This window comes from Chryseolinea sp. H1M3-3 (genome assembly GCF_029360725.1).
GTDB lineage: Bacteria > Bacteroidota > Bacteroidia > Cytophagales > Cyclobacteriaceae > Chryseolinea.
Genome location: NZ_JARKMY010000002.1, coordinates 57672 through 173014, shown reverse-complemented (window position 1 = coordinate 173014; position 115343 = coordinate 57672). Strand labels below are relative to the sequence as shown.

The following is a 115343-nucleotide window of genomic DNA, read 5'->3' as shown; positions in this document are numbered from 1 at the left end:
TTCGGTTGATCGTGCAGCCCATCCAAATGATTCTAAGGCATTAACGAGATCACCTTTCGCTTTGTAACAAGTCCCAGCGAGATAATTAGCTTTAGAATCATAGGTATCATGACGCAAAACTTTGTTCAGATAAGTAAGGGCCGAATCGTAAAACCCACTTCTATAATGTAATTCTGCCAGATTATTGAGAGAACCAAAATGCAATGAGTCGTTGCTAAGACATCGCCTGAATGTCAGCAAAGCTTTGTCGTATTCCCGGTATTCCTTATACTCTACACCTTCTCGATAAAGCGCATCTTGTGTAAATTTTTTAGGTGTAGAAAATGCCGTAAAGGGGCGCTTCAGCATGTTCTTCTTGTCCGAATGATATCGAAGATCCATTCCCTTTACTGTGATTTCGTATGGAATCTTTTCGTCTAGCTGTACCGATTTAATCCACACATCCATAGGCTTAAACTTGGTACTTTCGGTAAGAATGATTTTTCCGTTTGATCTGACTTCTACTATGGCGTCAGCAAACGCCAGGGAATTTATTCCAATCTGAAGCTGGGCATTTTCGTGTTTTACAGAAAGAATGCCATGTGGAGACACTTCATTCAAGCCCCCAATTTCTTTTACGGGAAACCAGATCTCCGACCAACGATCTGTTACTCCCGGTGAAAATGGAACCTGTGTAAGAACACTTTTGGTTGTGGCTGACGGCGAATACTGATCAAATAAGCGGCCTGCCTGAAACTCCATGTATTGACCGTCTCCATCTGTGAGGAGATCTTCCCATATACCACCATTCCTTGATAGTGCCCAAAGCCAAAGTTTATGTCCAGGCATTTCGTCGTACAAAGCCCAGTGACCAAATCCAAATTTAGACTTGTGATAATAGCCTCCCATGAAATCGTTGTATTCACCAACGGTGTGAACAGACTTATGAGAACCAAAAGCATTATTTTTATATTTAGCCAGATCCCGTCCTTCGGCATCCACTGGCCATAACGTTGGTGAACCATCATGCTCCAATGCAAGGTTACCGGGATAGTAGAATTCTAGATCATCGGTTACGATTGCTGCGGCAGTCATCCAATTGTAATAAGACTGATGAATGGGTGTCGGATTGTTCCACGATGCTCTTGTCTCCACATATGCCTTGTCTTTTGGTAACCTTATCTCTACACGCCAGTGGGTTCGAGACGGCAGATCAAGATTCCCTACAATACAACTAACACTACCGTCGTCATTTTTTTTGGTGGTATAATCAACAGGACTTGATGTTGAAGGATGATGACCGATGATCCCAAAATTAAATTCAATACCACCCGATGCCCATGGTCCCCGCATGGCAATGTTTCTAAATTTGATTACCTCATTGCGATAGATAAATTCTTTTCCGGTAGATTTTTCGATTGCGCCCCAGATCTTCCCTCCTATTTCCGGCAACACATAGACTTCGATGTAGTCGTTTTCCAGTTTCACGACTTTCCACTTTTGCATGCTTCCTTTGCTGCTATAACCATCAAACGTGGTATAGGGAAATATTTTTATAGCCTTTGTACTTCCATTCACAACTGGATTAGGATCATCAAAAGGATAGGTTAAAATTTCCCTGTAAGCTTCTGTAATACTGGATGGCGTTTGGCCTGAAAGGAGAATAGGTGCAGCATAAAAAAATAAAAAGACTGTAAACCGAAAACGAATCATACCCGAAAGATTTTGTAATACGCCATTTAATTAAAACAAAGTAATAAAATTAACTTAGTTTAATTGCTTACGGTATAAAATGAAATCTTGTAGATTATCGCTTTTTGATCTTACTGTTGCACTGCGTTTAGCGTGCCCTGTGCATTAAGACTCGTTAGGATGTGTGCATGTTTCGTGCTTCTGAGTTACCCAGTAGGATCTACGGCGCTTTCTTCAACAATAAGATTACAAAAAGGTGAAAACGCCCATCTGTTTAATTTTTATTCAAAGACGAGCTTTCCGAATTTTGTAAACTGATGGAAATTTGTTTCCGGTTTCTTCCAAAACCAATTTACTTTTTTGTTATGATCATGATCTACGCGATACATGTTTACTTTCCATACTGTCCCTTTCTTTGGAGGAACATTTTTTAATGGACTCATCAATGCATACGGAATAAAGAATTCGGCGTACCACGCTTTAATCTTGCTCCCGGTTTTCTTAGCTCCCCCGTCCACGCTCGTCATGTGCCTGGTTTTTCGCTCCCCCTCATACTCCCACGGACGCCAGCCCAAAAAATTGCCATCAAAATTCGGAATAAGTATGGGCAACTCGTAATTCAGTGGAGAGATTTCATATTCAAAATAAACCGTCGAGGTCGTATCCGTCCAAAGGAAAACTTCGGCCACATCTTCAAGCCAGAGCCTTTCAAAATCAGCAGTTTTTGAAGCTGTTAAAACTTCATCTTCATTATTGAACAAGAAATAAATTCCGGTTTTCGAATACAGCACCTTGACACCCGTTTTTCTTGCCTCATTCGCTTCCGACGCAGTCATTGGTATCCACGCCGTTTTTTCCCACGCGCTATTTTTACCCTCGCCGCTTAAATTGAAATCGTCTGTATATTTTGCAGTGATGGTTCCGGCACTTTGTTGTGAAAGACCAATCTTAAACGCGACCACCATCCATAGCACCAGGAAAAATCTTTGCATCATCTTTTGTTTTAACAATGCTGAATTTAAAATTTTGCTTGAATTGTTGTTGTAATTTTTAATAATATTTTCACTTAGAGCCTGGCTTGGGCAAGAATTTAAAGCAACCATCATACGAACCGAAATAACGCATATCGGCTAATGAATGACAGTATCCTTTTTAATATTGTCAAACCAGATTATTTGTAAGCAAAATGGAACCTGCGGAATACACACCATTAAGGCCCTATATCATTCTGAAATAGTATTCCAGGACTCTGGAACTAGTCACTATCGTGGCCTAATTTTCTATTGGAAAGCTAAAAATGATTTTTTTTTCAATTTCCGAACCTTTTATCGTAATATTGCATTATAGCAATACTATGGGAATCACCAAGTCCGAATTATTTAAGAAACGCCAAAACAAGATTGCAACTTTGGCAAAAGCATTTGACCATCCCGCACGTGTAGCGATACTAGAATACATTCTGGATAATAAAACTTGTATTTGTAACGATTTGGTGGATGTTCTGCCACTTTCTCAATCTACCATTACACAACATTTGAAAGAGTTAAAGCAGATAGGAATTATCAAAGGGGAAGTTGAAGGTCCGAAGGTAAATTATTGCATCGACGAAAATGTCTGGGAAGATGCAAAGGAGATATTCATTAACATGTTTTCGAAGTATGTCAGAAAGAATGACTGTTGCTAGTCGTTTTTTTTGCTTTATGATAACGTAATATTACGATAATACATTAACCTAAAAAATAAAATATGAAACCGACGGCGACAGGTGAAGCACTCAAAGAAATTGTTAAGGAGAAATACAGCAAGATCGCTGAGCAAGAAAAGGAATTGAATGAATCCAGCTGCTGTGGTGCAACCGGTGGGTGCGCAACAGTGGACTTCAAAGTAATGGCAGATGATTACACCCCATTGGAAGGATATGTTGCAGATGCCGACCTGGGACTCGGCTGTGGCCTGCCTACAGCATTTGCACAAATAAAAGCAGGAGATACAGTTGTTGACCTGGGATCGGGTGCGGGAAATGATTGTTTTGTAGCGCGTTCAATAACAGGCAGCCAAGGAAAAGTTATCGGCATTGACTTTACCGACAAAATGCTTGAGAAAGCAAGACTCAACGCTGATAAGTTAGGATATAAGAATGTTGAGTTCCGAAAAGGCGACATTGAGAATTTACCGTTGGCGTCCAACGTCGCCGATGTCGTGGTGAGTAACTGTGTACTAAACCTGGTACCCGATAAAAAGCAAGCTTTTGCCGAAACATTTCGTGTGTTAAAAAAGGGAGGTCACTTTAGTGTATCCGATATCGTTCTTGTGGGCGAATTGCCGGAGGGTTTGCAGAAGAGCGCGGAGATGTATGCAGGTTGTGTGTCTGGTGCTATTCAAAAGGACGAATACTTATCCATCATCCGAGAGGCAGGATTTGCCAACATCATTGTCCAGAAGGAAAAACGAATTACGCTCCCCGAAGAAATTCTAAAAGATTATTTATCACCACAGCAAATCCAGGATTTTACTACAGGTAAAACAGGGATTTTTAGTGTGACTGTTTACGCTGAAAAACCAGCTGGATGTTGCGCACCCGGATGTTGTGACTAGATACAAGTAGCATTCCTAAAAGATAGCTCATAACGCATGGGCTATCTAACCGCTATCCAAAACCTAATTTTAACATTATATCCTATGCCCCCTCAACTTCCAAAAGCAGAATTTTACAAACCATTAGAAAACACCATCAACACTTTAATAAACCAGTTTGATACCATTCCCGATGATCGTAAAGTAATACTTAAACAATTGACCGATTTTATAAAGGGAAAGCAGAAAAGCAATCAAAAAATCGAATTGATTTTTATTTGCACACATAATTCCAGGCGTAGTCATATTTCCCAATTATGGGCGCAGACCGCAGCCGCCTACTATGGCGTTGGTAATCTGGTAAGTTACTCTGGCGGAACCGAAGCGACGGCTTTTAACCCACGCGCCGTTAAGGCTATGAAAGATGCTGGTTTCAAAATCAATGCGACCACAACGGGAGATAATCCTGTATATGAAGTTCAATTTTCGGATGTAGCAAATGAAGTCATTGCCTACTCAAAAAAATATGATGCTGCAACTAATCCAAAAAAAGGATTCGCTGCTATCATGACCTGCTCGCATGCAGATGAAAACTGTCCGGTCGTTTTTGGAATGGAAAAGCGAATTTCATTGCCATACAATGATCCAAAAGATTTTGATGGCACACCACAGGAAGCTGCCAAATACTCCGAACGTGTAATGGAAATCGGCAAAGAAATCCTTTTTGCATTTTCACAAGTTAACGGATGAGCTATGAGCCAGGCTAAAAAATTGAGTTTTCTTGATCAGTATCTGACGTTATGGATTTTCTTGGCCATGATCGTTGGCGTTGTTCTGGGAAACGTACTTCCAGGTATTGAAGGATTCTTGAATGGATTCAACGTTGGAACGACAAACATTCCGATTGCTATGGGACTCATCGTGATGATGTTTCCACCATTAGCAAAAGTCAAATACGAGCATTTAGGAAAAGTTTTCAAAAATGTGAAAGTCATCACCCTTTCTCTTCTCTTGAATTGGATTATTGGTCCTCTGCTGATGTTTATGCTTGCAATAATTTTTTTGCACGACAAGCCTGAATACATGGTTGGGTTGATCCTTATAGGAATTGCACGCTGCATTGCAATGGTTCTCGTATGGAATGATCTTGCAAAAGGTGATAAGGAATATGCGGCGGGTTTGGTTGCGTTGAACAGTATCTTCCAAGTACTATTTTATAGTTTATTCGCATGGTTATTCATTACAGTACTCCCCCCCTATTTTGGAATTGAAGGGTCTGTGGTAAATGTTAGTATGAGTGACGTTGCAGAAAGTGTCTTTCTTTACCTCGGGATTCCCTTTATAGCAGGATTTTTAACGCGGTATTTTTTCCTGAAAGCAAAAGGTGAAGAATGGTATGTGAATAACATAATTCCGAAGATCAGTCCTATAACATTGATTGCATTACTCTATACAATTGTCATCATGTTCAGCTTCAAAGGTAAAATGATATTAGAAATCCCAATGGATGTAATAAGAATTGCTATACCTCTTGTAATCTACTTCGTGTTGATGTTCATTTTAAGCTTTGTGTTGTCGAAAAAGCTGGGAGCCAGCTATGAAGAAAACACATCGGTGTCATTCACCGCTACAGGAAATAATTTTGAACTAGCTATCGCGGTGGCTATTGGCGTCTTTGGAATTAACTCAGGTCAGGCCTTTGCGGGTGTGGTCGGACCGTTGATCGAAGTACCCGCTTTAATCTTACTTGTCAATCTTGCATTCTGGTTTAAGGATAGGCTATACTTAAAATCAAGCAAAAGTTTCATCAAATGACCAGAAAGGGATTAGGACTTGCAAGATGTAAATGTATTAGAGTAACATTTTAAGAGACGCAATTTTTAAGCTTAGAGACATTTCATCACGCCCCAATATGTTAGCCTCAAGCAATATGCTGCGAAACCGTATGGGAAAAATCTGAAACAACTCCCCAGCCATTTACATAATATAATCTCCTTTAGGATTTAGGTGTGTCAAAGAAAAAAAAGTATTGCTACTTTAGCTTGAGATTTACCCAATTACCTATTAAAAAAACTATCCTATGAACACCCGTCGTGACTTCTTACAAAAACTTTCAGCGTCAGCATTTACATTGCCTTTTGTACCCTCTCTTAGTTTGGCCAGTACAGATGAAGCAAAAGAAACACCTTATCAAGGTCCTGTCCTTCGCGTAGCCATATGCGGTTTGGGTAGTTACGGTACACGCGTGGCCGAAGCGATGCAATCCTGTAAAATGGCAAAGCTGGTCGGTGTCATTAGTGGTACACCTTCTAAAGTCAAAGACTGGCAAGCCAAGTATAACATTCCCGAAAAGAACTGTTACAACTACGAGAACTTCGATAAGATCAAAGACAACAAAGACATTGATGCCGTCTATGTTATTACGCCCAACGCACTTCATAAACCGCAGGTTATTCGTGTAGCGCAAGCAGGTAAACACGTTATCTGCGAGAAACCTATTGCATTAAATGCAGCAGAAGGGCAAGCCATGGTGGACGCGTGCAAAAAAGCAAATGTGAAATTTCTCGTCGGATATAGAATGCATTTTGAGCCGAAAACCCTGGAAATTATCAGACTGCGCAATGCGGGCGAATTCGGAAAAGTATTATTCTTTCAGGGACTAACTGGTTTTAGAATTGGCGATCCAAATCAATGGCGTTTAAACAAAGAACTTGCGGGTGGCGGATCAATGATGGACATTGGAATCTACGCCGTTAACGGGGCACGCTATATGATAGGTGAAGAGCCTAGTTGGGTTACCGCGCAGGAGGTTAAAACCAATCCTGAGAAATTTAAGGAAGGGGTTGATGAAACCATCACCTTTCAAATGGGATTCCCAGGGGGAGCAATTGCATCGTGCTTGTCCACTTACACCATGAATAATCTCGATCGATTTTTCTTGAATGGCGATAAAGGCTTTGCGGAGATGCAGCCTTCCACAGGCTACGGACCGATTAAGGGCCGCACGCACCTGGGCGAATTGACACAGCCACACAATACCCATCAGACTATACAAATGGACGAAATGGCCGCTATCATTTTGCAAGGCAAAAAGCCGGTAGTACCCGTGGACGGCGAAGAAGGGGTACGGGATTTAAAAATTATGGACGCCATCTATAAGGCTGTAAAAACTGGTAAAAAAGAGGATTTGAAAGCCTAATTCAGCCATTGATTCCCTGATTCAAGAAAATCAGGGAATTCCTTGATCCACTTTTGATCCTTATTTGTTATCTTGTTATAGATTAAAACCTGTAGGGCTTATGAAGCGCTTGTATTTCGTGATCCTTCTGACATTGGTAAGTGCAGCAGGATATTCCAATGACGACAATGATAAAAGGCTAGAAGCTTTTTTAGGTAAACTTGAAATTTATAACAAGAATAAGCAACAACGGGCATCCACAAACTGGACCATGCCTAATGCCAACCCAGAAGCCAATACTGATAATATGCCTACTGGAAATTACAATCTCAGCATGTACGATCATGCCTCAGGACTGGAATATACGCCCGCAACCGGAAAACTTTTCGATCCTGAATTAGATATTGAACTTGACGTCGTGACAGGAATTGTGTACGACTTTAAAACCAAAAAGGAATACAAATTATCGGACCTTCAGGCCGAAAAGGAAAAGTAATAACATTCGTTAGACATCCCCTAAAAAAAACACGATTCATTAGATCGTGTTTTTTTGTTTCAGGGATTTTTAAAGCGCTATGATGATATCGGCAGAATGAAGTTCAAGGATAAGTCCGTGCATATTCGCATCCCAGACTTGAGTCCCCGCCTATTTCTTAAGCCTGCTTCACCAGCTGAATCTCTGCCTGAAATCTCACTTCTTCGCCTACCAGTACCCCACCCGTTTCAAGGGCCGCATTCCAGTTAAGTTTAAAATTCGTACGGTTTATTTTTCCTGATACCGTAAAGCCAGCCTTTTCGTTTCCCCAAGGGTCTTTGCCAATACCACCAAATTCAACATCGAATTGTGCCGGCTTGGTTACGTCACGTATGGTAAGATTACCATGAAGTACATAGTTCTCATCATCCTTCTTCTCAAGTTTTGTTGAGACAAATTTCAAGTCAGGATAAGTCGCGGCATCGAAAAAATCTCCCGACTTTAAATGATTATCCCTATCCGCATTTGCAGTTGTAATAGAGTTAACGTCCGCAGTAAATTCAATTTTTGCAGTCGTAAAATCTACTCCCGTTGTTTCTACTTTTACATCAAACTTCTCAAATGATCCGGATACATTGGTGATCATCATGTGTTTTACTTTAAATCCGACTTCACTATGTGTTGGATCTAAGGTCCATTTTGTTTTAGTTATTGTTGCCGTTTCCATATTATGTGTTTTTTTTGATAACAATACAAAGGTACATGTGCCAAGTTGCGTAAACGTTGAACTAGATTAAGAACGGCGATCGGCACAGTATTAGTAATCGATATGTGCGGAAGAGGGTACTGCAAGCATATGACCAATCATAACGATATTAATCTAGTTCAAGAAATTGCCGATATGAGATATCTAACTTTGTATACACAAAAAAATAAGTCATGGACAACAAGGTTTTAGGAATACATCACATTACCGCAATAGCGGGATATGCAAAACGCAACTATGATTTTTACACCAAAGTTTTAGGACTACGGTTCATCAAGAAAACAGTCAACTTTGATGATCCAAAGACATATCACTTTTATTTTGGTGACGAAGTGGGTTCGCCTGGAACGATCCTTACATTTTTCCCGTGGGAAGGGATACCCAGAGGTAAACAAGGTTCGGGAATGGCTACGGAAATCGGATATTCAGTTCCCGACAAAAGTCTTGAATTCTGGACTCGGAGGTTCAATGAATATTATGTTAGAGTGAATGATGCGGGTACACGATTCAATGAGGAGTATATTTCGTTTGAAGATCCCGATGGACTTCCATTAACGTTGATCGTTCCCAAGACTCCCGATAACCGCCAGGGCTGGGAGACTGATGAAGTTAAAGCAAATGTTGCGACAAAAGGTTTTCACAGCATCACGTTAACATTAGCAAATGTGAAAGAAACTGCGCGCGTCTTAACGGATATTTTCGATTACAAATTTTATGGCCAGGAAGGACAACGCTACCGGTATATCACGACCGCCGTCGACAATGGCTCTATTGTTGATTTGGTTGAAGACCCAGCTCAAAAAAGAACAGGAAATGGCGGAGGCACCATTCATCACGTGGCCTTTCGCGTGAAAAATGAAGAGGTGTTGATGGCCTTCAGAAAAAAGGTTCTTGCAAGTGGATTGAACATTACTGACAAAATTGATCGTAACTACTTCTTTTCTCTTTATTTCCGCGAACCCGGTGGTGTCCTGTTCGAATTGGCCACCGATAACCCAGGGTTCTCCATTGATGAACCGGTAAGTGAATTAGGCATGAGTTTAAAACTTCCGGCTCAATACGAAAGTGCCCGCAAGCAAATAGAGGCAGTCTTGCCTTCGCTCGCTTGAGGGCGATAGCAGTAAAGTAACTTTTGATAGAATAACCCATTACACCACAGCATAATGCATCAAAAAGAAATTGTGTTTACCGGGAAAAAGCTTGACGATGCTAAAAAGGCTTTGATCATGCTGCACGGGCGCGGCGCATCTGCCGAAGATATTCTAAGACTTAAACCACATCTTCGCCTCGATGAGTTCGCCGTGCTCGCGCCTCAGGCGACCAATCATACCTGGTACCCATATTCTTTCCTGGTGCCACGAAAACAAAATGAGCCATGGTTGTCCTCCGCTATCGACCTTATAACGGAGTTGGTACACGACATTAACAATGCGGGAATTATCAAAGAAAATATTTACTTTCTCGGATTTTCGCAAGGAGCATGTCTTGCGTTAGAATACATTGCGCGGCACGCAACAAAGTGGGGAGGCGCCGTCGCCTTTACCGGTGGATTAATTGGCGATAAAGTTTTTACAGATACATATACGGGAGATTTTCAAGGTACACCAATTTTCATAGGAACAAGCAACCCTGATCCTCATGTTCCCGTGGAGCGTGTAAATGAAACAACCCTGTTATTAAAAAAGATGAATGCCTCCGTTACGGAAAAGGTGTATCAAAATATGGGGCACACCATAAACGAAGACGAAATCGAACTGGCGAATAAATTGGTTTTTTCAGGGAAGGATATTTAAAAGAAAACTATATTACTCTTTTAAAAATAAGATGACCAATTTTCAATACGCGCTGGAATTGCTCGGTACTTTTTTCTTCGCTATCTCCGGTGCATTAGCCATTCAAGATCATCACGATGACTTGTTTGGTGCAAGCTTTATGGGATTTGTCACCGCGATTGGAGGGGGAACGTTGCGTGACATCATGCTTGGGAGTTATCCACTGGTATGGATAGGAGACATTTATTTTGTGTACGCAATTTTCGCTGGCGTACTGGTGGCGTATTTTTTCTATAGATACCTGGTGGGACTGAAAAGAACCTTTCTATTCTTTGATACATTGGGAATTTCGTTCTTCACCATACTGGGCGTAGAAAAGGCCCTTCGCCTTGGTGTACATCCGGAAGTTGCAGCAATTATGGGGATGTTTTCCGCCATCATGGGTGGTGTAATCCGGGATGTTTTGACGAATGAAACGCCAGTGCTTTTTCGTAAAGAAATATATGCCACCGCGTGCCTGGCTGGTGCAATTTTATACTTGATCCTTTTCAGAATTGGTGTCGATCGTAACATCAATCTTATCGTATCCATTGTATTGATTTTTATATTCCGGCTGCTTGCTGTAAAATATAAACTGGCATTACCGAATTTTCGAAAGGGTGGTTAAGGCGTTCTATTTTTTTGCCAACCTCGCCCGAATTTTACTTAAGAATTCCGGCGTGATTCCAAGATAGGATGCAATGTTATGCTGGGGAACGCAGGATGGTATGATGGGATATTTTTTCAAAAATTGGAGGTAGCGCTCTTCCGCAGGAAGACTTAAATTGTCGATCAGTCGTTGTTGATTGGCTACCAATGCATTCTCAATCAGAATCCGAAAGAAACGTTCAAACTTCGGTACTTTTTCATAAAGCAGCTGCTGGTCGGTTCCTGATAAAATAAAAACATCGGTATCGTCAATTGCTTCAATGTTTAATGTGCTTGGTTTCTTTGAAATCAAACTATACAAATCAGACATCCACCATCCTTGCGTCGCAAAATTTAAAATATGTTCCTTTCCTTCTTTATCGACTGAAAAACTTCGTAAAGCGCCATCGATTACAAAAGCGGAATTTTTACACACTTCGCCTTGCTGCAGGAATAGCGTTTTCCTTTTTAAGGTTTGTGGTAACAATAATGAGAGAAAGAACTTTTTCTCATGGTCGTTCAACGTTATATGTTTGGCAACATTGCTCAATATCAAATCTGTATTCATGTCAACGAATTTATTCGAAAGTAATGATTTTAAACGCTCCCTTACCTACCTAGCCCTACCGAGACAAACAATTGTCAATTTCTTAACCTACTTCAACGAGAAACGGTGTGGCATTAACCAACTTTGAATGGCGCCGTCCGTATTAAAGCGCATGACCAATAGAGACGCATACTAATTTACTTTTAATATTCTCACACAATAAAAAAATAATGATGGAACTTGGACTCTACACCTTTGCGGATATGCAACCAGATAAGGTTTCCGGAAAAGCAGTGAATGCACACAAACGCATGCAACAGCTATTGGAAGAGATTCAACTGGCGGACCAACTGGGCCTCGATGTGTTTGCTGTAGGCGAACATCATCGGCCTGACTATGCAATTTCTGCGCCCGCCGTAGTACTTGGAGCTGCCGCAGCACTCACAAAAAATATCAAGCTTTCCAGTGCAGTGACTGTTTTGAGTTCGGATGATCCCGTGCGGGTATTTCAAAACTTTGCAACGGTTGATCTACTGTCCTCCGGTCGGGCTGAAATCATGGTAGGTCGGGGTTCATTTATCGAATCCTTTCCCTTGTTCGGCTATGATTTGAATCAATATGATGAGTTATTTGCCGAAAAGTTAGAGCTCCTGTTGAAGGTTAATCAAAACGAAATTACATCATGGAAAGGAAAGCATCGGTCATCCATTATGAACCTTGGCGTATATCCAAGACCAATTCAACAAGCCCTTCCTATTTGGCAGGCAGTCGGTGGCACGCCACAATCGGCAATAAGAGCTGGCTCATTAGGGCTGCCAATGGCATTGGCTATTATCGGAGGATACCCCGACAAGTTTGTTCCATTCATCAATCTATATCGCGATACTGCCAATAAAGCCGGACATGGAGACTTGCCCCTGGGTATAAACTCGCATGTTTATGTTGCTGAAACCTCACAACAAGCAGGAGACGAATTTTATCCCGCCTATTCGGTAATGATGAATCGTATCGGAAGAGAAAGAGGCTGGGGACACCTTCGAAGAATGGATTTTGATGCTATGCGATCGCCCACTGGTTCTTTGGTGGTAGGAAGCGTTGACGAAGTAGTTGACAAGATTTTATATGAACACAGTCTTTTTAACAACACGAGATTCCTTGCCCAAATGAGTGTAGGCTTGATGCCGCATGATAAAATTCTTAAGTCTATCGAATTGTTCGGAACTAAGGTAGCTCCGGCTGTACGAAAAGCAACAGCGGTGTCCAAGACAGAAAAAAAAGAAGTGAGCTCGTAACACTTTGCTTTCTTTTAGCTTAGTAGTAAGAGGTTACCTTAAATCAACTTTTAGCAGACCAAAAGCTCGGCTATTAGCTTAACGATTTCAGTACCCCAACTGCAACACATCGAACTTCAACACTTCAACACTTTCCAACATGAAAACACTTCAAAATAAAGTAGCCATTATCACAGGATCCGGGTCTGGCATTGGTCAGGCTGCGGCCATGCTTTTCGCGCAAGAAGGAGCCAGCGTAGTTGTTTCAGACATCAATGAAAAAAATGGAAACGATACAGCCGAAGCAATCAAATCGAAAAATGGGAAAGCAATATTCATCAAATCCGATAGTTCTAAATCAGAAGACAATAAGAATCTGGTCGAACAAACTCTAAAAACATTTGGATCCCTCGATATCGCGGTAAATAATGCTGGTATAGGCGGACCGTTGGGACCTACGGGCGAATATCCGATCGATGGCTGGCAAAAAGTAATCGATATTAATTTATCGGGAGTGTTTTATGGATTACGCTATCAAATCCCAGCGATGTTACCCAAGGGTGGCAGCATAATTAACGTAGCATCCATTTTAGGGATGGCAGGAACGAAATTCTCGCCCGCTTATGTTGCAGCCAAGCATGGCGTAGTAGGCTTAACAAAAACAGCTGCCCTGGAATATGCCGACAAGAAAATCAGGATTAATTCTATCGGCCCGGGTTACATCAAGACGCCATTAATCACAAATGCGCTGGACGAAGCAACCTTGAAATCCCTTGTTGGATTGCACCCAATTGGCAGATTAGGCGAATCAGAAGAAGTGGCTGAATTAATATTGTGGCTGGGCTCAGACAAATCCTCTTTTGTTACCGGTTCTTATTATCCCGTTGATGGAGGATACCTTGCACAATAAATCTTAGTCAAACTTACGTTTTCCTCCCCAAAGGTCCCTGATCACGACATCAACCATAAACTGATGGGAACGCTGAAGTATTAGTCCGTTTGTCAACGTACCAAGCTGGTCGAAAGAATAAGTGATGTTGATTGATGACCGGTTATCGAACATGGGCATTGAAGCACCCGCTGTGAACCCCCACCATGAAAATGAGTTTTCTTTAATTTGGAGATGATAATTTTGCAGGTGAACTCCAGCGCGGAGCGAGACTGCACCCAAATAGTGGGTTGCATCTGGATTTCCCCTGTATAAATATCCGGCAGAAAATTTCCATGTATCGTGCGCCTCTACATCAACCTCATGGAAGTCTAGTGAACCCCAACTTTCAAATTTCAAATCGCTAGCAATAATCGATCGTGTTGAATGCAACGCAAGACCTATTCCCACTGAAGCGGGCAGTTTATATTTCAAACTTTTGCCTGTTGACGTCGCCAAGGTATCCGCAGACCCGTCGTACAAATAATTTTTCTGGGAAGCTTTGAAATCTATCCCATTATCCCCTACAATTCCAACAACAAGGGATCTGTTTTTCTTGAAAGGAATGACGTACTGCATTCCAGCATCCAGATTTATTTTGTTCGTGTTTATTTTATTCTCAAAAACAAGTGAGCTGGCTTGACTTAAAATGTCAATCGATTCGGTTTTAGAAACAGTTCCAAAAAGGTATGAGATATTCAATCCAAATGATAGGTTTTTTAAGATGCTAAAAGCATTTCCCCAATATACCTGCGATATATTGCCATTTCCTTCATAGGTATAATCAATATTTTGAACGCTTCCCAGGGTGCGTGTCGAATTTATTTTGTACGAGACACTGCTAAACGGTGAGAGTCCAACCGTAGAAGACCATTTTGGCGAAAATTTAAACCAATAGTTCATATTCGTAAGGCTGCCATTCGTTTTTGATTCAGACAATTCATTTGTATTATAGCTGCTATGCTCAATATAAAATCCCATTTCAAAAATGCTACTTACTGGCGATACAATCGATCCGTAGGAAGCAGGATTGACATAATTTAAATTGTATCCATCGCGAACAGCAATACCGGTTCCTCCCATTCCTCTGTTAAGCGTCGACAGTCGTGAATTCATAATTCCCAATCCATAAACGGAGTAAGGAGAATTAAAAATATTCTGGCCCGATACGGCAATCCCGCAACTGAAAAAGAAAACAGTTAATAAGAACTTCATAATTATAAATGAATCGGAAAAATAGAAGCTCGGACTTTTATTAGAAAGGATCAGCGACGATAGCGTTGAATATCGCGGCACAACGGATCGTTATCAAGACAAGCCAAAAAATAAGCAATTCCATATCATCATTTCACGATGTTGCCTTTCTAGCCCGTGTTGCCTATGGATTTATGGGCATGGTCGATATTAGTTTCTAAATGATATTGTTTGCTTTTCATTTGAAGACGCATGAAAAAATTATTCGCATTGATATTCGGGGGTATCGTGATCTGTTCATGTGAATCCTCCTCAACTGAAATCGGATCCGACTTTTTTACAGATGGCGCCTTGGATTTTTCTTTTATCGACTCTTCCACCGTTAATCTTTCAACCATACAGATGGAAGAAATGGTTACCAGCGGAACAAGCCGGATGTTGCTTGGAACGAACCATGACAAAAACCTGGGTAAGTTTACCGCGTCGCCTTACTTTCAAGTTACGCCAACGGGGAGTCCTGACCTGGAAAAGGAAGATGTAATTTATAACTATCTCTCGATCGTCCTCCCACTTGATCATTATTCATATTACGATACGTTATTACCGCTGTCGCTCAATGTACACCGGGTCATCGAACCTATCAAAACCGACGAGGGCTATTTCTACAGCTCAGACAGTTTTGAAATCGAAGACACACCATTGGGTACTATTACTTTCAAACCACGCCCACACAATGATTCATTGGAGATAAAATTGTCGGATGTACTCGGCAAAGAAATATTTGAAAAAATCATCAATGGTGATGATATGGACGGCACCACTTTTCTAAAGTACCTACATGGGTTAGCGATCATTCCTGATACAGCAACATCAGCGTCCATCCTCGGTTTAGCTACCAATCCAAAACTAAAACTTCATTATTGGAACAAACGTGTTACGCCAATGGCCGAAATGCATATTGAGTTTAACGTGGAGAATGGTAATAACACTTTTTTCACTAACATCTCTTGCGACCGGACAAATACGCTCTTGGCCGAAATACCTATTACCAAAGGTAAATTAAGTTCAGCCACAACGAATGACATCGCCTATCTCCAGGCTGGCGGCGGTTTAGCATTGCGTATAGATATACCGTATCTGCGTAACCTAAAACAGCTTAACAACTTCTATCCCACCCGCGCTTTACTTGAAATATACCCCGTTCGAAAGTCATTCAATACCGCGGCTCCATTGCCCACGGAGTTAATTGTCTTTAAGGCAGACAAACGAAACGCGATATACTTTGAAAGTGAAACCCCTGCCTATCTGATCAATGATATCGATCTAGGACGGTACACGCATTATGCATTCGATGCAACGGAATTTGTGAAGGAACAAATGGCGCTGGAACAACTCAATGAGAACGCTCTTGTTTTTACAACCGATAAAAATACTTTCCCCGTATCGGCGGAACGAATTTATGCGGCTGCTCCTAGTTATGAATATAAAACACGATTGCTAATCTATTTCGCTACTATAAACAATGAGTTATGATCAAATCCAAAATACTTTTTTCATTAATTATATTTTGTTGCACAGTCAGTTCCTGCTCGGACGACAACGAAGACGAACCTACTCTTGGAAACTGGACGAAAACAACACCATTTAAAGGCAGACCACGCTCAGGCGCTAGTGTTTTCACGATCGGCACCAACGCGTTTGTCGGGCTGGGTTACGATGGTGATGATTATCTATCTGATTTTTATGTGATGGATGTAACGTCTGGTTTTTGGGAAGCCAGGGAAAGTTTTCCTGGGCAACCCAGAGAACGCGCCATTGCCTTTAGCATCAACGGCAAGGGCTATGTAGGACTGGGTTATAACCGAGATGCCGACAAAGAAGAGCTGGGCGATTTCTGGGAATACGATCCGGAGGCCAATACTTGGACGCAAGTAGCAGATTTTGGTGGAACCGCGAGATACAACGCAATTGGTTTTGCAATGGGTTCGAAAGGCTATGTTGGAACCGGATATGATGGGGACGCATACAACAGCGATTTCTGGGAATATGATCCGGCAGCCAATTCATGGAACGAAATAAAAAGCTATCCGGGTGAAAAAATTGAAGGAGGACTGGCAATGGTCGTAAATGGAAAAGCGTATGTGTGCGCTGGCCGCAATAATGGTTTATTTAATACGGATTTTTGGGAATTTGATCCTTCGGGTTCAGATATTACCTGGACAAAACGTTCACCCGATGATGATGAATCTTACTATGACGATTTTAAAGAAGCTGTAAGAAGATATGACGCAGTAACCTTCACGATTGGCGACAAGGCTTACATTATTGGGGGAGTCGCATCATCAGGAGCCACCGACGGATCTGTGTATGAGTTTGATGCGACTACCTCCATCTGGGACGAACGAACCACTTTTGAAGGATCAGCGCGTAGCTTGGCCGTTGGATATGTCCTTGACGGACGCGCTTTTCTCGGAACGGGACAAAATGCATCCAGCCGATATGATGATATTTGGGAGTTTAAGCCGCAAGAGGAGTATGATGAAAGTTATTAGGTGATAACCTGTTAGTTAAAAGTTATTAGGGGTGACATAAAACTTTTATCCTTTAATTTTTATCATACTCAAGAATCAATGAAAAAAGGGCTTGCCAATAAAATACTCGTCATCGCACTTCATGCGTGTGGGTGGGCGCTTTTGTTTTCATTGCCATTCAGATTTCTCACTCGGGGTAACGTATTTCTTGATGGTGAAAAAGCCGAAAGAATTGTACTTCGCGACGCAGGAAAAAGACTTTTTAATCACATCGCATTCGACCCAACGATGATAAGAGCCGAATCGCTCTTATCGAATGGACTCCTTTTTTTGTTTTTCTATACAAACATGTTCATTCTTGTTCCAAAGGTTCTCAGCAAAAGAGGATGGGCACCCTACGTTTTACTGGTTGGGCTTTCAATGTTTGTTTATTTGATTGCAACCTATTATTTCCGGCTGCGCTATGTTCATCTTAATACGTTCAATCCTCCTTTGTTTATAGGAGTTCCAAATTTTTTTATGGTCTTCGGGCTGAGCTTGGCTTTGAGGCTTATGCAAGATCGTTCCGCTTACGAAAATTTATTGCAAGAACGAGAACACGAGAAACTGAAATCGGAACTTTCATTTTTGCGCTCCCAGGTAAGCCCACATTTCATGTTTAACATTTTGAACAGTCTTGCTTCATTAGCGCGAAAAAAATCCGACCATGTAGAATCTGCTATTATACAGTTATCTCAACTCATGCGTTATTCTCTTTACCACACAGATAAAAAAGTATCGCTGGAACAAGAAGCCGACTACATGAACAATTACATTGAGTTGCAGCGGCTTCGTTTTGGGTCGATGGTCACTTTACACTACCATGTAAGCATCGTACGAAAAGACCTAATGATCGAGCCTATGCTGCTGATACCCTTTGTCGAAAATGCTTTTAAACACGGTGTCGGCATGATCAAGAATCCTGTTATAAAAGTTTGCCTGGAAGGGTCTTCTTACGGAATTAATTTTAGCGTGGAAAATAAATTTAACGCGTTGCAGAACGATAGTAAGGATTCAAGCTCAGGCATTGGATTACAAAACGTGATGAGAAGACTTAATCTGCTATACAAAGATGAATACGAATTAAAAACGTATGCGAATGATGGTTGGTTTATTGTGAACTTAAAATTGATTGCAGCATGACATGTTTAGCTATTGATGATGAACCCCTCGCTTTAGATTTGGTTGAGGATAATATCCGTAAGATCTCATTCTTAAGGCTATTGAAGAAATGTTCTAATGCCTTGGAAGCAAATGAATTTTTATTGCGACATCCTGTTGATCTTTTGTTCCTGGATATTCAGATGCCAGGCCTTTCCGGCATTCAGTTTCTTCAAGGGTTGACAAAAAATCCTCCCCTCGTGATTCTCATCACAGCCTACGAAAAATATGCACTCGATGGATATAACTTTGATGTTGTTGATTACTTATTGAAACCTGTTTCATTCGAACGCTTTCTAAAAGCCGTTAATAAATCACACGAAAAATTCTTAAGCATTTCATCCACGCAGGGGGCTTTACAAAACTACTTGTTCGTAAATTCCGAGTATAGCCTTGTCAGGATAGATTTTAATGATATCGCCTACATTGAAGGATTGCGTGACTACGTTAAAATCTTTCTCTTGTCGGCGTCAAGACCCGTGATCACCCGAATAAGCATGAAATCGTTGGAGGAAAAACTTCCGATGAATTCATTTGTACGTGTACACAAATCGTTTATTGTAGCGTTGAATAAAATCACATCTATTCGAAAGGGAAGAATATCCATTTTGAAAGCCCAAGTACCGATCAGTGAACACTTCAAGGAAAACATTTACAAGGTGGTTGATCCCAAAAGCTTAAATTGATCAGCGCAATTTTTGGAAAGGTGCTATTGATTGACCACAATTCGAGAGACATAATATTTCTTATCAATGCGTAAACGTACCAGGTAAATTCCCTGGCTCGCGTTTTCAAGGTCTATTTTATAAGTTTGATTGAGAACATCGGTCAACTCACCTGCACCAATTTGTTTTCCAAGCATGTCCACCAACTCATAGCCTACTGTCTGGCGATTTCCCAAATTAAAAGTTACATTAAAATTCCGTTCATTCACTATTCTATTGGGATACAACGTGTAAAGTGTTGACGATACCGCCGGCGCGGGATCATCTGACAAGAAAAATTCAATGTTATCCAGATAGACAGGATTGGAAATACCAGTTGAAACCACGAATGCAATTCTAATGCTTTCCTCTCCCGTCAAACGATTTAAGTTGATGTAAATTTGGTTCCAGTCCTCCGTGGTAATAGGGATCTTCTCTCCTTCAGCAAAGCGTTCAGACAGAGAGCTATCTGTACCACTGAATAATATCTCGTCAAATGTTTTACCGCAGTCTCGGGAAGCCAGCACTTTAAAAACTTCGACAGCGGAGTCCTTGGTTGACTGAATGGTTTTGTATCGGTATGAAATATCAAAGAATAAGCTTGCGGCAACTGCTTGCGAAAAATCCAATACGGGGCTTACAAACCATGAATAACTGTCCAAACCGTTATCATTATTTCCCTCAAAATATAACGACTTGTTGTAATTCGTAGACCGGGTCTCCCAGTTCGCCGTGTTAGCCGGGTTAATGATTTGCCATTCAACCTCATCCAAGCCTGCATCAAAATTTTTCCGAAGCGGAATCTTGTCCTTGTCATTATTCACAATGGTCCTTACTTCCAGAAAGTTATTTGTAGAATCAGTATCCTTAAAACCATTGGGATAAATGACTTTGAATGAAAGTTTATGCTCCCCATCTTCCAAGGTGAGTGAAGGAATCGTAACAATGGTTTGTGAACCCGGAGACAAATCTTCAGTAACCGATATAGTATTGGCGGACTGATTATTCACCGCATATTCAATTTTAAAACTTTGGATCCTTTCACGTCCTTCATTTTGTACGCGCAATATAGGCTGCACTTCATTTCTGCATTGCACAGGTGTTGGATACATCACCTGTTTCAATGCAATATTTTCCGATACATCGGTTTTCACGGCGATGTTGTCGAGGTACAGGTTATTGCCGTTATCGTTGATGCCGACGAAAGCAAGCTGTACGTTGGGATTTCCAATAAAAGCAGCGAGATCAATCACTTCATGCCGCCATTGATTTTCATTCGAAGGCGAGAATGCGGCTGTAGTTGATGCTACTGTTGATAAGAGCCGACCGTACTTAGCGTATACGATGCTGCTAGCTGTCAAGTCATCATCACAATTTAAAAGCACATGAACTTCAAGCCCATCCGCATAGTTTTGGTACCGGCCATAGGCTACATCAAAAGCTAGAAATGGGGAGGTAGCCTGCGAAAGATCAATAACAGGTGTAATGATAACATCTTGTTCCCCCGCCCCTTCCGATTGGAAAAACTTCAAATACAAAACTTCGTTAGCGTTTGTCTGCGTAATAGCCCATGTCATCTCATCGTCTTCGTTGATAATTTCCCATGACGATGGTAAGCTGTTAAAGGTTTCTGTAAAAGGAGTTTCAATCTGGTCGGGGATTTTCGTTGTGATTGACTCGGTATTGTCATTTAATTTTTCGTCATCTCTCAAGTTGGTCTGAAGTATCTCAAAATTAATATCATGGTTACCACCGGCCAGGCTTAAAGGTTCAAAATATATTTCTGTATCCTCCTGAGGATCTAAGGAAATAGAAACATCTTTCGTTTCAATTATTGACGCATCAACCGTTAACCTGATTTTAGTTGATGTAACCTTATTTACCCCGTTGTTTTTTATACGAATGGAGGCATCAACGATTCCAGTACACGCACGATCACCGGGGCTTATAATCTCTTGGATGGCCAAATCATTGTTTACGGGTGCCGGGTCATACAGGCCTTCGGAGTTAAGCAAGCTCGCGCGTCTTGGGCTATTTTCCAGTACCGTTAGCATCCGCTCAATCTGTTGTTTTGTGTAAAGATTCATGCATACATCATTGGTATAATCCATGAAATTCTGAAACATGACTTTCGTATTACAACCTACCTGGGGATGCGAGGGGCATCCATTGGACTTATCGGCTTGGTCAGGAGTATCCTGCACATAATCACCACTGCCACTACAGGCACCATCATCATCGCCCCAAATGTGCCGTAATCCAAAAAAATGGCCTATTTCGTGGGTTGCTGTTCTACCCCGATTAAAATTATTCGTAAGGTTAAAAGATCCATCCTGATTGCTGCCAACAATACGATAATCAAGTACAACACCATCGGTAAGCCGGCTATTTTCTGCATCCTCTAACCCGGGTAAATCTGAAATGGGAAACTGTGCGTACCCAAGAATTGTCGAAGCAATATCAGTAACCCAAATATTAAGATAGTCTTCTGCTGGCCAATAACTCTGAGACTTCAGAACAGCATTATCGTTAATGGACCATTGGCTTTTACTTCCTTTCACCCTTACGATACCAGTGGTGGCGGCACCTGCAGGTGTTTGTTTTGCAAGTATAAATTCAATATTGATTTTACCTGCAAGGGATGAAAACTCATTAGGCGTTTCGGTAGTATCCGCGTTAAGTCGTTTGAAATCATCATTTAATACACGGAGCTGTGACCGAATTTGTGTGTCCGAAATATTTGTTCCGGATCCAACTGCCTCTCCATTGTGAATGACATGCACAACAACAGGTATCCTGAACGTTGATGAGGCATTGAGCCGGGAGCTTATGTTCGCTTTTTTTCGACTAAGCCACTCCTCAAACTTAAGGTCATTTTCCCGGATGAGTTTTTTCTCGTGAAGAAGCTGTGTGTACTGTACGATGCCGCAGCGGTCTTGCGCATGGATATTAAAAGTGCCAAGAAGAACAATCAGAACGCATATGCTACCCCTGTTAAACTTTTGACTAATCATAAAATATGTATGGACGCCAACCATTGTTTAAACTTTCTCTTTTATTCAACCATTTCTGAGAAGATCATGTCTGTACAATATGTGTATAGTATTTTCTGCTGATCGTCATTCAGCACTTCCATGATGTAGTTGTTCCTTTCTCGTAGCAGCGCTAAAGATTTTTCTTCCATTGATTGTTGAGTATTCTGCATGACATTGGACAACTTGCGTTCATACAACACATGGATGTTATGGATTCTTTCCAATTGCTTTTTATCCAGTTGGAGGAGTTGCGTTAATTCCCAATTTGTATAGCGCACTGCTATTTGTCGAGCTTCCAACAACTGACCTGTATTAAAAAGCGCCATGATGGTCAACATCACGAATACAAGAAATGCTTCTCGTAAATTGGTTAATGAGTTCAAGGCAGTAGCTTTATAATGACGCCGTGCCTGGCGTTCAATTATAAGACAGGCGAAAAAACCCTTACCACCATTACTTATCCGAAAATTTTATGGAATAAGATATCCCCGCCTCTATACCAACCCACCACTTAAAGGTAGAATAGGCTGACGGCGTAGGATAAACAGAACGGATAATCCGGACTTGCGAAGAATTTACGCTGTACCCTATAGATCCATTGGTCGGATTTGTTATCACAACATCTGTGTAAAAGGTTTGTCCTTTTTGATAATCGAAAGATGTTTTTAAGAAATTAAATGTCGGTCCAACGTGCAACCTGATATGTTTGAATGGCCGCATCTGAATTAAAAACTTTACTTGGTGATGTTGTCCCTTTACTTTTATCCCATCCTTCATCACGAAATTGATATTTTGATCAATCACGTAGTCCTCCTTCCGGTTCAGTGTTGCATAAGTATAAATGGGGTTTAAGGTAATCCTTGGCTTTAACGGTATCGCGGTACCCAACCCATAGCCAGCGCGGAAATATCCTTCACGCATAAGTCCGGCGTTTAATACAGCATAAAGTGATGGTAGTCCTACTTGCATTTCTATACCACCTGAATATTCATTTATCATCAGGCCTAGTGAAGAGTACAAATACCGCCTGGGGCGAGGGTTGGTTATTTTTAAGGGAAAATAATTCGTTACGAATGTTGAATCAATACCAGTAAATGAAGATTTACAATTCAACAGGTTTTCTTTTAGAAGATGCCCGGGAATAGAAAGCTTAAATTCCATTTCCCTGTAACTGTCTTTTCTGTTGATCAGAGGCATAGCAGCAGCTGAATATGTTATTTTCTTAGTGGGCTGTGTTTTTTGCGGTTGAATATTTTGCCTGGGTGAAATAATTCCAGCTTCATGTATCGGCTTTACAACAACATAATTACCTTCTCTTCTAAATGAAAGATGCATGCTTTCGGTCAAGGTCTCCAACACTTCATACATGGGTCGCTGGTGAACATCGAATGATAAAGATTTCTTACGTTCAATGGCGCTTGAGTTATAAATGAAATACAACTTTGATTGCTTGCTAAGCTGCTGGAGAACTTCTTCGAAAGAAATCTGATTTCCCTTAAGGGTTACAATGCGTTGAAATGATTCTTTGGAAACGGATTGTGCGGTTGCTAAATGGATAGTACAGATCAGCACCAAACTAATGGCAGCCTTCACCCTCCACCGTGAATGTATTGTGATCATTTCTTTTTACCGAGAGATCCAACGCTTCGGAAATCAAAGTTAGCATATAATCCGTTGAAACGCTTTCAAAAGTTGCGGTCAATTTACAATTTAAGATTTCTTTATTCTCTACACGGATGGAACAGTTTTGTGCCTTTTCAATGTATCGGAATACCTCCGGGAGCGGAGTGTTATTGAAAACCAATCTATGTGTTGCATAAGCCCACCCATTGCTGTTAGATTCTTCCATGTTAAAAGTAAGGTCATTGGTATTGAGGGTGGCCGCTGCGCCTGGTTCCAGGTATACGCTATCTGTCAACGAATAGACTAGCACTTTGCCCTCTGCCACACTCACTTCTATGGTTTTCGGTTTTAAAACAACGTTGAATGCAGTTCCGATAACTTTAATGGTCGCTATCCCGGTATGTACAATAAAGGGTTTTGATTTATCTGGAACGACCTTGAAGAAGCTTTCGCCGTTCATCAATGTAACCTCACGGCGGCCCTTTGAAAACTGTTGAGGATAAACAAGGGTACTATTGCGATTTAAAATAGCAATAGATTGATCAGGTAATTTTATTTGTCGTAACGAATCATTGCTTTCAATGGCCACATCAATCGTTTTATCGCCAGCTTTAATAAAATAAAGAATCAAACCCACGGTGAACACAATCAGGATGGAAGCCGCTATCTTAATTAAAAGCCTTGCTGAAAAAAAAGCAATTGTATGTTTTGTTGTCGAAACCGAACCATTTGTATTTCGTGACATCGCTGACCATGCATTTTCCACGTTAATCAATCGATATGATTTTTGAGGGAAAGTTGCATTCCATGCATCTCGCATTTCCGTAAAATGCAATTTATTTGCAGGATCCTGTATCCATTCGTCCAAAGCCATTGCCTCCTCGGGGGACGCATCTCCCGCCAGATATTTCGCAATGACTGTATCGTTTATCTCAATTTTATTTTTCACAAATTGGCTCTGTTTGTGTTCATTATTCTTTCAAGTATTCACGAAGTATCCGCAACGCTTTGCTCATCTGATTCTCAATGGTGTTTATCGAAAGGTTGAGTGCGTTAGCAATCTCAACGTATCTCATTTCCTTATACCGACTCATCATAAATATCGTACGGCATTGCGGAGGCAAAGTATTTATCGCAGCAATTACGCGTTCTTCCAATTCATTGGGAAAGACTTCCGGTTGCTGAACTTCATTTGGTTTTTCGACAAGACTAATCTCTTGAAATTTTGTGCGAACTGCGCGATGGTCAATTTGATTTACACACTGATGATAAACAGCTTTGAATAAATAACCTTTGAGGGTGTGTGTGATGATCAGTGATTCACGCTTTTCCCAAATTTTGATAAACATGGATTGCACAACATCTTCCGAGTCATCCATGTCGCGTAAAATTGTAAACGCGTACTGGCAAAGGCCTTCATAATACTTATGAAAGACCCTTTGAAAGGACTCTTTATTTCCTTCTCTGATCTCCTGAATAATTCGATCGTGCGTTAACAAAAACTCCGGTAGATTTTATCCAAATAAATCTATAATTTTTAATCGTATACCATTAAGACAGCTGAAAGTATCTCGACCACTATTTCAACCCCAAAGTATTTGTTGTTCACATATGCGCCAAACCGGCTTTGGGTGCAAACTGACTCAAATTCAACCCATTTTGTTTTTAAGATACCGATTGGTATCTTTGTGAATGCGCAACCCTGAAATCACAAAAGAAAACATTCTGAAAGAGTCCGGAATTCTTTTTAATACCCAGGGCTATAAGGCTACCTCAATCAGTAACATAACCGATGCAACAGGATTAACGAAAGGGGCAATTTACCGGCATTTTGCAAGTAAAGATGAGTTAGAAATTGAGACGCTCACGCATTTGTCTGGTATCATGAATGAAAAAGTTCGTGACCGCATAAAAGCACAATTAACTGCAGGAGACAAGCTCAGGGCGGTCGTACAGTTTTTTGAATCTTATATCAGCGACCCTCCGGTTGAAGGAGGATGCCCACTATTGAATGCGGCCGTGGAAGCGGATGATGCTCATCCTGAATTACGAAAGACAGCACTTAAAATTCTTAATGGACTTCGCAGTGCACTTATATCGATTTTGGAAAAAGGAATTCATTATAAGCAGCTGAAAAAAGGTATTGATAAGGAGTTGTATGCGACACTTATCATTGCTTCGCTGGAGGGCGCCATTATGATGAGTAAACTCAGTGGAAATGATGATGACATTAAACGCATTATTAAACACCTGGAAAAACAAATTTCGGAAATAGAAATTTGATTTTTTTTGTTCACGAAGATACCAATTGGTATCTATTTCAACGGAATGAAAGTAATATAATACCGCTATGAAAAACATAATAACTAAAAGCATTGGCGCAGGACTGAACACACTTGCCCATATAGCTCCTGCTAAAACGGCCCAGTTAGGATTTGAATTATTCTGTCGACCCATTCGGGTTCCTATTAATGAAAAGCAACAGGCTTTTTTCAACTCCGCGACCAAAGAAAGTTTTACCTATAATGGCAATCACATTCAGACGTACCGTTGGGGAACAGGAGAAAAAGTTATTATGTTACTCCATGGTTGGCAAAGTCACTCTTACCGCTGGAAAATTTACATTGAAGCTTTAAGCAAGGATCATACTGTCTACACACTCGATGCACCCGGACACGGTCTTTCAGGCGGGAAGATGTTGAACGTTCCCCTTTATAGTGAGGTCATACGAGAACAGATCAAAAGAATTGGAAGTGTTGATACCATCATTACGCATTCGCTTGGAGGGTTCGCGACATTTTACGCATTTTATCGAAATCCCGAGTTGTCTGTCAACAAGATAGTTGCGTTGGCATCTCCGGGGGAAGCGCAGGAGTTTTTTGATTATTTCACAAGCGCTTTACGCCTGTCAAAAAAAAGCACACAATTAATAGTGGAGTATTTCGAAAAAACATTTAAAGTGAGCCCAGCCTTTTTTTCAGCGCCGGTATTTGCTTCCACCCTTAAGGTGCCAGGATTGATCATCCACGACGAGCATGATAACGAAACGCCGTTCCACCATGCAGAAAGAATTCACCGTGCATGGAAGAATTCAAAACTCATCAAAACAAAAGGATTTGGTCACAATTTGAAATCCACCGATGTTGTAAAAGAAGTTGTTCACTTTGTGAATGATCCTTTGTCCTTACGCTTCAATACTGAAATGTCTATCTCTAATCAGCGCTAACTATTTCAATATGAAACCGTTATTGTCTTTATTTTTTCTTGGCATCTCCTTCATTGGCAACGCACAGGTGGTGGAAATTCCGGAGAAGGAATTCGTTGTTTCATTGTCATCAGATGCACTTGATATCACTCGAGGGCAGAGTAAAAAGATGGAGGTCAGGATTCTAAAGTCAAGAGCGTATCAAAAAGGCAAAATGAAAATGGGAATATCTACTTCTCTTCCGGCCGGGATCAAATTTGCTTTCAATCCTGAAAGTGGAAATGCAAATGTAGTGGAGGTAACAATTACAGCACTACCAGAGGCAGTGCCTGGTGTATATGCTGTTATCGTAAATTCGACCGTTAATTATAAAACGAAGGGATCCATCCTCAAGCTTACGGTAGAATAATCTTCCTATCCCGATAAAAGATGTTGCTTCTTTTGCAAATTCTTGCCTAGTTGTCGGGAGTCACTCCCACCGCCTCGAATTGGTCGGCATTCCTTAGCGGCATACCTATTTATTAAATACTTTTACCTGACAACACTTTCGGTCAACAGGACATGAATACCGATTTCGATATTTCCAATCCTACCAAGCTGGTACGTATATTATACCATGTACTGTTTTGGATAGCGCTGTATGTTCTGGATGTGTTGATCTTTGGTTTTGGGTATGCCAATGTAAATGGATTCATCACGATAGTCTTGGCTGAAGTCCCACCCCAGGTATTTCTGGCATATACGGTAATGTATTGGATCATTCCCCAGTTCGTTGCCAAAAAGCTTTTTTCAAAATCTCTCATCTTTTTATTCGTTGCCTTTTTAGTAAGCGGCGTTATGGGGCATATTCTTTTCATTGCGCTATCCTTGTATGGACGCGAGGTCAGCCTCTTTGATGTGCCACAAATATTTGTCCGAGCCTTTTATGCCTTTTTGCACGCATGCATCGCGGTCGTCATCAAGTTGATAAAAATGTGGTATGAAAATGAAAGACGGGTATCTGAAATGGAGAAAACAAAACTGGAGGCTGAATTAAAAATGTTGAAAGATCAAATCAACCCCCACTTCATGTTTAATACCCTTAACAATCTTTATGGATTAATTGCGAAAAATCCGATGCATGCACAGGAGTCTATACTACGACTCTCCAGAATTTTACATCACATGTTACATCAAAGCAATCGCGAACGAATTCCTCTGCAAGAAGAAATCAGATGTATCCGCGATTACATAGAGCTTGAGGAATTACGGTACCCCGGAAATCTTTCAATCTCGCTGAATGTACAGGACAATGTTAATGGTCTTTCTATTGTTCCGCTTTCAATTTTTCCATTGGTTGAAAATAGTTTTAAACATGGTGCATCGGAAATGATAAAAGACGCGTGGATTAACATTGATTTTTCAACATTCAAAAATGAATTTGTTTTTAAAATTGAAAATGGAAAGATTGAAAGAACATTGCCAGAAAATGGCAAAGGCATTGGCTTAAATAATGTAAAGAGAAGGCTTCAGCTGATTTACGGTTCTGACCACTCGCTTAGTGTTATCGAGAGTCCTGAGAGCTTTCTTATCATTTTGAAGATCGCGATAGCAAGAATGAAAGTAACTGAACGCACAGTGCATGAAACTGAAGTGTCTTATAGTAGAGGATGAACCAATTGCGCAGGACATTTTAAAGTCCTACCTGGATAAAATCGATTTCGCGGAAGTAGCCGCTCAAATGAACAACGCAATTGAAGCTTTTAATTTTTTAAAAATTAACAGTGTCGACCTTCTATTTCTCGATATCAAAATGCCCCAAATGACGGGCATTGAATTGTTAAAGGCGCTTCCTCATAAGCCGAAAGTTGTTATTACATCAGCGTATCGGGACTACGCGATAGACGCATTTGATCTCGATGTTATTGACTATTTGTTGAAACCTTATTCTTTTGAACGATTCCGTAAGGCCGTCAACAAAGCATTGCACGATGCACCGTTGACCGACAATTCCATTATATCAAAAACAGCAGCCCAAGACAAATCGTTTTTCTTTGTAAAAGGAAACAAACAATTGCACAAAATTTACATGGATGAAATTACATTCATTGAAAGCCAACGCGACTATTTAAAATTCACCTTAGTTGACAACCAGGAAATTATGACTCGCCAGACGCTCGGGTACTATGAACAATTTCTTCCGGCAGAAAAGTTTATTCGAATACACAGGTCATTTATTGTTGCCGCAGACAAAATAAAAACCGCCGAGGCGAACCGTATTCTCATTGCCAACCGTTACCTGCCTGTTGGAAGAAATTATAAACTTTATGTTTTAGAGTTTCTCAAGACCCTGAGTGGTCAGGTGAATTCCCTTCAAAAATAATTCATTGCCCTATGCGACCCACGGTGCGCATACATCATACGATACATGTCGTCTATCTCACTTATTACGCCAATTGACAGACATATACTAAATTTTAATTGTTTTAGTTTCTAGTCAGTAACGACATGTTATATGATACATCTTTCGCTTGATCAAGTTTCAAAAAATGATGTTTTGGAAACAGTGCCCATCGTTGATAAAGGCGTCACCTGGAATGGTTTAACAATTAAACAAAAATCGTCTGGCAGCATCTCTCTCTCCAAGTGTTTGCTTTCGAAACATACTTTACAGATCAACCTTGGCGGACCAATTTATTTATCGTGGAAATCAAATGGAGATTGGCGTTCAGGCAGATGCACTCCCGGAAACATCATTTCGCTAAATTCGTGTGGTGATACCGTTGAAATTGAATATCATGGCTCGTGTACAATACTTGAAATTGCTTTTGATCCATTATATGTCGAAAAACTTCTTGAAACGGATAACATTAAATTTCGGGAAGAACACAATATTTATGATTCGTTATTGGCAGATATAAGTTCAGTGTTTACAACGGCGCCTCTCGGCTTAATGACAGAAAAGTTATATATCGAAAGTCTGGGAGTTATGTGTGGCATTCATTTAGCAGCCAACTACACGACTCGTGATAAAAGAATATTTGCACCGAAAGGTAAATTATCTTCTTGCCAGCTAAAGACGATCATCGAATATGTGCGGACCCATCTACACGGCGTCATTACGTTAGAACAACTTGCCGAGTCTGCGAATCTCAGCATCTTTCACTTTTCAAGACTATTCAAAAATACAATCGGGTTAAGTCCTTACCAATTTGTGTTGAAAATGAAAATTGAATATGCAAAAACATTAATTCGGCACCGGCAACCCATCGGTGACATTGCATTCTCCTTAGGTTTCACGGACAGCGCACATTTTTGTAATGCCTTCAAAAAAGTAACAGGACATTCTCCGCTCAAGCTCCACCATGTGTAACTCATCCTCCGTTCTTCACATCATATCCTTCCTAGAGTAGTAACGGTGGATAATCAGCGATGTCGGCAAACCTACCGCGAAAATTAAAATTAAAGTACCCATTAATGCTGCCTTGCTATCAAAATCGCCTTTTGGAATTTCACTTAAGGGAATTATAACCTGGTTCATGATAATCCAAATAAAAACTCCGTAGCATACCCCGGTAACATACCTATTCTTTTTCACCAGCGAGGATATTGGGTATAACAAAAAAAATATCCCAACCCATGAAAAAGCAATCAGGTAATGAAATAGGATTCCAAAAAAAACCATAAGACTACCTTCTGAAAAAGCTTTGCCAGCACCGAAGGCACCACTCGCTATAAATTTAAACAAGCGGGTAGGATCAACCTGGTAAACCACGATCGCTGCAAGGGCATCGAGTGTTCCAACCAGCAGTGTAGTCAATAAGATTGTCGTCCAAGCCTTTCGTGAAACGTTATGGTACTGAGGAAGGACTTTCGGTTTCATGTTTACCTGCGTTGATTACAACACAACTAATATCCGATCAACGCCCCATAATCTGTTGCAAAAAAATGCTGACTTCCCGATGAGCTTGCGGCTAGGTCACAAAAACAATTGTGCCTTTGACTCGCAATGGTATCTCCCATCGGATTCAAAGGCACAAAAATAAAAGGGTGATCTATGACCGTACTAATGCATACTAATTATTTTCAACAGCATCTTCCAAAGATTCAGCCATGCTTAAATGATGTTCCAATACCGGCACCTTTGCAGCTGCCCATGATTTAATATCACCGTCTTCAGCATTATCAGCTGCTTTTTTGAATTTACTCACATCATCTTTGTGGTCCTTAACCATGAATTCACTGTAAGCCTTATCAAAGTCAGCGCCTGATTTTTCAGCAAGATCATTGTAGTCTTTTTGTTTTTCCTCGCTTAAAGTGGTAGGTAAAGTAATATTCTTCGACTGAGCCAGACTCTTCAATTCTTCATTGGCCTTGCTGTGATCATCAACCATTGATTGTGCAAACTCTTTTACTTTTGGAGAAGTCGCTTTGGTCAACGCAAGTTGTGCAAGCTGGACTTCAAGCATTCCACCCTCGGCTGCTGATACAGCAAACTCGGCGTCATCTTCCAAATCCGTGTCTTCCAATTTTTGTTCATTTTGTTCTTCTGCGACCTCTGTACTATCCTGCTGGTTACTTTTCGTTTCGCACGATACAAGTGCAAAGAAACTGGCCGCAAATAACAGGGTTAATATTTTTATCTTTTTCATAGTTAAAATGTTTTTGACAGGCACTACATAAAAAATAATGCCACCAGAAAAATCTATAAGAGGGGCTGTTATTACAACATTTGCACGAAAAGTGCGTAGTGGTTACACAACGTAGTGTAGATCATTTTACACAAACGTTACCTCCTACAACGATTTTTTTTTGCTAACTAGCCCTTGCACTGTTCGCGCATTGCTCACCGCCGCAACTTCAATGTCGTTGTTAAAATAAACGTATACATCATCAACATTGCGCTTTTGTATTATTTCTTTGACGACCTGCTGTAATTTCACCTTGCTATACGAAGACAGGTAAAGTTTTGGGACGCCGTGAAAGCGGTAATACATAGCAGGAGCTGTCTTATAAATATCATCGGGTAGTCCTGGATAGCTAATGCTACAAAAAGTAACCTGGTGGCTTTGCAGCGCCTTAACCACCTTTGGTTGCCACCAACTGATATGTCTGAACTCTATAACGTTCGTAAATGCAGGATCCAAACTTTTTAAGATCTGTTCGAGTTTTTCCTCGCTGTATTCAGTTTGAGGATGTAATTGAAATAAAATGGCACCTAACTTATCCCTTAACCCTTTGGCTACCGTATCATAAAAATCGTGCAGCTCTCGCGATGCATTGTTGAAGCGTTTATAATGGGTTATTAACCGGGGAGCCTTTACAGTAAAAGCAAAATCTTCAGGACTTCTGTCATACCAGTTTTGAAGATCCTTCACCCTTGGAAAACGATAAAAGGTAACGTTGAGCTCTACGGTGTTAAACGATTCGCAATAAAATTCAAACCATTTGCGCTGAGAAAGGCCCTTCGGATAAAAAACCTCCCGCCAACCATTATAGTGAAAACCTGAGCATCCTATCCACCATTTTTTCATTCAAACCGTCGCCCCAATATTATGCCAGTCATGCACTGCCGCAGAAGCATCCACTTTAAAAGGAATTGGGATGTTTACACTTGGCCCAGTATCGTAATATCAGTTCCAATGTTGCCTCCATCTCACTTAATTGAGAAGCTTTTACGAAAAAACCCTGAACCGTCAGATCATATGCTTCATCCACGTCTTTCTGTCTAGCAGCGGTCGAAAGAAATATAAATGGGATACTTTTTTTTCTTAATGTTTCATCAGCCTGTATTCGTCTTCTAAGCTCCAACCCGTTCATCATCGGCATGTTGATATCGCTGAGAATGAGAAATATTTTCTTTTGTGTCGTCTGAAGGTAGTGAAGGGCTTTTACGCCATCGTCAAAAAAAAGAAGCTCGGAAGTAACACCCAATTTTTCACACAGCATGCGAATAAAATATTGATCATCAGCGTCGTCTTCAACAATTACAATAGGATCCGATATAAACAATTTTTTTTCCATGTGTTTTCCGTGTTCGATCAACGGATGGGAGCTTATGCTATCCTCCAGATATTTTTATGATTCAGTGGGCAAACTTCCTTACCTATTAACTTACTCAAGATAACTATGTTTACATTAAACCCAAAAAACCGTGCAGATTTCGAGCAAAGCCACTTTCTATTTCGTAATACAAAGTGAATTCATTAGCTTTTAAGCAAGCATAAGTTTGAATGTATGAAAAAGATTAGCCTCATTTTTTTGTGTTTATCGTTCACGGTATTTCAATTGGCAGCCCAGAAGACCGACGTTATTAATTTTTATCTTACGCCCTCCCTGTCGGCTGACTTGTTAGACAAGCATGGCTTATTCATAAAGAATTTTCTCGAAAAAGAAACTGGTCTTACTATAAAAATGATAATACCAGATACCTATGATGAATTGGTCGATAATTTTAATTCAGCAACGCCGTGCTTCGCCATGATGAGCAGCCAGAGTTATATCCTAGCGAATCAGAAATATGGAGCTATGGTCAAGTTAAGAACGGTGCGGTTTGGCCATTCAGTTTATTACGGAATGATTATCACACGGGCTGCGTCAGGGATTAAAAGTATTAAAGACCTTAATGGAAAAACTTTTGCTTACACCGATGAACTCTCGACTTCCGGTTATCTGTATCCCCGGAAAATGTTTGAAAAAAATAAAATACAACTCGGCAAGCAAACTTTTGTAAAGAAGCACGATGAGGTAGTCAGGTTGGTATATGAGGGAAAGGTGGAAGGTGGTGCAGCGTTCTATTCCCCGCCGTCCAGCGATGGCGTTATGCGGGATGCACGTGCGAGACTCAAAGAAAAATTCCCGGACATAGAAAACAAAGTGGTTATTATCGCAAAGACAGATCCTATACCGAATGATCCTATCGTGTTTTCTAAGAATTTTAATCCCGATGTAGCAAGAAAGTTATACACAGGGCTAGTCAAACTTGCAACGGATGCCAAAGGCAAGCAAACACTTCTGGACCTGTATGGAACGGAAGGCTTTGTTAAAGCTTCGGATGCGGATTATAACTCGTTGAGGAGTGTTATGGGATCAGGAAAATGAAAATCTCAGTAAGCATTTGCCGGCGCGGCAGAAACAGAATCAGCAGAATTGCGATGCTTTAGATGTTCGCGCATTTTCTTCTCATTCTTCTTTATATTCTCTTTAGTCACCTTCGAATATTTCTTTTTTCCCGAAGGGCTCGGACAATCCCATTCTTCTACGGTGCCATATTGTTCCAGCATTTGTTTTCCAGTCGTCCTGGAAGATTTTAGACGCTCAAGATCTACCTGTTCCTTATAATGCTGCTGACTTGGTAATGGCTTTGTACTTGCGATCATCCGCGAAGGCGCCGCAGCGTAACGGGTCCCCTTCTTCAATTTTGATTCTTTTACTTTTGCGAATTTTATTTCCGGACAGGGAATTTTGCCTGATTGACAAGCTGAACATGCTATGAATAATATTAACCCCACTACCCTGAAAACCATAAAATTTTTCTTATGCTAACGAACAATTTAAAATATTTTGTACGCATAGTCAATGAAATCTTTGAAATTCGGCCGGTTCAAGGCACCAACCCCAATTGCTGCATCATTTTAAGCTCATCCGTTACACGCCAATGGGCTATGATTTTTCCGTTTTTAATGTGTTCTATATTGATTTGCTGAACTTCAATGCGCTTGCCGGTAGGCAAAATTCCGAATAAGGTATTTAGATGGGTGCCGGTAACCAAAACCCGGGCAACCACCCGGTCTGGTGTAACAATACTTTCCTGGATGGTGTACTTAAGATCTGGAATACCATTTCGCATCTCCATTATTATAGGCTTCAACCCCTTTGGACCAGGCAATGGGTCGGCGGTGCTTGGATTGTGATTGATGTAATCGGGATCAATGAGGGAATCAAGTTTATCATAATCCCCTTTGTTCCATAGCTCATAAAAATAAGCTTCAATCAACGCCTGGTTGGCTTCAATAATACTTTTCATTTTGTGAATTGTTAAGATACCGAATTCTTATAGAGGAAAAGCAGCAATAAAACAGCCGCCACCTTTTAAGATGAGCAAATATCACGTTGCCTTTGGGAACCAATGATGCACCTGGGTTAAGAAATGAGTCGTCTCGCTAATCTTTTTCGTATACGACTTAATGATTGTGGTTTCACACCAATGAATGAAGCGATATAATACTGAGGAATGCGTTGGTTAAGCGTGGGATGCATGCGCAGAAATTTTAGATATCGTTCCTCTGCAGATTCAGTATATTGGGATATCAACTGTCTGATCGTTACTGCATATACATTTTCCATATGAAGTCGACCGAAGAGATTTCCATCCCGTACTTCACTATAAAAGCGTTGCAGGTCTTTTTTCGAAATGACCAACACTTCACTAAGTTCAATAGCCTCAATATGTTTTGCTGAGGGAGCACATTGAATCAAGCTTTCATAATTACAAAGGAAATCACCTTCTGTCGCGAAGTTATACGTCTTATCTTCACCATCTCGGTCGATGTAATAACGAAAAATTCCTTTGCAGATAAAACCCAGGTGATCACATATCTTTCCTTGCTTTAAAAAGAGTGTACCCTTCTTAAAAGTTACTTCCTTAAAAAGAATACGAATGAGCTTCTTGTCCGCGGAGGTTAGGTTCATGAACCCCGACAAAGTATGATACAAATGTTCGAACTTATCCATGCAGCGTATGCATGGATAAAGGTAAGAAAGGCAGCTCAATTCAAATTATGGTGCTGTTTAAAATTTAAAACGCATAAGAGTTCCTGGGACTTAATTACTTTAAACCGCTTGAAATCAATGACCATGAATGCTCTTTTCAGCCACAGCTCAAGATGCCTGGAAAGCGGCTTAAATCTTTGGATAGTATGATCATAGAAAGGATGGGAATCCTCGCCAAAAAACACAACCAAATTTACCGGTATCATCTTAAAACCAAGTCTTTGTGCTGCAACAATTCTGTGATTACCATCTGTTAAAAGTGCACGATTTCCGATGATTGATAACTCAACAGGTTCTATAGTACCTTTTTTATTTTTGACATAATGCGTTACCTCGTCAACGGAGTAGGTAGGCACAAACGAATTTTTTGGAGCAGGAACTTCGTCTCTCTTAAATTCCCGGAATTGCCATAGCACAGCCGTTGGCAAATGTACTAGTATTGTTTTCTTCATCATTCAGCGCTTATTATATTCCTTGCTTTATGGTAATTAATTGTGCTGGCTTTTCAACCTCTGGACAAGCCTCGGCTTTAATAAAATCGAACTCCTTTACAACTTCTCCCTTTTGTAAATGGATGACATATCTCCCTTTATTTTCATAATAGAAGTCAACCAGAACTTTGCGACGAACAATTTTTTGAGACAGAATTTTGACACCATCTTGCGAATATATTTCGAGATCGGCGCCGACAAATTTTTTGTCTAATTTGAAATAGAAGACATCCATTCTGGATGAGACAACACGTACGGGGTCTTTTAATTTTGTTTCATGAGCTGACGCGGTAAATCCTACCCAAAGCATGCATGTAAGTAAAGTTATTGCTTTCATACTTTTCCATTTGCCAGAGAGCAATGAATAAACGTGCCATAGGATTTAACCGCGATTTTAGGTGAATTAAGGCATAACAAGAGGGAGAACAATTTCAATTTGGGACGGCCATTCCGTTTTTATGAAGTAAGGCCGTCATCTTGTTCGCGTTCTGCCCTGACGAATACGGCCAGATCGATAGGAGATCACCTCTGTTTAAGTGCTCCTTGATAGGTCTTCTTAAATAATTCGTAACGGGGCAGCGAAACCCCTTGAACATATGGACTTCCAGGATTATGCTCAATATAGTCTTGATGATATTGTTCGGCCCGATAAAATGCCGTTAGTTTTTTTACTTCAGTGACAATAGGGTTTTTGAATATACCTGAACTTGAAAATTGATCTAAGGAAGTTTTGGCAATCTTTTTTTCCTCCGGCGTCAAATAAAATAAAATTGACCGGTATGATGATCCTTTGTCCGGACCCTGTTGATCTGGTGTTGTCGGATCATGAGAGGTAAAAAACACCTTGGTCAGCTCTTGGAAGTTAATAATTTTAGGATCATAATATACCAGAACAGTTTCGGCATGACCGGTGGTTTCTGTGTTCACTAGTTCATAGGTTGGATTCGCCGTAGTTCCTCCGGCGTAACCTGAAACGGCAGAATCTACACCCACGACCGCTTCAAAAATATGTTCTGAACACCAGAAACATCCTTCAGCAAATGCAGCAATGGCTTTACCTTCTGGTGCTTTCAATTCAATTTTTCTAACCGGGTCGCTTTTTTTCTTCTGAGCCTCACAGGAGAAACAAAGTGTCACCACAGTAATAAGCGTCAAGGTGGAAATAAGGTAATTCATAGACATAATTAAATAGCGTTTACGTGCATAGATGCTGGCGTGTTTAAGCATCAGAAAACTTCAGAAGCGCGTAGCGCAATGTAATATGTTTTAGTTTGTGCTGCCTGTCTCGGCCGCGACAATTATTTTACATCGACATTATAAAAAACAAAAGGTCACCGACGAAGATGCCAGTGACCTTTTTATTAAATAAATATATTAGAAGCGGAAAGTGCCTCCGAAATTTACACTGCTCATATCATCCCAACCGGATTCAGCATACACTGCGAAATTGTTTACCACGTAGTACCTGATACCCACCTTAACGACGAAGATCACTCCGGAGTCAGTATAATCAGCGCCGAAATTGCTATCATCATAGTTGTATGCAAACCTTCTAAATGCTAATCCAGCGCCTGCGTACACATCCATTTTTTCCAACGGAATAAGTTTATTAAAGTGATAATAGCCAAGTACACCCAAGCTAAATGCATTAAATTTGTCTCGATCGCCAGCATACTTATATGATCCCCACCCCGTTGAAATATACCCACCTAAACCAACTTCATCGCGAATTAATCCGTGTTCAAACTTGCCGTAGAATGCAGGTGAAGCATTAAATCTTCCTGGATGGAAAGTCGGTGCACCAAGCCCAAAACTTAACAGCATTGTTGATTTGTCGAACGTGCCATTATTCCGGGAATCATAGGACTTTTGATAAAAAGATTTGTCTACTTGTGCCTGGCTGATGCCAAAGCTAAATGCCATAGATAAAACCACTAGAACAATTTTTTTCATGAGTTATTTTATATTTAGTTGGTACAAAAGTGATATAAATTTCTTTTCACGACACTACTTTAAAAAAAATTTTTCCCCTATCCATAAAAAAGTGCAAGTATGTTCCTTCCATAACACCTTCATCCAAGAAAGGTTGTAAAAAATAATCCAGCAAGCATTCAGTCGTGGATATCTTGCTTAATCGAGCTATGAAACGCAGCAGGAAGGTATTGGGTTGCAAACACTACCGCATATTCGAATAAGATTGCGAGCTTGTGAGGAAATTCTACCCCGCAAAACTAGTTTGTGCGCTTGATTCATGGTTGCGAGTATTAATCAGTGACTGGCACATTTTTTTCCCGCAGTTCCACATGAGAATTTCAGGACGCCTACGAAGCTTTTGGTCACTCCTCAAAGATACATTCAATCAATGGAACGAAAGGGAGCCATTTAACAATAGCATTATCATTGCTTACTACACCATTTTTTCACTTCCAGGTTTGTTGGTCATCATCATCAATGTAGCGGGATACTTTTACGATAAGCAGGAAGTGACTCGCCAGCTAACGGGACAAATAGAAGCTATGGTAGGTGGTGACACCGCTAGCGACGTTCAATCTATTGTAGACAAGGCAAGCCAAAACAAAGGAACGGTGATTGCTTCTATCCTGGGCGTTGCAACGATGCTATTCGGCGCCACAGGCGTGTTTTATCAATTGCAGCAAATACTCAACAAGATGTGGGAAGTTAAACCTAAACCAAAACAGAAATTTCTAAAGTTGATTCGTGATCGTGTCTTTTCTTTTGGGCTAATACTGGTGGTGGGCTTTTTATTACTGGTCTCCCTCGTTATATCGGCTGGCTTAAGCGCATTTGGCGCGTGGGCCTCGGGATACATACCCGACTCATTGCAGGTATTATTTCGCGTGTTGGATTTTATGGTATCGTTAGCAGTCGTAACATTGCTATTTGCTTCCATCTACAAATTTCTCCCTGACGCAAAGATCAGCTGGAGAGATGTCTGGATCGGCGCCCTCATGACTTCTGTGCTTTTTGTCATCGCGAAGTTTGCGCTGGGTTTATATTTTGGAAAAAGCGACCCAGGCTCTACGTATGGCGCAGCAGGCTCTATCATCCTTATTATGCTGTGGGTTTCTTATGCAGGGATCATACTTCTCTTTGGTGCAGAATTTACACAGGTGTTTGCTAATCGTTACGGCAAAAAGGTTCAGCCCAGCGAAGCTGCTGTATCAACACGAGGCGAAACTGACAATGGCGCCATTGTGAATAAGAAGACCGAGAAACATACCAAAATGAATCACGGTAGTAGGACTTGAATTTTCAACTGCTGCTATACCTGGTAAAAATGTCAATATCTTTAGAGATATTTTGACGTCCATCATTATGTCCTATTTTATTCAAAATATTCTCGATCGCATCGGCCAACCAGATTTACTAGAGCAGCTAAGTAAAAAACTTTCCGGAAGCGATTTAAACTCGCTCCTGCTCGAAGTCATGCGCATAAAAACATCAGACTGCACGCCAGCGCAATTGCTAAAACACTACCAATTGAACCGGTTTGTAAAGCCCGCAGATCTACCTGTTATGGAACTGCGGCAGGCTGAATTGGAGTTGCTAAAGATCTTTCAGAAGTGTTCCTTCACCCCGTTAGAATTATCTCCTGTAAGCATTCTTGGCGCTTGTTCAGTTGTTGCGCCGGCTGACCAAAAAAAAATATTATCTGCACTCAGAGGCACAGAGGTGTTGGCCGATGCAACAAATGCCATGGCGCTACATATTAGCGATCTAAAAAAAACCAACGCATGGATTCCAAAAACTCCCAACGACAAACTCCGGTTCTCCACGATCCAACGGCACGTACGTACGCAAGTTATTCCCGGTAAAGGATTTACACCGCACTTCAAAATTGGATGCCTCGTTACATCAGGAATGGATACGGGTAATTTTACATTTGAAAGAGAAGCTCTTACGGAGCATTTGAAGGTCATGAACGAGATATTTCTGACTTATTATTGCGTCGATCATTTAAGCTTCAGGCTATTGTGCCGTAACGGTTATCCCGATTCAGTTCGGTTAGCTGAGAAGATCACAGAGCATGCACTACAAGCAATGCCCGATATTATTGTGAATATTGTAAAAGAACCTGAAAAAGATAATGCCTACTACAAAGGCATTCAGTGCAAAGTAGACATCAAACTACACAACAGGACTTTCGAAATTGCCGATGGTGGATTTGTTGACTGGACACAACAATTGTTGCAAAACAAAAAAGAAAGATTTTTGATCATGGGGTTTGGTTTTGAGTTTATGTACAGAATTGCTAACGGATTGGTGTAAAAAAAATAAAACAGATCCAGGATATAGTCCCAGATCTGTTTAAACTAATCTATTTTGAAACTTCATATTGAATGGTAACCCCCGCTTTATTCGTTAGCGTTACGGTGTTATCGCACGAACCGTCACCGTAGTCTATCGTTAATTCAAGGTCTCCATGTTTTATTAGTTTCTTTCCTTGAACAGCAATAAACACACCGGCATCAAAACATGAGCGGTCGTAAACCAATTCTTCCTGAATTTTAACGGTAAAACTTTTGCCAATTCGCGAGGTACCTTGTGCATCTCCATTTACAATCAGCCTGCTCAATAATTGTGATCCATTGTATTCCTGTTTGCGGATAAAGTGACACGTTCTCGTTGCCACGGTCCCATCAGGCCACGTGATTTTACCATCGAACAATTCTACATCATGCGTAATACTAATGTCGGTAACATTGGTGACCGTCACCTTTCTTGTACCTTCAATGGCAATTCCATTGATGGAGTAGCCAGAAAAAGTGATCGTCCACTGTGCACCTGCTTCTTTCCATCTCCCCACATGTTCAAGGATAATCAAACCTTTTCTGACATTTCCACCAGCATCGGTGCAGCCTGCGCCAAAATCAATTTTAAGACTACCATTGGAGAAAGTTCCTGCGCGTACTACAACAGCTCCCGACAATCGTATATCGGTGGTGACTTTTCCACCCGTAGCCTGGGCATCTTCGCTTACGAATGCTTCCATTGCCAGTTCATCGGCATCATTGAAGTAATAATCATGTTGCGATTCAGAACTTGCCGTCTCTCTTTCATCCGGTGACAAATTAGGAGAAGCATCTTCAGCTTCGTTACTGCAGGCGATGAATGCCGTGAAGGCCATACTTAAACAAAAGAAAAAAATCTTCCTGGATAGTGTGACCATGATGTTCTTAATAATTGGCGTTTTCATAACTTATTTTTGTTTTCTGTTTTGAGCCATTTAGAGACGTGCAACAGAAAAAGGTTTAATGAAAACTCTGGCCGCTATGAAAAAATAATTTCGCATTCAATGCAAAAAAATCCAGTTAGATGAAGTAAACTCCAAAAAGTTTAATGTTATGCGCGTGATTTATTTTTTATTATCTCATCGTTTACCAATCAAAGCACCAAAGGAAGTGACAAGACATCTGCCATTGTTGGCAACATTACATACTGTTGCTTATTTTCACGTACTATTCGTGAATATTGGAAAATAAATTTGATGTTATCATTGCAGGCGCGGGACCGGCCGGCACAGCCACAGCCATTGTGCTGGGAAAGGCAGGCCTATCGGTAGCCCTACTGGACAAAGCAACCTTCCCGCGCGACAAAACATGTGGTGACGCCTTAAGCGTGGATGTTATTAACCAGTTGAAGGTGTTAACTCCTTCTGTTTTTGATAATTTCCAGGATCTAAGTCCAAAGACTTCTTCGTACGGAGTACAAATCTTTGCACCTGACGGCAGGCATGTTGATATTCCATTCATTTACAAAAAGGAGAAAAGATGTGGATATATATGCACGCGATGGAACTTTGACAATTTTCTGGTACAGCAGCTGAGGGAATTTTCGTCGGTTAAATTTTACCAAAACTGCGAAGTTACGGGCATTCAAAAAGATCAGAATAAAATCCAACTGAACACCACCCATGGATATTTCTCAGCGCCCATTGTAGTGGGCGCCGATGGAGCCCATTCCGTTATAGCTAAAAGGTTAATGAATGCAAAACCGGATAAGGAACATTCTAGCGCAGGATTGCGTGTTTATTACGAAGGTGTCACGGGTTTTCATCAGGAAAATTTTATCGAACTACATTTTTTTGAAGAAGTTTTACCCGGATATCTGTGGATATTCCCGTTACCTGATGGCAAAGCTAACGTTGGAATTGGTATGCTTTCGTCAACTGTTTCGAAAAAGAAAATCAATCTTAAAGATTCGCTAAACAAATTACTCACTACGCATCCAAAATTTTCAGAGCGGTTTAAAAATGCAAAACCATTGGAAACAATAAAGGGATATGGCTTGCCACTGGGATCAAAGAAAAGACCTCTCTCTGGCGACCGATTTCTCTTGACGGGTGACGCCGCCTCGCTGATCGATCCGTTTTCAGGTGAAGGCATCGCCAACGCAATTAGGAGCGGACGTATTGCAGCGAACCACATTTTGGAATGCTTTCAGAAAAATGATTTTACGAAATCATTCAATGAACGTTACGATAAAGAAATTTATAACCGCCTGTGGAAAGAATTAAAATTAAGCCGAACATTACAACAATTGTGTAAATATCCATCGCTGTTCAACTTTGTTGTGAAGAAAGCCAATCAAAGTAAACAAGTCCACCAGTTACTAATCGATTCTTTAGCCCATATTGACAAGAAAAAGTCTCTTGTCCATCCGGCCTTTTATTACCGGCTGTTATTTGGCAGAAATAGTCAGCACTAATGATTCACAACAAAGTACATGTGATTAGTATTTTAAACAAATGCGCCCCAACGCTCAGGTATATGCACTTCACTTCTGCGAACAGGACGCTATTTTATTTAACCACAATGCTATCGTAACTTTTTCGAGCTTGCGTTTATTGTGGTTAGTTTAAAATTGTTGCCAATAACAATGTTTGGACGAAGGGACAAGTTTACGCCAGCTGCTTTCTTGCCTGACTATATATTAAAAATCCCAACGAAAATACAACTGCCGAAGCGGCGAATACTTTTACAAGTGTGGGGATTGTTTCCTTAGCCTGAGGCAGAAATACTACACCTTCTTCGTTTGTCACCGCAGGTTCATTTACATAACGACCCTGCTCTGGAACAGCCAATTCGTCAAAATGCCTTGAGAGAACTCCTAGCTGATTACGCATTTCCGCACCCTTCATGGGATTACCATGGCCCGTTGTTACAATTTCAGGATCCAGCGCTGCAAGTTTTAAAACAGACAACTTTGCGGACGCCCAATTACAGGTAAAATATTTTGGCGGCCCCGAAAAATGCTTCATGTAGGTAAGCGCTGATATCGCCGACTCTGCTTTCGTTGTCACAAATGCATCACCTGCAATTAAAACCTTATCGCGTTCACGAAACAAGCTAATATGCCCCGGGGAATGCCCAGGGGTATGAATATATTTCCATTCCGGCAAGCCTGGCAACGTATTGTCGTTGGGGAGTGGGCGGATATACTCACGAAGATCAACTGGCCCTGTAGGATATAAGAATGACAGCGTCGACATCATGCCCCCACCGACAGTGGGATCCGGTGGCGGATAGGCTGATTGACCTGTCAAATAAGGCAGCTCCATCGGATGTGCATAAACAGGAACATCCCACTCCTTTAAAAGCGTGTCAAGCGCTCCAATATGATCGAAATGCCCATGCGTAAGTATGATGGCGGAAGGTTTACTACCTTCTCCAAATATATCATTTACTATTTTTTTGATATTTGATGCCGACCATTTGAGTCCTGCATCCACCATAACCCACTCACCCGAAATGTGGTCCTGGATGAAATAAAGATTGACGAAGGTTTCTTTTCTCCCCCAAACACCTGGGGCCACTGCAAAGAGGTTGGAAGTGTACTGTTGAATTAATTCCTGTTCCATGATATTCTTTTTGCATGACTTTACAAAAAACATACCGTGTCACAAATCATCGGGTCAAGCCTTATCGCTTGGTGTTTTGCGAAGCGGCGTAGAACAAAACTCAGGTAGATCTCCTCATCGAAATCTAATCACATCTGCTCTTCACCACATTAAATCCCTGTGACGTCCAGCAATCACCGTATATAGAACAATAACAAATTTCATAAGACGTTCGACGATAAAGATCTGATGGAAGCAGGTGTCTGATATCACTATAAACATGAAACAATTCGAGCGTCTCACCTGCTGCGATCACTCGTTTATCAATCATGGCAGAAAAGAGAGCTACGGAATCTAGCTTGCCGATGGTTTTTTCTAAATATGTCAATGGGCTTTCGACAGATACACCATCCAGTTTTAAAGTTGTCGAGCGAATGATTGCAGGACCCACTCCCTTATTGACGACCGAAATATAAAAGCCGTCTTTAGAACTGATCGTCATATCCCACTCTATGTATGGCCATACGGAGGCATGCTGTTGTTCCTGCATTATCCGCGCTTGATAGATATACACAAAAAGTGTCAAGATACTCACGATGATTGCAGCCAGCGCAACGATAAATTCCGTCTTTGCCAGGCCAGCCATTATTTTTCTTTTAAACAAATTCCCGGGTTGATGTTGAGGTTCTTTTTCCATAGAAAGTGATATATGACCAAGATAATTTTTTCTTTCAGAATCTTTATTACACCGAAAAACTTTATGAAAGCCTTTAAACCACCTCCGGACCTCCCAGGTAAATTTAAATGTTGACATGCATTGGAATCGTATATTTAGATTTACAAGTTCAGCTATTATAAAAACAAATTGTAGACAAGCAGCCTATCTTATCTAGTATGAAATCAAAACTCTTCTTTTTGCTTCTTATAAGCGTACCACAAGTATTATTTGGTCAACAGGAGATTTTCTTATGGCCCAATGGTGCGCCAGGGTTCGAAAATCGACGCAATGAACCCACACAAGCAAAGGATTGGTGGATGAAGAATATTCACAACCCTTCAATTACAGTTTATCCTGCCCCTGCGGATAAAGCAACAGGCACGGCTGTAATTGTTTGTCCCGGTGGTGGTCACCGCGAACTTGTTATTACCGCGGAGGGAAAGGAGGCGGCCGAGTTCCTTAACAGTATCGGCGTCACTGCTTTCGTATTGAAATATCGTCTTGCGAATGAAGATAAATCACCCTATTCGCTGGAAAAACATGTGCGTGAAGATGCGTACCGCGCCATGAGATTAGTGCGAAGTCGTGCACAAGAATGGAATATCAATCCTGAAAGGATTGGCATGCTTGGATTTTCGGCAGGCGGTGAAGTTGTTGCATTGGTTGCTTATGGCTCCGGTAGTGGTGATCCAAATGCAAAAGATCCGATCGACAAGGCTAATGGAAAACCAAATTTTCAGATGCTTGTGTACCCAGGGCCAGGGTTTGTACCGAAGATAATTCCGAAGGATGCGCCGCCACTTTTTATGTTGGTTGCTAACGATGACCCATGTTGCTCCGAGCCGGTTGTAACATTGCTTCAAGGATACCGCGCAGCTAACCTACCCGTTGAGGCGCATATTTATACACAAGGTAAACATGGGTTTAACATGGGTAATCGCTCGAAGTTAAATTCCATAAAAACGTGGCCCCAACGCATGGCTGATTGGATGTCGGACACTGGTTTACTTACACCAGGACAAAATTAATATCCCGTGTTTAGAAGTAGCATCTAAATGATAAAAACATCAAGGTACTTAACCCCATGGCTACCGCGCAAAAAAAGAACTTACTTACCAAAGACACACTTGAACTATCGAATCATGAAAAAATCCAGACGAGAATTTCTTTCTAAACTTGGTTTTGCATTAGGCGCCAGCAGTGCACTACCCCATTTTAGTGCGGCACAACCGTCGGTGGTATCGCCTCTTCATGCTAAAATGTCGATACAACAAGTAATTGATTTAATTCTCACAACCATTCCTGGAGCTCCATTTAAGGAAACCGTGGATACCATAAAGTCAGGAGATGGTCAACAAGAAGTTAGAGGAATCATAACAACAATGTTTGCTACCATCGATGTTGTTAAACAGGCTGTTGTGCAAAACGTTAATTTTATCATTGCACACGAACCTACGTTTTATAATCACCGTGACGATACCTCGTGGTTGGAAACCGATCGCGTATTTCAATATAAAAATGATCTTTTAAAAAAGCATAACATTGTTGTCTGGCGTTTCCATGACTACTGGCATACGCACAAACCTGACGGAGTGCAAATGGGTGTGTTGACTAAGTTAGGGTGGCAAAAATATTTTAATGTTGACAATCCAAGATTAGTCGTCATTCCCCCAATTTCTTTGGCCGAGCTAATCACACACTCGAAAAAAAGTTTAGGTATAAGGCAGGTGCGATTCATTGGAGATCTCAACCAGGTTTGTAAGCGCATCGCATTATCTCCTGGGGCGGCTGGTGGAAGGTCGCAGATCCAATTGTTGCAAAGAGAAAAGCCAGATGTACTTATTGTTGGCGAAATTAGTGAATGGGAAACCGCCGAGTATATCCGCGACGCTCAATCCATGCAGCTACCCATGTCGTTGATTGTATTGGGTCACGCAGAAAGCGAAGAGCCGGGAATGGAATGGCTGGTTTCCTGGCTTCAACCTAAAATACCTGACGTTAAAGTGACTCACGTCCCATCCAACTACCCTTTCAAAGAAGCATAACATCTCATTCGCACAGATCCGTTTGTTTCAGCTTTCGAACGGTTAGAAGGCCTGATCACAGTAGCCCTTCACATGTCTCTATGACCAAATTTGAAACGACCGCTTCATTAATGTGCGTTTTGCAAGTATTTATTAGCAACAACTTTTTTTGACACTAAAGGTAGAAAGATGTAAAACTTAGCACCTTTGTTGACACGTCCTGTTGCAACGATGAATCCTCCATGGTTCTCGATAATCTTTCTCGCAATTGCGAGACCTATACCGGTTCCCTCGTAGTTTCTTCCATGAAGTCGTTGAAATATTCCAAATATCTTTTCTCTGTATTCATCTTCGAATCCAATCCCATTATCACTGACGAGTATCTGCACGTAATCCGCTGGACGAATATTCAATTCTTTTGCCTGCTCCTCACTTATCGGTTCCGATGTGATGCTAACGGTGGGAGATTTCTTGTTACCAAACTTTAAAGCGTTACTAATAAGATTTTGAAACACTTGATGCATTTGCCCCGGTACTGCTTCAATAAGAGGTAACGGCTGACTTTTTATTACAGCATTCTTTTCATGAATGGTTATCTCCAAATCATCTTTAATCTGTTGGATAATTTGATTAAGATCTGTCTTTACTTTAATTGAATTACCATTTGATAATTTCGATAGCGTTAGTACATCGTCAATTAATGCCTGCATCCTATTCGATGCAGAAATCATTTTGGAGAAGTAACTTAGTTCATTCTCCGAAAGTTTGTTCTTGATCTTCGCCTCCAGAATATTTCCAAAAGCTTGAATTTTTCTTAAAGGCTCTTTCAGATCGTGAGAAGCAACAGATGCAAATTGCATCAAGTCAAAATTCGACCGTTCAAGCTGCCTGTTAGACTCAGATAATTTCTCAGATGTTCGCTTCAGGTCCGCATAGCCCTGAGCAATCAGGTCGGCGCTTTTTTTCCGTTCCGTAATGTCGATATGCGTTGTAACAATACCATCGAGCATTTTGACAATTGAAGTCTCGTACCATTTGTCCTGGTGCTCGTTATAAAACTCCAACTGCGCCGGAATCCCTGTCTCCACCACGTTGATATATACGGGAAGATATTTGCCTTTGCCCTCTTTGAATGTATCAAGCAACCGCTTACCCACAAGGGAGCCATGTTCTACATTAAACATTCTCTCCATTGCTTCATTCACTGCCAGATATTCGAAGTCAATAATTTTATTGTTGTTATCACGAATCGCTTTTTTTGCAGCAATGCCATTGGTAGAACTTTCAAAGATTCCTTCGATAATACTAGTCAATCTTTTTGATTGGGATATATCAATAAAATTGACAACAACGCCATCGAACGATTTATCGCGGCGTACATACGGACTTATCCGCATCAGATAGTACTTGTCTTCAGTTTGAACTTCTTTCTCTATAGGTTTCGATGTCTTAACTACTTTATTGACTTCGTTCACGAAATTTATGTTTCGGAGGTTGGAAGTTATATCCTGAAGTGGTCGCCCGATATCTGTTTCAATGAGATTGATCATTCGTTTGGATGAGGGACTGAATTTGCGAATGATCATGTGACTGTCCACCAAAATCTGACCTATATCAGAATTGTTAAAATAATTATTGAGGTCGTCATTGAGTTCGAAAAGCTCTTTTATTTTTTGCTGATGTTCCGCACTTACCGTGTGAAGCTCTTCATTCAACGATTGAAGTTCCTCGTTCGTACTTTGAAGCTCTTCGTTCGTTGAAATCATTTCCTCATTGCTGGACTGTAGCTCTTCATTTACAGTTTCCATTTCCTCAATCACGGCCTGTAGATTTTCGCGAGTTTCGTTTAATTCTCGCTCCAAAGCCAAAAATTGCTCATTGTTGTCAACAACGCCTGTTGAAAGCGTACTTCGATTGAGTTTTGGTTCTTGGGCATCCTCGATTAAGACCGAGATAAAAGGGTGCTGAAAATCCGCGCGTTGGGTATACGGCTTTACAATAACGTTTACGGTTCGCACGCTATCGGGTTCATGCAACAAAATGTTTTTCATCGTGGCCTTTTCATTATCAGCCATCGCTTTTCTAACGGCCACGCCAAGCGCAACGGCGAGATCGGGAGAGACCATGCGGAGCAAATTGAAGTTGAAACTCTCCTCAGGAAATCGCATGAAACTTTTATAACTGCCAATGGCTTGTTTAACATTAAATTCCTTATCAATCAAAATCAACGCTACGCGACGATCCTCCAACAACGTATCTTTGAGAATCTCTGTTAGATTGATAGCACCCGTTCTACTATTGGGAGATTGAAGTTTAGGATATACAGCATTTTCAAGCGGCGAAAATATTGTATCACTGTCCATTCTTTTAGTGACACATTTATACACCTTCCACTTCCTGCTTACCTCTTGGGTCACATCTTTTAAGATTCCGATGTTTTCGCTCGGTCCCATCATCAGATAGGAATTTACGTTCATCGCAAAATGAAACTTTTTCAATGCTTTACGTTGCAACGTTGTATTAACGTAAATAAACATATTCCGACAGGTGATAAGATCCAATCGACTGAACGGAGGATCTTGCATCACGTCATGGTTAGCAAAAACAACAAGCTTCCGCAACTCGGGGGTTACACGGAAGTATCCGCCTTCCTGCATAAAATATTTTGAAAGAAGTTCTTTGGGAACATCTTTTTGAATGGTCGTGGGATATACTCCTCTCGAAGCCGTCTCCAGCGCGTCCAGGTCAATATCCGTCGCAAAAATTTTAATGTTAGGGAATACCTTTCCTGATTTCTCAACATACTCCAGAAATAATATACCAATAGAATATGCCTCTTCCCCACTACTGCAGGCAACCACCCAGGCTTTAATCGTATCGTCTGGTTTTTTGTTGGAAAAAATGGCAGGGATTACTTCGGTTCGTAGGAATTCAAACGCCTCAGGATCTCTGAAGAATTTGGTAACATTAATGAGAAACTCCCGGCTTAAGGTTTTAATTTCTTCTTCGTGTTCAAATACATAATCTCTGTATTGCTGAAGACTGCCGATATTCAACTCAGTCATCCTTTTGGCTAACCTCCTGAATAGTGTTGGTCGCTTATAGTGATTAAAGTCCTGGCGTGTGGTCTTGTTCAATAGATCCAGGATTTCCCGTAGCGTGTCTTCGTCCTTCTGGCTAAATGCTTTTAATGATTTCACTAAAGAATCATCTTTTATAAATGCTACAAGTTCTTCTCCAATCATTTCGGGAGGCAGAATAAAGTCGGCCGAGCCACTTTCTACGGCACTGTTCGGCATACCATCGAAAGCTGCCGTTAACGGATCTTGTACAACAGAAATACCTCCGGCCTGCTTAATTGCGGCCAGACCTTTGGTGCCGTCTGTGCCCGTCCCCGATAAAATAATCCCGACCGCTTTTTTCTTCTGATCCTTAGCAAGAGATTCAAAAAAGACATCTATAGCGTGATTCGGGGCACGAGATTTTAATTTATCGTCCAGTTTTAGCCGGCCATTCTTTATGGAGATGAGTTTTTTGGTAGGAATAACATATATACAATCCGGCTCAACGGCCATATTATTGGAAGCCTCCCTCACTTGCATTGCGGTATGTTTGGAAAGCAGTTCTGCCATTAAACTTTTATAATCCGGAGAAAGATGCTGAACCACAACAAATGAAAATCCCGTGTTTGTGGGCATGTAATCAAACAGATCATGAATTGCCTCCATACCCCCCGCGGAGGCTCCTATACCAATAATATGAGTGGGGGAAATTAATTTTCGCTTCCTTTCAAGCGTATCTTTAGCCATATTAAAACTTATCTCGAAATCAATTACATTTGGGATCCTAAAAATCTATGCCATTTTGTAAATTTTTCTAAATGCCTAACTTTAACAACCTAACTATCCTTTTGGTTGAAGATGACCAGGATGATGTTGAATTAATGCAGGATGCCCTGCAGGACAATGGCGTAAATTTTACCATGGACATTGTCAGACAAGGCGACAAAGTCCTACCTTATCTTAAATCGTGTAAAAAATTCCCCAATATTATTCTTCTTGACCTAAATCTCCCTAAGATGCATGGCCGTGAAGTACTCAGTAGGATTAAACTTTCGGAAGAATTTAAGCATATCCCTGTAGCCATCCTTACCACCTCCTCGTCACAATCCGAAAAAGAATTCTGTCTCAGTGCCGGCGCTACAGACTTTCTTACTAAACCCTCCACAGTCGAAGGATTCAACAAAACTATTGAGTCCATTGTCAAAATCGCACAGCAAGCGCAAACGCAAAAAAGCTAAGTGCATCTTATCTCATCCTACGTTGTTTTTACCGGAATGAAATCAAAGTCCCAAAAATAGACCGTCCCGTTTACTATTTATGTCTTTTTAGGCCCGAAAACGCCATAAAACCGGTGGCGTTAAATTCGCCATGTATGTAACAAAGACAAAAAGTTATGTTACAGAAATTCCTCTTTAATCGTTTATCGTTGGAGAATAAGGTTAAATACCTCCATAAAAAAGGTGTTGCTTTAGGGTCCCGCTTAAAGGATGGACGCCAAATTCACATGTATATGCTCCGCAATCTTTTTGTAGAAGTGGTTTACACCGAAGACAAGACGTACCTCGCGCCCGAAAAGGTAAACGTGCTGAATGGTTTGGATAATCTTCACCAATATCTTGAGACGGAATTCAGATCAAGATTTTAACATTTTGGTATCCAACTTCAACTTAAAGTCCTTTTGACTTTAACCGTACCGATAATCCAGGTTGTATTTCAAGTTCCATCGATTGCCCTACCACCCTTCCTATTTCTGATTCAAAAGATCTTTATACATAACAGATCATGACAGATAGGAATCATTTGGATTTTAACTTTGATACCTGTAATGCATCTCATTACCCATGCACGTTTCATTTTTTATTGCAGTGATTTATAACCTATTATAAAAACTTATGCCGGTCAGTGAAGTATTAAAATTCAATCATGTAAGCTATCTCTGGGACGAAAAAAAAGCTAAAGAGCTTGAAGGAGATGAAGTAGGGTTGCTTATTTATCGATCTAACTTATTAGGAGCTGATCTTCGCCTTACCAATTACGGAGGAGGAAATACATCTTGCAAAGTTTCATCGAAAGATCCTTTAACCGGCGAACCCACAAATGTGATGTGGATCAAAGGCTCAGGCGGAGATCTTGGTACCTTAAAGAAAAGTGGACTAGCTGCACTGTATGTAGATCGCCTGCATAGTCTGAAAAAAATTTACAGGGGCTTGGCTTATGAAGATGAAATGGTAGAGCTATTCAATCATTGTATTTATGATTTAAGTTCTAAAGCTCCGTCTATAGACACGCCGTTGCACGGATTTCTACCTTTCAAACACATTGACCATCTTCATCCGGATGCCGCCATCGCTATTGCCGCATCCAGGGATGGAAAAAAAATTACTCAGGAATTATTCAACGGAACAATAGGATGGGTTGACTGGCAACGTCCCGGGTTTGATTTGGGATTGAAACTTCAACAATGCCTTGAGCAGAATCCAGGAATTCGAGGTATCATGTTGGGCTCCCATGGCCTTTTCACATGGGGTGATACCGCTTACGAAAGTTATGTGAACACTTTGGAGGTGATTGAAAGATGTTCAGAATACCTCGTCGCGAATTATGGAAAGAAGAAACCCGTCTTTGGCGGCAATAAAATCACAGCGCTGCCGGAAGGAGAGCGAAGGAAAAAAGCGGCTTCTCTTGCTCCAGTGCTTCGCGGTTTTTGTTCAAGCCACGCCAGAATGGTTGGTCATTTCACAGACGATGATCGGGTATTAGAATTTATAAATGCTAAGGATCTTGAAAAACTCGGACCCATGGGAACGAGTTGCCCCGATCATTTCTTAAGAACCAAGATCAGCCCGATGATCCTATCCCTGAAACCGGACGAGGATTTATCGGATGTTGAAATCATAAAAGGAAAATTGTTCCCTCAGTTTGAGGCATACAGGCAAATGTATAAGGTGTATTATGAGTCGTGCAAACACCCGAATAGTCCTGCTATAAGAGATTCTAACCCTGTGGTTATATTATATCCTGGAGTTGGCATGTTTACGTTTGCCAAGGATAAGCAAACCGCACGAGTTGCAGCAGAATTCTACATTAATGCAATCAATGTAATGAAAGGCGCTGAGGCCATTTCGGAATACACGTCGCTGCCAAGGCAAGAAGCATTTAACATTGAGTATTGGTTGCTGGAGGAGGCAAAACTCCAAAGAATGCCGAAACCAAAAGCACTCTCTGGAAGGATTGCTTTGATTACCGGTAGTGCCGGTGGCATTGGAAAAGCTATTGCAAAGAAGTTTTTGGATGAAGGCGCATGTGTCATTGTAAACGACAATGATGCCTCGCGTCTGGAAAAAGCTCAGGAAGATTTTAAAAAATACGGAAAGGATAGTGTGGCCTCCGTTGTGCTTGATGTGTTGAACGCTGATCAAATTCACAATGCGTTTGATGTGGCAGCGTTAACATTCGGAGGTGTCGATATTGTGGTTAACTGCGCCGGTCTTTCGATTTCAAAAACACTGGAGGATCATACAGAAAAAGATTGGGACATCCTTTACGATGTTTTGGTAAAGGGTCAATTCTTGGTAACACAAACGGGAGTGAAAGTTATGCGCAAGCAGGCAATCGGCGGAGATGTTTTAAATATCGTTAGCAAAAATGCTTTGGTCTCCGGCCCGAACAATGCTGCCTACGGATCTGCAAAAGCTGCACAGCTTCACCTCAGCAGATTAAATGCCGCGGAACTCGGTCCATACAAGATCAGGGTGAATGTAATTAATCCCGATGCGGTCATTGCCGATAGTAAAATATGGGAAGGAACGTGGGCTGAAGGTCGCGCTAAAGCGTATGGTGTTTCCGTTGCAGAACTACCGGCGTACTATGCAAAACGTACTTTGCTAAATGAAATTATCTTACCTGATGATATTGGCAACGCATGCTTTGCTGTTGTTGGTGGACTGCTGAATAAATCCACCGGAAATGTTTTGAATGTTGATGGTGGTGTAGCCGCAGCTTTTGTAAGGTAATTTTTTTTAACTACAGTCGTTCCTCTCACATGCAAATCGAAAAACAGAAACTGGATCGCCATAACGACGCCTTATTTTCTGCGCACACAAAAAAATGGGAAGCCATTAAAAGTGATATCACAAATGCAGAGGATGTAGTCAAGAAGCTCGTTGACTTTCAAATTGCAATTCCAAGCTGGGCCTTAGGCACAGGCGGGACAAGATTTGGCCGGTTCGCAGCTGGTGGAGAGCCGAGAAGCCTGGAAGAAAAAATTGAAGATATCGGTTTGCTCCACCAACTCAATAAATCCAGTGGAGCAATTTCGCTGCACATACCCTGGGATATTCCGAAAGACCCAAAAGCCGTCAAGGTTTTAGCCGCACAATATGGACTTCGGTTTGATGCAATGAATTCCAACACTTTCCAGGATCAAAAAAATCAAGCGTACAGTTACAAATTCGGATCGCTTCAACATGTCAACAAAAACGTCCGCGATCAGGCCATCAATCACAACATAGAAGTTATAGAATATGGAAAACAACTTGGTTCCAATTCGATAACGGTATGGTTATCGGACGGATCGAGCTTCCCCGGACAATTAAACTTCAGAAAGGCTTTTCAGAATACCCTGGATGGACTTCAGAAAATTTATGCCGCATTGCCTGAAGATTGGAAAATGTTTGTGGAGTATAAAGCTTTTGAACCGAACTTCTATTCCATGACTGTAGGCGATTGGGGACAATCGTTACTGTATGCGCAAAAGCTCGGGCCAAAGGCTTATACACTGGTAGACCTTGGTCATCATTTGCCCAATGCAAACATTGAACAAATCGTATCCCTGCTTTTAATGGAAGGCAAGTTAGGTGGTTTTCATTTTAACGATTCCAAGTATGGTGACGATGATCTCACCGTAGGTAGCATAAATCCATATCAACTCTTTCTGATTTTTAATGAGTTGATAGAAGGAATGGATGCCAGGCATATGGACCATGCAACTGATTTGGCCTGGATGATAGACGCCTCCCATAATGTAAAAGATCCGTTGGAAGATTTACTACAGTCGGTAGAAGCGATTCAGATTGCTTATGCGCAAGCATTGATTGTAAATACTGGAGCATTGGTAAAAGCTCAGCAGCAGAACGATGTTGCGCAAGCTCAGGAAATTTTGCAGGCCGCGTACCGCACCGATGTTCGAACTTTGGTTGCTGAGGCTCGCCTTCGGGCAGGGGGTACCCTACAGCCGCTCACTTTTTTTCGGGAATCAAAAATCAGGGAACACCTTATCTCTTCCCGCGGAAAAGAAACTATTGCCACAGGGTTATAAGCGGTTAATTTTTCTGGTTTAGGCTTTGGCGTTGAAACTTGTTTTCGATAAATGTTTTAAAAAGGTCAGGCCCCTTTATTTGTATTTCATCCATTAGCCCAAGTACGAACCTTCCAATACCCTCAAGGTTGGAAACAGGTCCATGAAAGGTATATCCGTTTTCAGTTCTTTCAATATACGGTATTGACAAAGGATATTCTTCACGTAGCAGCAAATAAGCACGCAGGCTGAGGTGAAGTGTTATCCATGTGTTGGAATCACCTGTAAATCCGAAAATATCTGTTTGATTTTTTTGATGCAGGTTTTCAAATTGAACTTTTGACCCCATTTCGATTATCTCTCCAATGCGATCCAGTTTGAACTGTTTACAGATTTTATCCTGAGTATCAAGAGCGATAATTGACTGGTAGTTGTCACCAAAGTGAATCGGCTCCACTAGGCGATCACGGATCTCATTGCTGTTTGCTGAATGATAATTTTTGAGAACAATTTGATTTTTGTTTAGGATGCTTTCGGCAAGTTTATCCACAAAATGCCCGAGGCGTGCTTTTAGGAACAACCTTGGCATGCTATCCATTTCAGAATTGAGGGAAAGTTTTTTAAGAAGACTACTCTTTAAGGGATTGTCCTGTGCTCCGGCTTGAATAAGTTTTTTTATGAGTTTGGTTTCTTCAATGGAAAATTGCGCTTGCGTTGGATCATCCTCCGTGGTGATGATAAAAAAACGATTCTCAAAATCTTTTTCCAATAAGAAATCGACCTCCTCCAACAGATTAATGTACCTGTAAATGGTTCGGTCACTGGTATCGAAGCGATCAGCCAGTTGTTTGATCGTCCAATGACCCGACTTTAAAACCGCTATGATTTGAAAAAGCCGGAGCAATTTGGCTTGCGGAATAATTGATTCCGTTTTTTTACCAATGATTTTCTTCTTGCTAGCACCGACTTTTTTTCGAATGACTCGCTTTTTTCTCATTAATTTTTTGAATCATAAACCGTTCTCTTCTGCGCCTGGACTTTAACTGCACGCATTAACTCCTAAGTAATTTTCTCAACACAGGCTTTTCCTATTATCTGACGCGGAAATTTAAGCACTTAAAGTAACGATTTTAATGTTTGACACAAGCTGTCAAAAGGTGAAACTACTTTCGATACAAATATTAACGCTTATGGAAATGTTAAATCACATCGCAGTAATGGTAAAATGTCCGCATTGTGGCAATAAGTTTTCACCAGAAGAAGCCATTCAACACGATTTGCGTGCGCAGCTTGAGAAGGAGTTTGACCAAAAACTTCAGGCGAACACAAAAAACCTGATTGCAAAAATTCAGCAGGAAGAGCAAGCCAAGTATAAGACTCACTTACAGCGCATCGAAGAAGATCGGAAAGCAAAAGCTTCACGCGTGAAAGAATTGGAAGATCAATCTTTCATCTTACAGGAGCGTGAACAAAAGCTACGCGACCGGGAGGAGCGTATCGAACATGAAATGAAAAAAAGATTGTTTGAACGGGAGAAGTTAATTCGCGAACAAGCGGATAAGCATGCGCTGGAAAAAGCCTTGTTGGAAGTTCGCGAACGGGAAGCCAAAATTCAACGCGAAAGAGAAACGCTCGACCTAATCTTGAAGAAAAGAGTGATGGAAGAAACCGACAAAGCACGCGAAGAGGAGCGCATGAAAAACGCCGAGCTTCAAAAGAAGCTGGATGACCAGTCTAGGATGATCAACGAGATGAAGCGGAAAACGGAACAAGGAAGCATGCAAACGCAAGGCGAAGTGCAAGAGCTTGCCATTGAAGAATATCTTAGTTCATCTTTCCCACGAGACGTCATTGAGGAAATTACCAAGGGAAAAAGAGGTGCAGATTGCGTGCACATCGTTCGCGATCATTATGACAATGAGTGTGGAAGAATTTTATATGAAAGTAAACGCACCAAACATTTTAGCTACGAATGGATTCCGAAAATGAAAGACGACATGCGTTTAAAACAAGCTGACATTGGTGTGATAGTAACAGAAACACTACCAGAGGGTAAACCGAGGTTTTGCGAAGTGGACGGGGTGTGGGTATGTACTTTTGCGGAATTTAAAGCTTTGGCATTGCTATTCAGGCATAATCTTTCCCGCATTGGTGAAGTGCTTTCTGCGCAGGAAAATAAAGGAGAAAAGATGAATCTGATTTACCGGTATGTCACCGGAAATGATTTTAAGCAAAAGCTTGAAGCAGCATTCGAATCCTATCATGATATGCAGGAGGATCTTCAGAAAGAAAAAACATTGTTTACCAGTCAATGGGCAAAACGAGAAAAAAGATTGCTTAAAGCAATGGAAAATTTAGTCTGTTTATATGGCGACGTACGAGGCATTGCAGGTGGCGCAGTTCAGGAAATAAAAGCATTGGAGCTACCTGAAATAAAGTTACTGATGGAAGAATGATTGTTTATGGTTAGGCTTAAAAAGCAGCTTGAGGGCTGCTTTTTTTATTTATCAAATGAAGCGATCATCAATTTTTTGGAGGCGGAAGTATCTCATGCGGGTCATAGTCCGCATTCATTCCCTTGGCATTTTCTTCGACCGTGGTGGGGAAGCCTGCCTTTTTTCTAAGCGCATTTACCTGCGAAGGATTCTCTATAGGCCAAACCGCCAGTCTGTTATTAGGCCTTAATCCAGTCGTAGCCTGCGTACCGTAGATTTGCTTCTTACCTTTCCACATCAATAGCCGATCTTCCATCATGGCCGTCAAAACCATGCTTGCTTCTCCTCGCGCTGCAAGCGCCTTCATCTGTGGAAAATATTTTTCCATCAATTCAATATCGCTGTGCTGAATTATATAAAATATTCCTGCAGCGGCTTTCTCCCCGATTTTACTTTGCTCAATCCACCCATATTTTTCAAGGATTATTTCAAGGTTGCCTCTGTTTTTCGTATCGATATTTGCCATCTGTTGAAGGTATTTAGGAGCTTCAGGCGAATCTAACCCCACAGAGTCTATTAAGATTCTCCTGATGTTCTGATCAGAATCATGCATAGTTTCCAAAACAATCCGTAAAGAATCGTAATTGACATTTGTCCGATGGTTCTGACTAGCTATTTGTTGTGCATCCGCATGTAAGTGAGCTACGAGCCACGTACCTAGGGATAGAATAGTTAAAAAGTTTTTCTTCAAACCGAAAAAAATTTAAGGTAAATGAAATAGATGAACAAGATTAGAATCAGGCGTTGGCCAGGCTTCGGTCGAGGTGAACATAGCCGCCATCTACATGTATAAGCTGACCGGTTGTATGGCTGGACTGGCTGGACAGTAGGAAAGCCGTTGTATTGGCGATTTCTTCTGCTGTTGTCATGCGATTTTCTAAAGGAATTTTAGATTCAATCTCGGCTAATTTTGCTTTGGGATCCGGAAGCGTCTGAATCCATTTTTCATACAACGGTGTCCAGCACTCGGCCACGATCACAGAATTAACGCGGATGCCATACTTCAATAATTCAACAGCCCATTCGCGTGTAAGACCGTTCCGCCCACCATTAGCCGCAGCATATGCGGAAGTTCCTCCCTGTCCGGTTTCCGCAACCTTTGATCCAATGTTGACTATAGCGCCCTTTGATTTTTTTAATGCCGGCAATGCATAGTGCGCCATAAGATAATAATGAACAACATTCTTGTGAAGAGAAGCCATGAACTTATCGTAGTCACCATGCTCCAATCCTACCCCATCATTCACTCCGGCATTATTTACCAGGCCTTCTATCCTTCCAAATTTTTTTAGTACTGTGTCTATCGCCTTCTCTGAAGCCTTCGGGTCCGTTAACTCGGCTTCTACCTGAAATGCTTTCCCTCCATTCTTTTCAATTTCGGATACGACCTTCTTATTGTCGGATTCGCTTCTTCCAACGATCACAGGAATTGCGCCTTCAGCCGCAAGTACTTTTACGATACCTTCACCAATTCCCTTGGCACCACCTGTAACAATAATTACTTTATCCTTTAACTGTAAATCCATATCATCCTATTTATAAATTATAAAATCTGGTTGCATTTTTACCGAAGATCAAATCCTGTTCATGTTCGCTGAAAGATGAAAAATAATTCAAAGTCACGTCAATGACTTTCTCGTAAGAAGCAGCGACTAAACATACCGGCCAATCACTTCCATACATAAGTCTTGCGATGCCAAATGACTCCACTACAACGTCAAGGTAAGGGCGTAGATCATTTTGTGACCAGCTCTTCCAATCGGCTTCTGTTACCATTCCCGACACCTTGCAAAATACATTATCCAAGACGGCGAGTGCTTGAATATCTTTTTTCCAGTCGTCTATTCTCTTGTCCTTGATATACGGCTTTGCAAGATGATCAAGCACAAAAGGCTGATCTGGAAATTCCTTCACAAACTCCACTGTATATTTTAATTGATCCGGATAAACCAAAATATCATAGGTATAACCGTGCTCCTTAAGTTTACCGATACCGCGTTTAAAATCAGGTCGAAGCATAAAGTCACGTTGTTCTTCTCCCTGAAGAATGTGACGAAAGCCCTTCAACTTTTTAAATTCTTTATAATATGCTAGATGGTCGGTAACATCTCTCGCTTGTAGATCTATCCATCCCACAACGCCTTTTATAAAATCGTGCTGCAGTGCATTTGCAAGTAAAAAAATATTTTCCTCTTTAGATTGATCTGTTTGTACAAGCACAGTTCCATCTATATGATTGGCATGCAGTATCGGCTTCAGGTCTTCAGGTAAAAAATTCCTCTGAATGACAGCCATATCATCTGTGATCCAGCGATCACGTTCGTCATTGTACTTCCAAAGATGATGGTGTGAATCGATGCGCATGTCAGGCTTTCTTAACTTGAAAGATTTTATCCATAACAACCCATTTTTCTCCTGGCTGAGAACCCGGTAAAGGTTGCTGAAATTGCCACATCAGCGCCTCCCACTCCTGAACTTTAGGATTTGCGGCATCCATTGCTGCCTTCCGCTCAAACGTAAATGAATCATTGACCTCGAAAATCATAACCATGCGCGGACCCACCCTGTAGATTTCAACGTTATCAATACCAGCATCAAACATACTCTTTTTAATTTCAGGTGATACGTTCCGATGGTGTTCCTCATATTTTGCTATGAGGGCTGGATCATTTTTTAAATCAAGTGCCAGACAATAGCGTTTCATCTCACTTCGTTTTTACTTGGGTTTGTACTGTACATTTATGTGATGGCAAAAGAAACACAACGCTTCGCTCATTCGAAACAATGTATATGGTGCACGGCTACTCATCAACGCTCTAAATATCACAAATTATTTTGAGCTATTGCCGATAGAGCAACTTTTTTGAGATAGGTAGCAATAGGATTACAACAGACGAAAGCATTTTGTATTTTCGCGGCAACTTGGTATGAGTAAAAATTCATTGCTTCGTAAGGCGCTTCAGAAGATAAAAAAGATCTTCATCATCCTTTTTGTCTTACAGTTGATTTACATTATTATGCTGAAATGGATCAATCCTCCTTTCACCATCACACAGATTGTGAGCTTAATTGAAGGCAATGGACTGAGACGAGATTACATCGACATTCAGGACATGTCTCGCAACGCTCGGCTGGCGGTAATTGCATCCGAAGATCAGCTCTTTCCGGACCACAATGGCTTTGATGTAAAAAGCATTGAGAAAGTAATAACTGAAGGATCCAAAAAAGCCGGGAGAATTCGCGGCGCATCTACCATCAGTCAGCAGGTTGCCAAAAACGTATTTTTATGGCAAGGAAGAAGTTGGATACGCAAAGCTATCGAAGCCTATTTTACATTTATGATCGAAAAAATCTGGGGCAAGAAACGTATCCTCGAAATGTATCTGAATGTTGCAGAGATGGGCAAAGGTATTTTCGGAATCGAACAGGCCGCTAGGCAATATTTTAACAAATCAGCGAAAAAATTAACGCGAAAGGAAGCAGCCATGATAGCAGCGTGCCTCCCCAATCCAAAAAAATACAAAGTGAAGCCACCTTCCCGTTACATTGACCAACGGTACCCCTGGATTTTAAGACAAATGAATAACCTGGAGGGAGATAAGGATATCCAGTTTTTGATTGAAGAAGAAAAAAATAAATAGGATTCCCAGTTTCTGGGTTTCCGGCACTTTCAGTATTACAGGTTCTCCATTCATCATAGTATTTTTGTTTTAGTTGAATCCTCCCGTTACTTTAGGGGAATTAATCAATATATCCATGAAACAAATCTTGATCTTAGTGCTATGTGCGTTAGCCGGCATTTCATCGGCATTTGCGCAAAAGCGTGAGTATTATGAAATAAAAGTCTATAACATCACTTCCAAAACCCAGGAAGAAAGAATAGATAAGTTTTTAAAAGATGCTTATGTGCCAGCATTGCACCGTGCAGGCATCTCAAAAGTAGGCGTCTTTAAGCCTGTAGAAACTGATACTGTAAATTTCGGAAAAAAAGTATTTGTATTGATTCCATACACCTCACTTGATCAATATGCAAAACTCCCCGAAACGTTACAAAAAGATAAGCAGTACGAGACAAGTGGATCTGAATATCTGAATGCGCCCTATACCGATGTAAACTATGCCCGCATGGAGTCCATCTTGTTGTATGCATTCTCTGGGATGCCGAAGCTTGAGGTTCCGAAGCATCCAACACCACCGAGTGAGCGCATTTACGAGCTTCGAAGCTATGAAGGCCACACGGAAAAGATTTTTAAAAATAAAGTGAAGATGTTCAATGATGGTGATGAAGTTGGATTATTTAAGCGACTTGGCTTTAATGCTGTATTTTATGCGGAAGTGATCGCGGGGTGTCGCATGCCTAACCTGATGTACATGACCACATTCCCGAATAAAACTTCCCGAGATGAGCATTGGAAAGCTTTTTCTGCAGATCCCCAATGGAAAACACTTTCAGGTAAGGCTGAGTATAAAAACAATGTCTCCAAAATTGACATTTACTTTTTGCATCCCACCGAGTACTCCGATATTTAAAAAACCAAATATTCAAGAAGGGTTCCTAAAGAGCCCTTTTTTGTTTTATGTACCTTACGGGAGATGGCATTATATCTGCTTCATTTTAAAGTTGGTGATATGTGATTATTTTCTTTCTTTCGAATCTAAATTTTAATGTCTTAATGAAATTTTTGCCACGTTTATTTGCTACACTGGCTATAGGGCTAATACTGAGTTCCTGTGGCGACAAACAAAATACTGAAGACAAAGCAGCCACCGACTCACTTGCACTGAATTATTCCGTGGTAAGCACCCTCCCCCACAATGCTGAAGCTTATACCCAGGGACTTGTCATATACAACAATCGCGTAATAGAAAGCACAGGACAAAAGGGTCATTCCTGGATCGCCGAAGTTAACCCGGGATCGGGCCAGCATGAAAAGAAAGTTACATTAGACAATCGCTACTTTGGAGAGGGCATAACAGTGTTAAACAGGAAAATATATCAACTTACGTGGGAAGAAAAAACCGGATTTGTTTATGATGCCGACACCTATAAAAAAGTTGGTGAGTTTAAATACAACACACCGGGATGGGGCATCACGCATGACAATAAAAATCTAATCATGAGTGATGGAACGGATAAACTTTATTTCCTCGATACTACGAACTTGCAGGTAGTGCGTACGCTAACAGTGACGGACCCTGGGCAGGGAAAATTGAAAAACCTGAATGAACTTGAGTACATCGATGGCTATGTTTATGCCAATGTTTACGAGACAGCAATGATCCTGAAAATCGATCCCGCATCCGGCAAAGTGGTTGGTCGCCTGGATCTTTCCCCGCTTTCCAACGAGATCAAAAGAATGTATCCCAACACCGATGTGCTTAATGGAATCGCCTACGACAAAAACTCCAAAGCCCTTCTTGTAACCGGGAAGCTGTGGCCAAAGTCTTATTTAATCAGGATTAATTGATTGTCCCATAGGTTATACGATTCCTGAGAATTCTTGGTGAGAGTCTGTAGCTTAGATTTACAAGTTACACTATCTTGGAATCGGTGCGCTTTCAAGTCTGCAGAAGTTATCAAAACCGATCAGCATCAAAGCGTCCCCCGTATTGATCACTGGAATGTTATTCAATCCAATAACATATCCGGCGCTGGGAGCATGTATATTTTCTTTAAACTCTCCAAAAGGATCAGTGATGGTTCCCACCCAATCATCTTTATGAACGTGCTGACCACATTGCACTGTAGGTTGGAATAAGCCGGCATGTTTCGCCCTTATCCATGAGGTGCTCCAAATCGTTCTATTTTCCTCTTTGGGTTCCGGTGCACTATCGATCATTCTCAGGTGCCTCATTAGCCTGAGGGTGCCGGCAATACCTTCTTCAATAGCCTGTTGATCAAATCGCAATGACTCACCTCCCTCATAAACAATAACATGTTTACCCTTGCGAGCAGCCTCTTTGCGCAATGAATTAGGTCTAAATGGGGCGTCAATGGTGAACGGCGCATTAAAAGCTTGTGCTAATTCCATGTTAATGGAATCTTTTAACACTGACCTGACTTGAGGATAATTGGTGCGCATGGCTCCACCGGTATGAAAGTCAATTCCGTAGTCGATATAAGGGATAACTTCATGCATGAGGTTGTAAGCTAACCGGCTTGCCAGAGATCCACCCCTGTTTCCAGGGAAAGAACGATTGATGTCCTTGCCGTCTGGAACATCACGCGAATAATTTAAGAAGCCATAGAGATTAACAATAGGCATACATACCGTTACGCCCCGTTTGGGTTTATGCAATCCGCTGTCCAAAATGCGACGTACGATTTCCATTCCATTGATTTCGTCGCCGTGCATGCCTGCTGTCAACGCTAGCACTGGCCCATCTTCCAGACCTCTGGAGACGTAAATCGGAGTTTCTATAATAGTATGCGAAGGAAGCCTGGCGATGTTAATGTTGATCTCCGTGAATTCCCCAGGTTCAATCTGATGACCGGCTATAATTACTTGTTTCAAGTATGCTTTTTGATTTCTACTCGGTTAACAATACAATCAGCTAAGCACGGATTGCTTTAAACAAGCAAGTTAACCCCTTAAGATTAATAGACAAAAAGTATATTATGCGTTGATTTTATCCTTTTGAATTTTTTTCTTCCCTGCGTGTTTTTCCAGGAACTGAAAAATCTTTCCGGCGATGTCGACTTTGGTAGCACCTTCAATGCCTTCCAGCCCGGGACTCGAATTGACTTCAAGAATCAAGGGACCTCTGTGAGACGGCAGCATATCGACACCTGCCACGGCCAGCCCCATCTTTTTTGCAGCCATGATTGCGGCTTGTTTTTCTGATTTAGTAAGTTTAACAACTTTGGCAGTTCCTCCACGATGCAAGTTCGATCTGAATTCTCCTTCACGTGCTTGTCGACGCATGGCTCCAACCACCTCTCCATTAACAACAAAGGCACGTAGGTCCGCACCCTTTGCCTCCTTGATAAACTCTTGCACAATTATTCTGGCGTGCAATCCATGAAAAGCTTCAATCACAGATTTAGCGGCTTTTTTATTTTCAGCCAAAACGACACCCAGCCCTTGCGTACCTTCCAGTAATTTGATGATCACGGGCGCTCCGCCAACAGCTTCGACGATACCTTCTGTTTCACGCGAGTAGTCCATAAAAATTGTCTTAGGCAACCCGAGCCCTGCACGCGAAAGTATTTGCAGACTTCGCAATTTATCGCGCGAGCGAATCAAAGCCTGCGATTCCACCGCTGTAAATACTTTCATCATTTCAAATTGCCGTACAACAGCAGCACCGTAAAAAGTAACGGACGCTCCGATGCGCGGTATGATGGCGTCAAAATAATCCAGGCGCTTGCCTTGGTACAATACTACGGGATTTTTCTTTTCGATAAAGAGAACACATTTCATGTGATCAATCACCTCCACCTTATGGCCGCGTGCTTCACCGGCCTCCTTTAGACGCCGCGTAGAATACAGCTTTGGGTTCCTGGATAGAATAGCAACTCGCATGAAATGAAGTGTTAAAGATTAAGATTGTTTTTTGCGCAGTTGAATTCTTTGGCTGCGCTTATGCCTGTAGGAAAGATTTTTTTTCTTCACATCGATAAGAAATCTGTCGCGTAAAATCTTCCGTCCGATCAATATGGGAAATTTAAGGGAACCTCTGTTACAAAGAGAAAATTCTTCAGTTATTTCTTGATTAAAAATTTTTAACGTTGTTACAATAACAAAACGGCTTTCAATTTCTCCGAAAGAATTCTTGACATCACGCAATGCAAATTCCGAAAATTTCAGTTTTGTTCCCGTAAACTCTGAATGCTCTTCGTCCAATAAAATGAATTCGAGCATGCCATCTACGATATGTACATGGTGACAGTGCAAACTGGATGTATATGCACCCGTATCAATTTTTGCATGTATGTCGAACAATCCTAAATCTGGCAGGTCAACCCGATCATAACGGCCTAGAATATCCATATTCCTTTTAACGGTGTGAAGATGCGTAAAATAAAAAAGTCCCGCTAGCAAGCGAGACTCTTAATTATAAACATTAATTAATATTAATAGTTTAACAAAATTTAAGCTTTCACCTTAAAGGCAACTGCCGTGTTTTCCCATTTTAACTGTACTTCATCTTTTCCTAAAGCGATGTTAAATGTTTCAACAAAGTTTGGGGTTTTTGTCGGTTTTACTTTCACTCGCAATAAGTCATCTTTTTCATTGTACTTATAAGCACCCCACTGTTTTGCTTCCTTATTTAAAATAATTGTCCACTCATTTTCGCCGGGTATTGTGAACAAGGAATATTTTCCAGCAGGTACATCTTTACCTTCAATTTTTACCGCCTTGTCGAATTCAATGGTGGTAGCCTCATTTGCACCGGTTCTCCATACTTGTCCGTAAGGTTCCTTGCCGCCTAACATTTTGCGACCTCTTGCAGAGGGTTGAGAATACACGATCTTGACATTCGCAGCTCCAATTTTTCCTTCAACAGTAGCCGGAGGGCTGAGTGGTTTGTCTTGAGCAACAACCACCGACGAGATGACTGTGGCAATCGCCAGCATTAAAAAGGTAATTCTTTTCATAATTTGTGTCATTTGAGATTTAGTGGGTATATATACGTGAAAATGCCCCGAGTAGTCGGGGCATTCTCATCCTATTATATAACAACCTGTAAACTATTGTAAGAACGGCAGAAATTCAGTTTTGGTTTATTCCCAATATTATTTTTTTGTAAAGTTCGAACCGCAACTGATAAGTGCTGCCGGTTGTCTCTCAATTATCAATGACGGAGGAGGTTAATAGGGCTTTCCTTGGTATTCCCTTATTTCCCGAAAGGATTTATGGCCGATAATGCCCGTTTACCCCCACCCATCTTATTCATCGTTTTCATCAGTTTTCGCATGTCGCTAAACTGTTTCAACAATTGGTTTACCTGCTGAACTGAAGTTCCGCTTCCTGAGGCTATTCGATTTTTGCGACTTCCATTTATTATGTCAGGGTTTTCACGTTCCTCAAGGGTCATTGCCCGAATAATTGCCTCTACGGGTTTGAAAGAATTGTCGTCAATATTGATATCCTTCATTGCTTTTCCCATTCCCGGTATCATTCCCAGAAGGTCCTTCATATTTCCCATCTTCTTCACTTGTTCCAGTTGACTTAAAAAGTCATTGAAATCGAATTGATTTTTCCGGAGCTTCTTATTAAGTCGTGCAGCCTCTTCTTCATTAAAAACCTCTTGCGCTTTTTCTACCAAAGAAACCACATCACCCATGCCCAGGATCCTGCTCGCCATACGCTCTGGATAAAAGCGATCAATCGCCTCCATCTTTTCACCAAGGCTCATGAATTTAATGGGCTTTTGTACGACACGGCGTATTGACAAAGCAGCTCCTCCGCGCGTATCACCATCCAATTTCGTAAGAACAACACCATCAAAATTCAACCGATCATTGAATGCCTTAGCAGTATTTACGGCATCCTGGCCGGTCATCGAATCCACTACGAACAAAGTCTCAGAGGGATTTAAGGCTTCTTTAAGATTAGCAATCTCATTCATCATCGCCTCATCGACAGCCAAACGGCCGGCGGTATCAACGATCACCACGCGGTGGTTATTTTTCTTTGCATGTTCAATGGCAGCGCGTGCAATTTTTACCGCATCTTTATTATCCGGTTCTGCATACACCTCAACACCAACTTGTTGGCCCAAAACTTTTAATTGATCAATGGCCGCTGGCCGATAGATATCACAAGCTGTGAGCATCACCGAACGACCTTGTTTTTTAAGATAGTTGGCCAGTTTTCCTGAAAAAGTTGTTTTACCCGATCCCTGAAGACCGGCAATAAGAATAACAGCAGGATTTCCTTCGATCTTGATGTCCTCACTGTGTCCGCCCATCAGCTCGGTGAGCTCATCACTGGTGATCTTCACCAACAACTGACCTGGGGAAATAGCGGTAAGCACGTTTTGGCCCATCGCTTTTTCCTTGATGTCGTCCGTGACCTCCTTGGCGACTTTATAGTTGACATCGGCATCAATAAGTGCCTTGCGAATTTCTTTTGCTGTGGTCGCAACGTTAATTTCGGTGATCCTTCCCTGCCCTTTCAGCGTTTGAAAGGCTTTGTCCAGCTTTACACTTAAATTATCGAACATGGATCAGTATTTATTTTTTTGATTATTCTATTTTTTGCGCGAACAAAGTTAAGGCGCATCACCCTAAAGAAAAAATGGAATTACTTCGTCCTTTACCCGTTTTTTGATAACTGAATAAGTAGTCTGAAAAGCTTCCGCTTCCGATGTCGTATGATTGATTAATGTGATGACTTTGGTTACACCCAATAAGGTCGTTTTTTCAATAGGTAGTTCGTTTTTACCAACAATGACGATTAAGGGTTTACGGTATTGTCGTGATAGATCCGCGATCCCCTTAACAACTTTTCCGGAAAGGGTTTGCTCATCCATTTTACCTTCACCGGAAATAACAAGATCGTTTTCCCTTACCTTTTGTTCCAAACCAATGAACTTCATAATGAATTCAATTCCGGATTGAAATTGAATATTAAAAAAAACTTTCGCACCACCCCCCAACCCCCCACCGGCACCAGCGCCTGGAAAATTTATATCCAGTTCAAATTGGTTGCGTACTACCGCTGCAAAATTCCGTAGCCCGTCATCCAGAAACTTAACATCATCAGGGGTTGCTCCTTTTTGTGGACCGAATACGTGCGCTGCGCCCTGAATACCGTAAAACGGATTGCTAACATCACAAATGGCCGTGAATGAAACTTCCCGAATACGTGGATGGAGATTCAGAATATCTATTTTGCGAATCTCTTGTAGATTCTTGCCAATAGGCTTTAAGGGTTTATCTGATGCATCCAAAAATTTTGCACCGAGCGCTTCTCCCATTCCAATACCCGCATCGTTGGTTCCACTTCCACCAACCCCCATAATAATGGAGGTAACCCCGTGATCTAGCGCAGAGGCTATCAGCTGACCTGTACCATACGTCGTACCCATTAACGCATTTCGTTCTTCAGGTTTGAGCAGTTGTAAACCTGAAGCTGCTGCCATTTCAACGAAAGCGGTGCGACCGTCTCCAGAAATTCCATATTCACATTCAATCGTCCGGAAGTAGGGATCAGCTACAGGTATTTTAATTTTTTTTCCACCACTGAACGATGTAAGCATATCGCATGTTCCTTCACCACCATCTGCCATTGGAATCAATGTAGTTTCAATTTGTTTCCCGGATTCATGCAATGCTTCTTGAATGGCCTCACACACTTTTAATGCATCAAGCGAACCCTTGAACTTATCGGGGGCAATCAGAATTTTCATACAACTAAAGAAAGTAAGATCGATGTAATTAGCACTGTAATACCCTGTAAAAAGGTAAGGAAGGTGTAACTACGAAATGCGTCTTGCGCTGACAAACCCCCAAACTGTGAGACCACCCAGAAATAAGAATCGTTGGCATGTGAAACACACATGGCACCTCCACCAATCGCAAGCACCAATAAACTTAATTCCAGCGGCGCGACAAAACTTAACGCTATAGGGGCAATTAATGAGCTGGCAATAATCATTGCAGAGGTCGTTGACCCTTGTGCGGTTTTTAGAATTGCCGCCAGCGTCCAGCCCAACAGTAATACAAAAACTGGATGCAATTGTGAAGACGAACCAACTTCCGATAACAATTTATCGACACCACTTGACTTGATAACGGCACCAAAAGCCCCACCAGCTCCGGTGATGAGCAAAATAATTCCAGCATCCTTTAAAGCTTCACCTACCCACTTTGGCAATTCCTTATCTTCCTTACGGATCAGAAGTAAACCACAGAGAAGCCCGAGGAATAAAGCAACGATAGGGGTACCTAATAACGAGGCAACATCGACAATTTGCTGCGGCGCATTGGTAAGTTTAATAAATGATGCCGTTGCAATTAACAGAATCGGGAGAAGAATAGGCAGCAATGCTTTTTTCAAGGCGACTTCGCGTACATATTGTGTCGTTGTTGTGAGATCAATTGTCGACGCAATTGTGACGCCCTTATATTTTGAAAACAGATAAGACACCAAAAGAACAGGTATGGATCCAACTATCCCTATTAAAATAATGATCCCAAGGTGTTCACCTGCCCCGAGATTGGAAGCAGCAGCCAACGGACCGGGTGTGGGCGGAACAAGGGTGTGTGTAGTGTATAACCCAGACGAAAGTGCAAGTGTAAAAGATGCGGGTGCGGTAGCTGTTTTCAGCGCAAGAGAAGGAATTAATCTCGATAAAATAATAAATCCAGAATCACAAAAAACCGGAATACCTACCAACATACCTATCAGCGACAATGAAAATACGGACTGCCTGGCACCAAAGAGTTTTAATATTCCTGTGCTGATGGATTCCATTGCTCCCGTTTTCTCCAAAAGAATTCCCAAGACCGAACCCAAGGCAACGATAATTCCAATTTGTTGCAACAATGAGCCGAAACCGTTTTGGATAACTGGCAGAATTTCGCCGAGGCTCATTCCGGTTATCAGTCCATAACCTACAGCAGCTAATAGTAACGAGAAAAATGCATTTAACTTGAGATGTTTCGTAGCAAGAATAATTCCGCTAACAGCTACAATCAAACCGATGGTGATTCGCCAGGCTTCCGTGCTCATACCAGGTTTCGAAACGGAAAATAAGGAAATATTTCTCCTGCTGAGAAGGCTGTTTGATCGGCAGGCAATTCAAGAAAGCCCGTTACATTCTTCAAATTCACAAAGTCACCCGATCCTCCGCCCGCCTCCGGGTAAGCCGACAATTTTCCCAGTTCACTTTTAACTGCCACCTGGAGAAAGTAAGTGAGAGTCGGTGCAAACGAAAAGTCTGAAGATAGTGTAGCTGATATGCCGGGTACATCGATTCCCATGCTTTTCGATATCCAGGGTTTAATGTAGCGATAAAAGCACATGTAGGTCGAGACAGGATTTCCAGGCAAGGCAAAAATAATTTTACCTTCGTTCGAGGCACCAAACCAAAAAGGTTTTCCAGGTCGCTGGTTAACCTGATGGAAAAGTTTTCGTACACCAAGCTCTTCAAAAACCGCCGGGATGTAATCAAACTTACCTTTTGACACGCCGCCGGAGAGAATTAATACATCATAGTTATTCAAAACAGTGCGCAAAGAATTTAACAGTATTTCTTTGTCATCGGGGAAATGAAATTGTGTTGCTTTCCAACTCATGGAATGCATGGCTGCCTCTATGGCATATGTATTCGATCGTCTGATCTGAAATGCTTTTGGAATAACACCTACATCTACCAATTCATCTCCGCTGGAGATAATGGCGGTTTTGGGTAACTGAAAAACGTCGACTTTTATTTTTCCTACCGATGCTAACAACGCAACTTCAGCAGGCGAGAGTAAAATTCCCGGCGTTAACAACACATCATGCTGCTTACAATCAAGACCCTTTCTATGGACATTTTGTCCGAGTTCCAACTTCTCGATTTTGAGGCGAGCGCGCTTGTTCGTGATCTCTAAATCTTCATATCTTATTACAGTGTCGGTTTGTTGAGGAAGCATGGCGCCGGTCATGACCTCCACACAATGCTCGGGATTTAGGAGTTTCTTCTGTTCATCTCCGGCTGCCTGGGTAAACTCAATAACAAACTCCTTTTGGCCAATCTCCCATTGCCGAAATTGAATAGCTATTCCATCCATCGAGACACGATCAAAAGGAGGAAAATCACGGTCGGCGATAATCTTTTCAGCAAGAACTCTATTGACGGAGTTTTGCAGAGGAACGCTTTCAACTGCAGGTTTATAAAGGTTAGAAAAGATAATATCAGCAGCTTCTGCAACACTCACCATAGATTTAATTTAATTTACGCACACCAAATTTTCTAAGAGAAAGGAACGGTGAGCCAGTTAAAAGTATGAGTAAAAAACAATTTACACACATTTCCAAGGATGGAAATCCACAAATGGTAAATGTTTCAGAGAAAAAAATCACACTTCGCAGGGCGCGTGCTCAAGCTATTATTGACGTTGGCGATGAGATCTTGGATAAGATTGAAAACAACGAACTTATCACCAAAAAAGGACCTGTGTTTCAAACCGCCATCATTGCAGGTGTAATGGGAGGAAAAAAAACCGCAGATCTAATTCCCTTCTGTCATCCGTTAGGTCTTGAAGATTGCCAAATAAAAATCCATGTACAAAATCGTAAAATAGTGATTGAAACTGAAACAGTCGTTACCGCGAAAACAGGCGTGGAAATGGAAGCGCTTACTGCTGCTTCCGTAGCAGCACTTACCGTATACGATATGTGCAAGGCCCTCTCTCATAATATTGTAATTCAGGAAATCAAACTAATGGCAAAGTCGGGTGGAAAAAAAGATTTTAAACGCATATAAGACATGACATTTCGCAGGCGGCTGTACCTCACCTTAAGTCCGGACGAAAGAGGAGGGGTTATCGAAAGAATTTTTGAGTTGGTCGTTATTCTTACGATAATCCTAAACATCCTTGAAATTGTATTTGATTCTGTTCCAAGCATTCACAATGAATATGGCAAGCTGTTTACAGGCTTCGAAATCTACTCACTGATATTTTTCACAATCGAATACATCGCACGTGTCTATTCGATCGTTGAGGACAGGAAGTACAGAGATCCCGTACGAGGAAGGCTCGAATACATGGCTACTCCGCTTGCCATTATCGATCTTTTAGCTTTCCTTCCTTTCTATCTCGTCTTTCTGCCAATTGATCTTCGCTTCCTGCGAATCTTTAGATTAATGGCCCTGTTCCGAATGTTTAAAATCGCGCGCTACCTTCATGCGCTTAGCATCTTTAAACGGGTGTTACAAGACCGTAAAGAACAACTGGTCCTTAGTTTCATTTTTATTTTATTTATCCTCGTTGTCATTTCTTTCATTATGTTTTATGCCGAAAATGAAGCGCAGCCAGATAAATTTAGCAGCATTCCGGCAACAATGTGGTGGGGCATTGCTACACTGACAACAGTCGGCTATGGAGACATCGTACCCATTACTACATTAGGCAAATTTTTAGGTGGACTTTTTGCTATTGCCGGGGTGGGATTACTTGCTTTGCCTGCTGGTATCTTGTCGTCGGGTTTTTTTGAAATGTTACACACAAAAGATGCAGGTTCGAAACACACCAAAGTATGTCCACATTGTGGGAAAGAAATTCACGAAATGAAATGAAGCATACAACAGCCAGAACACTCAACGGATTGATTTTAGCCGGTGGCAAAAGCCTGCGGATGGGCCAGGATAAAAGTCTTATCGAATATCACAATGTTTCGCAACGCGAATATTTATTTGCAGTACTGAAAAATTTTTGCGCAGCAGTATTTACCTCTTGCAAGATTACGCAAACGGTCCCCGCGCGTTTTAATCCACTTCCAGATAAATTTGATTTTGAGAGCCCCCTGAATGGCATCCTGACGGCATTTGCTCATGACTCAATTGCAGCCTGGCTCACCGTGCCAGTAGACATGCCGTTAATTGATGTCGAAGTCATATCGTACCTGATCAGTAGACGCGACACCAGCAAGGTAGCTACATGCTTTTATGACTCCGATGGAAAAAATCCTGAACCTTTAATTGCCATTTGGGAACCGCGCGCCCATTCGCTGCTGTCGAATTTTTATAAAGAAGGAAAAATCAGCCCCCGCGATTTTTTGAAACAGTACAATACGCATATCATCCAAATCCCGGATCGGAATGCATTGGCTAATATCAATAGCCCGGAGGAACTGGAGAAGTTTAAAGCGAACTTTAAAAACGAATGATCTGCGCTCCGCATTCGGAAACTCCGACAACGCAGCTCAATTTTGATAAAGAATAGTTAATTCAACCCTACGGTTAAGCGCTCGCATTTCCGCTGTGCTGTTGTCATTCAAAGGCTCCTTCATCCCTTTTCCATCAACAGAAATCCTTTTCTCCTCAACGCCCTTGTTTATCAGATATTCTTTGATCTTTTGCGCACGGTGATGCGATAATTTCAAATTAAATTTTTCAGACCCAACATTATCCGTATGACCAACCAACTGAATTTTTAGCTCGGGATTATCGTGTAACGCTTGGGCAAGGTCATCGAGGTATTGGGCTGTTTTCTTATTAACGTCAGCACTATTGAACTCAAAATTAAAGTCCAGCGTCGCCTTTTCCAGAATCAGTGGTTCATGTTGAAATGTACCCGTGGTTGCACTGGCATTGACCGAATCTTTTTTTTTCTTTAACCTTGAAGTCAAGTCTTCTTTAAGGATAGTCTTCGTTTCTAAAGAATCAGCACGGCTATCTTTTCCGACGGGGGCTTTCTTTACCGGAATTTTATTGGTGACTTCTTTTTTAACGGCAGGTTTCACCGAACTCGGCGTCAATTTTTTCTTCGACCTTCCGATATTTCGCTTTCTCGGGATCACCAGTTTACGCAATTCAATTCCAATTTCAACGGCACCTGTATTGGCAACATTTCTGACAATAACAGGAAAATCATAACTAAGACCAATGGTAAGATTCTCCTTATACAACTGTAAGCCAATTATCCCCGACCGACCGATCACATATTTGGTAATGAAATTTAAATGGGTGGGTCCTTGCTCGCGCGAAGTACTGAGATCGTACCGGGTAATTAATCCGGCGTTTAATACGTTGTTTGACGCACTGCGCGTATATAATAACTCCGGAAACATACTTACATTCCCCCGGTGATATGTTCGAAATCCCAGGGATACAACAAATGTTGAGTTCAAGTGACTCTCCTGTTCCAAAAATGAATTCTTGGGCTTATTAAAATCAAAAAAGGAAACGCCCCAATAAGCAAGCCTTGTTCCTTCTTTGTTGATCTTCTGCCAATACAATCCGGTACTGAAAGTAAAAAAGTCAGTATTGAACTGGCCTGTGTTCTCACCGCTCGCTAGAGCTTCATTGAAACCTCTGTCCGGCACATATTGAGCACCGGTATACAAACCGTCAAGATCCACTTTTCGGTTTTGATAAAGGGCCTTTACCCCCAGCGATATCGTTTGGAGTTTAGCTATTGGTACGTTCAAAGCATACGATAATCCAGCTTCCTGCGTATTAAAGATTCCTGCCTGACCAGACCGGTCGTCCATAAAACTTAAGCCAACGCCCGACCATCGGTTTCCTCGAGGCGAGATGAACGGATAAGAAACGTTTACCACATTGCTTGTTAAATGGAAACCTCCGTCTGTAGCCTGGTTTCGATAATCAAAACTTAACGTGGCATTATCGGAACTAGCTACTTCAGCCGGGTTAATTCGCTGCGTCGTAAAATTATATTGAGAGAATTGAAAATACTGTGCAAAACTCGCCGTGATGCAAACAAAAAACAATATGCTAACGACAATGATTTTCATGCAACACAGTAATTACCGAATCAGTACGACGGAGCCACTATCTTTCCCATTAAGTAACAGAGGTCCTGAAGCAAGCGCTCCCTTCACTTTCCAAAAGTAGACGCCTGGAGGTTGTTTCAATCCATTTTTTGTTCCATCCCAACCGTGCTGCAGTGCTTCCGGTAGGTTTGAAGTTTTATATACAAGCGAACCTTCACGATCGTAGATGCTGATCGAAAATTGTTGCGCAGAAACTAAGCCGTATATTTTGAGCTGATCGTTTTGTCCATCGTTGTTTGGAGAAAATAGATTGGGAATAAAACCTGTTTCTTCGACCATAATCGTTACCTGAGCCTGACTTGCGCAATTCAAGGAGTCGTATCCGGTAACCGTATATTGGGTCGTAGCGGAAGGCGATGCTGTAGGATTAGGGACATCAGGCTGACTAAGTCCTGTCGGCGGCGCCCAGATATAACGTTGTGCGCCGCTGGCCTGTAGCTGAACGTTGCTGCCTTTCATTATCCTGAAATGATCGACCGCAACTTTTACTTCTGACTTGCTGAGTTTCACTGCCGTTTTGCGAATAATGGTGCACCCTAAAGTATTAGATAATTTAACAGTTATTGAATCGGGTTTTGTTGCTTTAATAGTGATAGTGTTAGAAGAACCTAGGTCCCCATGCTCCAGGCTGGTCCAAAATACATTCCCCCACCCTGGCTCCACTTCAAATGAAACAGACGCATCTGCGCAAACATATTTTTCGTTTTTCTCAACTTTTAACGTATCGTCTTTAATTTGAATCGCCCAGGCTTTCAACAAAGAACAAGCTTCCCCCATAGGATTGTAATAAAATATCGTATCTCCTTTGGTATCGGCAAAGCTGAACTCACTGCCGATTCCTACAAAACCATTCGAAAATGAAAACCAAAGTGCCGTCGGAGGGGAGGTGAATACCAGCTTTTCCTTTGAACATGCAGATATCGCCTCCGTTGCAATAGTCGCGCATGGTGATCCTCCGACACCTGTACCACCCAAGCACACCGAACCTGCATGAAAACTATTATCCACTGATTGGATTGAAAATCTCAAACCATCTACCGACACTTTTCTCAGCAGTTTGAAATTTTGCGTACCGTTATTTCCATGCGTTACTGTCAATCGTTTATCCTTCATTAAATCAAATTCCCCTGATTGATAATTTTCTGCACCATCCAGAAATACATCATAGGTAAGCGATTTTTGCGGCGTATGGTCGTCAGCGGGTTTATCCCAATACATAAATACCCGGTTAAATACTGGCAGGGCAACGGCATTAAGCGGTGCACCAGGTCCGAAATTTTTGCTTTTCATCAAAACATTTGGAAGTTCTAATGCCACAGCGGCGTCATCTTTGACGGTGAGTAAATCCAGATTACCATCGTGTTTCATATCACCAAAACGATGGCTAATCAACTGCGCATCCGGCAGTGGAATTACCTGGCCATTGCTGTATTCAAGGATGTTGACCGTGTCATTTCCACGGATACCCGAATAATTTATATCGACCATTCCATCATAATTTAAATCCGCAATAAATGATCTTCCGTTTTTTAATCTCACAGGTAAATCTTTCAAACGATATGCATCTCCATTTTTTTGATACATTACCGTGACAGCCTCGCCGTTTTTATTTTCTGCCATCAATAAAATTTCAAAAAAACCATCTCCGTCGAAATCCCCACGCGATGCCTGGCCCGCCAAGGCCGTTTGGTTTTTTATATTGAAATAAAAATTTCCTCTGTTGATGAACAATCCGGTAAACAAAGAATCAGGGTTTACCTTGCCACTTAAGAATAAGTCCATTTGACCGTCACCATTTGCGTCTACAGTTTCAATTGCTGAGCAATGTATTTTAAGGGAATCGTGAACCGGTACCCATGTATCTCCCGAAATGCGTTTCAGGATTTTAGTAAAGTAGCCATTGTTATCTTCACCACTTATAATTAGCTCAGCCCTTGCGTTATTATCCAGGTCCATAAAAGCTGCCTTCGAAAACGCTGGGAGTGAAGAGTTTATTTTCTCAAAATTGTAAGCACCTCTGTTGAGGTAAACGAATGTTGATGCGACGCCATTTTTTTCTCCAGAGATGATAAGATCTATGGCGTTGTCACGGTTATAATCCGCTAGCAGATGTGCTCCATGGTTTAAGATTGGAAACACTTTATTCAACTCCGACAACGGACTTACACTATCCCCTTTAATTATTCCAGCATAACTTCTGGCAGTTGCTGTTTTCATGAATAGCAATACCTCCAACAGCCCGTCGTTGTCAAGATCAACCCATTCCGTGTCAACTTGTTTGATGGAGTCTGGTAATCCAAGATTAGGCTCAGCTGTTTGCGCCACGACACTGGCATGAATGAGCATGAAAATTCCCATCACGATTATTAATCGGCTCATCTTTTTATTCTTTAATTTTTTGAATTTGAAAAGTGAGTGGCAGCGATACTTTGCTTGCAACTGGTTTACCATTCAAAGTCGCCGGTTTCCACGCCGGCATGTTTTCAACTAAACGTTTTGCTTCCATTTCAAAAGGTTCGCCCAACGAATTAACCACTTGGATGTGTTCAGGCTTTCCTTCTTTGTTTATAACAAATGAAATGGTCTGAATACCTTGGATGGAATCTTTCAATGCTGCACCTGGATAAATCAAGTTGGAATTGAAGAATTTATACAGTTCAGGATAACCCTGTACAGGTTCTGCTTGTTTGTATTCAGATTCCTTTGTCAGAGGCTCAATTATTTGCTTAGACGGGGATGTTTCCTTTTGCTCTTTTTGCTGCGACATTGCTCCAGGTTTTGACGGCACCCGGGCTGCATGTTTCTGCCGCGCAATGTTTTGAGCATTACTTGTATCCACTGGAACTGAAGGTAAATTTGTTTTTTTAGTGCCACCAACCGAATCCGTTGTTTTGCTTGTGGTTGCTGCAACGGTAGGTGTATAATCTTGCCGTAAAAAAAACCACACCAAAGCTACTGTAACGACAAACGCGGGAATTCCCCACTTTAAAAATGATTTGGTGCGAGCTGCACGTATCGTGATATTTCTCTTCTCCAAGAGACTATCAAAGTTCATATAACTTTGAATTTCTTCATCCGAAGGATTCTCTTTATGTTTCATTATGCTGATCTTTTGTCTCATTTCTTCTTTAGAAAAAGTTTTTTCATTTTCTCCAGTATCCGGTACACTTTTACCTTCGCGTAGGTCTCTGTTATCCCTATGATATCGGCAACTTCTTTAAAAGGGCGCTGTTCAAAGAATCGCAGTTCAATAATTTGCAGCTCTTCCTGGGTAAGCTTTTGCAGAATGTCAGGAAGCCGTTCGTGCAGATCATCGAGGTGTGAGTCATTTGTAAGCTCTTCGTATAAATGCTGGACACTGACATCCTCGATAGTTACAAGTCGGTACCGATTGTTTTTTCTGAAATAGTCGTTGCATTCATTTAAAGCAATTCGGAATAGCCATGCCGAAAAAGGCAATCCTCGAAACGTAAACCTTTTTATATGAAGCAGCGCCTTTAGAAATACCTGGCTGGTGATGTCTGCCGACAACGACTTATCGCCCACCCTGTGAAGAACAAAGAGAAAAATTCGCTTAAAGTACTTTTGATAAAGAGGCCTAAAGGCTTCAGGATCAGCCTGAGATCTTTTAATTAAAAAATCCTCAGCGTGCGATTCCTCTTGCCGGTTATCTTTTTGCTGAATCACCAATTTTTTTTTCAGGTAAAATTTCAAAACCTAAATGCAGGAATGTCAAAAAGATACAAAATTGGAAGGCGGTTTTTCCAAATATGGCGTATTATCGATGTAAGATTTTAGCCCGTTTATAACATTTTCTTCGTATCTTCGTTTTAGTAAAAAAATCTACTATCCATGAAAACAGTTGTAAAAACACAGGTAAATCCGATTCATCGTGATTTGCTTATCGCACTAAGTATAGGATTTTCGCTTGCTGTAGGCATTGTTTCAACCGTCGCCTATCTGCTGGCATAACCAAATAAAAAAGGCTCCGATGGGAGCCTTTTTTATTTAGGGATATCGATCAAAAACCTAGGCTTTCATTTCCAGGGCCGGGCGCGCGGAAATCCATTCTTCGCCATCTTCAAATACTTCTTTTTTCCAAATAGGCGCAACAGATTTTACGGAGTCAATAATAAATTGACAAGCTTCAAAAGAGTCTTTTCGATGCGGTGTAGACACAGCAACGACCACAGATGTTTCACCTGGTTTTAATGTACCAATGCGATGACTTACTGCCCAACCTAACAATGGCCACCGATGAGATGCTTCATCAATTATTTTTCTGATCTGTGACACCGCCATTGTTTCATACGCTTCATACTCGAGCCACAATACATTTTTTCCGTTAGCATTATTGCGAACAGTCCCGATGAATACATTCACAGCACCGGCACCAAGGCTGGAAACTGTATCGATAATCTTCTGTACGTCAATTGACTTTTCAGTGATTTTAATCATGATTGAAAAAGATTGGGTTGAACAATAAAATCCAGCGAGTTAATGAAGGTAACTAAATACCCTAAAAACGCAAAGAAAAAAAAGTATTTACCCCCCGCTAACGGGAGGAATAAGGGCGATTTCATCGGCGTCATTTAGCTGAATATTTTCATCTGCATAGTCGTTATTTACAGCAATAAATAACGAGCGAAGACCTAGCAACTGTGGATATCGCTCATTCAGTGCAGCTCGCAAATGTCCCACGGTATGGCCCTCAATTTCTATAAAAGTCTCCCGACCTCCCAGTAAGTCTTTGGTAATCCCAAAAGCTTTAATTCGATACTTATTCATAGCGCAAAGGTAAAGAGTTAAATATTAATAGTTAAAAATTCGTTTTTACCTCCGTGCTTTTGCGTTAATGTCTGGTTAACGATTGCAGGTCACAATTCTGCATAATTGGCGCCACAAAAAGGCTAATAAGCTTCAGAAAGAAATATTTTGGTCAGGCCAACAACCAGTGATCGACGATTAAAGGGCAACAGACGGCACGAAACGAATCATAGATAACATTTAAACTTTTAAACCAGAACCGGTAACTTTGTACCTTACGCAAAATACCTTTGACAACGCTTTACGATAATCACGGAAGACCCATTACCTACGTACGGTTGGCCGTTACGGATCGCTGTAACCTGCGATGCTTTTATTGTATGCCGGAGGAAGGTATCCGGTATTTACCCAAGAAACAGCTTCTTACATTCGAAGAAATTGAGCGCCTGATATCGATACTGGCATCTTTGGGAATCTCAAAAGTGAGGTTAACTGGCGGCGAGCCATTCGTCCGGAATGATTTGATGAAACTGATCAATAGGATCAGCGAAATTCCCGGCATCCAGGATTTGCATCTCACTACCAACGGCGTGCTTACTGCTCCTTATGTGCCAGAGCTAAAAAAACTGGGTATCGCATCGGTGAATCTCAGCCTGGACACCCTGGATAAATCCAGATTTCATGCTATTACACGACGTGATGAATTTGAGCCGGTGATGCGCACGCTGAATCTTTTGTTGGAGCATAAAATTCCCGTAAAGATTAATGCTGTGGTTATGGACGGAAAAAACATTGATGACATCCTGCCCTTGATTGAATTTTCAAGGAATAATGCCGTGGATATACGGTTCATTGAGGAGATGCCTTTCAACGGCGAAGGCAACCATTATCCTACACTCAATTGGACCTACAGAAAGATTCTTCAATATATTGAGCAGCATTATCCAACGTTGACCAAAATACCTGACGCGGCATTTTCCACTTCATACAATTATAAGATTCCAGGATATACGGGAAGTGTCGGCGTTATAGCTGCATTCAGCCGTACTTTTTGCGGCACCTGCAACCGGATTCGATTAACCGCACAGGGCACTTTAAAAACTTGTTTATATGATGATGGAGTTTTGGATGTTCGTCAACTGTTACGCAATGGTGCAAATGATGAACAAATCAAGCAACAACTTCTAAAAGCATTCACCTCCAGATCCAAAGATGGCTTTGAGGCCGAAAGAAAAAGGGTGAACCAATCTCCAGCCTCAGAATCGATGTCGACAATTGGTGGATAACCGCTTTAAAACCGTCCAGCACCGCAGTCTCCGAATTTGGAATCCCTGGTAAGTTTTATTCCACAATCTTTCTATTTTGCGGGTTGTTATTTCATAACTATGAAAAAAATCAACTTTTCGAAGGATGTACTGCCACATGCTATTGCCATTGGCGTATTTCTTATCGTCACTGTCTTCTTCTTTAATCCGGTTTTCTTTGATAACAAAGTATTGGATCAACAGGATATAACACAGTGGGAAGGGTCTTCAAAAGCTATGCGTGATTATCGTGCTAAAACCGGTGACGAACCATTGTGGACGCCATCGATGTTTAGCGGCATGCCGGGATACCTTGTGAATGTTGAATGGGGAAATGGAGCGGTCAGTTTCTTGAAAAGTGTCCTGGCCGTCTCGCTCCCTCATCCTATTGCTAACATCTATCTTGCGTTTATCTCCTATTATATCATGCTGTTGGCCTTTGGCGTGAGGCCTTATCTTGCTATTGCGGGCGCGTTGGCATTTGGTCTTTCGTCTTATTTGATAGTAGGATTAAATGTTGGCCACAGTTCAAGAATCGGTGCAATTGCGTTCATGCCATTGGTGATGGCCGGCGTGCATCTCATTTTTTCTAACAACAAGATTCTGGGATTTGGTGTAACAACGGCTGGGCTGGCGCTTCATTTGCGCGAGAACCATTTACAAATGACGTATTATTTATTGTTAATACTCATCGCCTATGGGATCATGCAGCTCGTTGTCTTTATTAAACAAAATAAAACACCGGATTTTTTTAAGGCCATCGCCTGGCTGGTGCCGGCTTCGATTATTGCCATTGGCACCTTTATAGCGCCAATGTGGGCGGTTCTGGAATATAGCACCTACTCGCGCGGTAAATCGGAGCTGGTGTCTTCAAGTGCTTCCACGGCATCTTCTGGCGTAAACAGAGACTGGGCCTTCGCATATAACTATGCCATAGACGAACCCATGACGTTGTTGGTTCCAAGTTACTATGGAGGTACGAGTCAAAATTTATTTGTACAAGATCGGGAGAGCGAAACGTACAAGGCACTCGCACGAAACGGGGATGAGAAAATGTTCAACCAGTTGGCGTACTATTCCGGGGCGTACTGGGGACCTAGTACACCTTTTCCTTACTACGCTGGAGCTATCATTGTCTTCTTATTCGTTTTAGGAATTATCTTTGTTGAAAAAAAATATGTTTGGTGGCTTGTGTTCATTTGTATACTAGCCACTATGATGAGTTGGGGAAGTAATTTTTCAACTTTCAATTATTTCATATTCGATTACCTGCCCGGCTATAATAAATTCCGCTCGTTTACTTTTGCAGTTGTTATGATTCTCATAGCAATGCCGTTGCTAGGGTTTATTGCAGTAGAAAAAGTCCTTACTGAAGGATTAGTCAAGCCAACGAAGAAGAAACTACTTGTTGCGTTCGGGATCGTCGGTGGAATTTGCCTGTTGCTTTTACTCTTTGCAGGCATGTTTAGTTTCATTAAAGACGGCGAGGAAGCGATGCCCCCCTGGTTTATCAGCGCCCTGGCTGATGACCGTAAAAGTCTTTTACGGAGCGATGCCTTCAGGTCATTCGTATTTATAACGTTGGCATTTGTGGTATTGTATTTTGAGATCTGGAATAAACTAGCACCAGTGGCATTTTACTCATTCCTAATTGCCATTGTTCTATTGGATGTTGCCGTTGTCGATGCACGCTTTCTTACCAAGGACGATTATAAAAGAAAACGTGAGAATACCTTTTTTACACTTACTGAGGCCGACCAGGAAATATTAAAGGACAAATCATATTATCGTGTATACAATTTGCAGGATGCATTCGCGGAGGCGCGTACATCCTATTTTCATAACTCTATTGGCGGCTATCATGGCGTAAAACTTCGACGGTATCAAGATCTTTATGACACCTGTTTGGCCCGCGAAACAAATGAGCTTATCCAGGATGCATCTTCAGGTAACATAGATTTTAGAAAATATGGGGTGATCAACATGCTCAATGCCAAATACCTGGTATATGGTGGAGGCCGTGACAACATCATTCCAAATGCAAGTGCGCTCGGAAACGCATGGTTCGTTTCCAAAGTGGAGACCGTAAACTCCCCGACCGAAGAATTAACAAAAGTATGCGACATTGATACGCGAACAACTGCCGTTGTCGATGGCTCCAAGTTCAAGGTCGCAGATATCAATTTTGACAGTTCCTCGTCCATCAAACTCATTGAGCATACACCCAACTATCTGAAATACGAAAGTCAGTCGGCGCAAAACGGTTTAGCGGTATTTTCAGAGATCTACTATCCAAAAGGATGGATCGCTTCAATTGATGGGAAGGAATCGGAAATAATTCGTGCTAATTATATACTCCGCGCCCTGGTTATTCCTTCCGGTAAGCATACCGTTGAGTTTAAATTCAAGCCTGCTCCTTATGTCGTCGGAAACAAAATTACGATGGTCTCTTCCTGGTTGATGCTGCTGGTCGTGTTGGGATGTATAGGGTGGTCCATGAAGAAATAAACAATGTGGTTAACCGCCCTGGGGGCTGTGCCTTTGCGTTCTGAAACATCCCATTAAGCTAAAAGGCGCTCTGAGAAAAATAGACACTACAAAACTTTTAATAAGCTCCCTTTACCTTCATCTTCAAGGTATAGACGGATTTACTTGCTGTGATAAAAAGTGTCTTACGATCTTTTCCGCCAAAACACACATTGGCAGTCCATGGTGCATCGATTGGTATATTCTCCAGCTTCTCCCCTTTTGAATTAAAAACGGTAACGCCACGTCCTGTCAAATAAACATTTCCCTTTCTATCGATAGTCATGCCGTCGGAGCCCATATCGGTAAACAGTGTTTTATTTGTTAATGTACCATCATCATTGATGGAATAGGCATAAGTTTTTCGTCCTTTAATATCTGCGATATATAATTTTTTTCCATCAGGTGTTCCAATGAGTCCGTTGGGTTGTAATAAATCTGCTGCTACAATCGACAGTTTCTTTTTATCTGGCGATAGATAATAAACGTTCTCTTGTTCGATTTCTTTTTCCGTTCTTGTCCAGTAATCTCTCTTGTAAAAAGGATCGGTAAAATACATTCCTCCTTTTGGATCTACCCAGACATCATTAGGCCCATTTAATTTTTTCCCTTCAAAATCCTTTACCAGGATGGTAACGTTTTTGTTTTTATCGATTTGCCAAAGCTGATTATTTCGATCGGCACAAGATATCAGGTGTCCTTCGTTATCAAAAAAAAGCCCGTTAGATCTTCCTGCTCCCTCCATGAATACAGACAATGTTCCATCGGTAGACCATTTCATGATTTTATCATTAGGTTGGTCAGTAAAAAAGATGTTGCCATCAGCATCTACAGCAGGGCCTTCAGTAAATATAAAGTCAGAAGAAACGAGCACAGGCTTGGCTCCTTTGGCAACGACGCTACTCGGATCTTGTACATGAGCATACTTTAAATTGAAATTTAAAAGGAGAAACAGAAGACTTAATAAGTGAATTTTACGCATGAGTAATTAAAAATTAATCCATTCAAGATAACAGAAGTTGTGAAGGTTCGATACATGTTGACCATAATTTTCTTGGAAACCACATGTTGTTTTCAAACCCTTTTCAAGTCCTAGAAATCAATTTCAACATACCCTTGTGATGGTATTTTTTCTTGTCCATGGAGGAGCGCTGGTCTCCACCGTGGACCTTCTTTCAGTAAACGAACTGCTTCATGATCACACTCCGGTGACAGTCCTTGAATGATAACATAATTCCATGTCGACCCATCAATCCCCACTGTAAATGTCAGCTTTACTTTACCGTGGGATGGTTTATAGAAAGGTTCGCGCTTATTTTGGGTGATGTATTTTTTAAAAGCAGGCATACCCTTCTCCGGAAAAGGATATTCGCTTAAATAATCGTACACATAACGCCGGCCATCCAAGTCCTCCGAAACACCATGGATCAACCGATTATCACGATATTGTTCTTTATAATAAGGCCTTCCATTACGATGAAATCCATACCACAATCCCTCTTTTCTTCCGTTTTTATATCGTCCCTCTTCGGCCAATTGACCAGACGAATACCATCGTTTTGCGTTACCGTTCCCGTTAACCACTTGCGGGTTACCAAGTGAATCAAACACGGTAGCGGTGAAAATCTGATCTCCATAAAATACCTCACTTTCAAGGGAACCATTCCAATGGAAATTTTCCCATTTACCTACCGGTTGTTCCTTATCATATCTACCGGCAGATTCATAGGTGTGATGGTCCGAGTAGTAAATAAAAATTCCATCCTTCATATCTTTGGAATATTTTCCTTTCATCTGTATATCGCCATTCTTATAATAATCTATCGCAACACCTTGCCAACGTCCCAATGAATCCTTTTGGCCGATGCGATAATATTTGGCAGCATTAATGTCGCTGGTTTCTTTCCAATGTTCGTCATAGTAAACGCGCGCCGGCTCCAAGAGCGCGTTATGAGATGCTATCGTATCCTCCAACTCTTGCTGCGTTTCAATTATCTTATAATTGAGCACGTAAGTTAGTTCAGGAAGAGACCGAAATTTCCCATTTACGATTTCCAGGCTATCGTAGTAAACATATGATTCACGTTCTATCTGCTTGATTCTATAAAACGTTTCCTGTCTGCGCAGCTGAATGTAATCTCTTAAAATTGCTGTATCGGCACTGAGCTGAAACGGTATCTTGTTAATGGCATTTAAAGATGAAGCAATCGAATCCCATACAGGTATCATCGCATTCAAACTATCCTTTAATTCGCTATTTGTTGTTACATTTTTATAAAGCTCATCCGTATGATCTTCTGCTTTTAATACACGCTGAAATATCTGATAGTATCTCAACTGGTCCTTAGGCAATACAAACAACGTACTAGCCAACAGCACCAGCAAAAGTGCCAGGTATTTTTTCTTGATAAACCAGCGTAACCGAAAATGAAGTGCAGCTAAGAACAGTCCGCCGACAAAGCCACCGATATGACCTGCCATGTCTACACTTACACTTGTAGCGATAAATGCGTTGATCACCACAAATACAACAAAGTTTAGAAAGATGCTGAGCAGCTTCTGCCGGTCATGAAAATTTCCTATAACCTCTGCACCTAAACGATACCCGAACAATCCAAATAGAGCGCCCGATGCACCCGCGCTTGGGGTATATAGATTGAATAACAAACTGGCAAGTCCGGCAGCAATGCCGCAGAAAAAATAAACCAATAAAAATCTCGTGGTCCCCAAGGCAGGTTCCAGCAAGGTTCCCAATACATACAGCGCATACATGTTTACCAGGAGATGGATGATCCCGAAATGCAGAAACATGGAAGTGATGATTCGCCAAGGCTGGCCTCCAAGGGTAAATGGATTAAGATTTGCCCCGGCGTTCAGAATAGCCAATACATCATGGCTGCTATTCATCATTAAACTTTGTTGTTGCAAAGCCAGCCAGCCGAAAGCCAGCACGTTAATTCCAATAAGAATGTATGTTGAAATAGCGGTTTTTCCCATGGATCGATTTGCTCACTTACTGAAACACCCCAGCGTGACTTAGGTTTTAAAACGGTGTTAGCCGAAATTTATTAATCTACGTTGAATAAACTTCATGAAAGTTTCGAACTTTCGGCAGATATATGTGATCCTTAATTAATACTATGATAAGCTTTTATCCGGGCCCTTCACGCGTTTACAATGAAATTCCCAGTTACGTTAAAGATGCTTTCAAAGCTGGCATCATGAGCATTAATCACCGCAGTGAAGCATTTGTAGAAATGTCGGAAAAGACAATTTTACTTTTAAAGCAAAGACTTGAAATCCCAAAAAATTATACGGTGTTTTTTACAAGCTCAGCAACCGAATGTTGGGAAATCATTGCGCAGTCGCTGATTACAGATAAAAGCTACCATCTCTACAACGGGGCGTTTGGACAAAAATGGTATGATTATACCAAACGACTTCATCCTTTGGCATTTCCATTGCCTTTTGATGTTAATGAAAAATTGGATCCGAAAAACTTAATTCTCGAGCAGCGTGACGGTATCATTTGCTTAACCCAAAACGAAACCTCGAATGGAACGCAGGTCTCCAATAATATTATTAAATCAATTAAAAAAAATAATCCTTCCTACCTTTTGGCCATTGATGCAACATCATCAATGGCAGGCATTCAGCTTGATTTTAAATCCGCTGATGTGTGGTTTGCATCCGTTCAAAAATGTTTCGGACTTCCGGCAGGACTAGGCCTACTCATTTGTTCTCCTCAAGCAATTCAGCGCGCGACTGTCATCGGTGAAAAAAATCATTACAACAGCCTGACGTTTATGATTGAAATGATGGCTAAATGGCAAACGTCATGCACACCAAATGTGTTGGGAATTTATTTACTGATGCGCGTGCTGGAAAATAGTCCATCAATAGAAGAGGTTCATAAAGAAATCATGGGACGATATCATGCATGGATAGATTTCTTTTCTGCTGCGACTAACTTAAAACATTTAGTTTCGAGACAGGATGTTCAATCATACACCGTGGTTCCAGTCACCAGTTCGGACTTGCTCCTTCAAAAAATAAAAACAGCAGCAAAACAACAAGGAATATTGTTAGGAGAAGGCTATGGATCCTGGAAAACTTCTTCCCTGCGCATCGCCAACTTCCCCGCTATAGAAAAAGACGAAATCGGGAAACTCATGCGATTCCTTAAAAAATTCTAACAGCTACAGCGCTGGGATCTAGCAAAAGGCGACGCTTATATCTACATCGAACGCAGCTTCACAACATGAACATTTCATTACTGAAGGAGGAGCCACCTGATTCTGCCGCATCACTAAAATTTGACTTGAGTTGCTAAAACCATCGAATCACAACGCTGCTGTGGAATTTCAATCCATCTTCCACAACGGGATAATTATAATGTATTTTTCAACTTAAACTAGGGATATACTAACCAGGTTTTACCCAGGCCCACAGTCACCGGCAAGTCCAGCGATGAAACAAAACTTAAGTTAAATGAAGACGGAAGATATTGGTTTCAGACAACACGAATCCCATGAAGATGTCGGCCCTAAGTCCGGCATTTTTATTTAGCTTTGGCTTATGATTGATTTCAAAGAAATCTTCTCGGTCACACTGATTCTGTTTTCTGTTATAGACATACTAGGATCAATTCCCGTCGTCATTGGTATCCTCAAACGGGAAGGAAGAATTCAGGCTGAGCGAGCGACGATCATTTCCGCCTTGCTTATGGTAAGCTTCCTTTACCTTGGCCAATCGATATTAAACCTATTTGGCCTTGACGTAGCTTCATTTGCTGTGGCAGGTGCAATTGTAATTTTTATTGTTGCCATGGAAATGATTTTAGGAATAACATTGATTAAAGACGATCCTCAGGCACGCGGCTCAAGTTCTATTGTCCCCCTTGCCTTCCCACTCATTGCAGGGGCAGGTACATTAACTACTATACTTTCACTCCGCGTGGTATACGATGAACTCAACATCCTTATCGGCATTTTGCTCAACCTCGTTTTTGTTTACATCGTGTTACGTTCCTCGTCATGGTTGGAGCGCGTAATTGGCAACTCGGGGTTTGCTGTATTAAGAAGGGTATTCGGCGTAATACTGTTGGCCATCGGTGTAAAAATTTTTAAAACAAACGTATTTCCCGGATGATTCGAATTTTCACTGATGGTGCAGCGCAAGGCAACCCTGGACCTGGTGGCTATGGAGTTGTAATGAAGTATAAGGATGCCGTAAAAGAGCTTTCGGAAGGTTTTCGTTTAACCACCAACAACCGGATGGAATTACTCGCCGTTATCAAGGGGCTGGAAGCAATAAAAAAAGATGGCATTCCCATCACCATTTATTCTGACTCAAAGTATGTCGTTGAAGCTGTTGAAAAAGGGTGGATCTGGGGTTGGCAGAAAAAGAATTTTGCAAAAAAGGCAAATGCGGATTTGTGGCAGCGTTATATTCCGCTTCACCAAAAATTGAAACCTAAGTTCGTCTGGATCAGAGGCCACGCCGGACATCCGGAAAATGAACGGTGTGATTACCTGGCGGTGAAAGCAGCTCAAAGCTATACGCTACTGGTAGATCAATGGTACGAACAAAACAAGAATAATTCTGCCGCCGAATAGTGCTACATCTCTTTTTCAATTACACTAATTCCAAGGGTCCTTAGTTCTTCCAATATCGGGTCATACAATTCTTTTTTTATTGGGAGCACAACACCTCGTTGTTTGATTTTTCCCTGTAGTAATAGCTTCGTTGCAATTGCCAGCGGTAAACCCACAGTTTTTGACATCCCCGTTTGAGTTTCATTCTCTCCAGCCGTAGTGAAACTGGCAGTGACAACTTTTTTTATTCCGTTTTGCAGGTAGCCAAACCGATGCCACATCACAATGAAATCCTTATCGCCTTTCGTTAATTTCCATTTCTTGTTTAAGATATGCTCCAATAGCTGTGCGGGAGTTCCTTCTGATAATCCGATTTTCTCATCGCTAAATAATCCACTCCAATGCAGGCGACGCATTTCATCTCCCTGAAGATCTATGCTTAATGTTGTGCATAGTTTCTCCTCCACGGTTAAATCAACCTTATGATCAAGAAAAGAATTTAAGTAATCGCGATGGGTCATCTGCTGTACACCTTCCATTTTATATGTGTCGTCGCAGCAACCTAACTGCACAAATACATTCCAGGCACTGCAGTAACCAGCATTGCGCAAGGTCCCTCTTATCATAGTCTTAATATCGTGCAAGCCATACGTTGTTAGATATTTTAATGAATCCCTGTTGGGGTATCCTTCATAGCGAGTGCCCGATACATCAATAGGTGTAACGCGTTTAAAAAGTTGTTGATAGGGAATGTACTTATATTGACCTTCCATTAAAAACTTCGCAGTTCCCTGCCCTGCCAGTACCACATTCCGGGGGTTCCATGTAAACTTGTACCGCCATGGATTTTCCGGGTCTGTTTCCGGCGCGATAAGACCTCCGGTAAAAGATTCAAAGGATGTAAGTATTCCCCCATTACTTTTAATTTTATCAATCACCTGCATGGCACTCATGTGGTCTATACCCGGATCGAGCCCGCATTCATTTAAAAACAATAAGTTGTTTGCCGTAGCCTCATGATGCAAAGCATTGATCTGGTCAGATACGTAACTGGCGTTTAAAAAATGTTTCTTCATAGCGATGCAGTGCTTCGCTACCAGCGGATGAAGACTTGCCGGTAATAACGAAATAACTACATCGGCCCTTTCAATTGCTTCCTCGCTCCGGGACGTTTCATTTATATTAAACTGAATCGGTTTTCCCTCAGCGTATGACCCTATCCTTTCCCTGGCGGCCTCCAAAGAAATATCTCCTACTATAATTTGCCAATCATTTAACGAAGCGTGCTGTAGCAGATAATCAATCAATGCAGAAGAAGAACGGCCAGCACCAACTATCAATATTGTTTTCATGTTTTATCTGAATATAAGTTAACCTTAATCGTTAAAGGTGAAAAGTTGTTTGAATAACTTTTAACTTTTAGCTTTTAAACGCTCATTACATGAACGACTTTACAATTTTAGAAAATCCAAACGACCTGGACGAAGAATCGAGATGGTTAATGGAGAAGGCGAAAGAATCGCTCCCATCTGCCTATGCACCCTATTCAAACTTCAGGGTTGCAACTGCTGTGCTTTTAGAGGATGGTTCCATCATTACAGGCACGAACCAGGAGAATGCCGCCTACCCTTCTGGAATGTGCGCCGAACGTGTCGCCCTGTTCACCGTTGCCTCTCAACATCCAGGTAAGAAAATTAAGAAACTGCTGGTACTGGCCAGGCTAGGCGATCAACTTGAATTGTCCCCCGCGACGAGTTGTGGCCCGTGCCGACAGGTAATGTTGGAGTTTGAACAACGGCAGCGCCAACCATTTCAAGTTGTCATGCAAAATCAGCAACATCGTTGGGTAAAGGCACCTTCAGCCGAGTCCCTGCTTCCCTTTTGTTTCTCCAACGAAAGTTTGCAAGTAAGGAAATGAGCATTTCTTGATTTTCGCAGTCATCTTAATTTCCCTTATTTGTGATCATGAAGTATCTAAAAAATAAATCATTGAAGCAGCTGGCCATTTATAGCCTGGCGTTAATGACGTTTATTTTCATAGCTCAATATTTTGGAGTACGATACCAGATCCACACCCTGGAGGAAGCAGAAAGAAAAATAGATTTCGCACGAAATATTCAAATCGGCACACAGCAAATAGCCCTTCAATTGCAACTCCTTGCTCAAGGAAATTTGCAGGTCGCAAGTGAAATATCAACTAAGATTGAAAGTCAGGATTATCAGCTTGGGATCTTATCGCGCGGCGGACGTATTGATGGAACCTCCTTTTTCCTGGACCCATTACCGCGTTTGCCACAAATTACGTTTGAAAATCTTCAAAAAAGCTGGACACAATATAAAGAGAGTATTCTTGCTTCCCTGCCTCAAAACAACGATGCTGTGAAAGTAGACAGTGCTGCTTCCCCGAGGGCTAGTGTCTCTAAGGTGATTCAGGAAGGAAGGTGGCTTTCGCTGTCTGACTGGCTCAATAAACTCGTAGCTGACCTGGAAGAAGAGGTGGAAAACAGACAAGAGGCCGTGTTTCAATGGATTATATTGTTTACGCTGTTTGATATCCTGTTGCTTGGTCTGCTGGCGTACGGTTTTCACAAAAGGGTTCTCCAACCAGTTCATCTTTTGGAAACCAATATCATCAATCATACACACACGGTTGAGTTTAACAAAGATGAAATTGGCAAAGTAACGCACGAGGTCAACGAAATAATTGAAAACCTGAAGGACGCCACTGATTTTGTGACCTCCATTGGAGAGGGTAAGCTCGACATAGAATATCAAAAATCTTCCGACAACAAATATTCGCCTGGCAAAAATAAGTTAGCAGATTCTCTGATTTTAATGCAGGAGAAACTGAAAGCTATGAATGAAACCGAGCGAAGGCGTCAGTGGGCTAACGAAGGTCTTACAAAGTTTGTTGAGATCATGCGTTCATCCAATGACAACCTGAGCACATTAGGTGATTCAGTGATTTCAGCATTGGTACAATACACCAATTCTAATCAGGGTGGATTGTATATTCTGAACGACGAAGATCCGAATAACAAATACCTGGAATTGATTTCTCTTTTTGCCTTTGATATTAAGAAATATACGCAGCAAAAAATTAAACTTGGTGAAGGCTTATTAGGGCAGACTTTCCTCGAGAAAGAGACTACCCACCTTACCAACATGCCTGACGAATATATACGCATCACGTCAGGCCTAGGCGATGCTGCACCGAAAGCATTACTGCTGTTTCCGTTAAAAGTTGATAAGGAGGCCTATGGAATCATAGAGCTAGCCTCGTTCCAGGAATATCAGCAACATGAGATTGAATTCGTAGAGAAGTTAGGCGAGTCAATTGCCGCCACGCTGGCATCAGTACGTGCTGCCCAAAAGAATCGTCAGCTGATTGAACAGTTCCAACAGCAAACTGAAGAGATGCGGGCACAAGAAGAAGAAATGCGACAGAATATGGAGGAACTCCAGGCCACCCAGGAAGAGGTAGCACGCAAAGAGCAAGCTTACCTTCGTCGTATTCAGGACTTGGAAAACCAACTAAAAAATTCTGATGCCGGAGAACTCGAAATAATACGCGAGGGTGCCGAGCGCACAGAACGCGAACTTCGTGCGAAAGTTGAAGAACTTACGGTGCAGCTATCAAAAATACCGGCTCGTGCCGACGATTGGGCTGTAGCTGAAGACATCGAAAGAACGCTGAGGATTAATCTCGAAGCTATCCAAATCACTCAGAATGAACTGGATCGTAAAGCTCGCCAATAGTTGTCGTCGCTGATAGAGATCAAGATCCACTTGCCTTAAACATTCCATTCCCATCCTGCCTGGACATCCTTCCAAAAAGGACAAAAACTTCTATTTCCAGTAAATTATTACGTGCCTTCGAACGGCGTTTTAATCAAAATATCAAGCATATCTCTTATTAGAACGCGTGTAAGGTTTCTCATCTATATACACCTGTCCAGTTTTAGGAAGAAACTAATTTTGGTTCTTTCAAAAGACAAGCATGTTGGATATTGACATTAATGACCTTAAACGAATTTCGGAGCTGATCTATCAGAAGTATAATTACGATTTTCGGAATTACGCGATGTCGTCCTTTAAGAGACGTGTTCTTAGGATCATGGAATTAAAAAAACTTACGGTTGACACGCTTATCAAAAAACTAAATGACAATCCGGCTTTTATCAATGAGTTCTTAGACGAGCTTACCGTCAATGTTACTGAAATGTTTCGCGACCCCAGCTTCTGGAGAATTATGCGCGAAGAAATAATTCCTGCCATCATGCTTAACCACAAGCAATTTAAGATATGGCATGCCGGCTGTGCTTCGGGTGAAGAAGTTCTTTCGATGAGCATTATGCTTAAGGAAATGGGCATACTTCAGGACGTTACAATGATTGCCACAGACCTGGACGTAAATATTTTAGAAAGGGCGAAGTCAGGCGTTTATCCGCTGAAGAACATGGAATTGAATGAAAAGAATTACATCCGCTTTCAGGGTACTGGTTCATTCAAAGATTACTATCGTGAAGAGAATGGAATGGCCGTGTTCCCGAAAGAACTTCTTATGAACGTTTCTTTCCGTCGTCATGATCTGGTGCTGGGAGATGTCTTTAACAAGTTTGATTTGATACTCTGTAGGAACGTGATGATATACTTTAACCAGTCCTTGCAAAACGAAGTGTTGAAGAAATTCCATGAGAGCTTGTTTAAATATGGATACCTGGCCATTGGTTCGAAAGAATCCTTGATTTGGTGTGACTATTCAAACCGCTTTATCGTGGTGAATAATGAAGAAAAGATTTATAAAAAAATAAAGGATTAGGAGAGTTGTCTTTTGACGAATGAAAAACTTCAACCTAAGTAACAGCTATAAAGCCGTTGTTATCGGTGGGTCAGCAGGCAGCTTCCAGGGTGTGGTGAAAATCCTGGCGCAGTTGCCCAAAGGCTTCCCGTTACCAATTATCATGTGCTTGCACCGGCTTAAGCATGTGCGAAATGGTTTCGTTGAAGCGCTTTCGATCAAAAGTGTAGTACAGGTAACTGAGCCTAATGACAAAGAGACAATTAAAAAAGGAAATGTATACCTGGCTCCGGCCAACTATCACATGTCCGTTGAACTAGGGAATCATTTTGCATTATCAACAGAAGAAATGATAAATAACTCAAGACCATCAATTGATATCACGCTGGGTACTTGCGCTTTTGCTTATAAAGACAAACTTATCGGGATTCTGCTCTCAGGAGCGAACAAAGATGGCGCTGTAGGCATGAAAAATATACACGAACGTGGTGGACTTACAATCGTGCAGGAACCTACGGAATGCATGATCGATACCATGCCACGCAGTGCACTGGCTGTCACAAAGATTGACCATGTATTAAAGGTGGATCAAATTGTACAATTTTTAAAAGAATTAGACAATCAATACCGATGATTAGGATACTAAAAAATCACTACAAGGTAAGCCTGACCCTGGCTACATTTTTTATTCTAGGGATGGCGGCATCGCTGTTTGCGATTTACTCGTTACCATCGAGTTTACATCTGTCCGACGGCTATCAGCCAGAATTTATAAACGTATATGTAGTCATCGCCATTACCTTTTTGCTCGGTGGGTTAGGACTCGTGCTGGCGCTGCGCTACAAAAAGGAAGTGGTGATCTTCCGCGATCGCGCCATTGAAGCTGCCGCTGCCAAAAAACAGGAAGCAGATAAAGGTAAAACGACGATCAGCCTCGAGGGAGTAAATGCCAGCCTTGATCACGCAAAAACCAAAAAAGAAATATTAGAAGCCGGACTGGCAACAATTTGCAAACAAATAGAAGCTGGTCAAGGCGCAATCTATACGGCGAATGAAAAAGATGGAAAACGGACGGTGGAGTTACAAGGTGGTTATGCCTTGAGCATCGCGGAAAGCACGACAATCAGTTATGAATTCGGCGAAGGACTGATCGGACAGGCGGCAGCGAGTGGCCAGTCGCTATATGTTGACGATGTGCCCGAGGGATACATCAAGATTGTTTCAGGGTTAGGCAGCGCATCACCTAAGAATCTTTTAATTGTTGCGCTCAAACACGAAGGCCAGGTATTAGGTGTGATGGAAATAGCATCGTTCACACCGATCAGTGAAGACCAACGAAAATTTACAGAGGAATCAGCACAGCTTATTGCTGATAAGATTTACACTAAAGCATCTTAGCGTCAAAGCATATGATGAAAAGTATTAACATTAGTACCAAATTAACAGTCTTAATTTTAGCTGTTTCCCTTATAGCCGTAGCGGCAATAAGTTTCTTTAGTTATGACTATCATCTTAAGTCAAACCAGGAAAAGTTTGCTACCAACCTGTCGGTAATAGCCGATAATCAAACCGCATATTTTAATTCCTACTTTGAAAAGGCTGAACGCGCTATTCAGTTCTTACAAGCCTCCGAGAAATTAAAAGCAAGTTTAGCGGGTGGCGAAAGCACAGGCGGCGGAATGGATCTGATGATGCCTCCGATCGGCAACGAAGTGCCTACGGATTCTGCAAGTGAAATTGAACCAGCAGGCGATCCGTTAGTGGATTACTTAAACCAGGTCAAAGCAACGCTGGAGGTCTCACAAATTATAATCACTTCAGGAACCGGTGGTATTAAGGCGTCTACCGATCCTTCCATAAAAGGTAGTATCGTTGATCCCGACGGTGTCACTTTTGACCGCGCAAGGAGTGGAATTTATTTCGCACCTATTCAACGCGATAAAACCGATAAAAAATATTTTACCTATGTTGTGGGTTCTACGGTGGACAACAATGGCGGACAACACCTGCTTCATGTGAAACTGGATTTGGATCCAGCCTACCGTATCCTAAAAAATTACTATGGACTTGGTGAAACCGGCGAAGTAATATTGGCTCGCCAGGATGTCATTTCTAAAAAAATTGCCCTGGTAAGCCCGTTGCGAAATGACCCCTCCGCAGCAATCCAACTTCGAGATCCAAAAGATAAATTTGCAACGTCTATCGCACCTGTCTTCGAAGGCAAGAACATGCTGGGCAAAGGAGAAGATTATCGGGGTGCAACTGTGCTCCAGGCATCCCGCAAGATTGAAGGTCCGGATCTCGCGCTGGTTGCGAAAATTGATTTGGACGAAGCTAACGGAAAAGCATCGGAGTTAGTCAAAACGTTTACTTATGCCGGACTCTGCGTCGCAGCACTTGCCACATTGGCGGCCATGCTCTTTGCACGTTCATTTACGCAGCCATTGTACAGCATGCGAAATACCCTTAGCCTGGTTTCTCAAGGTGTTTTACCCGAAGCAACAGCAGAAAAAAGCAGCGATGAATTTGGTCAGATGAGTGAGAAGGTTGATGAACTGGTAAAGACATTAAAAGGAAGTGCCGATTTCGCACAACGCATTGGTGAAGGCAAATATGATACAGCCTACAAGCCCGCGAGTGAAAATGACATCTTAGGTATGTCGCTGATAAACATGCGTAACAACCTCATTGAAAACGAACGCCTGGACAAGGAAAGAAACTGGATTGTCAGAGGTGTTGCCGAGATCAGTGAAATTCTGAGAATGCATGATTCCATCGATGCACTTGGCGATGATGTGATCAAGTTCATTCTTGAAAAAATTGGCGCGATACAAGGTGCTTTTTACATTGTCAATGATGACAATGCAAATATGCCCCCCGTTATCGAGATGCGTGCCAGCTATGCATATACCCGTAAAAAGTATTTAAAATCGAAATTCAAATTTGCAGAAGGTTTGGTTGGCCAGGCTGCAGCAGAAAAAGATATCGTTCTTCGCACTGAGATTCCTGACGAATATGTAACCATAACCTCTGGTATTCTTGGCGACCAGCGTCCGAAATGTATTCTCATTGTGCCACTGATAACCAACGAAGAGGTATACGGTGTACTCGAGTTTGCCGGCTTCCGCACATTCGATCCTTCACAGGTAAAATTTGTTCAGGAACTTTCGTTGATCCTTGCACGAACCATATTCAATATCAAGGTAAATGAACGTACCCGCCGATTGCTGGGCGAATCGCAGCAAATGAGTAACGAGCTAAAAGAAAAGCAGGAAGTTCTTCGTCAGAATGCAGAAGAGATGCAAGCAACCCAAGAAGAATTGAAACGCTCAAACCAAAAACTCGAGGAACAAATCGAAGAAGTAAACCGCACCCAGAAACGGATGCAGCTTCTTCTTGAAAATGCTTCCGAGGTTATCACCATATACGAAGAAGATGAAAGCATCCGATACATTTCTCCTTCCGTAGAATCCATTCTTGGATACGGACAAAAAGAAATGATTGGCAAGAGCGACATAGACAAGGTACATCCTGACCATCGCGAAACGTTCAGAGAGCTTTTCCAAAAAATGAAAGCAAACCCTGACGAAAGAATAACAGTACAATACGAGTATCGCGCTAAAGATGGAACATTTATCTGGATTGAATCCACCGGAACAAACTGCATGTCCAATCAGGCAATACACGGATTTATCTTAAACTCGCGCGATATCACGGAAAAAAGAAGGGCTGAACAGGAGCAACGGATGCGAAGTAAGATGCAGGCACTCTCTGAAAATTCGCTCGACTTGATTACACGACTTGAAGGTGAATCGATCTCATACATCAATCCGGTTATTGAAGAATATACTGGACAAAAACCTGCATTCTTCCTGAACCGGAAAGTACAGGAATCGGAACTTGACACATCTGTACTTGAAGGGTGGTTAAAGGTTGTGGAAGCGGTAAATGCAACAAATGAAAAAGCTTCTACTGAAATGGATTTCCCTTCCGCGATGGGGAAACGCATCATGCAGGTAAATGCGATTCCGGAATTTGATGAAGCAAACAAACTTGAGTCTGTGCTTGTGGTATCCCATGATATTACTGAGCGCAAAATGATTGAGCTTGAAATTCAGAATAAGAATAAAAAGATCACAGAAAGTATCAACTACGCAAAACGCATTCAAAACGCCATTTTGCCTAACAGTCGGGTGATCAGCAAAGCGCTGCCTGATTCATTCATCTTATACAAACCGCGCGATGTGGTCAGCGGTGACTTTCCATGGTTCGTTCAGATGAAAGACGAAATTTTCATTGCCGCCGTAGACTGTACAGGTCACGGTGTCCCTGGAGCGCTTTTATCGTTGATTGGATACTTCTTGTTGAATGATATTGTGCGTAGCCGTAAAGTTACAGAGCCCGGCAAAATTCTAGACATGCTGGACGAAGGTGTAACAACTACCCTACGCCAGGACGAAGACGCAACCACCAAAGACGGTATGGACATCGCGCTGTGTAAAATCAATTTATCTAAGCGAGAGGTAGAATATGCAGGGGCACACCGACCATTGTATATTATGAAGAATGGTGTGATGGATGAAGTTAAGGGAAATAAATTCCCTATCGGCGGAGGTATTTTTAAGAACCAAACTAACTTTACCAATACCAAAATTAAATTGGAAGAAGGCGATTCGATTTACTTCAGTTCAGACGGATTCCCCGATCAGTTTGGTGGTAACGATGGAAGAAAATTCGGACCAAGGCGTGTACGCGAAATCATCGACCAGGTGCATAAGTTAAAGATGCCGGAAGCAATGAATGTTTTTGATCAGGAGTGGGAAGCATGGCGAGGCACAACGAAGCAAACAGACGACGTGTTATTAATTGGTATTAAATTCTAGACTTAAACCAATCCTCCTGAATTTTTTTGCAGGTGGGTTTTAAATGATAAAACTTATATCTTAGTGAACCACAAAAATTTAATCTAATCTTCAGACACATGAATTTTATTTATGACCTGCACCGAACCATGATGTCGCAGAACTTGATTCTGGTGTATCAGGGTGATTTTACTCAAGAGAGTACAAAATCCATTCTCTCTATGGCAGAGCGAAACCTTGATTCTTCCGGAGAAGATTCTAGCATCAAACGCAAGGTGTTCAACGTTATGGTGGAGGCACTGCAAAATATCGTTAAGCACAGCGACGAACTCATCGATGGAGAAATGCGCAGTCACGCTGCTATCTTCCTCATCGGCAAAGAGGCAAACCGTTACAGCATAATGTCCGGAAATCCAGTACGGAAAGCCAACGTTGCAGGCCTGCATAAGAAGCTTGACCAGATCAATGCGCTCGACAAAGACGGCTTGAAAGAACTTTACAAGGAAATTATTAAAAACACGACGATCTCCGACAAAGGTGGCGCTGGATTAGGTTTTGTGGATATGGCCAGAAAGTCGGGAGGTAAGTTGGAATTTGAATTCCCTGAGATGTCTGCAGAATATTGCTTCTTCTGCTTAAAGGTTAACGTGCCTAGAGAAACTGAATAATTGTATAGATAAAAAATTAAAATTGACTTATCCCATGGAAATTTTAAATCTTGAAGGAACTGAAGATACTCCAAAAATAATTCTTGATAAGAAGAATGGAATTTTTGAAATCTCAGGCCGTTCACTGCCGGAAGATTCTGCCGAATTCTACCGGCCAGTACTCGAGTGGATCGAGAAGTATGGAAAAGATCCTAATCCTAATACCGAATTTGTTTTTAAACTCGAGTATTTCAATACGGCATCTTCAAAACTGATCCTGGATGTACTATCATCTTTGGAAGACATTAAAGCAATGAAAATCCTCTGGTATTTTCATGAAGATGATGAGGATATGGAGGAAGCCGGTCAGGAATTTTCCGAACTGGTTGAAATACCATTTGAGTTTAAAACTTACTGATTTCACAACAGTCATAGAGAATCGGTTATCAGCCATTTGGGTGGATCTCCATTAACGATTTAGAGTGGCCGGTAACCGATATTTTTTTAGTATGTATAAAATCACATTGCATCTATGAGTGAAGAAATACTCAAAGCCCTCACCCAACTTTTTGCAATTATTACCAAACAGGATGGAGGCGTAACTGAAAGGGAAAGACAGTTTGTAATAAACTTTTTTCAAACAGAACTCGATCAGGATTCCATCAAAGAGTACCTTGAGCTTTATGATCAGTTTTCAGAGTATGGAAAAGAGGAAGGGAAAGCCAGGCTGACGTCTGTTAAAGATTCGGTAAAAACACTCGGGATATGTAAGAAGATTAATAAAACCCTTACGCAAAAGCAGAAGGTTGTTGTATTAATTAAGTTGCTTGAGCTGGTAGGGACAGATAAAAATTTTACACCACAACGGATGGAGATCATCAACACAGTCTCCACTGTATTTAATATTCTCCAATACGAATATCAACTGATCGAGGGATTTGTGATCTCTGAGGATGCAAGATCACTCAATTATGTTGACATCCTTCTTTTAGATAAAGACCACAGCGCAGAAGAAAATAAAATCTATAAACATGTGCATGGTCACATTGAAGGAAGCCTCATCTTCATGCGTGTCCAAAGTGTCGACATGTACTTCACAAAATATTTAGGTGAAGAATCGAACATGCTCAATGGTTTCCCGATGCAACCAAACCGGGTGTATCTGTTCTCTCATGGCAGCACGATTAAAACGCAGGCCGGCGATGCCCTGTACTACAGTGATCTCGTAGCTAACTTTAATGAAGAGTTAAAGACTGCAAAGTTGTCTTTTAACGTCATCATCGATGAACTTAAATTCAAAAATGGTGGTATCGGTCTTCGCCACGTTGGTATCTCAGAAGGACCGGGAAAGCTAATCGGTATCATGGGCGCCAGCGGTGCAGGTAAAACTACGCTGCTCAACGTCATGGCTGGACTTGTTCCTCCTACGCAGGGACAAATTCTTGTCAATGGGTTTGACATCAACACTCAGAAAGATAAAATTCATGGGGTTATAGGATATGTGTCACAGGATGATCTCCTGATCGAAGAACTCACAGTATATCAAAATCTATATTACAACGCCAAATTATGTTTTGCTTCCTTTACTGAAGAGCAAATACATAAACGTGTTATGGAAGTATTGGAAAACCTGGGACTGGATCAACGTAAGGATCTTCCCGTAGGTAATCCGTTAGATAAAACAATCAGTGGCGGGCAACGCAAACGATTAAACATTGCCCTGGAATTGATTCGTGAACCAGCTATTCTGTTTTTAGACGAGCCAACGTCCGGTTTATCGTCAAGGGATTCGGAAAACGTCATAGACTTATTAAAAGAGCTTTCTCTCAAGGGAAAACTGATCTTTGTTGTTATCCATCAGCCATCGTCAGACATTTACAAAATGTTCGATAAGATGATCATCATGGACACGGGTGGATATCCAGCGTACTATGGCCCTCCGGTTGAAGCTGTCACCTATTTCAAAAAGTCGACTCATCAGGTAGACAGTAACCGCGGACAATGTGAAACCTGTGGTAATGTAAATCCTGAACAGATCTTTAACATTATCGAAGCAAAAGTTGTGGATGAATACGGACAGCCCACAAATAAACGAAAGATTTCCCCTCCGCAATGGTATGAACTGTATAAGTCACATTTCAAGGTAGGACGGGTTGAAGACATCAAAGAACAACCTCCTCAGTCCCTTAGCCTTCCCAATAAAATTAAGCAGACTGTTATTTTTGCTACCCGTGATACGCTGTCAAAATTAAGCAACAAGCAATACCTGCTCATTAATTTATTAGAAGCACCCCTCCTGGCGATAATCCTGGCAGTTATCATAAAATATAAAAGCGCGCCAGGCGGACAGGAATACATGTTCCGCTTTAATGAAAACTTTCCTGCATTTTTGCTCATGAGTATCATCGTAGCACTCTTTATGGGTCTTACGGTGAGCGCTGAAGAAATCATACGCGACAGAAAAATTCTACGCCGCGAGTCCTTTCTGAACTTAAGCTGGAATAGCTACCTCATGTCCAAGATTACGATACTTTTCGTGCTTTCGGCAATACAGACATTTTCATTTGTCGTTATTGGCATCTTAATACTGGAAATGGAATGGGCTATGTTGTTACCGTTTTGGTTTGTATTATTTTCAACGTCATGCTTTGCAAGTGTTTTAGGCTTGAATATTTCTTCGGCATTCAATTCGGCGGTAACAGTTTATGTAATGATCCCTTTGCTTCTTATTCCGCAAATGATACTCAGCGGATTGTTATTTAGCTTCGATAAACTTAACAGCGTGATCAGTACAAAAGGAAAAGTACCGGTCATTGCCGACATGATGGCGTCACGCTGGGCCTATGAGGCCTTGGTAGTAGATCAATTTGTCAACAATAAATACGAGAAACCATTTTACTCCTACGAAAAGATCGAAAGTCAGGCCGACTTCCATGCATCTTTCTTAGCGAATGAACTTGAAAAAAAGCGCAAGTACATTGCAGACAATAAGGATGAAAAAAATGATTCGATTCGTGCCATTGTGAACAAAGACATCGCCATCATTCAAAGTAGTATTCGGGACGGTTTCTTTAAAAGAGGATTAGAGAACGAATTGAACACACCATGGACCGTTGAAAAATTCACGCCAGCGTTTAGTGCCAAGCTGGAAGAATTCCTTGCAGCTTATCGAAAGTTCTACCAGGATGCTTATAATAGAGTGGTGGCTACACGCGAAGGAGAAATGGTAAAGATGGAGAAAGAAAGAAAAAATTATTCCTTAAATGATATTAAGAATCGTTATTACAATGAAAGTTTGGCAGACCTGGTAAAGAATGTATCAGAAAAAGAAAGGATTATTGAGTATCAGGGTAGACTGTATCAGCAGATCAATCCGATTTTCGTAGACCCGAGACCGAAAGGACCCCTGGACTACCGCGCGCATTTTTTTGCTCCACAGAAAAATCTGCTGGGCGCAATGGTAAGTACCTTTCTGTTTAATAACCTTGTTATATGGGTGATGACGATTATACTGTATGGTACATTGTATTTTGAGTTACTTCGAAAATTAGTTAACTCCTTTGAGATGCCCAGTAAGTTGACCTTACCCGGAATGGGGCAGTCGAAAAAGGAATAAAGCATCTGCGTAATTTTTTAGCTGGATATGCTGAATTTTTAATTTTATAAACGAATAATTTTATATCTATGAGAATTGTAATTATTGGGCTTATCCTCGCGCTCTTTACGGCCTGCGGATCCGAAAAAAAATCGGATGAGCAGGCATTTTTGGAGGGCCTGGACACCACTAAGATCGAAGGCCCGTCAATATCGGAAGGCGTCATTGGAGATATTCTTCAGCGAATTCCAAGCCCATTGGAGATTTCCGTACTCTTAAAAGAGTCAGGAAAAAAGTATAACTCCAGTTACCTCAACTCCCCAGACAATATTTCAAAATATAACAGCAACTACAAGAAGGCCCTCAACCTTGGTGTTTATGGTACCGACTTGGGTTACACAAATATTTATGAGCAAAATCAAGATGGCGTGAAATACATGTCGTCCATCAAGACGTTAGCGGATGGTCTTAACATCGGACAGTTTTTCGACATCGAAACCATCGGGCGTCTGGCAACAAACAGCAAGAACCTTGACTCACTTCTGCTCATCACAACACAAAACTTTAACAGCATCAACCATTATCTTCAGTCGCAAAATCGCTCCAACTTAAGCGTTCTGTTTTTGACTGGCGGATGGGTTGAAGCACTGAATATTCTATGTGAAGTAGCCGCAGCGAATCCTTCAAACAAAGAACTTCAGGAGACGATCGGCGAGCAGAAAATAATCCTTGAAAACATCATGCTTCTCCTTTCTTTTTATAAGGACTCGGATCAGAATATGGCATCATTGTTGACCGACATGGAGGAGCTGAAAAAGCTCTATGATAAAGTAAACATCACCTACACGTACAGCGAATCAACTTTCGAAATAGTGGATGGTGTTATGGTGATTAAGGACAATAGCTCAAGTACGATTCAAATAACACAAGAGGATATTGCCAGCATTAAAGCCCTCACTTCAAGTATTAGAAATAAGATAATAAGCTAAGATAAAAGGAACCTATGAAAAAGTTAATTATCATTGTTCTATCTGTTTTCGTACTAAGTACTTTAGATGTAATAGGGCAATGCAACTCTGAATCTTTGAGCACTGCATGCATTCCGAAATTATCCACTGGCTTTAACTTTTTGAAAAGTTATAAAATTGAGAAGGGTGGAAAAGACTATGTTGAATATTCTTATGTGTTCACAAAAGGTACTCAATACATGATCAACATCTGTGCTAACCCACAGCCTACTGACGGAATTATCGTAAGCTTATATGATTCTAACCGGAATAAAGTTGCAACTAGTAAAGTAAACGGACAATACATTTCCGCTATTGCTTATCCATGTAACACCACTGGGATATATTATATACAATATACCTTCGACGGTTCTACCTCCTACTGCGGCGGTAGTGCCTTAGGATTTAAGCGTTAAGATTTTAGTACCCCTCAACCAATAAGGCCTCTTTACAGAGGCCTTTTTTTATTCTAACCATTCGGTGGCGACTTCTTAGGGTCATAAAAAAAATTCCCTTACCTATGAGGTCACGCCTGTAATATGATTGGGTTTAGCGAAACAAAACTGAGTTGTGTAAAGACATATACTGGCTGCCTCACTTTACTAATTGTTCATCATCTCATCTTTTGCCCGGATATCGAATCGCGACCATATTGAGCCTTCAATGAAAAGAAATGATTTAGCTTCTCTTCACCAAGGTACTACTTGCCTGTGCGGAAGGGAAAACAGTGATGTCTGCGAGAACAACGTGTGGCGCACACGTGAGCGTAAATAAAATGATGTTGGCGATATCTTCTCCCTTAAGCGGCTCAATTCCTTTGTAGACCTGTGCCGATTTTTCTTCGTTCCCTTTAAACCTCACTAGAGAAAATTCTGTTTCGACTAATCCCGGGTTTATTGAAGTGACTTTTATATTGAAGGGATTTAAATCCAATCGCATTCCTTTGGTTAGGGCATCAACGGCAAATTTGCTGGCACAATAAACATTTCCATTAGGATAAACTTCTTTCCCTGCGATGGATCCGAGGTTAATGATATGTCCCGCTTTACGCGCCGTCATTCCAGGAATTACCTCACGCGATACATATAGCAAACCTTTTACATTAATGTCGATCATCGCTTCCCAATCTTCCAAACTTCCGGATTGAATTGGGTCCAGCCCATGTGCATTACCTGCGTTATTAATTAACACATCAATTGCCTTCCACCCCACCGGAAGTGAGTCTATGGCGCGCTTAACGTCTGGCTGATTCCGAACATCAAAAGAAAGGGTGGTTACCGCTGTTAAAGGAGAAAGCTCAGCCTGCAGTTTTTCCAAACGTTCCTGCCTTCTTCCACAAATGATAAGTTTAAAATTATGGTGTGCCAGAAGCCTTGCAGTAGCTTCACCGATACCTGAGGTTGCACCAGTTATCAAAACGATTCTGCCAGTCATGTTCTTTTATGATTATGCTCTGGCGAAAATACAACAGTTATTATTGGAACAGAAGATATAATGTAATTGTGTTCGTGTTAACACGTTGTAACGGTTGGCCAAATTCATTGGTGCGATTGCCCAGCATGTCAACGATGCCACGAGAGAATCTGATTTCAGGAGAAAACTTGAACAGGGGGTAATATAAATCGAAACCAAAACCAGCCTCCAAGTTCAAGTGTGTTTCTTTAATCTCCAGCGAGGGTTTCGTCTGATCCACATTCTTTTTTCCGGATGCTTCAATTCCAGGCTTGATTCCGCCGATCATATACATCCGAATATTTCCCCTTCGTTCGGATTTATATTTTAACAGAATCGGAAACTCAACAACGGTATTCTCGACGGACTCATCGATGGGAGGATCATTGGTAAACTGATAGCGAATTTTGTTTTCATAGAAGGCTACTTCCGGCGTAAGACGAAGATCCAAAAATTCCGTAAGACGATAATTAACAATAAATCCTAAGGAAAATCCCTGTGACCAACTTGGAAGCACCGCAGATACGGTATCCAGGTCACGCGTAACAAACTTATCGGAGTATTTAATTTGAAAAATGGAAGAATGAATTCCAATCAGAAAACCATAGGTGAACTTCCGGTTATCATAGTTCGGATTATTCTTTTCCACCCAACGCGTTTTTTGCGCCTCACTTTGCAAAGCGCATATCATCAATACGCCTATAGCAATTATTTTGTACCGATGTATATGGAGCTTATTCCAAATGTAAGTGAACTGCATTGTGTGTTTTTAAATCCGACATCGTGCAAGATGTGAAGAAAATCTTCGCCATCGGGGAAAGCTTCAACTGACTTAGGCAAGTATGTATAAGCTGCTTTATCATTCGATACAATGGACCCAATACGGGGTAAAATATACCTGAAATAGATGCTATAAATCTGCTTAAATGGAAACTTTGAAGGTTTTGAGAACTCCAGGATAACAACCATTCCACCTGGTCTCAATACACGTCGAATTTCACTTAGTCCCCTTTTCAGATCTTCAAAGTTCCGCACTCCAAAAGCAACGGTTACAGCATCGAATTTATTTTGTGCAAAGGGGATTTTTTCCGAATCACCCTGAATCAATTCAATTTTGGACCCTAAATTTTTAGCCGATATTTTTTTTCGGCCAATCTCCAGCATGCCTTCGGAGATGTCTATACCAATAATTTTTTCTGGATTTAACTCCAACGCCTGCAAAGCAAATTCGCCGGTACCAGTAGCGACATCGAGAATTTTCGAAGGCTTTAACTCCTTTAAGACACTGATCGCCTTTTTCCTCCAAATCTTGTCAATGCCAAGACTCAGAAGGTTGTTTAGAAAATCATAACGGTGACTAATGTTATTAAACATTTTTGCCACCTGCGCTTTTTTTGAAAGAGACTCTTTGTAAGGAACTACATCCATTTTCTCGGGTTTACCCGTTAAAACAAGGCCGAAGGTAAGTGGTTTGATTTAACAAAAGAAATGCTGCTTGGCAATGTACTTTGCAAACCTTTGAAAGGTAGTCTATGGCGCCCTTTATCCGTCTGTACGATGGCTTCCGCGATGGCGTTATGGAAAGAATTTAGTTCTGCAATACTTTGAATTCAACACGCCTGTTCAGCTCACGACCGCCCTGTTCATCGTCATTGCTGGCAAGTGGCTTGGATTTACCATAACCAACAGCTTTGATGCGTTTTGTGTTTATTCCTTTTTTAGTGAGATAGTCCTTTACAGCCTGTGCTCGCTTTAATGAAAGATATTTATTGTAATCTTTTGTACCGATGGCATCTGTATGGCCTGCAATTTCTACAACCATGTTTTGATTTTGACTTAACATGGCTTCGAGCTTGTTAAGCTCTGTATAAGATTGCGTTTTAAAGGTCGCTTTATCGAAATCGAAATAAATATTCCTTAAAATGGAGCTCACACCGACAACCAGTTTACGCATGGCAATCTTTCTTTCCATAGTCTTACCTTCAGTCGATGCACCTTCCAATTTTACGTTTACGTTCTGAAACACATAACCATCAACGTCAACAGATAAACGATAGTCCTTGGGCTTGGCGTTGGTGATGTTGAATTCAAATACGCCATCGCCGAGTGGCGTGAATGGTACAATAACATTATCTCTGGCACCTACCAATTTAACCTTTGCGGCTAGCGGTGTCGTTTGATCTGCTGCATCCACTACGCTGATAACATATTTCAATGGCTGTAATTCAGTCTTGGTTGGCGTTGTTGGAGTGTCAACGGGCGGCGTAACCACTACCGGGGTTGTCGCCGCTGTAGTATCAACCGGTGGTTTTTCAACAGGAGGTTTTGCTACCACTGGCTCGGTGTTTTTCAATCCTTCCGGAATTGTAACCATGTAAATGTCGGTATAACCCATGCCATCCTCCCGAACGGAAGAGTAGTAAGCGCGCTTGCCATCTTTTGAAGAAACAAAATAAATATCATCATCGGGTGTATTGATAGGATATCCCAGGTTCACCGGTTCGCTCCATTCATTTTTAGCTGGATCAAAAGTGGTTTTAAAAACATCATAGCCACCCATTCCTTTGTGTCCTTTGCTACTGAAGTAAAGTGTCACATCATCGTAATCGATGAATAAGCCGTCGTCATCTTGCGCGGTATTGATCTTTGGTCCAAGATTTTTAACATTAGCCCACTCTCCTTTGGAATCTTTTGTGGCTCTGTAAAGGTCTAAACCTCCAAAACCGCCTGGCCTGTTACTGGAGAAGTATAAGGTCTTTTCGTCTTTTGAGATAGAAATTGATTTTTCCTCGAAACTTGAATTAATAATGCCGGGCAATAAAATTTTTTCACCAAATTCTCCATTCGGTTGCCGTTCGCTGTAGAAGATATCTCCGCCGTCATCATTGTAAATAAACAATGTACTACCATCAGCTGACAATGCTACACTGGATTCATGATACGGCGTATTAACTACAGGTCCAATATTCTTAGCAAAGCTCCAGGCACCTCCTGCCTTTTTCGCGGTGAAAATATCTTCATAAGGTTTGTTATCCTCATACACATTCTCATTTAAGTTGTCCTCACGCCTGCGGGTTGTAAAAACAATCTCGTCTTCATTTTCATTGAGTACAGGTGCGTAGTCTTCGTATTCTGAGTTGATCTCGCGTCCGATATTAACAATGGAGAATTCACCTGGCGAAGACACAAATTCCTTTCCGTTTTCGCATTCAAAAATGGCTCGGTCAACCGTTGCCAAATCAACCTTATCCTTACCCTGATATCCAGGTTTACCAGCAAGCTTCTTCTTATACAGATTATAAAACTCTAATGCTTTGTCGAAATTCTCGCCGTATTGATAACTCCGTCCAATCAAATATTCGATATCAAATCGGTAAGCTGGATCCTGACGAAACACACGCATGAAATATTTTACGGCACGATTTTTACCAACAGTTGCGAGATGCATGCGTCCAGCCTCATAGTTAGCCTTAATGAACGTAGTATCCTGGTCAGCAGCTGTGACCATAAGCTCTCTGGCATCATCCATAGCCTTGGTTTCAGCCATGATCAATTCAGCTTGTTCCATGTATTGCCGGGCAATCTCCTTGGGATCTTCCTGACCATAAACCGAAGTAGTAAAAAGAGGCAATAAAAAAGCTAAAAAAATCAGTACTCTTGGGATACTGTTCATTTGTTTAAAAAATTTAGCAATACACTTGTAAAAAATTATCTAATTACACCCCAAGTTAGGAAAAAGGCCGGATTTGGAAGTATTAAAAGTTGTGCATAAGGCACTCGATTCTTACATTCTTAGTATTTTGGCCTTCAATCATTACTTTAACAAATGAAGATAACCACAGCAGAATTTATCAGTAGCCACGCAGATGTAGCAAAGTGTCCCTTGCCAGATAAAGCGGAATTTGCCTTCATCGGGAGATCTAATGTCGGGAAATCTTCTTTAATAAACATGCTGACCAACTCACGGAAACTTGCCAAGATTTCCGTAACTCCAGGGAAAACCCAAACCATCAATCATTATTTGGTCAATTCCTCGTGGTATCTTGTCGACTTGCCAGGCTACGGCTACGCCAGTGTCAGCAAAAGCACGAGAGCAGGATTCGGTAAAATGATTGAGAATTATGTATTAAAGCGTGAAAACCTCACATGCCTATTTATACTGCTGGATGCTAGATTAACGCCACAAGCAATTGATTTAGACTTTATTGAATGGGCAGGAAGCAAGGACATTCCCTTAGCCATTATCTTCACAAAGATCGATAAGCTAAAGCGCAACGAACTCGAAAAGAATATGAAGAAGTACCAGGAGACACTGCTCAAAAGATGGGAAGAACTGCCTACTATTATCTTGACTTCATCTGAAAAGAAACAAGGTAAAGAAGAAATTTTATCGCTGGTAGATGAATTGATTGAGGGATTTAGCAAAAAATAGGTATTCGAGAAATCAATACCCGCATACATACACGATCCATTTCGTCTTCACGCTTGTGAAGAAAGACGGCGTATCGCGAAAATGTTCGCCTATAATAGGAACGTCAATTTAAATGGGAGCAAGAAAAGTTTATCAGTAAATACCGGTTGGACTTTTGCAGACAATTGCGTTAGCTTTGCCCGCTTAACAATAAACTGTATATGACTTTAGCTGAAATAGCATCTATAAGTGGTAAGGGAGGTCTTTTTAAAGTAGTAGCACCAACAAAGTCAGGCGTAATTCTGGAATCTCTTGATGAGGCGAAAACAAAGTTAGTGGCGACTACCTCTCATCGTTTGTCATTGCTTCATGAGATATCAATTTATACAACGACCAAAGAAGGAACAGTATCATTGGAAGAGGTTCTGAAGAAAATGAAGGCGGAGTTTGGGGATGATTTAGGTGTAGACGGTAACTCTGATCCTGCCGAATTAAAATCATTTTTAAAATCCATCCTTCCCGTTTACGACGAGAGCCGGGTTTATGTATCGGATATTAAAAAGTTGATCCGCTGGTATGACACGATCCTGAAGTATGCGCCAGAATTGCTAACTGAAAATTCAGAAGAGAAGAATTCACCCGAAGAAAAAACGGAAAAAGAATAAGCTCCTATCGGGGATAATGTTCTTTTCTTTAGAAACTAATCTGAGGCCGTCACTTAAAAGTCTCAGCTTTTGTAACCATATTTTTTGAGCCTACGTAAAACGCGGTTCTTTGATGGAGTTCTTTCAATTCGATGTCCAATATTCGGTTATGGCCGTTCGATGCTTTTCCTCCTGCTTGTTCGGCGATGAATGCCAGTGCATTGCATTCGTACATCAATCTTAACTTGCCATGGGGATCCTTTGATGTGATCGGGTATATGTAAATTCCGCCCTTCAGCATATTCCGATGAAAATCGGCGACGAGTGATCCAATGTATCGCGCAGTATAATTCTGATCTTTGCAATATTGAATATAATCTCTGATGGCGTTCGAAAAAGAGTTTGACGAGCCTTCATTAATAGAATAAATTTTTCCGTCCTCAGGCATCTTTAAATCGGGATGTGATAAGAAATACTCGCCCAGCGACGGCTCATAAGTAAATCCATTTACACCATGCCCCGTCGTGTAGACCATCATGGTGGAAGAACCATACAATACATACCCTGCGGCAACTTGTTCTGATCCCTTTTGCAAAATATCAATAGATTGTAAGGGCGTCCCTGTTTGTGTTTTCCGTCTGTAAATAGAAAAAATTGTCCCGATCGAAACATTAACATCAATGTTAGAGGAGCCATCAAGCGGATCTATGGCGATAACATATTTACCTTCATTATTCAAGTCCACAAACGACTCCGCCTCCTCCGAAACCAATGCACAAACTTCACCACCCTTGGCAAGGGCGCGTGTAAACCGGATGTTTGCCAGTACATCCAGCTTTTGCTGATTATCTCCAGCCATGTTTTGCGTACCCATTGCACCCATAATATCAATTAAGCCAGCTTTATTCACTTCACGATTCACCACTTTGGACGCCAAGGCAATGTCACGAAGCAATTGCGAAAGTTCTCCGCTGGCATACTGGAACTGATCCTGATTGTTTTTTATAAATCTATCCAACGTCAGTCCAATCGATTGAGCGATTCTGGAAGATTCAATACTTGTTGCATTAGTTTTATTCATTGATCTTTGCATGCTTTTGAACTTACTTACTACAAGTTAGTTTTAAAACAATTTACATCATTGTACATGAAGGTTTTTAAATTCGGCGGGGCCTCCCTGAAAGACTCGAAAGGTGTCAGGAACGTGGCTTCAATTATCGCTTCTCAAACCCGCCATGACTTACTCGTGGTAGTCTCTGCCATGGGAAAAACAACGGATAGACTGGAGCGCATACTATCATTGGCGTCGTCAAACCAGGATTATCAGGTCGTACTGGATGAACTTAAGGAATATCATCACAACATTGTCGACGATTTATTTCAAAAGCCAATATCCGTTCTACGTGAAGTGGATATTCATTTTAATGATTTGGAAAATGAACTGCTCACACACGCCGCCTCAGATCAGCTTTATGATCAAGTCGTTTGTAAAGGAGAGTTGATTTCTTCCATCATTCTGCACCATTATTTACTTTCTAAAAGCATTTCAAGTTTCTGGTTCGATTCACGAAACGGAATTTGTACGGACAAGAATTTCCGTGAAGGTCGCGTCGATTGGACCAAGACTGCCGTTTCCATTAATCCATTGCGCTCCATTCTGGAAGAGAAGATTATCATCACGCAAGGATTCATTGGCAAAACGCCAGATGGTTTTACAACTACATTAGGACGCGAAGGCTCCGATTTTTCTGCTGCAATCTTTGCTTCCTGTCTCAATGCAGAATCCGTTGTTATCTGGAAAGATGTTCCGGGGGTAATGAACGCGGATCCCAAACGTATCCCTACCGCTACTGTATTCAGGGAATTACCTTTCAAGGAAGCTGCTGAAATGACTTACTATGGTGCTTCTGTTATCCATCCAAAAACCATAAAGCCCTTGGCCAACAAAGGTATTCCGTTGTATGTTAAAAATTTTACGGACCCGTCGCTGCCTGGAACCAAGATTCACGAGTGCACCGTTGAAAATCTTCCGCCGCTCATCGTCTTTAAGGAAAATCAATGCCTCATTTCGTGCAAAGTGACTGACTACACTTTTGTCTCAGAGCAACAGCTTACGAATATTTTTCATGCACTTTCTGAATTGGATATTCGTCTGAACATGATGCAGAACTCCGCCATATCATTTTCATTCTGTATAGATTTCCGTGAAAACAAATTACTAAAACTGATAGAAAAGTTGCAGCAGCATTTCGAAGTTTTCTACAATACCGGCCTGACGTTAATTACTATAAAAAATTACGATGAAGCTTCCTTCGAAACATACCGGAAACAAAAAGGAGTGTTGTTAGAACAATCGTCCAGAAGTACGCTTCAGGTACTGGTTAAATAACATTGCTACAACATTGAGATGAGCGAAAAAACTCTCCTCATATTTTCTAACGGTCCTCATAGAACAACGCCCTAAAAATTGTATCTTAGACTTGCAATTCGGGTCCGTCAGGTCTTTTCACAGCCGTGGTATTTCCCACCTCCATTCCCACCCCCCTCACTGTACAATGACTGTAGGATGAATGTAAGATGACTGTAAGATGGATGAAGTTAACGTGGAGCTAACCCTGAGCTACCTTAAGGCTAACCCAAATCTATCAACAAAAGATCCGATTCTTTTCGCTGCTTTCACGACACACTTCGGCATGATCCGGCTAAAATACGCACTCAGTGGAAGAATGATGGCCAGTTCAGACGACGGTCAATAATCCTTTACCGGCAAAAAATATTTCTTCGCACTTTCGCAAACATGGCATTTGTATGTATCGGGTAAATCTTCGAACGGTACCCCAGCTGGAATGTTGGAAGTAGGGTCTCCATACTTCTTATCATATATGGTTAAACAATTGCTGCACTGATAGCTTGTTACAAATCCATTCACATGAACTTCCTGCTTTGCATCACCACTGTGTTCCTTTTCAGGATTTAGTTGCCGGAAGTATAATTTACTTAACTCGATCAGCAGTGAAGGAATCATTTCCTTTTTTACATTGCGCGCATAGGTATGGTGAATAATATTATTAGGGTTGAAATTTTTAGCATACAAAATATTGTAATGTTCTCCAGGTGTTGAACTCTTTTCGATAACAATGGCAGTAAATAAAAACATATCACGGTTCGTCTTGATCGTAAACGTCAAACCGTGCGTACTGATGTCCTGTTGATCTAACTCGCGGACCAGAAACTTTTTTAATTCAAGCGCTTCACGATCGATCACCGGTAAATGCCAATTCAATTCCAATGAAGAGTGACGTTCGTTAATGCCGAATTTACCCATCAGTTTTTCCCAGCGTATGCGATCTGAAGCTTTTATTCCTTTAATGACAAATGCCTTCCAGGGAATAATGTTGATTTTGCTAATGTTAGTTTCCTGGCATAACCGGCATGCGGCGGTCATGAAATCAATATCATACTGATTGTTTCGCCAGTAGAGCCCTAACCAATACTGATTGTTAAGCATGGCGTTCAGGCCCTCATAATATGGAAAAGTCGTTTCAGGAAATTTTAGTTTCTCAGGAATGGATTTATAGTTGATGCGAACATAATTGTTCTTCAGGATCATGTGAAGCTCTTCTGCCGTAAAGGGCAATAGCTCCAGAAATATTTTCTCAAGTTCTTTTGCAATCTTTGGAATATCATGGCCATATATCAGCCGCGGCCAACATTCTATCACCTGGCCCTTTCGCGGATCACGGATGTACAAGTACCAGTAATTTTCCTCTTTCGATGCAATGAAATTTAATTCACCTGTAAAAAGAGGAACCAACCCTTGAACCGGATCAACAATATTGATCTTTAAACGGGGCATGTAGTCAAAGCCGTCGATGATAACATTGTATGTATCTTCTTTAACCCAGTTAGTTGTTTCCACTACGTTGACGACAGCATAAGAACTAACGATATTTTGGTAGACAGACTGATCACTGCCAAGCTCGTAATCTATATTAAGCGCCTGAAATGCCTTTGCGAGCGACTGTTCATCAGCGTTGTTAGAGGGAAACATAATGTCCTGACGAGACCCGAAAAGCACATACTTATTTCCCAGGTTTCGTGACAATTCCATGATCTTCAACAGATCTGCCGGTGATATAAATCCACCTTTTACAAAGGCCCGGATCAGATCGCTCTTCTTTTTCATTTCCATGGAGTAAAGCTAAAAGCTTA

General features: G+C 41.4%; 111 protein-coding genes (1 of these 111 only partly in view). 58 read left to right on the top strand and 53 right to left on the bottom strand.

Features of this window, described 5'->3' with window-relative positions; genetic code table 11:
- Together P2W71_RS08165 and P2W71_RS08160 are read right to left on the bottom strand one after the other, a co-directional pair.
- Window positions 1–1692 carry the 5' portion of a DUF5107 domain-containing protein gene (locus tag P2W71_RS08165; RefSeq protein ID WP_276369450.1) on the bottom strand. The gene continues 1422 nt to the left of window position 1, outside the view, so only the first 1692 of its 3114 coding nucleotides appear in the window; the start codon lies at window positions 1690–1692; its stop codon lies beyond the left edge, outside the window.
- Between the two features lie 260 nt (window positions 1693–1952).
- Entirely contained in the window at window positions 1953–2666 is a 714-nt protein-coding gene (locus P2W71_RS08160; RefSeq protein ID WP_276369448.1) for a carbohydrate-binding family 9-like protein, read from the bottom strand.
- A 302-nt stretch (window positions 2667–2968) separates the two neighbouring features.
- Between P2W71_RS08160 and P2W71_RS08155 the strand changes: the two genes are divergently transcribed.
- From P2W71_RS08155 to P2W71_RS08130, 6 genes are all read left to right on the top strand, one after another.
- On the top strand, window positions 2969–3355 hold the full coding sequence (locus tag P2W71_RS08155; protein WP_346659952.1) for a metalloregulator ArsR/SmtB family transcription factor: 387 nt from the start codon (window positions 2969–2971) through the stop codon (window positions 3353–3355).
- 62 nt (window positions 3356–3417) lie between these two features.
- Entirely contained in the window at window positions 3418–4266 is an 849-nt protein-coding gene (locus tag P2W71_RS08150) for an arsenite methyltransferase (protein WP_276369446.1), read from the top strand.
- Between the two features lie 84 nt (window positions 4267–4350).
- Window positions 4351–4995, top strand: a complete 645-nt coding sequence (locus P2W71_RS08145) for a protein-tyrosine-phosphatase (RefSeq protein WP_276369444.1) — start codon at window positions 4351–4353, stop codon at window positions 4993–4995.
- 3 nt (window positions 4996–4998) lie between these two features.
- Entirely contained in the window at window positions 4999–6060 is a 1062-nt protein-coding gene (arsB, locus tag P2W71_RS08140; protein WP_276369442.1) for an ACR3 family arsenite efflux transporter, read from the top strand.
- Window positions 6061–6325: 265 nt separating this feature from the next.
- On the top strand, window positions 6326–7444 hold the full coding sequence (locus P2W71_RS08135) for a Gfo/Idh/MocA family oxidoreductase (RefSeq protein ID WP_276369440.1): 1119 nt from the start codon (window positions 6326–6328) through the stop codon (window positions 7442–7444).
- A 100-nt stretch (window positions 7445–7544) separates the two neighbouring features.
- Window positions 7545–7919 carry a hypothetical protein gene (locus tag P2W71_RS08130; protein WP_276369438.1) on the top strand — a complete coding sequence of 125 codons (375 nt, stop codon included), beginning with the start codon at window positions 7545–7547 and terminating at the stop codon, window positions 7917–7919.
- A gap of 157 nt (window positions 7920–8076) precedes the next feature.
- On the opposite strand, the gene P2W71_RS08125 is transcribed toward P2W71_RS08130, so the two are convergent.
- Window positions 8077–8625 carry a YceI family protein gene (locus tag P2W71_RS08125; protein ID WP_276369435.1) on the bottom strand — a complete coding sequence of 183 codons (549 nt, stop codon included), beginning with the start codon at window positions 8623–8625 and terminating at the stop codon, window positions 8077–8079.
- 212 nt (window positions 8626–8837) lie between these two features.
- Between P2W71_RS08125 and P2W71_RS08120 the strand changes: the two genes are divergently transcribed.
- Genes P2W71_RS08120 through P2W71_RS08110 form a run of 3 tightly spaced genes read left to right on the top strand, consistent with a single transcriptional unit; the run spans window position 8838 to window position 11103 of the window.
- Window positions 8838–9773 carry a ring-cleaving dioxygenase gene (locus P2W71_RS08120; RefSeq protein WP_276369433.1) on the top strand — a complete coding sequence of 312 codons (936 nt, stop codon included), beginning with the start codon at window positions 8838–8840 and terminating at the stop codon, window positions 9771–9773.
- 54 nt (window positions 9774–9827) lie between these two features.
- Window positions 9828–10457, top strand: coding sequence for a dienelactone hydrolase family protein (locus P2W71_RS08115; protein ID WP_276369431.1), 630 nt, complete (start codon window positions 9828–9830; stop codon window positions 10455–10457).
- A gap of 31 nt (window positions 10458–10488) precedes the next feature.
- Complete coding sequence (locus P2W71_RS08110) at window positions 10489–11103, top strand: trimeric intracellular cation channel family protein (RefSeq protein WP_276369429.1); 615 nt, start codon at window positions 10489–10491, stop codon at window positions 11101–11103.
- 6 nt (window positions 11104–11109) lie between these two features.
- Here the strand turns inward: P2W71_RS08110 and P2W71_RS08105 are convergent, their stop codons facing one another.
- Window positions 11110–11691 carry a Crp/Fnr family transcriptional regulator gene (locus P2W71_RS08105; RefSeq protein WP_276369428.1) on the bottom strand — a complete coding sequence of 194 codons (582 nt, stop codon included), beginning with the start codon at window positions 11689–11691 and terminating at the stop codon, window positions 11110–11112.
- Between the two features lie 212 nt (window positions 11692–11903).
- On the opposite strand from P2W71_RS08105, the gene P2W71_RS08100 reads away from it, so the two are divergent.
- Window positions 11904–12962, top strand: coding sequence for an LLM class flavin-dependent oxidoreductase (locus tag P2W71_RS08100; RefSeq protein WP_276371720.1), 1059 nt, complete (start codon window positions 11904–11906; stop codon window positions 12960–12962).
- Between the two features lie 139 nt (window positions 12963–13101).
- Window positions 13102–13851, top strand: a complete 750-nt coding sequence (locus tag P2W71_RS08095) for a glucose 1-dehydrogenase (protein WP_276369426.1) — start codon at window positions 13102–13104, stop codon at window positions 13849–13851.
- Window positions 13852–13854: 3 nt separating this feature from the next.
- On the opposite strand, the gene P2W71_RS08090 is transcribed toward P2W71_RS08095, so the two are convergent.
- Window positions 13855–15084: a hypothetical protein gene (locus tag P2W71_RS08090; protein ID WP_276369424.1), complete on the bottom strand. Its 1230-nt coding sequence runs from the start codon at window positions 15082–15084 to the stop codon at window positions 13855–13857.
- Between the two features lie 231 nt (window positions 15085–15315).
- Here P2W71_RS08090 and P2W71_RS08085 point away from each other — a divergent pair, with 231 nt between their 5' ends.
- The 4 genes from P2W71_RS08085 to P2W71_RS08070 all read left to right on the top strand — a co-directional run bounded on the left by P2W71_RS08085 (window position 15316) and on the right by P2W71_RS08070 (window position 19480).
- Entirely contained in the window at window positions 15316–16596 is a 1281-nt protein-coding gene (locus tag P2W71_RS08085) for a DUF4270 family protein (RefSeq protein WP_276369421.1), read from the top strand.
- Window positions 16593–17615, top strand: coding sequence for a galactose oxidase (locus P2W71_RS08080; protein ID WP_276369419.1), 1023 nt, complete (start codon window positions 16593–16595; stop codon window positions 17613–17615). Before P2W71_RS08085 ends, P2W71_RS08080 begins: the two co-directional genes overlap by 4 nt.
- Before the next feature lie 78 nt (window positions 17616–17693).
- Window positions 17694–18776, top strand: a complete 1083-nt coding sequence (locus P2W71_RS08075; protein ID WP_276369417.1) for a histidine kinase — start codon at window positions 17694–17696, stop codon at window positions 18774–18776.
- A complete protein-coding gene (locus P2W71_RS08070; RefSeq protein ID WP_276369415.1) occupies window positions 18773–19480 on the top strand; it encodes a response regulator transcription factor in 708 nt (235 codons plus the stop codon). The genes P2W71_RS08075 and P2W71_RS08070 overlap by 4 nt, the downstream gene beginning before the upstream one ends.
- A gap of 23 nt (window positions 19481–19503) precedes the next feature.
- Here the strand turns inward: P2W71_RS08070 and P2W71_RS08065 are convergent, their stop codons facing one another.
- From P2W71_RS08065 to P2W71_RS08045, 5 genes are all read right to left on the bottom strand, one after another.
- Window positions 19504–22512: a M43 family zinc metalloprotease gene (locus tag P2W71_RS08065; protein ID WP_276369413.1), complete on the bottom strand. Its 3009-nt coding sequence runs from the start codon at window positions 22510–22512 to the stop codon at window positions 19504–19506.
- Window positions 22513–22553: 41 nt separating this feature from the next.
- The gene (locus tag P2W71_RS08060; RefSeq protein ID WP_276369411.1) at window positions 22554–22916 is read right to left on the bottom strand and encodes a hypothetical protein; all 363 of its coding nucleotides are present in this window, start codon (window positions 22914–22916) and stop codon (window positions 22554–22556) included.
- A gap of 70 nt (window positions 22917–22986) precedes the next feature.
- Window positions 22987–24153, bottom strand: a complete 1167-nt coding sequence (locus P2W71_RS08055) for a DUF4974 domain-containing protein (protein WP_276369408.1) — start codon at window positions 24151–24153, stop codon at window positions 22987–22989.
- Complete coding sequence (locus P2W71_RS08050) at window positions 24110–25105, bottom strand: FecR family protein (RefSeq protein ID WP_276369406.1); 996 nt, start codon at window positions 25103–25105, stop codon at window positions 24110–24112. Before P2W71_RS08050 ends, P2W71_RS08055 begins: the two co-directional genes overlap by 44 nt.
- 22 nt (window positions 25106–25127) lie before the next feature.
- The gene (locus tag P2W71_RS08045) at window positions 25128–25655 is read right to left on the bottom strand and encodes an RNA polymerase sigma-70 factor (RefSeq protein WP_276369404.1); all 528 of its coding nucleotides are present in this window, start codon (window positions 25653–25655) and stop codon (window positions 25128–25130) included.
- A gap of 193 nt (window positions 25656–25848) precedes the next feature.
- Here P2W71_RS08045 and P2W71_RS08040 point away from each other — a divergent pair, with 193 nt between their 5' ends.
- The 6 genes from P2W71_RS08040 to P2W71_RS08015 all read left to right on the top strand — a co-directional run bounded on the left by P2W71_RS08040 (window position 25849) and on the right by P2W71_RS08015 (window position 30713).
- Window positions 25849–26439 carry a TetR/AcrR family transcriptional regulator gene (locus tag P2W71_RS08040; protein ID WP_276369401.1) on the top strand — a complete coding sequence of 197 codons (591 nt, stop codon included), beginning with the start codon at window positions 25849–25851 and terminating at the stop codon, window positions 26437–26439.
- A gap of 67 nt (window positions 26440–26506) precedes the next feature.
- Entirely contained in the window at window positions 26507–27382 is an 876-nt protein-coding gene (locus P2W71_RS08035) for an alpha/beta hydrolase (protein ID WP_276369399.1), read from the top strand.
- A 10-nt stretch (window positions 27383–27392) separates the two neighbouring features.
- Entirely contained in the window at window positions 27393–27770 is a 378-nt protein-coding gene (locus P2W71_RS08030) for a hypothetical protein (protein ID WP_276369397.1), read from the top strand.
- Window positions 27771–27922: 152 nt separating this feature from the next.
- Entirely contained in the window at window positions 27923–29014 is a 1092-nt protein-coding gene (locus P2W71_RS08025; protein WP_276369395.1) for a histidine kinase, read from the top strand.
- Window positions 28983–29723, top strand: coding sequence for a LytTR family DNA-binding domain-containing protein (locus tag P2W71_RS08020; RefSeq protein WP_276369392.1), 741 nt, complete (start codon window positions 28983–28985; stop codon window positions 29721–29723). The genes P2W71_RS08025 and P2W71_RS08020 overlap by 32 nt, the downstream gene beginning before the upstream one ends.
- Window positions 29724–29855: 132 nt before the next feature.
- The gene (locus P2W71_RS08015) at window positions 29856–30713 is read left to right on the top strand and encodes an AraC family transcriptional regulator (RefSeq protein ID WP_276369389.1); all 858 of its coding nucleotides are present in this window, start codon (window positions 29856–29858) and stop codon (window positions 30711–30713) included.
- A 15-nt stretch (window positions 30714–30728) separates the two neighbouring features.
- On the opposite strand, the gene P2W71_RS08010 is transcribed toward P2W71_RS08015, so the two are convergent.
- The 4 genes from P2W71_RS08010 to P2W71_RS07995 form a co-directional block, all read right to left on the bottom strand.
- Window positions 30729–31223, bottom strand: a complete 495-nt coding sequence (locus P2W71_RS08010; RefSeq protein ID WP_276369386.1) for a hypothetical protein — start codon at window positions 31221–31223, stop codon at window positions 30729–30731.
- Between the two features lie 193 nt (window positions 31224–31416).
- On the bottom strand, window positions 31417–31992 hold the full coding sequence (locus P2W71_RS08005; protein WP_276369384.1) for a DUF4142 domain-containing protein: 576 nt from the start codon (window positions 31990–31992) through the stop codon (window positions 31417–31419).
- A gap of 144 nt (window positions 31993–32136) precedes the next feature.
- Window positions 32137–32874, bottom strand: coding sequence for a DUF72 domain-containing protein (locus P2W71_RS08000; protein ID WP_276369381.1), 738 nt, complete (start codon window positions 32872–32874; stop codon window positions 32137–32139).
- 55 nt (window positions 32875–32929) lie between these two features.
- Complete coding sequence (locus P2W71_RS07995) at window positions 32930–33364, bottom strand: response regulator (protein ID WP_276369379.1); 435 nt, start codon at window positions 33362–33364, stop codon at window positions 32930–32932.
- 213 nt (window positions 33365–33577) lie between these two features.
- On the opposite strand from P2W71_RS07995, the gene P2W71_RS07990 reads away from it, so the two are divergent.
- Window positions 33578–34441 (top strand): phosphate/phosphite/phosphonate ABC transporter substrate-binding protein, encoded by an 864-nt coding sequence (locus P2W71_RS07990; protein WP_276369376.1) that lies wholly within the window; start codon window positions 33578–33580, stop codon window positions 34439–34441.
- A gap of 5 nt (window positions 34442–34446) precedes the next feature.
- Here P2W71_RS07990 and P2W71_RS07985 read toward each other — a convergent pair whose 3' ends face one another.
- From P2W71_RS07985 to P2W71_RS07955, 7 genes are all read right to left on the bottom strand, one after another.
- Window positions 34447–34758 (bottom strand): hypothetical protein, encoded by a 312-nt coding sequence (locus tag P2W71_RS07985; protein ID WP_276369373.1) that lies wholly within the window; start codon window positions 34756–34758, stop codon window positions 34447–34449.
- A gap of 185 nt (window positions 34759–34943) precedes the next feature.
- On the bottom strand, window positions 34944–35366 hold the full coding sequence (locus tag P2W71_RS07980) for an ester cyclase (protein ID WP_276369371.1): 423 nt from the start codon (window positions 35364–35366) through the stop codon (window positions 34944–34946).
- A gap of 116 nt (window positions 35367–35482) precedes the next feature.
- Window positions 35483–36073 (bottom strand): Crp/Fnr family transcriptional regulator, encoded by a 591-nt coding sequence (locus tag P2W71_RS07975; protein ID WP_276369369.1) that lies wholly within the window; start codon window positions 36071–36073, stop codon window positions 35483–35485.
- Window positions 36074–36108: 35 nt separating this feature from the next.
- Window positions 36109–36567: a hypothetical protein gene (locus tag P2W71_RS07970; protein ID WP_276369366.1), complete on the bottom strand. Its 459-nt coding sequence runs from the start codon at window positions 36565–36567 to the stop codon at window positions 36109–36111.
- A 10-nt stretch (window positions 36568–36577) separates the two neighbouring features.
- Window positions 36578–36940 (bottom strand): hypothetical protein, encoded by a 363-nt coding sequence (locus P2W71_RS07965; protein WP_276369364.1) that lies wholly within the window; start codon window positions 36938–36940, stop codon window positions 36578–36580.
- Window positions 36941–37125: 185 nt separating this feature from the next.
- Window positions 37126–37830: a peptide-methionine (S)-S-oxide reductase MsrA gene (msrA, locus tag P2W71_RS07960; RefSeq protein ID WP_276369362.1), complete on the bottom strand. Its 705-nt coding sequence runs from the start codon at window positions 37828–37830 to the stop codon at window positions 37126–37128.
- A gap of 147 nt (window positions 37831–37977) precedes the next feature.
- A complete protein-coding gene (locus P2W71_RS07955) occupies window positions 37978–38556 on the bottom strand; it encodes a hypothetical protein (RefSeq protein WP_276369359.1) in 579 nt (192 codons plus the stop codon).
- A gap of 350 nt (window positions 38557–38906) precedes the next feature.
- Here P2W71_RS07955 and P2W71_RS07950 point away from each other — a divergent pair, with 350 nt between their 5' ends.
- Window positions 38907–39872 (top strand): YihY/virulence factor BrkB family protein, encoded by a 966-nt coding sequence (locus tag P2W71_RS07950; protein WP_276369358.1) that lies wholly within the window; start codon window positions 38907–38909, stop codon window positions 39870–39872.
- Between the two features lie 67 nt (window positions 39873–39939).
- Window positions 39940–40893 (top strand): hypothetical protein, encoded by a 954-nt coding sequence (locus P2W71_RS07945; RefSeq protein ID WP_276369355.1) that lies wholly within the window; start codon window positions 39940–39942, stop codon window positions 40891–40893.
- A 49-nt stretch (window positions 40894–40942) separates the two neighbouring features.
- Here the strand turns inward: P2W71_RS07945 and P2W71_RS07940 are convergent, their stop codons facing one another.
- A complete protein-coding gene (locus P2W71_RS07940) occupies window positions 40943–41821 on the bottom strand; it encodes a hypothetical protein (RefSeq protein WP_276369353.1) in 879 nt (292 codons plus the stop codon).
- A 275-nt stretch (window positions 41822–42096) separates the two neighbouring features.
- Between P2W71_RS07940 and P2W71_RS07935 the strand changes: the two genes are divergently transcribed.
- A complete protein-coding gene (locus P2W71_RS07935; protein WP_276369350.1) occupies window positions 42097–43332 on the top strand; it encodes a geranylgeranyl reductase family protein in 1236 nt (411 codons plus the stop codon).
- 193 nt (window positions 43333–43525) lie between these two features.
- Here P2W71_RS07935 and P2W71_RS07930 read toward each other — a convergent pair whose 3' ends face one another.
- Together P2W71_RS07930 and P2W71_RS07925 are read right to left on the bottom strand one after the other, a co-directional pair.
- Entirely contained in the window at window positions 43526–44485 is a 960-nt protein-coding gene (locus tag P2W71_RS07930; RefSeq protein WP_276369348.1) for an MBL fold metallo-hydrolase, read from the bottom strand.
- A 124-nt stretch (window positions 44486–44609) separates the two neighbouring features.
- Window positions 44610–45161 carry a hypothetical protein gene (locus P2W71_RS07925; protein ID WP_276369345.1) on the bottom strand — a complete coding sequence of 184 codons (552 nt, stop codon included), beginning with the start codon at window positions 45159–45161 and terminating at the stop codon, window positions 44610–44612.
- A gap of 197 nt (window positions 45162–45358) precedes the next feature.
- Here P2W71_RS07925 and P2W71_RS07920 point away from each other — a divergent pair, with 197 nt between their 5' ends.
- Complete coding sequence (locus P2W71_RS07920) at window positions 45359–46210, top strand: alpha/beta hydrolase (RefSeq protein WP_276369342.1); 852 nt, start codon at window positions 45359–45361, stop codon at window positions 46208–46210.
- A gap of 114 nt (window positions 46211–46324) precedes the next feature.
- Window positions 46325–47227, top strand: a complete 903-nt coding sequence (locus P2W71_RS07915) for a Nif3-like dinuclear metal center hexameric protein (RefSeq protein WP_276369340.1) — start codon at window positions 46325–46327, stop codon at window positions 47225–47227.
- A 107-nt stretch (window positions 47228–47334) separates the two neighbouring features.
- Here the strand turns inward: P2W71_RS07915 and P2W71_RS07910 are convergent, their stop codons facing one another.
- Window positions 47335–51015 carry a chemotaxis protein CheB gene (locus tag P2W71_RS07910; RefSeq protein WP_276369337.1) on the bottom strand — a complete coding sequence of 1227 codons (3681 nt, stop codon included), beginning with the start codon at window positions 51013–51015 and terminating at the stop codon, window positions 47335–47337.
- Between the two features lie 71 nt (window positions 51016–51086).
- Here P2W71_RS07910 and P2W71_RS07905 point away from each other — a divergent pair, with 71 nt between their 5' ends.
- The 4 genes from P2W71_RS07905 to P2W71_RS07890 all read left to right on the top strand — a co-directional run bounded on the left by P2W71_RS07905 (window position 51087) and on the right by P2W71_RS07890 (window position 55585).
- Window positions 51087–51506, top strand: coding sequence for a response regulator (locus tag P2W71_RS07905; RefSeq protein ID WP_276369334.1), 420 nt, complete (start codon window positions 51087–51089; stop codon window positions 51504–51506).
- A gap of 155 nt (window positions 51507–51661) precedes the next feature.
- Window positions 51662–51913: a hypothetical protein gene (locus P2W71_RS07900; RefSeq protein ID WP_276369331.1), complete on the top strand. Its 252-nt coding sequence runs from the start codon at window positions 51662–51664 to the stop codon at window positions 51911–51913.
- 247 nt (window positions 51914–52160) lie between these two features.
- Complete coding sequence (locus P2W71_RS07895; RefSeq protein WP_276369329.1) at window positions 52161–54281, top strand: bifunctional aldolase/short-chain dehydrogenase; 2121 nt, start codon at window positions 52161–52163, stop codon at window positions 54279–54281.
- A 29-nt stretch (window positions 54282–54310) separates the two neighbouring features.
- The gene (locus P2W71_RS07890; protein WP_276369327.1) at window positions 54311–55585 is read left to right on the top strand and encodes an L-rhamnose isomerase; all 1275 of its coding nucleotides are present in this window, start codon (window positions 54311–54313) and stop codon (window positions 55583–55585) included.
- Window positions 55586–55589: 4 nt separating this feature from the next.
- Here the strand turns inward: P2W71_RS07890 and P2W71_RS07885 are convergent, their stop codons facing one another.
- The gene (locus P2W71_RS07885; protein ID WP_276369324.1) at window positions 55590–56561 is read right to left on the bottom strand and encodes a WYL domain-containing protein; all 972 of its coding nucleotides are present in this window, start codon (window positions 56559–56561) and stop codon (window positions 55590–55592) included.
- A 193-nt stretch (window positions 56562–56754) separates the two neighbouring features.
- Between P2W71_RS07885 and P2W71_RS07880 the strand changes: the two genes are divergently transcribed.
- Complete coding sequence (locus tag P2W71_RS07880) at window positions 56755–58020, top strand: DUF2130 domain-containing protein (RefSeq protein WP_276369322.1); 1266 nt, start codon at window positions 56755–56757, stop codon at window positions 58018–58020.
- Window positions 58021–58087: 67 nt separating this feature from the next.
- Here P2W71_RS07880 and P2W71_RS07875 read toward each other — a convergent pair whose 3' ends face one another.
- The 4 genes from P2W71_RS07875 to P2W71_RS07860 are packed head-to-tail and all read right to left on the bottom strand — an operon-like array spanning window position 58088 to window position 60763.
- Window positions 58088–58750, bottom strand: a complete 663-nt coding sequence (locus P2W71_RS07875; RefSeq protein ID WP_276369320.1) for a DUF6624 domain-containing protein — start codon at window positions 58748–58750, stop codon at window positions 58088–58090.
- A 46-nt stretch (window positions 58751–58796) separates the two neighbouring features.
- Window positions 58797–59585: an SDR family oxidoreductase gene (locus P2W71_RS07870; protein WP_276369317.1), complete on the bottom strand. Its 789-nt coding sequence runs from the start codon at window positions 59583–59585 to the stop codon at window positions 58797–58799.
- Between the two features lie 10 nt (window positions 59586–59595).
- Window positions 59596–60423: an amidohydrolase family protein gene (locus P2W71_RS07865; RefSeq protein ID WP_276369315.1), complete on the bottom strand. Its 828-nt coding sequence runs from the start codon at window positions 60421–60423 to the stop codon at window positions 59596–59598.
- 1 nt (window position 60424) lies between these two features.
- Window positions 60425–60763, bottom strand: coding sequence for an L-rhamnose mutarotase (locus P2W71_RS07860; protein WP_276369312.1), 339 nt, complete (start codon window positions 60761–60763; stop codon window positions 60425–60427).
- 223 nt (window positions 60764–60986) lie between these two features.
- Here P2W71_RS07860 and mtgA point away from each other — a divergent pair, with 223 nt between their 5' ends.
- The 3 genes from mtgA to P2W71_RS07845 all read left to right on the top strand — a co-directional run bounded on the left by mtgA (window position 60987) and on the right by P2W71_RS07845 (window position 63527).
- On the top strand, window positions 60987–61700 hold the full coding sequence (gene mtgA, locus P2W71_RS07855; protein ID WP_276369310.1) for a monofunctional biosynthetic peptidoglycan transglycosylase: 714 nt from the start codon (window positions 60987–60989) through the stop codon (window positions 61698–61700).
- Between the two features lie 115 nt (window positions 61701–61815).
- On the top strand, window positions 61816–62589 hold the full coding sequence (locus tag P2W71_RS07850) for an NIPSNAP family protein (RefSeq protein ID WP_276369307.1): 774 nt from the start codon (window positions 61816–61818) through the stop codon (window positions 62587–62589).
- Between the two features lie 143 nt (window positions 62590–62732).
- Window positions 62733–63527: a glutaminyl-peptide cyclotransferase gene (locus P2W71_RS07845; RefSeq protein WP_276369304.1), complete on the top strand. Its 795-nt coding sequence runs from the start codon at window positions 62733–62735 to the stop codon at window positions 63525–63527.
- A gap of 69 nt (window positions 63528–63596) precedes the next feature.
- Here the strand turns inward: P2W71_RS07845 and P2W71_RS07840 are convergent, their stop codons facing one another.
- The 8 genes from P2W71_RS07840 to P2W71_RS07805 all read right to left on the bottom strand — a co-directional run bounded on the left by P2W71_RS07840 (window position 63597) and on the right by P2W71_RS07805 (window position 71941).
- Window positions 63597–64574 (bottom strand): succinylglutamate desuccinylase/aspartoacylase family protein, encoded by a 978-nt coding sequence (locus tag P2W71_RS07840; RefSeq protein WP_276369302.1) that lies wholly within the window; start codon window positions 64572–64574, stop codon window positions 63597–63599.
- Window positions 64575–64676: 102 nt separating this feature from the next.
- Entirely contained in the window at window positions 64677–65585 is a 909-nt protein-coding gene (gene rimK / locus P2W71_RS07835) for a 30S ribosomal protein S6--L-glutamate ligase (protein WP_276369300.1), read from the bottom strand.
- A gap of 18 nt (window positions 65586–65603) precedes the next feature.
- Window positions 65604–66053: a RimK/LysX family protein gene (locus tag P2W71_RS07830; protein WP_276369298.1), complete on the bottom strand. Its 450-nt coding sequence runs from the start codon at window positions 66051–66053 to the stop codon at window positions 65604–65606.
- A 101-nt stretch (window positions 66054–66154) separates the two neighbouring features.
- Entirely contained in the window at window positions 66155–66661 is a 507-nt protein-coding gene (locus P2W71_RS07825) for a DUF2911 domain-containing protein (protein ID WP_276369295.1), read from the bottom strand.
- A gap of 239 nt (window positions 66662–66900) precedes the next feature.
- On the bottom strand, window positions 66901–68232 hold the full coding sequence (gene ffh, locus P2W71_RS07820) for a signal recognition particle protein (RefSeq protein ID WP_276369293.1): 1332 nt from the start codon (window positions 68230–68232) through the stop codon (window positions 66901–66903).
- Window positions 68233–68295: 63 nt separating this feature from the next.
- Complete coding sequence (locus P2W71_RS07815) at window positions 68296–69420, bottom strand: glycerate kinase (protein WP_276369291.1); 1125 nt, start codon at window positions 69418–69420, stop codon at window positions 68296–68298.
- Complete coding sequence (locus tag P2W71_RS07810) at window positions 69417–70745, bottom strand: GntP family permease (protein WP_276369289.1); 1329 nt, start codon at window positions 70743–70745, stop codon at window positions 69417–69419. Before P2W71_RS07810 ends, P2W71_RS07815 begins: the two co-directional genes overlap by 4 nt.
- On the bottom strand, window positions 70742–71941 hold the full coding sequence (locus tag P2W71_RS07805; RefSeq protein ID WP_276369287.1) for a molybdopterin molybdotransferase MoeA: 1200 nt from the start codon (window positions 71939–71941) through the stop codon (window positions 70742–70744). The genes P2W71_RS07810 and P2W71_RS07805 overlap by 4 nt, the downstream gene beginning before the upstream one ends.
- Before the next feature lie 65 nt (window positions 71942–72006).
- On the opposite strand from P2W71_RS07805, the gene moaC reads away from it, so the two are divergent.
- Genes moaC through P2W71_RS07790 form a run of 3 tightly spaced genes read left to right on the top strand, consistent with a single transcriptional unit; the run spans window position 72007 to window position 73889 of the window.
- Window positions 72007–72486: a cyclic pyranopterin monophosphate synthase MoaC gene (moaC, locus tag P2W71_RS07800; RefSeq protein ID WP_276369284.1), complete on the top strand. Its 480-nt coding sequence runs from the start codon at window positions 72007–72009 to the stop codon at window positions 72484–72486.
- A 3-nt stretch (window positions 72487–72489) separates the two neighbouring features.
- Window positions 72490–73299 (top strand): ion transporter, encoded by an 810-nt coding sequence (locus tag P2W71_RS07795; protein ID WP_276369281.1) that lies wholly within the window; start codon window positions 72490–72492, stop codon window positions 73297–73299.
- Window positions 73296–73889 carry a molybdenum cofactor guanylyltransferase gene (locus P2W71_RS07790; RefSeq protein ID WP_276369278.1) on the top strand — a complete coding sequence of 198 codons (594 nt, stop codon included), beginning with the start codon at window positions 73296–73298 and terminating at the stop codon, window positions 73887–73889. The genes P2W71_RS07795 and P2W71_RS07790 overlap by 4 nt, the downstream gene beginning before the upstream one ends.
- Window positions 73890–73925: 36 nt before the next feature.
- Here P2W71_RS07790 and P2W71_RS07785 read toward each other — a convergent pair whose 3' ends face one another.
- The 6 genes from P2W71_RS07785 to P2W71_RS07760 form a co-directional block, all read right to left on the bottom strand.
- Window positions 73926–75479 (bottom strand): PorP/SprF family type IX secretion system membrane protein, encoded by a 1554-nt coding sequence (locus P2W71_RS07785; RefSeq protein ID WP_276369276.1) that lies wholly within the window; start codon window positions 75477–75479, stop codon window positions 73926–73928.
- A gap of 12 nt (window positions 75480–75491) precedes the next feature.
- The gene (locus P2W71_RS07780; RefSeq protein WP_276369273.1) at window positions 75492–77897 is read right to left on the bottom strand and encodes a gliding motility-associated C-terminal domain-containing protein; all 2406 of its coding nucleotides are present in this window, start codon (window positions 77895–77897) and stop codon (window positions 75492–75494) included.
- A 4-nt stretch (window positions 77898–77901) separates the two neighbouring features.
- On the bottom strand, window positions 77902–78618 hold the full coding sequence (locus P2W71_RS07775) for an energy transducer TonB (protein ID WP_276369271.1): 717 nt from the start codon (window positions 78616–78618) through the stop codon (window positions 77902–77904).
- 17 nt (window positions 78619–78635) lie between these two features.
- A complete protein-coding gene (locus P2W71_RS07770; protein WP_276369268.1) occupies window positions 78636–79205 on the bottom strand; it encodes a sigma-70 family RNA polymerase sigma factor in 570 nt (189 codons plus the stop codon).
- Between the two features lie 342 nt (window positions 79206–79547).
- Window positions 79548–79976, bottom strand: coding sequence for a molybdenum cofactor biosynthesis protein MoaE (locus tag P2W71_RS07765; protein WP_276369265.1), 429 nt, complete (start codon window positions 79974–79976; stop codon window positions 79548–79550).
- 87 nt (window positions 79977–80063) lie between these two features.
- The gene (locus tag P2W71_RS07760; RefSeq protein ID WP_276369262.1) at window positions 80064–80306 is read right to left on the bottom strand and encodes a MoaD/ThiS family protein; all 243 of its coding nucleotides are present in this window, start codon (window positions 80304–80306) and stop codon (window positions 80064–80066) included.
- A 269-nt stretch (window positions 80307–80575) separates the two neighbouring features.
- Here P2W71_RS07760 and moaA point away from each other — a divergent pair, with 269 nt between their 5' ends.
- Together moaA and P2W71_RS07750 are read left to right on the top strand one after the other, a co-directional pair.
- Window positions 80576–81571: a GTP 3',8-cyclase MoaA gene (gene moaA, locus P2W71_RS07755; RefSeq protein WP_276369260.1), complete on the top strand. Its 996-nt coding sequence runs from the start codon at window positions 80576–80578 to the stop codon at window positions 81569–81571.
- Between the two features lie 99 nt (window positions 81572–81670).
- Window positions 81671–84097, top strand: a complete 2427-nt coding sequence (locus P2W71_RS07750; protein WP_276369258.1) for a YfhO family protein — start codon at window positions 81671–81673, stop codon at window positions 84095–84097.
- A gap of 97 nt (window positions 84098–84194) precedes the next feature.
- Here the strand turns inward: P2W71_RS07750 and P2W71_RS07745 are convergent, their stop codons facing one another.
- Together P2W71_RS07745 and P2W71_RS07740 are read right to left on the bottom strand one after the other, a co-directional pair.
- Window positions 84195–85097: an SMP-30/gluconolactonase/LRE family protein gene (locus P2W71_RS07745; protein WP_276369256.1), complete on the bottom strand. Its 903-nt coding sequence runs from the start codon at window positions 85095–85097 to the stop codon at window positions 84195–84197.
- A 110-nt stretch (window positions 85098–85207) separates the two neighbouring features.
- Complete coding sequence (locus P2W71_RS07740; RefSeq protein WP_276369254.1) at window positions 85208–87112, bottom strand: rhomboid family intramembrane serine protease; 1905 nt, start codon at window positions 87110–87112, stop codon at window positions 85208–85210.
- A 143-nt stretch (window positions 87113–87255) separates the two neighbouring features.
- On the opposite strand from P2W71_RS07740, the gene P2W71_RS07735 reads away from it, so the two are divergent.
- The 3 genes from P2W71_RS07735 (at window position 87256) to rnhA (ending at window position 89733) form a co-directional block, all read left to right on the top strand.
- Window positions 87256–88311, top strand: coding sequence for an aminotransferase class V-fold PLP-dependent enzyme (locus P2W71_RS07735; protein WP_276369252.1), 1056 nt, complete (start codon window positions 87256–87258; stop codon window positions 88309–88311).
- A 382-nt stretch (window positions 88312–88693) separates the two neighbouring features.
- Window positions 88694–89266, top strand: coding sequence for a MarC family protein (locus tag P2W71_RS07730; protein ID WP_276369250.1), 573 nt, complete (start codon window positions 88694–88696; stop codon window positions 89264–89266).
- Window positions 89263–89733 carry a ribonuclease HI gene (rnhA, locus tag P2W71_RS07725; RefSeq protein WP_276369248.1) on the top strand — a complete coding sequence of 157 codons (471 nt, stop codon included), beginning with the start codon at window positions 89263–89265 and terminating at the stop codon, window positions 89731–89733. The genes P2W71_RS07730 and rnhA overlap by 4 nt, the downstream gene beginning before the upstream one ends.
- Window positions 89734–89735: 2 nt before the next feature.
- Here rnhA and P2W71_RS07720 read toward each other — a convergent pair whose 3' ends face one another.
- Entirely contained in the window at window positions 89736–91064 is a 1329-nt protein-coding gene (locus tag P2W71_RS07720) for a saccharopine dehydrogenase C-terminal domain-containing protein (protein ID WP_276369245.1), read from the bottom strand.
- Between the two features lie 89 nt (window positions 91065–91153).
- Between P2W71_RS07720 and cdd the strand changes: the two genes are divergently transcribed.
- The 11 genes from cdd (at window position 91154) to P2W71_RS07665 (ending at window position 105040) form a co-directional block, all read left to right on the top strand.
- Window positions 91154–91630, top strand: coding sequence for a cytidine deaminase (gene cdd / locus P2W71_RS07715; protein ID WP_276369243.1), 477 nt, complete (start codon window positions 91154–91156; stop codon window positions 91628–91630).
- Window positions 91631–91677: 47 nt separating this feature from the next.
- Window positions 91678–93471 (top strand): GAF domain-containing protein, encoded by a 1794-nt coding sequence (locus P2W71_RS07710; protein WP_276369241.1) that lies wholly within the window; start codon window positions 91678–91680, stop codon window positions 93469–93471.
- A 241-nt stretch (window positions 93472–93712) separates the two neighbouring features.
- A complete protein-coding gene (locus P2W71_RS07705; RefSeq protein ID WP_276369240.1) occupies window positions 93713–94534 on the top strand; it encodes a protein-glutamate O-methyltransferase CheR in 822 nt (273 codons plus the stop codon).
- A 19-nt stretch (window positions 94535–94553) separates the two neighbouring features.
- Window positions 94554–95147: a chemotaxis protein CheB gene (locus tag P2W71_RS07700; RefSeq protein ID WP_276369238.1), complete on the top strand. Its 594-nt coding sequence runs from the start codon at window positions 94554–94556 to the stop codon at window positions 95145–95147.
- Complete coding sequence (locus P2W71_RS07695) at window positions 95144–95911, top strand: GAF domain-containing protein (protein WP_276369236.1); 768 nt, start codon at window positions 95144–95146, stop codon at window positions 95909–95911. Before P2W71_RS07700 ends, P2W71_RS07695 begins: the two co-directional genes overlap by 4 nt.
- Window positions 95912–95922: 11 nt before the next feature.
- Window positions 95923–99396 carry a PAS domain S-box protein gene (locus P2W71_RS07690; RefSeq protein ID WP_276369234.1) on the top strand — a complete coding sequence of 1158 codons (3474 nt, stop codon included), beginning with the start codon at window positions 95923–95925 and terminating at the stop codon, window positions 99394–99396.
- A 98-nt stretch (window positions 99397–99494) separates the two neighbouring features.
- The gene (locus tag P2W71_RS07685; RefSeq protein ID WP_276369231.1) at window positions 99495–100043 is read left to right on the top strand and encodes a SiaB family protein kinase; all 549 of its coding nucleotides are present in this window, start codon (window positions 99495–99497) and stop codon (window positions 100041–100043) included.
- Window positions 100044–100077: 34 nt separating this feature from the next.
- A complete protein-coding gene (locus tag P2W71_RS07680) occupies window positions 100078–100440 on the top strand; it encodes a DUF1987 domain-containing protein (RefSeq protein WP_276369229.1) in 363 nt (120 codons plus the stop codon).
- Between the two features lie 114 nt (window positions 100441–100554).
- Window positions 100555–103638: an ATP-binding cassette domain-containing protein gene (locus P2W71_RS07675; RefSeq protein ID WP_276369227.1), complete on the top strand. Its 3084-nt coding sequence runs from the start codon at window positions 100555–100557 to the stop codon at window positions 103636–103638.
- Between the two features lie 68 nt (window positions 103639–103706).
- On the top strand, window positions 103707–104606 hold the full coding sequence (locus P2W71_RS07670) for a hypothetical protein (protein ID WP_276369225.1): 900 nt from the start codon (window positions 103707–103709) through the stop codon (window positions 104604–104606).
- Window positions 104607–104620: 14 nt separating this feature from the next.
- Window positions 104621–105040 carry a hypothetical protein gene (locus tag P2W71_RS07665; RefSeq protein WP_276369223.1) on the top strand — a complete coding sequence of 140 codons (420 nt, stop codon included), beginning with the start codon at window positions 104621–104623 and terminating at the stop codon, window positions 105038–105040.
- A gap of 262 nt (window positions 105041–105302) precedes the next feature.
- Here the strand turns inward: P2W71_RS07665 and P2W71_RS07660 are convergent, their stop codons facing one another.
- The 4 genes from P2W71_RS07660 to P2W71_RS07645 all read right to left on the bottom strand — a co-directional run bounded on the left by P2W71_RS07660 (window position 105303) and on the right by P2W71_RS07645 (window position 109749).
- Window positions 105303–106058, bottom strand: a complete 756-nt coding sequence (locus tag P2W71_RS07660) for an SDR family NAD(P)-dependent oxidoreductase (RefSeq protein ID WP_276369221.1) — start codon at window positions 106056–106058, stop codon at window positions 105303–105305.
- 40 nt (window positions 106059–106098) lie between these two features.
- The gene (locus tag P2W71_RS07655; protein ID WP_276369218.1) at window positions 106099–106836 is read right to left on the bottom strand and encodes a porin family protein; all 738 of its coding nucleotides are present in this window, start codon (window positions 106834–106836) and stop codon (window positions 106099–106101) included.
- Window positions 106785–107504 carry a bifunctional demethylmenaquinone methyltransferase/2-methoxy-6-polyprenyl-1,4-benzoquinol methylase UbiE gene (gene ubiE / locus P2W71_RS07650; protein ID WP_276369216.1) on the bottom strand — a complete coding sequence of 240 codons (720 nt, stop codon included), beginning with the start codon at window positions 107502–107504 and terminating at the stop codon, window positions 106785–106787. Before ubiE ends, P2W71_RS07655 begins: the two co-directional genes overlap by 52 nt.
- 160 nt (window positions 107505–107664) lie before the next feature.
- Window positions 107665–109749 (bottom strand): OmpA family protein, encoded by a 2085-nt coding sequence (locus tag P2W71_RS07645; RefSeq protein ID WP_276369213.1) that lies wholly within the window; start codon window positions 109747–109749, stop codon window positions 107665–107667.
- A 153-nt stretch (window positions 109750–109902) separates the two neighbouring features.
- Between P2W71_RS07645 and yihA the strand changes: the two genes are divergently transcribed.
- Window positions 109903–110508: a ribosome biogenesis GTP-binding protein YihA/YsxC gene (yihA, locus tag P2W71_RS07640; protein ID WP_276369211.1), complete on the top strand. Its 606-nt coding sequence runs from the start codon at window positions 109903–109905 to the stop codon at window positions 110506–110508.
- Window positions 110509–110708: 200 nt separating this feature from the next.
- Window positions 110709–111152, top strand: coding sequence for a DUF5606 domain-containing protein (locus P2W71_RS07635; RefSeq protein WP_276369208.1), 444 nt, complete (start codon window positions 110709–110711; stop codon window positions 111150–111152).
- 49 nt (window positions 111153–111201) lie between these two features.
- Here P2W71_RS07635 and fbp read toward each other — a convergent pair whose 3' ends face one another.
- The gene (gene fbp / locus P2W71_RS07630) at window positions 111202–112212 is read right to left on the bottom strand and encodes a class 1 fructose-bisphosphatase (protein ID WP_276369206.1); all 1011 of its coding nucleotides are present in this window, start codon (window positions 112210–112212) and stop codon (window positions 111202–111204) included.
- A 66-nt stretch (window positions 112213–112278) separates the two neighbouring features.
- Here fbp and P2W71_RS07625 point away from each other — a divergent pair, with 66 nt between their 5' ends.
- Together P2W71_RS07625 and P2W71_RS07620 are read left to right on the top strand one after the other, a co-directional pair.
- On the top strand, window positions 112279–113520 hold the full coding sequence (locus P2W71_RS07625) for an aspartate kinase (protein ID WP_276369203.1): 1242 nt from the start codon (window positions 112279–112281) through the stop codon (window positions 113518–113520).
- Window positions 113521–113719: 199 nt separating this feature from the next.
- The gene (locus tag P2W71_RS07620; RefSeq protein WP_276369201.1) at window positions 113720–113887 is read left to right on the top strand and encodes a hypothetical protein; all 168 of its coding nucleotides are present in this window, start codon (window positions 113720–113722) and stop codon (window positions 113885–113887) included.
- On the opposite strand, the gene P2W71_RS07615 is transcribed toward P2W71_RS07620, so the two are convergent.
- Window positions 113881–115317 (bottom strand): rubredoxin domain-containing protein, encoded by a 1437-nt coding sequence (locus P2W71_RS07615; RefSeq protein WP_276369199.1) that lies wholly within the window; start codon window positions 115315–115317, stop codon window positions 113881–113883. The two genes, P2W71_RS07620 and P2W71_RS07615, sit on opposite strands and share 7 nt — an antisense overlap.
- Between the last annotated feature and the right edge of the window lie 26 nt (window positions 115318–115343).

Coding starts and splice junctions, on each gene's coding strand:
- P2W71_RS08160 (WP_276369448.1), bottom strand. CDS start 2,666: ATGATGCAAAGATTTTTCCTGGTGCTATGGATGGTGGTCGCGTTTAAG.
- P2W71_RS08155 (WP_346659952.1), top strand. CDS start 2,969: ATGATTTTTTTTTCAATTTCCGAACCTTTTATCGTAATATTGCATTAT.
- P2W71_RS08150 (WP_276369446.1), top strand. CDS start 3,418: ATGAAACCGACGGCGACAGGTGAAGCACTCAAAGAAATTGTTAAGGAG.
- P2W71_RS08145 (WP_276369444.1), top strand. CDS start 4,351: ATGCCCCCTCAACTTCCAAAAGCAGAATTTTACAAACCATTAGAAAAC.
- arsB (WP_276369442.1), top strand. CDS start 4,999: ATGAGCCAGGCTAAAAAATTGAGTTTTCTTGATCAGTATCTGACGTTA.
- P2W71_RS08135 (WP_276369440.1), top strand. CDS start 6,326: ATGAACACCCGTCGTGACTTCTTACAAAAACTTTCAGCGTCAGCATTT.
- P2W71_RS08130 (WP_276369438.1), top strand. CDS start 7,545: ATGAAGCGCTTGTATTTCGTGATCCTTCTGACATTGGTAAGTGCAGCA.
- P2W71_RS08125 (WP_276369435.1), bottom strand. CDS start 8,625: ATGGAAACGGCAACAATAACTAAAACAAAATGGACCTTAGATCCAACA.
- P2W71_RS08120 (WP_276369433.1), top strand. CDS start 8,838: ATGGACAACAAGGTTTTAGGAATACATCACATTACCGCAATAGCGGGA.
- P2W71_RS08115 (WP_276369431.1), top strand. CDS start 9,828: ATGCATCAAAAAGAAATTGTGTTTACCGGGAAAAAGCTTGACGATGCT.
- P2W71_RS08110 (WP_276369429.1), top strand. CDS start 10,489: ATGACCAATTTTCAATACGCGCTGGAATTGCTCGGTACTTTTTTCTTC.
- P2W71_RS08105 (WP_276369428.1), bottom strand. CDS start 11,691: ATGAATACAGATTTGATATTGAGCAATGTTGCCAAACATATAACGTTG.
- P2W71_RS08100 (WP_276371720.1), top strand. CDS start 11,904: ATGGAACTTGGACTCTACACCTTTGCGGATATGCAACCAGATAAGGTT.
- P2W71_RS08095 (WP_276369426.1), top strand. CDS start 13,102: ATGAAAACACTTCAAAATAAAGTAGCCATTATCACAGGATCCGGGTCT.
- P2W71_RS08090 (WP_276369424.1), bottom strand. CDS start 15,084: ATGAAGTTCTTATTAACTGTTTTCTTTTTCAGTTGCGGGATTGCCGTA.
- P2W71_RS08085 (WP_276369421.1), top strand. CDS start 15,316: ATGAAAAAATTATTCGCATTGATATTCGGGGGTATCGTGATCTGTTCA.
- P2W71_RS08080 (WP_276369419.1), top strand. CDS start 16,593: ATGATCAAATCCAAAATACTTTTTTCATTAATTATATTTTGTTGCACA.
- P2W71_RS08075 (WP_276369417.1), top strand. CDS start 17,694: ATGAAAAAAGGGCTTGCCAATAAAATACTCGTCATCGCACTTCATGCG.
- P2W71_RS08070 (WP_276369415.1), top strand. CDS start 18,773: ATGACATGTTTAGCTATTGATGATGAACCCCTCGCTTTAGATTTGGTT.
- P2W71_RS08065 (WP_276369413.1), bottom strand. CDS start 22,512: ATGATTAGTCAAAAGTTTAACAGGGGTAGCATATGCGTTCTGATTGTT.
- P2W71_RS08055 (WP_276369408.1), bottom strand. CDS start 24,153: ATGATCACAATACATTCACGGTGGAGGGTGAAGGCTGCCATTAGTTTG.
- P2W71_RS08040 (WP_276369401.1), top strand. CDS start 25,849: ATGCGCAACCCTGAAATCACAAAAGAAAACATTCTGAAAGAGTCCGGA.
- P2W71_RS08035 (WP_276369399.1), top strand. CDS start 26,507: ATGAAAAACATAATAACTAAAAGCATTGGCGCAGGACTGAACACACTT.
- P2W71_RS08030 (WP_276369397.1), top strand. CDS start 27,393: ATGAAACCGTTATTGTCTTTATTTTTTCTTGGCATCTCCTTCATTGGC.
- P2W71_RS08025 (WP_276369395.1), top strand. CDS start 27,923: ATGAATACCGATTTCGATATTTCCAATCCTACCAAGCTGGTACGTATA.
- P2W71_RS08020 (WP_276369392.1), top strand. CDS start 28,983: ATGAAACTGAAGTGTCTTATAGTAGAGGATGAACCAATTGCGCAGGAC.
- P2W71_RS08015 (WP_276369389.1), top strand. CDS start 29,856: ATGATACATCTTTCGCTTGATCAAGTTTCAAAAAATGATGTTTTGGAA.
- P2W71_RS08010 (WP_276369386.1), bottom strand. CDS start 31,223: ATGAAACCGAAAGTCCTTCCTCAGTACCATAACGTTTCACGAAAGGCT.
- P2W71_RS08005 (WP_276369384.1), bottom strand. CDS start 31,992: ATGAAAAAGATAAAAATATTAACCCTGTTATTTGCGGCCAGTTTCTTT.
- P2W71_RS08000 (WP_276369381.1), bottom strand. CDS start 32,874: ATGAAAAAATGGTGGATAGGATGCTCAGGTTTTCACTATAATGGTTGG.
- P2W71_RS07995 (WP_276369379.1), bottom strand. CDS start 33,364: ATGGAAAAAAAATTGTTTATATCGGATCCTATTGTAATTGTTGAAGAC.
- P2W71_RS07990 (WP_276369376.1), top strand. CDS start 33,578: ATGAAAAAGATTAGCCTCATTTTTTTGTGTTTATCGTTCACGGTATTT.
- P2W71_RS07980 (WP_276369371.1), bottom strand. CDS start 35,366: ATGAAAAGTATTATTGAAGCCAACCAGGCGTTGATTGAAGCTTATTTT.
- P2W71_RS07975 (WP_276369369.1), bottom strand. CDS start 36,073: ATGGATAAGTTCGAACATTTGTATCATACTTTGTCGGGGTTCATGAAC.
- P2W71_RS07970 (WP_276369366.1), bottom strand. CDS start 36,567: ATGATGAAGAAAACAATACTAGTACATTTGCCAACGGCTGTGCTATGG.
- P2W71_RS07965 (WP_276369364.1), bottom strand. CDS start 36,940: ATGAAAGCAATAACTTTACTTACATGCATGCTTTGGGTAGGATTTACC.
- msrA (WP_276369362.1), bottom strand. CDS start 37,830: ATGCTTAAACACGCCAGCATCTATGCACGTAAACGCTATTTAATTATG.
- P2W71_RS07955 (WP_276369359.1), bottom strand. CDS start 38,556: ATGAAAAAAATTGTTCTAGTGGTTTTATCTATGGCATTTAGCTTTGGC.
- P2W71_RS07950 (WP_276369358.1), top strand. CDS start 38,907: ATGAGAATTTCAGGACGCCTACGAAGCTTTTGGTCACTCCTCAAAGAT.
- P2W71_RS07945 (WP_276369355.1), top strand. CDS start 39,940: ATGTCCTATTTTATTCAAAATATTCTCGATCGCATCGGCCAACCAGAT.
- P2W71_RS07940 (WP_276369353.1), bottom strand. CDS start 41,821: ATGAAAACGCCAATTATTAAGAACATCATGGTCACACTATCCAGGAAG.
- P2W71_RS07930 (WP_276369348.1), bottom strand. CDS start 44,485: ATGGAACAGGAATTAATTCAACAGTACACTTCCAACCTCTTTGCAGTG.
- P2W71_RS07925 (WP_276369345.1), bottom strand. CDS start 45,161: ATGGAAAAAGAACCTCAACATCAACCCGGGAATTTGTTTAAAAGAAAA.
- P2W71_RS07920 (WP_276369342.1), top strand. CDS start 45,359: ATGAAATCAAAACTCTTCTTTTTGCTTCTTATAAGCGTACCACAAGTA.
- P2W71_RS07915 (WP_276369340.1), top strand. CDS start 46,325: ATGAAAAAATCCAGACGAGAATTTCTTTCTAAACTTGGTTTTGCATTA.
- P2W71_RS07910 (WP_276369337.1), bottom strand. CDS start 51,015: ATGGCTAAAGATACGCTTGAAAGGAAGCGAAAATTAATTTCCCCCACT.
- P2W71_RS07905 (WP_276369334.1), top strand. CDS start 51,087: ATGCCTAACTTTAACAACCTAACTATCCTTTTGGTTGAAGATGACCAG.
- P2W71_RS07900 (WP_276369331.1), top strand. CDS start 51,662: ATGTTACAGAAATTCCTCTTTAATCGTTTATCGTTGGAGAATAAGGTT.
- P2W71_RS07895 (WP_276369329.1), top strand. CDS start 52,161: ATGCCGGTCAGTGAAGTATTAAAATTCAATCATGTAAGCTATCTCTGG.
- P2W71_RS07890 (WP_276369327.1), top strand. CDS start 54,311: ATGCAAATCGAAAAACAGAAACTGGATCGCCATAACGACGCCTTATTT.
- P2W71_RS07885 (WP_276369324.1), bottom strand. CDS start 56,561: ATGAGAAAAAAGCGAGTCATTCGAAAAAAAGTCGGTGCTAGCAAGAAG.
- P2W71_RS07880 (WP_276369322.1), top strand. CDS start 56,755: ATGGAAATGTTAAATCACATCGCAGTAATGGTAAAATGTCCGCATTGT.
- P2W71_RS07870 (WP_276369317.1), bottom strand. CDS start 59,585: ATGGATTTACAGTTAAAGGATAAAGTAATTATTGTTACAGGTGGTGCC.
- P2W71_RS07865 (WP_276369315.1), bottom strand. CDS start 60,423: ATGCGCATCGATTCACACCATCATCTTTGGAAGTACAATGACGAACGT.
- P2W71_RS07860 (WP_276369312.1), bottom strand. CDS start 60,763: ATGAAACGCTATTGTCTGGCACTTGATTTAAAAAATGATCCAGCCCTC.
- mtgA (WP_276369310.1), top strand. CDS start 60,987: ATGAGTAAAAATTCATTGCTTCGTAAGGCGCTTCAGAAGATAAAAAAG.
- P2W71_RS07850 (WP_276369307.1), top strand. CDS start 61,816: ATGAAACAAATCTTGATCTTAGTGCTATGTGCGTTAGCCGGCATTTCA.
- P2W71_RS07845 (WP_276369304.1), top strand. CDS start 62,733: ATGAAATTTTTGCCACGTTTATTTGCTACACTGGCTATAGGGCTAATA.
- rimK (WP_276369300.1), bottom strand. CDS start 65,585: ATGCGAGTTGCTATTCTATCCAGGAACCCAAAGCTGTATTCTACGCGG.
- P2W71_RS07830 (WP_276369298.1), bottom strand. CDS start 66,053: ATGGATATTCTAGGCCGTTATGATCGGGTTGACCTGCCAGATTTAGGA.
- P2W71_RS07825 (WP_276369295.1), bottom strand. CDS start 66,661: ATGAAAAGAATTACCTTTTTAATGCTGGCGATTGCCACAGTCATCTCG.
- ffh (WP_276369293.1), bottom strand. CDS start 68,232: ATGTTCGATAATTTAAGTGTAAAGCTGGACAAAGCCTTTCAAACGCTG.
- P2W71_RS07815 (WP_276369291.1), bottom strand. CDS start 69,420: ATGAAAATTCTGATTGCCCCCGATAAGTTCAAGGGTTCGCTTGATGCA.
- P2W71_RS07810 (WP_276369289.1), bottom strand. CDS start 70,745: ATGAGCACGGAAGCCTGGCGAATCACCATCGGTTTGATTGTAGCTGTT.
- P2W71_RS07805 (WP_276369287.1), bottom strand. CDS start 71,941: ATGGTGAGTGTTGCAGAAGCTGCTGATATTATCTTTTCTAACCTTTAT.
- moaC (WP_276369284.1), top strand. CDS start 72,007: ATGAGTAAAAAACAATTTACACACATTTCCAAGGATGGAAATCCACAA.
- P2W71_RS07795 (WP_276369281.1), top strand. CDS start 72,490: ATGACATTTCGCAGGCGGCTGTACCTCACCTTAAGTCCGGACGAAAGA.
- P2W71_RS07790 (WP_276369278.1), top strand. CDS start 73,296: ATGAAGCATACAACAGCCAGAACACTCAACGGATTGATTTTAGCCGGT.
- P2W71_RS07785 (WP_276369276.1), bottom strand. CDS start 75,479: ATGAAAATCATTGTCGTTAGCATATTGTTTTTTGTTTGCATCACGGCG.
- P2W71_RS07780 (WP_276369273.1), bottom strand. CDS start 77,897: ATGAGCCGATTAATAATCGTGATGGGAATTTTCATGCTCATTCATGCC.
- P2W71_RS07775 (WP_276369271.1), bottom strand. CDS start 78,618: ATGAAACATAAAGAGAATCCTTCGGATGAAGAAATTCAAAGTTATATG.
- P2W71_RS07765 (WP_276369265.1), bottom strand. CDS start 79,976: ATGATTAAAATCACTGAAAAGTCAATTGACGTACAGAAGATTATCGAT.
- P2W71_RS07760 (WP_276369262.1), bottom strand. CDS start 80,306: ATGAATAAGTATCGAATTAAAGCTTTTGGGATTACCAAAGACTTACTG.
- P2W71_RS07750 (WP_276369258.1), top strand. CDS start 81,671: ATGAAAAAAATCAACTTTTCGAAGGATGTACTGCCACATGCTATTGCC.
- P2W71_RS07745 (WP_276369256.1), bottom strand. CDS start 85,097: ATGCGTAAAATTCACTTATTAAGTCTTCTGTTTCTCCTTTTAAATTTC.
- P2W71_RS07740 (WP_276369254.1), bottom strand. CDS start 87,112: ATGGGAAAAACCGCTATTTCAACATACATTCTTATTGGAATTAACGTG.
- P2W71_RS07735 (WP_276369252.1), top strand. CDS start 87,256: ATGATAAGCTTTTATCCGGGCCCTTCACGCGTTTACAATGAAATTCCC.
- P2W71_RS07730 (WP_276369250.1), top strand. CDS start 88,694: ATGATTGATTTCAAAGAAATCTTCTCGGTCACACTGATTCTGTTTTCT.
- rnhA (WP_276369248.1), top strand. CDS start 89,263: ATGATTCGAATTTTCACTGATGGTGCAGCGCAAGGCAACCCTGGACCT.
- P2W71_RS07720 (WP_276369245.1), bottom strand. CDS start 91,064: ATGAAAACAATATTGATAGTTGGTGCTGGCCGTTCTTCTTCTGCATTG.
- cdd (WP_276369243.1), top strand. CDS start 91,154: ATGAACGACTTTACAATTTTAGAAAATCCAAACGACCTGGACGAAGAA.
- P2W71_RS07710 (WP_276369241.1), top strand. CDS start 91,678: ATGAAGTATCTAAAAAATAAATCATTGAAGCAGCTGGCCATTTATAGC.
- P2W71_RS07705 (WP_276369240.1), top strand. CDS start 93,713: ATGTTGGATATTGACATTAATGACCTTAAACGAATTTCGGAGCTGATC.
- P2W71_RS07700 (WP_276369238.1), top strand. CDS start 94,554: ATGAAAAACTTCAACCTAAGTAACAGCTATAAAGCCGTTGTTATCGGT.
- P2W71_RS07695 (WP_276369236.1), top strand. CDS start 95,144: ATGATTAGGATACTAAAAAATCACTACAAGGTAAGCCTGACCCTGGCT.
- P2W71_RS07690 (WP_276369234.1), top strand. CDS start 95,923: ATGATGAAAAGTATTAACATTAGTACCAAATTAACAGTCTTAATTTTA.
- P2W71_RS07685 (WP_276369231.1), top strand. CDS start 99,495: ATGAATTTTATTTATGACCTGCACCGAACCATGATGTCGCAGAACTTG.
- P2W71_RS07680 (WP_276369229.1), top strand. CDS start 100,078: ATGGAAATTTTAAATCTTGAAGGAACTGAAGATACTCCAAAAATAATT.
- P2W71_RS07675 (WP_276369227.1), top strand. CDS start 100,555: ATGAGTGAAGAAATACTCAAAGCCCTCACCCAACTTTTTGCAATTATT.
- P2W71_RS07670 (WP_276369225.1), top strand. CDS start 103,707: ATGAGAATTGTAATTATTGGGCTTATCCTCGCGCTCTTTACGGCCTGC.
- P2W71_RS07665 (WP_276369223.1), top strand. CDS start 104,621: ATGAAAAAGTTAATTATCATTGTTCTATCTGTTTTCGTACTAAGTACT.
- P2W71_RS07660 (WP_276369221.1), bottom strand. CDS start 106,058: ATGACTGGCAGAATCGTTTTGATAACTGGTGCAACCTCAGGTATCGGT.
- P2W71_RS07655 (WP_276369218.1), bottom strand. CDS start 106,836: ATGCAGTTCACTTACATTTGGAATAAGCTCCATATACATCGGTACAAA.
- ubiE (WP_276369216.1), bottom strand. CDS start 107,504: ATGGATGTAGTTCCTTACAAAGAGTCTCTTTCAAAAAAAGCGCAGGTG.
- P2W71_RS07645 (WP_276369213.1), bottom strand. CDS start 109,749: ATGAACAGTATCCCAAGAGTACTGATTTTTTTAGCTTTTTTATTGCCT.
- yihA (WP_276369211.1), top strand. CDS start 109,903: ATGAAGATAACCACAGCAGAATTTATCAGTAGCCACGCAGATGTAGCA.
- P2W71_RS07635 (WP_276369208.1), top strand. CDS start 110,709: ATGACTTTAGCTGAAATAGCATCTATAAGTGGTAAGGGAGGTCTTTTT.
- fbp (WP_276369206.1), bottom strand. CDS start 112,212: ATGAATAAAACTAATGCAACAAGTATTGAATCTTCCAGAATCGCTCAA.
- P2W71_RS07625 (WP_276369203.1), top strand. CDS start 112,279: ATGAAGGTTTTTAAATTCGGCGGGGCCTCCCTGAAAGACTCGAAAGGT.
- P2W71_RS07620 (WP_276369201.1), top strand. CDS start 113,720: ATGGATGAAGTTAACGTGGAGCTAACCCTGAGCTACCTTAAGGCTAAC.
- P2W71_RS07615 (WP_276369199.1), bottom strand. CDS start 115,317: ATGAAAAAGAAGAGCGATCTGATCCGGGCCTTTGTAAAAGGTGGATTT.